Annotated in this window: 111 protein-coding genes and 1 pseudogene (1 of these 112 cut by a window edge); 53 read left to right on the forward strand and 59 right to left on the reverse strand. The window is 66.4% G+C overall.

The window, feature by feature from the left end; translation table 11 throughout:
- Positions 1-184: 184 nt before the first annotated feature.
- The 3 genes from CEX87_RS15480 to CEX87_RS15490 form a co-directional block, all read right to left on the reverse strand.
- A complete protein-coding gene (locus tag CEX87_RS15480) occupies positions 185-1,207 on the reverse strand; it encodes an NADP-dependent oxidoreductase (RefSeq protein WP_064419413.1) in 1,023 nt (340 codons plus the stop codon).
- A gap of 22 nt (positions 1,208-1,229) precedes the next feature.
- Complete coding sequence (locus CEX87_RS15485; protein ID WP_094288016.1) at positions 1,230-2,534, reverse strand: spinster family MFS transporter; 1,305 nt, start codon at positions 2,532-2,534, stop codon at positions 1,230-1,232.
- 207 nt (positions 2,535-2,741) lie between these two features.
- Positions 2,742-3,404: a M15 family metallopeptidase gene (locus CEX87_RS15490; protein ID WP_064419378.1), complete on the reverse strand. Its 663-nt coding sequence runs from the start codon at positions 3,402-3,404 to the stop codon at positions 2,742-2,744.
- A 94-nt stretch (positions 3,405-3,498) separates the two neighbouring features.
- Here CEX87_RS15490 and CEX87_RS15495 point away from each other — a divergent pair, with 94 nt between their 5' ends.
- Complete coding sequence (locus tag CEX87_RS15495; protein WP_094288018.1) at positions 3,499-4,743, forward strand: cytochrome P450; 1,245 nt, start codon at positions 3,499-3,501, stop codon at positions 4,741-4,743.
- Here CEX87_RS15495 and CEX87_RS15500 read toward each other — a convergent pair.
- Both CEX87_RS15500 and CEX87_RS15505 read right to left on the reverse strand, forming a co-directional pair.
- The gene (locus CEX87_RS15500; protein WP_094288020.1) at positions 4,700-6,163 is read right to left on the reverse strand and encodes a WS/DGAT/MGAT family O-acyltransferase; all 1,464 of its coding nucleotides are present in this window, start codon (positions 6,161-6,163) and stop codon (positions 4,700-4,702) included. The two genes, CEX87_RS15495 and CEX87_RS15500, sit on opposite strands and share 44 nt — an antisense overlap.
- Positions 6,164-6,167: 4 nt before the next feature.
- Positions 6,168-7,040 (reverse strand): alpha/beta fold hydrolase, encoded by an 873-nt coding sequence (locus CEX87_RS15505; RefSeq protein WP_231984636.1) that lies wholly within the window; start codon positions 7,038-7,040, stop codon positions 6,168-6,170.
- Between the two features lie 132 nt (positions 7,041-7,172).
- Here CEX87_RS15505 and CEX87_RS15510 point away from each other — a divergent pair, with 132 nt between their 5' ends.
- From CEX87_RS15510 to CEX87_RS15535, 6 genes are all read left to right on the forward strand, one after another.
- A complete protein-coding gene (locus CEX87_RS15510) occupies positions 7,173-8,294 on the forward strand; it encodes an XdhC family protein (protein ID WP_064419375.1) in 1,122 nt (373 codons plus the stop codon).
- Between the two features lie 74 nt (positions 8,295-8,368).
- A complete protein-coding gene (locus CEX87_RS15515; RefSeq protein ID WP_064419374.1) occupies positions 8,369-10,732 on the forward strand; it encodes a xanthine dehydrogenase family protein molybdopterin-binding subunit in 2,364 nt (787 codons plus the stop codon).
- Positions 10,733-10,746: 14 nt separating this feature from the next.
- Entirely contained in the window at positions 10,747-11,454 is a 708-nt protein-coding gene (locus tag CEX87_RS15520) for an SRPBCC family protein (RefSeq protein ID WP_064419373.1), read from the forward strand.
- A complete protein-coding gene (locus tag CEX87_RS15525) occupies positions 11,451-12,326 on the forward strand; it encodes an FAD binding domain-containing protein (RefSeq protein ID WP_064419372.1) in 876 nt (291 codons plus the stop codon). The genes CEX87_RS15520 and CEX87_RS15525 overlap by 4 nt, the downstream gene beginning before the upstream one ends.
- The gene (locus CEX87_RS15530) at positions 12,319-12,789 is read left to right on the forward strand and encodes a (2Fe-2S)-binding protein (protein WP_064399152.1); all 471 of its coding nucleotides are present in this window, start codon (positions 12,319-12,321) and stop codon (positions 12,787-12,789) included. Before CEX87_RS15525 ends, CEX87_RS15530 begins: the two co-directional genes overlap by 8 nt.
- Before the next feature lie 76 nt (positions 12,790-12,865).
- The gene (locus tag CEX87_RS15535; protein ID WP_064419371.1) at positions 12,866-13,852 is read left to right on the forward strand and encodes an NAD-dependent epimerase/dehydratase family protein; all 987 of its coding nucleotides are present in this window, start codon (positions 12,866-12,868) and stop codon (positions 13,850-13,852) included.
- Positions 13,853-13,882: 30 nt separating this feature from the next.
- On the opposite strand, the gene ctaD is transcribed toward CEX87_RS15535, so the two are convergent.
- From ctaD to CEX87_RS15570, 7 genes are all read right to left on the reverse strand, one after another.
- A complete protein-coding gene (ctaD, locus tag CEX87_RS15540; protein ID WP_082693672.1) occupies positions 13,883-15,571 on the reverse strand; it encodes an aa3-type cytochrome oxidase subunit I in 1,689 nt (562 codons plus the stop codon).
- A 176-nt stretch (positions 15,572-15,747) separates the two neighbouring features.
- The gene (locus CEX87_RS15545) at positions 15,748-16,233 is read right to left on the reverse strand and encodes a GreA/GreB family elongation factor (protein ID WP_064419369.1); all 486 of its coding nucleotides are present in this window, start codon (positions 16,231-16,233) and stop codon (positions 15,748-15,750) included.
- Between the two features lie 20 nt (positions 16,234-16,253).
- Positions 16,254-16,742, reverse strand: coding sequence for a GreA/GreB family elongation factor (locus tag CEX87_RS15550; RefSeq protein ID WP_066841243.1), 489 nt, complete (start codon positions 16,740-16,742; stop codon positions 16,254-16,256).
- 126 nt (positions 16,743-16,868) lie between these two features.
- The gene (locus tag CEX87_RS15555) at positions 16,869-18,134 is read right to left on the reverse strand and encodes an NAD(P)/FAD-dependent oxidoreductase (RefSeq protein WP_064419368.1); all 1,266 of its coding nucleotides are present in this window, start codon (positions 18,132-18,134) and stop codon (positions 16,869-16,871) included.
- 150 nt (positions 18,135-18,284) lie between these two features.
- Positions 18,285-19,811 carry a PucR family transcriptional regulator gene (locus CEX87_RS15560; RefSeq protein WP_064419367.1) on the reverse strand — a complete coding sequence of 509 codons (1,527 nt, stop codon included), beginning with the start codon at positions 19,809-19,811 and terminating at the stop codon, positions 18,285-18,287.
- Positions 19,812-19,855: 44 nt separating this feature from the next.
- The gene (locus CEX87_RS15565) at positions 19,856-20,692 is read right to left on the reverse strand and encodes an SDR family oxidoreductase (protein ID WP_064419366.1); all 837 of its coding nucleotides are present in this window, start codon (positions 20,690-20,692) and stop codon (positions 19,856-19,858) included.
- 43 nt (positions 20,693-20,735) lie between these two features.
- Positions 20,736-21,668: an enoyl-CoA hydratase gene (locus tag CEX87_RS15570; RefSeq protein ID WP_064419365.1), complete on the reverse strand. Its 933-nt coding sequence runs from the start codon at positions 21,666-21,668 to the stop codon at positions 20,736-20,738.
- A gap of 331 nt (positions 21,669-21,999) precedes the next feature.
- On the opposite strand from CEX87_RS15570, the gene CEX87_RS15575 reads away from it, so the two are divergent.
- The 4 genes from CEX87_RS15575 to CEX87_RS15590 all read left to right on the forward strand — a co-directional run bounded on the left by CEX87_RS15575 (position 22,000) and on the right by CEX87_RS15590 (position 24,413).
- The gene (locus CEX87_RS15575) at positions 22,000-22,278 is read left to right on the forward strand and encodes a hypothetical protein (RefSeq protein WP_231984641.1); all 279 of its coding nucleotides are present in this window, start codon (positions 22,000-22,002) and stop codon (positions 22,276-22,278) included.
- A 98-nt stretch (positions 22,279-22,376) separates the two neighbouring features.
- Complete coding sequence (locus CEX87_RS15580) at positions 22,377-22,733, forward strand: hypothetical protein (RefSeq protein ID WP_064419363.1); 357 nt, start codon at positions 22,377-22,379, stop codon at positions 22,731-22,733.
- 51 nt (positions 22,734-22,784) lie between these two features.
- Positions 22,785-22,949 (forward strand): hypothetical protein, encoded by a 165-nt coding sequence (locus CEX87_RS15585; protein WP_090279904.1) that lies wholly within the window; start codon positions 22,785-22,787, stop codon positions 22,947-22,949.
- Positions 22,950-24,413: an alpha,alpha-trehalose-phosphate synthase (UDP-forming) gene (locus CEX87_RS15590; protein ID WP_064419362.1), complete on the forward strand. Its 1,464-nt coding sequence runs from the start codon at positions 22,950-22,952 to the stop codon at positions 24,411-24,413.
- 20 nt (positions 24,414-24,433) lie between these two features.
- Here CEX87_RS15590 and CEX87_RS15595 read toward each other — a convergent pair whose 3' ends face one another.
- The 12 genes and pseudogenes from CEX87_RS15595 to CEX87_RS15650 form a co-directional block, all read right to left on the reverse strand.
- Positions 24,434-24,952, reverse strand: a complete 519-nt coding sequence (locus CEX87_RS15595) for a hypothetical protein (protein ID WP_064419361.1) — start codon at positions 24,950-24,952, stop codon at positions 24,434-24,436.
- Positions 24,952-25,644, reverse strand: a complete 693-nt coding sequence (locus CEX87_RS15600; protein WP_064419360.1) for a hypothetical protein — start codon at positions 25,642-25,644, stop codon at positions 24,952-24,954. Before CEX87_RS15600 ends, CEX87_RS15595 begins: the two co-directional genes overlap by 1 nt.
- Before the next feature lie 34 nt (positions 25,645-25,678).
- Entirely contained in the window at positions 25,679-27,424 is a 1,746-nt protein-coding gene (locus CEX87_RS15605) for a virulence factor Mce family protein (RefSeq protein ID WP_064419359.1), read from the reverse strand.
- Positions 27,425-28,585: an MCE family protein gene (locus tag CEX87_RS15610; RefSeq protein ID WP_064419358.1), complete on the reverse strand. Its 1,161-nt coding sequence runs from the start codon at positions 28,583-28,585 to the stop codon at positions 27,425-27,427. It abuts the gene before it with no gap.
- A complete protein-coding gene (locus CEX87_RS15615) occupies positions 28,582-30,024 on the reverse strand; it encodes an MCE family protein (protein WP_064419357.1) in 1,443 nt (480 codons plus the stop codon). Before CEX87_RS15615 ends, CEX87_RS15610 begins: the two co-directional genes overlap by 4 nt.
- On the reverse strand, positions 30,021-31,082 hold the full coding sequence (locus CEX87_RS15620; protein WP_066841043.1) for an MCE family protein: 1,062 nt from the start codon (positions 31,080-31,082) through the stop codon (positions 30,021-30,023). The genes CEX87_RS15615 and CEX87_RS15620 overlap by 4 nt, the downstream gene beginning before the upstream one ends.
- Positions 31,072-32,109 (reverse strand): MCE family protein, encoded by a 1,038-nt coding sequence (locus CEX87_RS15625; RefSeq protein ID WP_064419410.1) that lies wholly within the window; start codon positions 32,107-32,109, stop codon positions 31,072-31,074. Before CEX87_RS15625 ends, CEX87_RS15620 begins: the two co-directional genes overlap by 11 nt.
- Before the next feature lie 55 nt (positions 32,110-32,164).
- A complete protein-coding gene (locus tag CEX87_RS15630) occupies positions 32,165-33,367 on the reverse strand; it encodes an MCE family protein (protein WP_064419355.1) in 1,203 nt (400 codons plus the stop codon).
- Between the two features lie 9 nt (positions 33,368-33,376).
- On the reverse strand, positions 33,377-34,219 hold the full coding sequence (locus CEX87_RS15635; RefSeq protein ID WP_064419354.1) for an MlaE family ABC transporter permease: 843 nt from the start codon (positions 34,217-34,219) through the stop codon (positions 33,377-33,379).
- Between the two features lie 28 nt (positions 34,220-34,247).
- Positions 34,248-35,011: pseudogene (locus CEX87_RS15640) on the reverse strand (ABC transporter permease).
- Between the two features lie 269 nt (positions 35,012-35,280).
- Positions 35,281-36,189 carry a 3-oxoacyl-ACP reductase gene (locus CEX87_RS15645; protein ID WP_064419353.1) on the reverse strand — a complete coding sequence of 303 codons (909 nt, stop codon included), beginning with the start codon at positions 36,187-36,189 and terminating at the stop codon, positions 35,281-35,283.
- A 45-nt stretch (positions 36,190-36,234) separates the two neighbouring features.
- Positions 36,235-36,426, reverse strand: coding sequence for a ferredoxin (locus CEX87_RS15650; protein WP_064419352.1), 192 nt, complete (start codon positions 36,424-36,426; stop codon positions 36,235-36,237).
- Between the two features lie 145 nt (positions 36,427-36,571).
- Between CEX87_RS15650 and CEX87_RS15655 the strand changes: the two genes are divergently transcribed.
- From CEX87_RS15655 to fadD17, 3 genes are read left to right on the forward strand one after another with little or no spacing between them, the layout of a single operon-like run.
- Positions 36,572-37,753: an acyl-CoA dehydrogenase family protein gene (locus CEX87_RS15655; protein ID WP_064419351.1), complete on the forward strand. Its 1,182-nt coding sequence runs from the start codon at positions 36,572-36,574 to the stop codon at positions 37,751-37,753.
- An 8-nt stretch (positions 37,754-37,761) separates the two neighbouring features.
- Complete coding sequence (locus CEX87_RS15660) at positions 37,762-38,859, forward strand: acyl-CoA dehydrogenase family protein (RefSeq protein ID WP_064419350.1); 1,098 nt, start codon at positions 37,762-37,764, stop codon at positions 38,857-38,859.
- Position 38,860: 1 nt separating this feature from the next.
- Positions 38,861-40,366 (forward strand): long-chain-fatty-acid--CoA ligase FadD17, encoded by a 1,506-nt coding sequence (fadD17, locus tag CEX87_RS15665; RefSeq protein ID WP_068198972.1) that lies wholly within the window; start codon positions 38,861-38,863, stop codon positions 40,364-40,366.
- Between the two features lie 91 nt (positions 40,367-40,457).
- On the opposite strand, the gene CEX87_RS15670 is transcribed toward fadD17, so the two are convergent.
- Both CEX87_RS15670 and CEX87_RS15675 read right to left on the reverse strand, forming a co-directional pair.
- Positions 40,458-41,579, reverse strand: coding sequence for an NAD(P)H-dependent flavin oxidoreductase (locus CEX87_RS15670; protein ID WP_064425078.1), 1,122 nt, complete (start codon positions 41,577-41,579; stop codon positions 40,458-40,460).
- A gap of 5 nt (positions 41,580-41,584) precedes the next feature.
- The gene (locus CEX87_RS15675; protein ID WP_064425077.1) at positions 41,585-43,237 is read right to left on the reverse strand and encodes an acyl-CoA synthetase; all 1,653 of its coding nucleotides are present in this window, start codon (positions 43,235-43,237) and stop codon (positions 41,585-41,587) included.
- Positions 43,238-43,306: 69 nt separating this feature from the next.
- On the opposite strand from CEX87_RS15675, the gene CEX87_RS15680 reads away from it, so the two are divergent.
- The gene (locus tag CEX87_RS15680; RefSeq protein WP_064399186.1) at positions 43,307-44,107 is read left to right on the forward strand and encodes a crotonase/enoyl-CoA hydratase family protein; all 801 of its coding nucleotides are present in this window, start codon (positions 43,307-43,309) and stop codon (positions 44,105-44,107) included.
- Positions 44,108-44,201: 94 nt separating this feature from the next.
- Here the strand turns inward: CEX87_RS15680 and CEX87_RS15685 are convergent, their stop codons facing one another.
- From CEX87_RS15685 to CEX87_RS15695, 3 genes are read right to left on the reverse strand one after another with little or no spacing between them, the layout of a single operon-like run.
- Entirely contained in the window at positions 44,202-45,407 is a 1,206-nt protein-coding gene (locus CEX87_RS15685; RefSeq protein WP_064399187.1) for a cytochrome P450, read from the reverse strand.
- Positions 45,404-46,123 (reverse strand): acetoacetate decarboxylase family protein, encoded by a 720-nt coding sequence (locus CEX87_RS15690; protein WP_064419346.1) that lies wholly within the window; start codon positions 46,121-46,123, stop codon positions 45,404-45,406. The genes CEX87_RS15685 and CEX87_RS15690 overlap by 4 nt, the downstream gene beginning before the upstream one ends.
- Before the next feature lie 55 nt (positions 46,124-46,178).
- Positions 46,179-47,219: an LLM class F420-dependent oxidoreductase gene (locus CEX87_RS15695; protein WP_064425076.1), complete on the reverse strand. Its 1,041-nt coding sequence runs from the start codon at positions 47,217-47,219 to the stop codon at positions 46,179-46,181.
- A 58-nt stretch (positions 47,220-47,277) separates the two neighbouring features.
- Here CEX87_RS15695 and CEX87_RS15700 point away from each other — a divergent pair, with 58 nt between their 5' ends.
- From CEX87_RS15700 to CEX87_RS15720, 5 genes are read left to right on the forward strand one after another with little or no spacing between them, the layout of a single operon-like run.
- Entirely contained in the window at positions 47,278-48,282 is a 1,005-nt protein-coding gene (locus tag CEX87_RS15700) for a Zn-ribbon domain-containing OB-fold protein (protein WP_064419344.1), read from the forward strand.
- A gap of 15 nt (positions 48,283-48,297) precedes the next feature.
- Positions 48,298-49,365: a thiolase domain-containing protein gene (locus tag CEX87_RS15705; protein WP_064399191.1), complete on the forward strand. Its 1,068-nt coding sequence runs from the start codon at positions 48,298-48,300 to the stop codon at positions 49,363-49,365.
- Positions 49,362-50,537 (forward strand): thiolase domain-containing protein, encoded by a 1,176-nt coding sequence (locus CEX87_RS15710; RefSeq protein WP_064399192.1) that lies wholly within the window; start codon positions 49,362-49,364, stop codon positions 50,535-50,537. Before CEX87_RS15705 ends, CEX87_RS15710 begins: the two co-directional genes overlap by 4 nt.
- A gap of 11 nt (positions 50,538-50,548) precedes the next feature.
- Positions 50,549-51,427 (forward strand): TIGR03619 family F420-dependent LLM class oxidoreductase, encoded by an 879-nt coding sequence (locus tag CEX87_RS15715; RefSeq protein ID WP_064399363.1) that lies wholly within the window; start codon positions 50,549-50,551, stop codon positions 51,425-51,427.
- Positions 51,424-51,840 carry a nuclear transport factor 2 family protein gene (locus tag CEX87_RS15720; RefSeq protein WP_064425075.1) on the forward strand — a complete coding sequence of 139 codons (417 nt, stop codon included), beginning with the start codon at positions 51,424-51,426 and terminating at the stop codon, positions 51,838-51,840. The genes CEX87_RS15715 and CEX87_RS15720 overlap by 4 nt, the downstream gene beginning before the upstream one ends.
- Here CEX87_RS15720 and CEX87_RS15725 read toward each other — a convergent pair.
- Positions 51,837-52,829, reverse strand: a complete 993-nt coding sequence (locus CEX87_RS15725; RefSeq protein ID WP_197506047.1) for an MOSC domain-containing protein — start codon at positions 52,827-52,829, stop codon at positions 51,837-51,839. The genes CEX87_RS15720 and CEX87_RS15725 overlap by 4 nt on opposite strands.
- Before the next feature lie 142 nt (positions 52,830-52,971).
- On the opposite strand from CEX87_RS15725, the gene CEX87_RS15730 reads away from it, so the two are divergent.
- Positions 52,972-53,595, forward strand: a complete 624-nt coding sequence (locus CEX87_RS15730) for a hypothetical protein (protein ID WP_066841072.1) — start codon at positions 52,972-52,974, stop codon at positions 53,593-53,595.
- On the opposite strand, the gene CEX87_RS15735 is transcribed toward CEX87_RS15730, so the two are convergent.
- Positions 53,596-54,126, reverse strand: coding sequence for a gamma carbonic anhydrase family protein (locus CEX87_RS15735; RefSeq protein ID WP_066841074.1), 531 nt, complete (start codon positions 54,124-54,126; stop codon positions 53,596-53,598).
- 131 nt (positions 54,127-54,257) lie between these two features.
- Here CEX87_RS15735 and CEX87_RS15740 point away from each other — a divergent pair, with 131 nt between their 5' ends.
- From CEX87_RS15740 to CEX87_RS15750, 3 genes are read left to right on the forward strand one after another with little or no spacing between them, the layout of a single operon-like run.
- Entirely contained in the window at positions 54,258-55,424 is a 1,167-nt protein-coding gene (locus CEX87_RS15740; protein ID WP_064399196.1) for a Rieske 2Fe-2S domain-containing protein, read from the forward strand.
- Positions 55,421-55,876, forward strand: coding sequence for a hypothetical protein (locus CEX87_RS15745; RefSeq protein WP_068198974.1), 456 nt, complete (start codon positions 55,421-55,423; stop codon positions 55,874-55,876). The genes CEX87_RS15740 and CEX87_RS15745 overlap by 4 nt, the downstream gene beginning before the upstream one ends.
- Before the next feature lie 36 nt (positions 55,877-55,912).
- Positions 55,913-56,557, forward strand: coding sequence for a sensor domain-containing protein (locus tag CEX87_RS15750; RefSeq protein WP_068198977.1), 645 nt, complete (start codon positions 55,913-55,915; stop codon positions 56,555-56,557).
- A gap of 13 nt (positions 56,558-56,570) precedes the next feature.
- Here CEX87_RS15750 and CEX87_RS15755 read toward each other — a convergent pair whose 3' ends face one another.
- The 3 genes from CEX87_RS15755 to CEX87_RS15765 are packed head-to-tail and all read right to left on the reverse strand — an operon-like array spanning position 56,571 to position 59,622.
- Positions 56,571-57,713: a sulfotransferase family protein gene (locus CEX87_RS15755; RefSeq protein ID WP_068198978.1), complete on the reverse strand. Its 1,143-nt coding sequence runs from the start codon at positions 57,711-57,713 to the stop codon at positions 56,571-56,573.
- Positions 57,710-58,492 carry an SDR family oxidoreductase gene (locus CEX87_RS15760; protein ID WP_064399200.1) on the reverse strand — a complete coding sequence of 261 codons (783 nt, stop codon included), beginning with the start codon at positions 58,490-58,492 and terminating at the stop codon, positions 57,710-57,712. Before CEX87_RS15760 ends, CEX87_RS15755 begins: the two co-directional genes overlap by 4 nt.
- Before the next feature lie 2 nt (positions 58,493-58,494).
- Positions 58,495-59,622, reverse strand: a complete 1,128-nt coding sequence (locus tag CEX87_RS15765; RefSeq protein ID WP_064399201.1) for a hypothetical protein — start codon at positions 59,620-59,622, stop codon at positions 58,495-58,497.
- An 85-nt stretch (positions 59,623-59,707) separates the two neighbouring features.
- Between CEX87_RS15765 and CEX87_RS15770 the strand changes: the two genes are divergently transcribed.
- From CEX87_RS15770 to CEX87_RS15785, 4 genes are all read left to right on the forward strand, one after another.
- A complete protein-coding gene (locus CEX87_RS15770) occupies positions 59,708-60,619 on the forward strand; it encodes an IclR family transcriptional regulator (RefSeq protein ID WP_068198980.1) in 912 nt (303 codons plus the stop codon).
- A 171-nt stretch (positions 60,620-60,790) separates the two neighbouring features.
- Positions 60,791-61,213: a hypothetical protein gene (locus CEX87_RS15775; protein ID WP_064399203.1), complete on the forward strand. Its 423-nt coding sequence runs from the start codon at positions 60,791-60,793 to the stop codon at positions 61,211-61,213.
- Between the two features lie 250 nt (positions 61,214-61,463).
- Positions 61,464-64,436, forward strand: a complete 2,973-nt coding sequence (locus CEX87_RS15780) for a BTAD domain-containing putative transcriptional regulator (RefSeq protein ID WP_416171915.1) — start codon at positions 61,464-61,466, stop codon at positions 64,434-64,436.
- Positions 64,437-64,560: 124 nt separating this feature from the next.
- Positions 64,561-64,965 (forward strand): hypothetical protein, encoded by a 405-nt coding sequence (locus tag CEX87_RS15785; RefSeq protein ID WP_064399206.1) that lies wholly within the window; start codon positions 64,561-64,563, stop codon positions 64,963-64,965.
- Positions 64,966-65,023: 58 nt separating this feature from the next.
- Here the strand turns inward: CEX87_RS15785 and CEX87_RS15790 are convergent, their stop codons facing one another.
- Both CEX87_RS15790 and CEX87_RS15795 read right to left on the reverse strand, forming a co-directional pair.
- Entirely contained in the window at positions 65,024-65,434 is a 411-nt protein-coding gene (locus CEX87_RS15790; RefSeq protein WP_064399207.1) for a hemophore-related protein, read from the reverse strand.
- Between the two features lie 181 nt (positions 65,435-65,615).
- A complete protein-coding gene (locus CEX87_RS15795; RefSeq protein WP_094288024.1) occupies positions 65,616-67,694 on the reverse strand; it encodes a RecQ family ATP-dependent DNA helicase in 2,079 nt (692 codons plus the stop codon).
- Between the two features lie 106 nt (positions 67,695-67,800).
- Between CEX87_RS15795 and CEX87_RS15800 the strand changes: the two genes are divergently transcribed.
- The 3 genes from CEX87_RS15800 to CEX87_RS15810 all read left to right on the forward strand — a co-directional run bounded on the left by CEX87_RS15800 (position 67,801) and on the right by CEX87_RS15810 (position 70,077).
- Positions 67,801-68,082, forward strand: a complete 282-nt coding sequence (locus CEX87_RS15800; protein ID WP_094288026.1) for a hypothetical protein — start codon at positions 67,801-67,803, stop codon at positions 68,080-68,082.
- 9 nt (positions 68,083-68,091) lie between these two features.
- Complete coding sequence (gene fmdA / locus CEX87_RS15805; RefSeq protein WP_064419336.1) at positions 68,092-69,345, forward strand: formamidase; 1,254 nt, start codon at positions 68,092-68,094, stop codon at positions 69,343-69,345.
- Positions 69,346-69,429: 84 nt separating this feature from the next.
- Entirely contained in the window at positions 69,430-70,077 is a 648-nt protein-coding gene (locus CEX87_RS15810; protein WP_233151397.1) for a DedA family protein, read from the forward strand.
- Between the two features lie 12 nt (positions 70,078-70,089).
- Here the strand turns inward: CEX87_RS15810 and dmpG are convergent, their stop codons facing one another.
- The 3 genes from dmpG to CEX87_RS15825 are packed head-to-tail and all read right to left on the reverse strand — an operon-like array spanning position 70,090 to position 72,867.
- A complete protein-coding gene (gene dmpG, locus CEX87_RS15815) occupies positions 70,090-71,148 on the reverse strand; it encodes a 4-hydroxy-2-oxovalerate aldolase (protein WP_064399211.1) in 1,059 nt (352 codons plus the stop codon).
- Positions 71,145-72,074: an acetaldehyde dehydrogenase (acetylating) gene (locus CEX87_RS15820; protein WP_064399212.1), complete on the reverse strand. Its 930-nt coding sequence runs from the start codon at positions 72,072-72,074 to the stop codon at positions 71,145-71,147. The genes dmpG and CEX87_RS15820 overlap by 4 nt, the downstream gene beginning before the upstream one ends.
- Before the next feature lie 7 nt (positions 72,075-72,081).
- Positions 72,082-72,867 (reverse strand): 2-keto-4-pentenoate hydratase, encoded by a 786-nt coding sequence (locus CEX87_RS15825; protein ID WP_094288028.1) that lies wholly within the window; start codon positions 72,865-72,867, stop codon positions 72,082-72,084.
- 73 nt (positions 72,868-72,940) lie between these two features.
- Here CEX87_RS15825 and kstD point away from each other — a divergent pair, with 73 nt between their 5' ends.
- From kstD to CEX87_RS15840, 3 genes are all read left to right on the forward strand, one after another.
- Entirely contained in the window at positions 72,941-74,623 is a 1,683-nt protein-coding gene (gene kstD / locus CEX87_RS15830; RefSeq protein ID WP_094288086.1) for a 3-oxosteroid 1-dehydrogenase, read from the forward strand.
- Between the two features lie 3 nt (positions 74,624-74,626).
- On the forward strand, positions 74,627-75,487 hold the full coding sequence (locus CEX87_RS15835; RefSeq protein WP_064419334.1) for a MaoC family dehydratase: 861 nt from the start codon (positions 74,627-74,629) through the stop codon (positions 75,485-75,487).
- Between the two features lie 294 nt (positions 75,488-75,781).
- Positions 75,782-76,711: an MPT63 family protein gene (locus CEX87_RS15840; protein WP_094288030.1), complete on the forward strand. Its 930-nt coding sequence runs from the start codon at positions 75,782-75,784 to the stop codon at positions 76,709-76,711.
- Positions 76,712-76,745: 34 nt separating this feature from the next.
- On the opposite strand, the gene CEX87_RS15845 is transcribed toward CEX87_RS15840, so the two are convergent.
- The 7 genes from CEX87_RS15845 to CEX87_RS15875 are packed head-to-tail and all read right to left on the reverse strand — an operon-like array spanning position 76,746 to position 83,519.
- The gene (locus CEX87_RS15845) at positions 76,746-77,450 is read right to left on the reverse strand and encodes a hypothetical protein (RefSeq protein WP_094288032.1); all 705 of its coding nucleotides are present in this window, start codon (positions 77,448-77,450) and stop codon (positions 76,746-76,748) included.
- 43 nt (positions 77,451-77,493) lie between these two features.
- Positions 77,494-78,660, reverse strand: a complete 1,167-nt coding sequence (locus tag CEX87_RS15850; protein WP_064419332.1) for a lipid-transfer protein — start codon at positions 78,658-78,660, stop codon at positions 77,494-77,496.
- The gene (locus tag CEX87_RS15855; RefSeq protein ID WP_094288034.1) at positions 78,660-79,064 is read right to left on the reverse strand and encodes a MaoC family dehydratase; all 405 of its coding nucleotides are present in this window, start codon (positions 79,062-79,064) and stop codon (positions 78,660-78,662) included. The genes CEX87_RS15850 and CEX87_RS15855 overlap by 1 nt, the downstream gene beginning before the upstream one ends.
- Positions 79,061-80,026, reverse strand: coding sequence for a bifunctional MaoC family dehydratase N-terminal/OB-fold nucleic acid binding domain-containing protein (locus CEX87_RS15860; RefSeq protein ID WP_094288036.1), 966 nt, complete (start codon positions 80,024-80,026; stop codon positions 79,061-79,063). Before CEX87_RS15860 ends, CEX87_RS15855 begins: the two co-directional genes overlap by 4 nt.
- On the reverse strand, positions 80,023-81,186 hold the full coding sequence (gene fadE29 / locus CEX87_RS15865; RefSeq protein ID WP_064399220.1) for an acyl-CoA dehydrogenase FadE29: 1,164 nt from the start codon (positions 81,184-81,186) through the stop codon (positions 80,023-80,025). Before fadE29 ends, CEX87_RS15860 begins: the two co-directional genes overlap by 4 nt.
- A gap of 2 nt (positions 81,187-81,188) precedes the next feature.
- Positions 81,189-82,214, reverse strand: coding sequence for an acyl-CoA dehydrogenase family protein (locus tag CEX87_RS15870; RefSeq protein ID WP_064399221.1), 1,026 nt, complete (start codon positions 82,212-82,214; stop codon positions 81,189-81,191).
- A gap of 51 nt (positions 82,215-82,265) precedes the next feature.
- A complete protein-coding gene (locus CEX87_RS15875) occupies positions 82,266-83,519 on the reverse strand; it encodes a cytochrome P450 (RefSeq protein ID WP_064399222.1) in 1,254 nt (417 codons plus the stop codon).
- Between the two features lie 129 nt (positions 83,520-83,648).
- Between CEX87_RS15875 and CEX87_RS15880 the strand changes: the two genes are divergently transcribed.
- Positions 83,649-84,812 (forward strand): steroid 3-ketoacyl-CoA thiolase, encoded by a 1,164-nt coding sequence (locus CEX87_RS15880; RefSeq protein ID WP_064399223.1) that lies wholly within the window; start codon positions 83,649-83,651, stop codon positions 84,810-84,812.
- A 48-nt stretch (positions 84,813-84,860) separates the two neighbouring features.
- On the opposite strand, the gene CEX87_RS15885 is transcribed toward CEX87_RS15880, so the two are convergent.
- Positions 84,861-85,241, reverse strand: a complete 381-nt coding sequence (locus CEX87_RS15885) for a hypothetical protein (protein ID WP_064419327.1) — start codon at positions 85,239-85,241, stop codon at positions 84,861-84,863.
- Between the two features lie 23 nt (positions 85,242-85,264).
- On the opposite strand from CEX87_RS15885, the gene CEX87_RS15890 reads away from it, so the two are divergent.
- A complete protein-coding gene (locus CEX87_RS15890) occupies positions 85,265-85,720 on the forward strand; it encodes a nitroreductase family deazaflavin-dependent oxidoreductase (protein WP_094288088.1) in 456 nt (151 codons plus the stop codon).
- Between the two features lie 16 nt (positions 85,721-85,736).
- On the opposite strand, the gene CEX87_RS15895 is transcribed toward CEX87_RS15890, so the two are convergent.
- Both CEX87_RS15895 and CEX87_RS15900 read right to left on the reverse strand, forming a co-directional pair.
- Complete coding sequence (locus tag CEX87_RS15895; RefSeq protein ID WP_064399225.1) at positions 85,737-86,642, reverse strand: SDR family oxidoreductase; 906 nt, start codon at positions 86,640-86,642, stop codon at positions 85,737-85,739.
- Between the two features lie 18 nt (positions 86,643-86,660).
- On the reverse strand, positions 86,661-87,416 hold the full coding sequence (locus CEX87_RS15900) for an SDR family oxidoreductase (RefSeq protein WP_174522714.1): 756 nt from the start codon (positions 87,414-87,416) through the stop codon (positions 86,661-86,663).
- Positions 87,417-87,498: 82 nt separating this feature from the next.
- Here CEX87_RS15900 and echA20 point away from each other — a divergent pair, with 82 nt between their 5' ends.
- From echA20 to CEX87_RS15940, 8 genes are read left to right on the forward strand one after another with little or no spacing between them, the layout of a single operon-like run.
- Positions 87,499-88,254 (forward strand): (7aS)-7a-methyl-1,5-dioxo-2,3,5,6,7,7a-hexahydro-1H-indene-carboxyl-CoA hydrolase, encoded by a 756-nt coding sequence (echA20, locus tag CEX87_RS15905; protein ID WP_064399227.1) that lies wholly within the window; start codon positions 87,499-87,501, stop codon positions 88,252-88,254.
- Positions 88,251-89,126, forward strand: coding sequence for a cholesterol ring-cleaving hydrolase subunit IpdA (gene ipdA / locus CEX87_RS15910; protein WP_094288038.1), 876 nt, complete (start codon positions 88,251-88,253; stop codon positions 89,124-89,126). Before echA20 ends, ipdA begins: the two co-directional genes overlap by 4 nt.
- Positions 89,123-89,869, forward strand: coding sequence for a cholesterol ring-cleaving hydrolase subunit IpdB (gene ipdB, locus CEX87_RS15915; RefSeq protein WP_064399229.1), 747 nt, complete (start codon positions 89,123-89,125; stop codon positions 89,867-89,869). The genes ipdA and ipdB overlap by 4 nt, the downstream gene beginning before the upstream one ends.
- Before the next feature lie 2 nt (positions 89,870-89,871).
- Positions 89,872-90,942, forward strand: a complete 1,071-nt coding sequence (gene ipdC / locus CEX87_RS15920) for a (3aS,4S,5R,7aS)-5-hydroxy-7a-methyl-1-oxo-octahydro-1H-indene-4-carboxyl-CoA dehydrogenase (RefSeq protein WP_064399367.1) — start codon at positions 89,872-89,874, stop codon at positions 90,940-90,942.
- 43 nt (positions 90,943-90,985) lie between these two features.
- On the forward strand, positions 90,986-91,639 hold the full coding sequence (locus tag CEX87_RS15925) for a SatD family protein (protein ID WP_094288040.1): 654 nt from the start codon (positions 90,986-90,988) through the stop codon (positions 91,637-91,639).
- Entirely contained in the window at positions 91,636-92,361 is a 726-nt protein-coding gene (locus CEX87_RS15930; protein WP_094288042.1) for a hypothetical protein, read from the forward strand. Before CEX87_RS15925 ends, CEX87_RS15930 begins: the two co-directional genes overlap by 4 nt.
- A gap of 57 nt (positions 92,362-92,418) precedes the next feature.
- Positions 92,419-93,534, forward strand: coding sequence for an NDMA-dependent alcohol dehydrogenase (locus CEX87_RS15935; RefSeq protein ID WP_064399231.1), 1,116 nt, complete (start codon positions 92,419-92,421; stop codon positions 93,532-93,534).
- A gap of 18 nt (positions 93,535-93,552) precedes the next feature.
- Positions 93,553-94,440, forward strand: a complete 888-nt coding sequence (locus CEX87_RS15940; RefSeq protein WP_064399232.1) for a hypothetical protein — start codon at positions 93,553-93,555, stop codon at positions 94,438-94,440.
- Here the strand turns inward: CEX87_RS15940 and fadA6 are convergent.
- Both fadA6 and kstR2 read right to left on the reverse strand, forming a co-directional pair.
- Positions 94,437-95,594 (reverse strand): steroid 3-ketoacyl-CoA thiolase FadA6, encoded by a 1,158-nt coding sequence (gene fadA6, locus CEX87_RS15945; RefSeq protein WP_094288044.1) that lies wholly within the window; start codon positions 95,592-95,594, stop codon positions 94,437-94,439. The genes CEX87_RS15940 and fadA6 overlap by 4 nt on opposite strands.
- Positions 95,595-95,601: 7 nt before the next feature.
- Positions 95,602-96,186: a TetR family transcriptional regulator KstR2 gene (gene kstR2, locus CEX87_RS15950; protein ID WP_064399369.1), complete on the reverse strand. Its 585-nt coding sequence runs from the start codon at positions 96,184-96,186 to the stop codon at positions 95,602-95,604.
- A gap of 172 nt (positions 96,187-96,358) precedes the next feature.
- Here kstR2 and CEX87_RS15955 point away from each other — a divergent pair, with 172 nt between their 5' ends.
- The 3 genes from CEX87_RS15955 to CEX87_RS15965 are packed head-to-tail and all read left to right on the forward strand — an operon-like array spanning position 96,359 to position 98,805.
- Positions 96,359-96,670, forward strand: a complete 312-nt coding sequence (locus tag CEX87_RS15955; RefSeq protein ID WP_064399234.1) for a DUF2563 family protein — start codon at positions 96,359-96,361, stop codon at positions 96,668-96,670.
- Positions 96,671-96,676: 6 nt separating this feature from the next.
- The gene (locus CEX87_RS15960) at positions 96,677-98,209 is read left to right on the forward strand and encodes a putative alpha/beta hydrolase (protein ID WP_094288047.1); all 1,533 of its coding nucleotides are present in this window, start codon (positions 96,677-96,679) and stop codon (positions 98,207-98,209) included.
- Positions 98,209-98,805: a hypothetical protein gene (locus CEX87_RS15965; protein WP_094288049.1), complete on the forward strand. Its 597-nt coding sequence runs from the start codon at positions 98,209-98,211 to the stop codon at positions 98,803-98,805. Before CEX87_RS15960 ends, CEX87_RS15965 begins: the two co-directional genes overlap by 1 nt.
- Here CEX87_RS15965 and ipdF read toward each other — a convergent pair.
- Together ipdF and ipdE1 are read right to left on the reverse strand one after the other, a co-directional pair.
- On the reverse strand, positions 98,802-99,590 hold the full coding sequence (gene ipdF / locus CEX87_RS15970; RefSeq protein ID WP_094288051.1) for a (5R,7aS)-5-hydroxy-7a-methyl-1-oxo-2,3,5,6,7,7a-hexahydro-1H-indene-carboxyl-CoA reductase: 789 nt from the start codon (positions 99,588-99,590) through the stop codon (positions 98,802-98,804). The two genes, CEX87_RS15965 and ipdF, sit on opposite strands and share 4 nt — an antisense overlap.
- The gene (gene ipdE1, locus CEX87_RS15975) at positions 99,587-100,738 is read right to left on the reverse strand and encodes an acyl-CoA dehydrogenase IpdE1 (protein ID WP_094288053.1); all 1,152 of its coding nucleotides are present in this window, start codon (positions 100,736-100,738) and stop codon (positions 99,587-99,589) included. Before ipdE1 ends, ipdF begins: the two co-directional genes overlap by 4 nt.
- Positions 100,739-100,785: 47 nt before the next feature.
- Between ipdE1 and fadD3 the strand changes: the two genes are divergently transcribed.
- Genes fadD3 through ipdE2 form a run of 4 tightly spaced genes read left to right on the forward strand, consistent with a single transcriptional unit; the run spans position 100,786 to position 105,365 of the window.
- Complete coding sequence (gene fadD3 / locus CEX87_RS15980) at positions 100,786-102,330, forward strand: 3-((3aS,4S,7aS)-7a-methyl-1,5-dioxo-octahydro-1H-inden-4-yl)propanoate--CoA ligase FadD3 (RefSeq protein ID WP_094288055.1); 1,545 nt, start codon at positions 100,786-100,788, stop codon at positions 102,328-102,330.
- The gene (locus CEX87_RS15985) at positions 102,330-103,466 is read left to right on the forward strand and encodes an acyl-CoA dehydrogenase family protein (protein ID WP_094288057.1); all 1,137 of its coding nucleotides are present in this window, start codon (positions 102,330-102,332) and stop codon (positions 103,464-103,466) included. Before fadD3 ends, CEX87_RS15985 begins: the two co-directional genes overlap by 1 nt.
- Before the next feature lie 4 nt (positions 103,467-103,470).
- Positions 103,471-104,424 carry an acyl-CoA dehydrogenase family protein gene (locus CEX87_RS15990; protein WP_094288059.1) on the forward strand — a complete coding sequence of 318 codons (954 nt, stop codon included), beginning with the start codon at positions 103,471-103,473 and terminating at the stop codon, positions 104,422-104,424.
- Positions 104,424-105,365: an acyl-CoA dehydrogenase IpdE2 gene (ipdE2, locus tag CEX87_RS15995; RefSeq protein ID WP_094288061.1), complete on the forward strand. Its 942-nt coding sequence runs from the start codon at positions 104,424-104,426 to the stop codon at positions 105,363-105,365. Before CEX87_RS15990 ends, ipdE2 begins: the two co-directional genes overlap by 1 nt.
- Before the next feature lie 3 nt (positions 105,366-105,368).
- On the opposite strand, the gene CEX87_RS16000 is transcribed toward ipdE2, so the two are convergent.
- Complete coding sequence (locus CEX87_RS16000; RefSeq protein WP_064428178.1) at positions 105,369-105,734, reverse strand: SpoIIAA family protein; 366 nt, start codon at positions 105,732-105,734, stop codon at positions 105,369-105,371.
- The gene (locus tag CEX87_RS16005) at positions 105,731-106,033 is read right to left on the reverse strand and encodes a hypothetical protein (RefSeq protein WP_094288063.1); all 303 of its coding nucleotides are present in this window, start codon (positions 106,031-106,033) and stop codon (positions 105,731-105,733) included. Before CEX87_RS16005 ends, CEX87_RS16000 begins: the two co-directional genes overlap by 4 nt.
- Positions 106,034-106,088: 55 nt before the next feature.
- Between CEX87_RS16005 and CEX87_RS16010 the strand changes: the two genes are divergently transcribed.
- Positions 106,089-106,520: a MerR family transcriptional regulator gene (locus CEX87_RS16010; RefSeq protein ID WP_064399244.1), complete on the forward strand. Its 432-nt coding sequence runs from the start codon at positions 106,089-106,091 to the stop codon at positions 106,518-106,520.
- Positions 106,520-107,695, forward strand: a complete 1,176-nt coding sequence (locus tag CEX87_RS16015; RefSeq protein ID WP_094288065.1) for a pyridoxal phosphate-dependent aminotransferase — start codon at positions 106,520-106,522, stop codon at positions 107,693-107,695. The genes CEX87_RS16010 and CEX87_RS16015 overlap by 1 nt, the downstream gene beginning before the upstream one ends.
- 26 nt (positions 107,696-107,721) lie before the next feature.
- Here CEX87_RS16015 and CEX87_RS16020 read toward each other — a convergent pair whose 3' ends face one another.
- The 4 genes in view from CEX87_RS16020 to CEX87_RS16035 are tightly spaced (at most 59 nt apart) and all read right to left on the reverse strand, a layout consistent with a single transcriptional unit that may run on beyond the window.
- Positions 107,722-109,182, reverse strand: a complete 1,461-nt coding sequence (locus tag CEX87_RS16020; protein WP_094288067.1) for an HNH endonuclease signature motif containing protein — start codon at positions 109,180-109,182, stop codon at positions 107,722-107,724.
- 59 nt (positions 109,183-109,241) lie between these two features.
- Positions 109,242-111,137 carry an acetoacetate--CoA ligase gene (locus CEX87_RS16025; protein WP_094288090.1) on the reverse strand — a complete coding sequence of 632 codons (1,896 nt, stop codon included), beginning with the start codon at positions 111,135-111,137 and terminating at the stop codon, positions 109,242-109,244.
- Positions 111,134-111,880 (reverse strand): 3-hydroxybutyrate dehydrogenase, encoded by a 747-nt coding sequence (locus CEX87_RS16030; RefSeq protein WP_064428174.1) that lies wholly within the window; start codon positions 111,878-111,880, stop codon positions 111,134-111,136. Before CEX87_RS16030 ends, CEX87_RS16025 begins: the two co-directional genes overlap by 4 nt.
- Positions 111,877-112,807 carry the 3' portion of an MFS transporter gene (locus tag CEX87_RS16035; RefSeq protein WP_064399247.1) on the reverse strand. The gene runs 434 nt beyond the window's last position, so only the last 931 of its 1,365 coding nucleotides appear in the window; its start codon lies beyond the right edge, outside the window; it ends in the stop codon at positions 111,877-111,879. Before CEX87_RS16035 ends, CEX87_RS16030 begins: the two co-directional genes overlap by 4 nt.

Raw genomic sequence — 112,807 nt, forward strand, 5'->3', positions numbered from 1 at the left:
TCTTCCTCGGCAGCGTCAGATGTGTATAACAGCCAGAATCGATCCGCCGAGCAACGCCGCGAACGGCACCACCAAACTCAGCATCCGAGCGATTCGTCGAGCGCCCATGCCACCACTCCTAGATGTGTGTCGACCGATTGCGACGTTCGTCATACCCGCTTTGATTCGCGACCAACCAACCGTTTCACGAGGGAATTTTCTTGCCACCGGGCTCACTGATCTTGACCAACATCTTGCCGATGTTGGCACCGGTGAACAAGCCGTTCATGGCGTCGACGCAGGATTCGATGCCCTCGAAGATCGTCTGGCGGTGCACCAGCCGCCCCTCGTCCGCCCACCGGCGCAGGGGCCCGAACGCCTCCTCGAACCGCCCCCATTCGTCGAGCGCGTTGAACCCCTGCATCAGCGCGGTCTTCGACAACAAGTTGACGTAGTTGGCCGGGCCGGGATGTTCACCGGTCAGGTAGCTCGAGATGACGCCGCACAACACCACCCGCGCCTTGTGCGCCAGGCGGCCGAGCACCGCGTCGAGGATCGGCCCGCCGACATTGTCGAAGTACACGTCGACGCCCTTGGGGCAGTGCTCCTTCAACGCCGCGGGCAGGTTGGCCTCGCGATAGTCGATGCATGCGTCGAACCCGAAATCCTCCACGACCGCACGGCACTTGTCCGGTCCGCCCGCGATGCCGACCACCCGGGCCCCAGCGATCTTGGCGATCTGACCCGCGACCGAACCGGTGGCACCCGCCGCAGCCGACACCACCACGGTCTCCCCCGGCTGCGGCCTGCCGATCCCGACCATTCCGAAATAGGCCGTCGCGCCGGTCGGCCCGTACACCGACATCACCGCGAGTTGGTCGACGTCGGGACCGGGCACCGGCGTGGTGAAGATGTCGTCGCGGCTGATCACGTATTCCTGAAAACCCGTCAGCGTCGTCACCACGTCACCGACGGCGTACGCATCGCATCGGGACGCCACGACCTCACCGATGCCTGCCGCGCGGATGACCTCTCCGAGCTGCACAGGGGGGAGATAACCGGGCTGGTCGTTCAGCCAGGTGCGGGCCGCGGCGTCGATGCCGACGTAGGTCGTGCGCACCAACGCCTCACCTTCGGCGGGCTCGGGCGCAGGCGCGGTGATCAGCTCGGTATCGGCGGGCTGGACCAGCCCCGTGGGCCTGCGGCGCAACACGATCTGGCGGTTCATCAGCTCGGCCACGAAGGCGAACCTACCCAATTCGCGCGCCGCGCTGGGCGTGTGTCGACTCGACGATCTCGCGGACGAACCTCCGACTCGCCAGGAGGTAACAGACGATCGCGGCCACTTGGAACGCCGGCACGATCAGCAGCGCCCGCCCCAGCGACATCGCGCCGAGGTCGTCTTTGAGCGCATCGCTGATGACGCCGGTGAGGAACGGGCCCGCCGACCCGACGATGGCGCCGAAGAACAGGAAGATCGCCGAAGCCGTCGCGCGCTGGTCGGCTCGGGCCAGTCGTTGGATGGCCGCGATGGACGGCGCCATGTACGCCGTGCCGACGACGTAGCTCAGCGAGATGAACCATATGCACAGCGTCCGGTCGCCCACCGTGAACGCCAACGCCGAGAACGGGAGCATCGCAGCGGTCATCGCGGCCACCAGCCACAGCAGCCACCGCGGATCGGAAGCCGACAACCGGTCCGCGACCCGGCCGACGACCAGAAGGCCGAGGATGCCCGTCAGCCCGCTGGCGATGCCGTAGTGCACCCCCACCTCGCCCAACTCCATACCGCGGGTGCGGACCAGATACGCGGGGGCGAAGGCCGTCAAGGAGTAACCAGCCACCGAGATGCACGACGCTCCGACGACGACGCCCACGAAGCTGCGTTTGCGTAGCAGATCTCCGGCCTTGGCGGGGACATCGATGTCGTCGACTCCCGTCGTGGCGGGCATCGACTGCCTGCGCCCGAGCGCGATGAGGACCAGCGGCGCGACCGCCACGCTGATCGCGCCCATGACCACGAACGCCATCCGCCAGCCCAAGGTTTGCGCCAGCAGGCCGCCGCCGATCAGGCTGGCCGCGCTGGCGAGCGGGATCGCGAGCGTGATCACCGCCAGCGGCGCGGCACGACGCTGCGGCGCGAAGTTGCGCGCCACGTACGCGTGTGCGGCCGGTGTGCTGCCGGCCTCACCGATCGCCACGCCCACGCGGGTGAGCGCCAGTTGGAAGCCTGACTGCACCGCACCGCCCAGCATCGTCATCGCGCCCCACAACGTCAGGCACGTCGACACCACCAGCCCGAACGCACCGCGGTCGGCGATCCGAGCGATCAGCAGGCCGAGCACGGCGTAGACGGCCAGGAAGCCGAACCCGTTGATCACGCCGAGCGCGGTATCGGACAGATCCAGTTCCGCCCGGATCGGTTCGGCGAGGACCGCGGGCAGGAACCGGTCCGCGTAGTTCAGCGTCCCGACGAGCGCGAGCAGCGCGACCGCAACCCAGGCTCGCCGTGTGCTGTGGGTGCCGCTGGCCGGGGCGAGCTCTGCAGTAGCCATGTCGTGGGCAGCTTCCCAGACTTCGTCCCGACTACGGGATTAATTGGATTGCAAGAGGGTAAATAACCGGCATGCCCGAAGCCGATGAACTCACCGCGGTCGCGATCTGCGGTGGATGTGGTTACCCGACACTCGGGCCGAACCTGTGCTCGTATTGCCAAGCCATGACCGCCGATCCGGCCGCCGCCTGACGGACCCGCCCAGCAGCTAGTTCACGGGGACGTCGAGTATCGGGCGCTGCCGGTCTGCACCCGGCGCGTCGAAATGCCACCATTCGCCGGTGTACACCGTGAGCCCGCCCGCGGCCATCGCATCGCGCAACCGCTTGCGGTTGGCCTGTGCCGCCGCGCTGACCCCGTCGGTGGCATACGCGTTGGCGCGCGCGGTGAACTCGTCGAAACCGGTGCCCATGTCGACGGGAGTGCCGTCACGGGCCAAGGTCACATCGACCGACAACGCCGCTTCATGGCTGCTCGCATAGGGCCCCGGCCGGGCCACCCATCCGGGATCGGAGACCGCCTCGAACATCCGCACCTGAACGTCGTGCGGCCGGTAGCAATCCCAGAACACCAGCACTTCGCCGCCGGGGCGCAACGCGTCGGCGGCCGCGGCCAAGCCGGGTGCCATCGACTCGTCGACGAGGCAGCGGGCATCGGCGGGATACAGCTGCTCGCCGACGAAGTTGTCCGTCGTCGCGTACCGCAGGTCGATCACCGCGTCGGGCACGACGGTGCGGACATCGACGAGCCCGGCCGCACGCGCCGCATCGGACACCGGGGGCACGGGGGCATCCGGTGTCGCGGACGCCACGCCTGCCGCCGGCCACGCGAGGACGACGGCCAACGCCGGACCCGCCCAGGCACTACGCATATCGCCTCACTTCCGGACTGGAGTAGTCGCCTACGCTAGTCGGCTTCCCCGGCGCGACCGAGCATCGAAGTGTCGTCACGCCGAGGAGGTCACCATGAGCGTCACCGTCAATGTGGACACGGACCGGCCAAGCCCGACGGTGTTCGAGGCCGACCTGCCGACCATCTCGTATGAGGATGCGACCGACGCATACGAAGCCCACCGGCGGATCGCCGAAGCGCGCAGCGCGGGACCGGTCGCAATGGGCGCTCACGGGCCCGAGCTGTTGAGCTACGAGACGGTCCGGGCGGCCCTGCGCGACCACCGCATGTGCGCACCGCCGGGACTCGGTCTGGAGGCCCAGGGCATCATCTCCGGCCCGCTCTGGGATCGCGCCGTCACGACGCTCCTCAGCGTCAACGGTGAAACCCACTCGCGGCTTCGGCGCCTGGTGTGCAAGGCGTTCACACCGCGCTCGGTAGGACGGCTGGAGACGACGATCACCTCAGTCGTCACGGATCTGGTGGATCCGTTGGTGGCGTCGGGACGGTGCGAGGTCGTGGAGGACATCGCACGTCCGTATCCGGTTCCGGTCATCGCCGAGCTGCTCGGCGCCCCGCGCGAGGATTGGAAGTTGTTCTCCGAGTGGGCCGACGACTTCTTCAAGCTGTTTCAGTGGAACGCGGCCGAACACGCGCCGGCGATACTGCAGGCGTGGGCCGAACTCGACGACTACGTCGACGGGATGGTCGCCGAGCGCCGCGCGACGCTCACCGACGACCTGATCTCGGAGTTGATCCGCGCCGAGGACGACGGGGACCGGTTGAGCATCGAGGAGCTGCGCATGCTCGCGGCGGGAATCTTGATGGCGGGCACCGACACCACCCGCAACCAGCTCGCGGCCGCGGTGGACGTGCTGTGCGACCACCCCGACCAGTGGGAGCTGCTGGCCGAGCATCCCGAGCTCGCGATGAACGCCGTCGAGGAACTGATGCGGTTCTACCCGGTGGTGTTCGCGGCGATGCGGATGACGATGGAGGACGTCGAGTGCGGCGGCGTGACCTTTCCCGCGCGCACGTTCGTGGTGGTGAACACGGCAAGCGCGAACCGCGATGCGGCCGTGTACGACGACCCCGACCACCTCGACATCACCCGGCAGGGTGCCGCGCCGATGCAGACCTTCGGCGCGGGCGCCCACTACTGCCTCGGCGCGAACCTGGCCCGTCGTGAACTGGCCGAGGCGCTGGTCGTGATGAGCAGCCGCATGCGCAATCTGCGGCGTGCAGCCCCCGCGACCTGGAAGCCGTTGGTCGGCATCACCGGCCCTGCGACGCTTCCGATCGAGTTCGACGCACGCTGACCTGTGGCAGAGCGTCGGCCATCTCGGTGGTGGTCTGGCCCAGGCCGGCGGCCGCGCGGAGCTCGGCGAAGGCGGCGATGAACGCGTCCGTCGCGGTGTGGACGTCGTCGAACGCCAGGTCGTCGCAGAGCACCGAGATGTTGAGCTGGTCGACGTAGCTCCACACCGTCATGTTCATCGCCGAACCGGCGGCCAGTGGGCCGACCGAGTAGATCTCGGTGACGACGGCACCGGCGATCCGGCCGCGCTCGCGGGGCCCGGGCACGTTCGACACGATCAGGTTGAACAACTGGTTGGGCGCCTCACGCCGCGACATCCATCGGAACGTGGCGCGCGCGGCCGCGGGCGGTACGTACCGCAGCCCCTTGCCCACGGTGGCCGGGCCCAGCGACTCGTTGTCCTCTTTGGCCATCTGCGTGGCCGTGCGGATCAGGCGCAGCCTTTCGGTCGGGTCGGCGATCTGCACCGGCAAAGACACCAGCATGGTGCTCAACTCGTTGCCGGTGATGCGGTCCGGTGAGGTGTCGGTCGCGGCGGGAACCGAGGCGATCAGCGCGTCGTCGGCGCTCCCGTCACGCTCGATGAGCAACGTGCGCAGTCCGCCGGCGGCGATCGCGAGGACCACGTCGTTGACGGTCGCCTCGAGATGTTTGCTCGTCGCTCTGACCTCATCGAGTGAGAGCGTGGCGGTCGCGAACGCGCGCCCGGCCGAGAGCTTGCGGTTGAGGAAGGTGGGGGGCGGTTTGAACCGTTCGGCGAGTTCGGGATGGTGACGGCGCGCACGCGCTCGCCGCTGCAGGCGGTAGGCGCCGACGACAACCTCTTTGAGAACGCCGGGCAGGCCCGCGAGTTGGCGGAGGTGATCCCGTACCGCGAACGCGAGCAGAGCGGCTGCCGACAGTGATTCGGCGTCGCCTCCCGAACGGGAACCACCCGCGCCGGTGCCCGGCCATTCCATCGCACGGGCCATCAGGTTCGCCGACGCGACGCCGTCGGCCAACGCGTGGTGCACCTTGCCGATCACCGCAACGCGGTTCTCGGCGAGACCTTCGGCGTAGTACAGCTCCCACAGCGGCCGGCTGCGATCCAGGGGCGTGCTCGCGATCTGACCGATCAGCGCGTCGAGTCCCGCGCGCCCGTACGGGTCAGGAACGGCTACTTTGCGGACGTGGTAGCCGAAGTCGATGTCGGCGCCTTGCCGCCACACCGGCCGATGCAGGTGCAGTGGAACGTCGACGAGTTCGTACCGGAAGGGATCGAGGTCAGGCAGGCGCTCGCGGAACGTCTCGAGAAATGCGTCGAAGGTCGGCTCGCCCTCGAACTGCGAAGTGTCGACCACCGCGATCTTGAGCGTGTGCTGGTGCACGTTCGGCGTCTCGCTGGACAGCAGCAGCGAGTCCCAGCCGCTGAGGCGCTTCACGTCGCTAGCCTTCGGCGGTCCTGTACCGCCCGATCGGCGGGAGGCGTCTGCTGACCGACTCGGTCGCCGTCACGAGCGCCTCGACGAATTTGTCGGAGGCGAACGTGCATCCGGCGTGACCGGCGGCGACGTCGACGGTTTCGGCGTCGGGTATCCGGCTCGCCAGCCATCGCTGCCGTTGCACCCCGAAGGCCCGGTCGCGCGTCGTCACGACCACCGCCGTGGGGACGTCGACCTCGTGGATCCATGTCGTCGAATCGAAGCGGATGACTTCGGCCAGGGCCCGGGTGATCGCGCCGGGCGAGGTACTACGCACCTGGTTGAGCAGCCACTGGTGGTTCTGCAACGCGCCGGGGCCCACCATCGCAGCGGGTGAGAGTCGCCTCGCGGGCGGGCTCAGCGATTCGAGCAGCGCGGCGAACACGCCCGTTGCGATCCGCTCGTAGCTGGCCCGGTTGACCGCCGCTGCCGCGGCGCACAACACCAACCCGTCGACGCGTGCCGGGTGGCGCTTCCAGACCAGTTGGGCCACAAGCGAACCCATCGAATACCCGACCGGCACGAACGTCGGGATGCCCAGGGCATCGGCCAGAGCGGCGACATCGTCGGCGCAGTCCTCGAGCAGAAACCGGTGCGCCGTGATGCCTTGACCATGACCGCGCTGGTCGAACACGACCACGCGACCGAATTCCTGCAGTGCATCCAGCGCGGGATACCACGTCATGACACCCGTGCATGCGACCGAGTGCAGCAACATGAAAACGGGGCCGTCGCGCGGCCCCGAGTCGACGACGTACGTCGTACCGCGGCCGGGGAGCTCCACCATCCGGCCTTCAGGGACGTCGGCAGCCGAGGCCAACGCGGGTAACGACGGCAACCGCGGAATGGACAGTGGTATGGGCAGATTCCAGGCGATGCTCCAACGATAGAGCGAACATTTCGTGCCGTCTGGCGTTCGCGCCCCTTCCCGCTGAGCACTTGCACAGCGTCTCGGGCTTAGACTGCGAGCGTGCGCGAGGTGCTCGAGGAGTTGCTGACCGTGTGGCGGTCCGGCGGCGCCGCCGGTGTGGCCACCGTCGTGCGCACGATCCGCTCGGCGCCGCGACAACCCGGGGCGACCATGGTGGTCAGCCCCGACGGTTCGGTCGCCGGTTCGGTGTCCGGTGGCTGCGTCGAGGCCGCCGTCTACGAACTGGTCAACGAGGTCGTCGCCTCGGGGCGCCCCGAGCTGCAGCGCTACGGAATCAGCGACGACGACGCATTCGCGGTGGGGCTGACGTGCGGCGGCATCATCGACATCTTCGCCGAGGCGGTGTCACGCGACAGCTTCCCGCAGTTGCAGGCGGTCGCCGACGACATCGCCGCACACCGCCCCACCGCGGTGGCCACCGTCATCGCGCACCCCGACGCCGACCGGATCGGGCGCCGCCTGGTGATCGGCACGGATTCGGTCGACGGATCGCTGGGTTCGGCGCGCGTCGACGCCGCCGTCACGGACGACGCGCGCGGGTTGCTCGCCGTCGGTCGCACGGGCGTGTTGTCGTACGGCCCCGACGGCCAGCGCCAGGAGACGGGCATGGAGGTGTTCGTCGCCAGCCACGCGCCGCCGCCGCGGATGCTGATCTTCGGGGCGATCGACTTCGCAGCCGCGCTCGCCCAGCAGGGCGCCCTGCTCGGATATCGCGTCACCGTGTGCGACGCCCGTCCCGTGTTCGCCACACCGGCCCGCTTTCCCGGCGCCGATGAGGTCGTGGTGATGTGGCCCGACCGCTACCTCGCAGAGCAGGCGGAGCAGGGTGCCATCGACGCCCGCACCGCGATCTGCGTACTCACCCACGATCCGAAGTTCGACGTCCCCGTGCTCCAGGTCGCACTCGGCCTCCCCGAGGTCGGTTACATCGGCGTGATGGGATCGCGCCGCACGCACGACGACCGGTTGCGCCGGTTGCGCGAGTGCGGCATCACCGACGCCGACCTGACCCGGTTGGCCAGCCCGATCGGCCTGGACCTCGGCGCGCGCACACCCGAGGAGACCGCGGTGTCGATCGCGGCCGAAATCATCGCCCGCAGGTGGGGCGGCGGCGGCCGTCCGCTGAGCGATACGGCAGGACGCATCCACCATGAGGGATGAGACAACGCCTATGGAAATGTCGTTCTCGAATGCGATAACGTCACTCTTTACACGGCGAGGAGAAGGGTGAACCGGTGACTTCTGCTTCAGCGGAGAAGGTCGCGACCCGTTACGCAGGAACCCGAGTCGCGCGCGTCGAGGACAACCGGCTTCTCACCGGCCGAGGCACTTTCGTCGACGACGTCGTGCGGCCCGGGATGCTGCACGCGTGCTTCGTGCGCAGCCCGTTCGCCAGGGCGAAGATCAACGGCATCGATGCGTCGGCCGCGCTGGCCATGCCGGGGGTACACGCGGTGTTCACCGCCGACGACCTCAATCCCGACGTCAAGGAGTCCTGGCACGCGGTCGCGGGCAAGGACATCCCGGACACCCCGCGCCCGCCGCTGGCCGAAGGCGAGGTGAAGTTCGTCGGCGATCCGGTCGCGCTCGTCGTGGCCGACAGCCGCTACCTCGCCGAGGACGCCGTCGATCTCGTCGACGTCGACTACGAGCCATTGCCCGCGGTCGCCGACTTCACGAAAGCCGTCGGGTCGTCGGTGGTCGTGCATGAGGCCTACCCCGACAACGTCGCGGGCGGCATGGGCGGAGCGCCGCCCGACGAGGAGACGTTCGCCACCGCCGCCTGCGTCGCGTCGGCGAACGTCTATCAGCAGATCCACGCGCCAGTGCCTATCGAGTGCCGCGGCATGGTCGTCGAGTGGACGCCTGCGACCGAGGAACTGACCCTGTGGGCGTCGACGCAGACGCCCCACGAGTTGCGGGCGTTCTGCGCCCGGCTGCTGGGCATTCCGGCGCACAACGTGCGGGTCATCATGCGCGACACCGGGGGTGGCTTCGGCCAGAAGGTCGTGCCGATGCGCGAGGACATGTGCATCATGCTGGCCGCGCGCAAGGTCTCCGCGGCGTCGAACGCGCAATTGAGCTCCGCGGCCTTGAAGTGGATCGAGGACCGCCGCGAGAACCTGATGTCGGCGGGTCAGGCCCGCCACGTCGACGGCACCGCGCGGATGGCCCTCGACGAAGAGGGCACCATCCTCGCCGTCGACATCGACTTCGCCTACGACATCGGCGCCTACCCCACCCCGTACCCGGTGCTGACCACCGCCGCGGTCGGCATGTTCTTCCCGGGCCCGTACCGGGTGCCGAAGGCCAGCTTCAACTACAAGACCGTGTTCTCCAACACCGCCGGCCTGCACGCGTACCGCGGCCCCTGGCAGTACGAAACCCTGGCCCGCGAAGTGCTTTTCGACATCGCCGCGCGCAAGCTGGACATGGATCCCGTCGAACTGCGCAGGCGCAACATCCTGCGCGGCGATGAGATGCCCTACTTCAACCCCAACGGCATGCCCTACGACCACGTCGCGCCCGCCGACACCTTCGAGCAGGCGGTGAAGATCCTCGACCACGAGGGTTTCCGCAAGGAACAGGCCGATGCGCTGGCCGAGGGCCGCTACATCGGCCTGGGGTTCTCGGCCTACATCGAACCGACCGGCGCCGCGACCGGACACCTGGGCACCGAGGGCTGCACCATCCGGATGGAGCCCACCGGCAAGATCAACGTCTACGTCAACGGCGGGTCGACCGGCAACAGCCTCGAAACCACCGTCGTGCAGTTGACCGCCGACGCGCTGGGCGCCGAGATCGCCGACGTGTCGACGATCCAGGGCGACACCGCGGTCACCCCGTACGGCGCGGGCACCCAGGGCAGTCGCAGCGGTCCGATGACCGCGGGTGCGGTCGCCGAGGCGGGAGCGCTGCTGCGCAAGCAGATCATCGCGATGGCCGCACCGCGCCTGGAGGTCGACGAGGCCGAGGTGGAGCTGACCGGCTCGCGGGCCGTGGTGGCCGGAAACCCGGACAAGAGCGTGACTTTCGCTGATCTCGCCTACCGGGCGTACTACGAGCCGCAGCAGTTGCCGCCTGGTGTCTCGTCGTCGTTGGAGGCGACCGCGCGGTTCGCCTCACCACCGGAGGCGATGATCCACTGGGCGAACGCCACCCATGCCTGCACGTGCGAGGTCGACATCGAGACCGGGCGGGTCACCCTCACCCGCTACATCGTCAGCGAAGACGTCGGCCCGATGATCAACCCCAACGTGGTCGAGGGTCAGATCGCCGGCGGCACCGTGCAGGGCATCGGCGGTGCGCTGCTCGAGGACATGGCCTACGACGACGACGGCAACCCGCTGTCGAGCACGTTCGTCGACTACCTGCTGCCGACGGCCACCGAGGTGCCCCCGATCGAGTACGGGCACGTGGAGATCCCCGGACCCGGCGTCGGCGGATACAAGGGCGTCGGCGAGGGCGGCGCGATCGGTTCGACACCCGCCGTCATCAACGCGATCAACGATGCCCTGGCACCGCTCGGTGTCACGCTGACCCGCCTACCCGCCAGCCCCGCCGCGATCGTCGAGGCCATCGAGAACGCCCAGAAGTAAGGAACGCAGCCACAGTGGAACTCAACAACGAATTCCGGGTCGCCGTGCCGGTGGACACGGCATGGGAGGCACTCAACGACGTCGAACGCGTCGCGCCGTGCATTCCGGGTGCTCAGCTGTTGTCGGTCGACGGCGACGCCTTCACCGGCGCGGTGAAGGTCAAGGTCGGTCCGATCACGGTGTCTTACAAGGGCGATGCGTTGTTCGAGGAGCGCGACAAGGCCGCTCGCCGTGTTGTCATCAAGGCGCAGGGTAAGGAGACCCGCGGCAGTGGTAACGCGGCCGCGCTCGTGACCGCGCAACTCAAGGACGAGGGTGACGCGACCAGCGTCACGATCACCACGGACTTGACCATCTCGGGGAAGGCCGCTCAGTTCGGCCGCGGCGTACTGACCGACGTGTCGACGAACCTGATCGGACAATTCGCCAAGAACCTCGAATCGGATCTTCTCGGCGGCGCCGCGACGAGCGCACCGACCACGGAGACGGCGGCGGTTGCGGCTCAGCCCGACACCGGTGATTCCATCGACATGCTCAAAGTCGTTGCGCTGCCGATGGCCAAGCGGGCCGCACCCGTCGTGGCCGCACTCGCCGGCGGCGTGGCGATGGGCTTCCTGATCGGGCGGCGCCGCAGGAAGAGCCCCACCACCGTGCTGGCCGACGACCTGCAGTCCGCCCTAGTGCGACTGCTGAGCGCGCCGACCGAGCGGCTGCGGCCGTGAAAGCCGCTCCGTTCACCTACCACCGCCCCGAATCGGTGAAGGAGGCGGTGGACATGCTCGCCGAATACGGCGAGGACGCGAAAATCCTTGCGGGCGGTCAGAGTCTGGTGCCGATGCTGGCGATGCGCTTGACGCACTTCGACAACCTCATTGACATCTCCCGCATCGAAGAGCTTCGCAGCATCGACCTGGTCGACGGCGCGGTACGCGTCGCGGCGGGCACCCCGCACTCGTTCGTCGGAATGGATGACGAAGCGGCGGAATCGGTTCCGCTGCTGACGCTGGCCACCCCGCACATCGGGCACTTCCAGATCCGCACCAGGGGCACGCTCGGCGGCGCCATCGCGCACGCCGACCCTGCGGCGGAGTACGCGGCGGTCGCGCTCGCGCTCGACGCACAGATGGATGTCGTCTCGTCGACGGGATTCCGGCAGATCGCTGCGACGGACTTCTTCACCGGCCTTTGGGAGACCTCACTGGCGCCCGGGGAGATGTTGACCGCGGTGCACTTCCCCGTCTGGGGCGGGCGGTCGGGTTTCGCGCTGGAGGAATTCGCCCGCCGCCACGGCGATTTCGCGATCGCCGGCGCCGCGGTGGCGGTCGAACTCGACGACGATGACCGGGTAAGCCGTTGCGGCATCGGCTTGTTGGGTCTGGGCTCGACACCGCTGCGAGGCAGCGCCGCCGAAACGGCCGTCACGGGTCGACCGGTCGACGAGATCAGCGCCGAAGAGGTCGGGCGGCTCGCGCTGTCCGGGCTCGAGGACATCCCATCCGACCTGCAGGGGTCGGCCACCTACCGGGCCAAGGTCGGGGCGACGATGGTCGCCCGCGCCTGGTCCGGCGCCATCACGGAGGCACGCGATGCATGAGATGCCGGTCGAAATGACGGTCAACGGGCGCACGTTCGCCGCGACCGTGGAACCGCGCCTCACACTCGCGGACTTCCTGCGGGAGAAGTGTGGCTTGACCGGAACACACCTCGGATGTGAGCACGGCGCCTGTGGTGCCTGCACGGTGCTGCTCGACGGCGACGCGGTGCGCGCCTGCCTGATCTTCGCCGTGCAGGCCGAGGGTATGGAGGTCACCACCGTCGAGGGCATCGGCGGCGCCGACGGTGAACTGTCGCCGGTGCAAGCCGCCCTGCGCGAATGCCACGGGCTGCAGTGCGGTTTCTGCACCCCGGGCTTCGTCACCTCCATCACCGCGTTGCTGCGTGACAATCCCAAGCCGAGCGACGAAGAGATCCGCGAGGGTTTGTCGGGCAACTTCTGCCGGTGCACGGGTTATCAGGGGATCGTCAACGCGGTACACCGTGCCGCCGAGATGACCTGAGGCCGCCCATGTCGTCGGCGGGCCGCCGCGCCGACTCCTATACGATCGGCACCTTCTTCGAGACCCGAGGAGAACCATGCTGATCGCCGTCACCGGGGGCACCGGGTACGTCGGCGCCCACTGCGTGCGTGCCCTGCTTTCTGCCGGCCACCGCGTGCGCCTGCTCATCGCGCCCGACGCGGAAGGCGCGCCGGTCCTGGCCAAACTCGCCGAGATCGGTGACGTCGAGACGGTCAGCGGCGACATCCGGCAGACCGCCACCGTCGAGGGGCTCCTCGACGGCTGCGACGCGGTGCTGCACGGCGCCGGCGTCGTCGGCACCGACAAGCGCCGCAGCACGCTGATGTGGGAGGTCAACGCCCATGCCACCGAAGCGGTGCTGACGCGCGCGGTGGCCGGCGGGTTGGACCCCGTCGTGTTGGTCAGCAGCTACAGCGCGCTGTTCCCGCCACCCAACGGCGTCATCGGTCCCGATACGCCCACCGCGCCCGGTCGCAGTCCCTACGCGCAGACCAAGGCCTACGCCGACCGCGTGGCACGGCGGCTGCAGGAGCAGGGCGCGCCGGTCGTCATCACCTACCCGTCGAGTGTGGTGGGCCCGGCGTTCCACACCGCCGCGGGCGTCACCGAGCGCGGGTGGGCGCCCCTGGTGCGATGGGGCGTGGCGCCGCGACTGCGCGGAGGGATGCAGATGATCGACGTTCGCGATGTCGCCGACGTGCACGCCGCGTTGTTCGTTCCCGGCCGCGGACCGCGCCGCTACGTGTGCGGTGGCGAGTTGATCGCGTTCGACGACATGATCTCGGCCCTGGAGAATGGCACGAAACGGCGATTCCGGCGAATCCCGGTCAGCCAGAGCATATTTCGAGGCCTCAGCATCGTCGGAGAGGCGCTGTCCGGCGTCGTCGACCTTGGCGACGGCCTCACCTATGAGGCGGCACTGTTGCTCACCGCCGCGACGCCGACCGACGACTCCGCCACCACCGGCGACCTCGGCGTGACGTGGCGATCGCCGATCGAGGCCATCATCGCGACTTTCGAACGGCAGCAATCGGTTCCGTAACTGGTTCGGACCGGCTGAGCAGCCGCCCGGTCAGCTGCGGTCGGGCTCTGTGCGGGGGCCGAAACCGGACGGCGATTCACCCGCCGTTGCGTGCTTACCGATATGCGACTCGGCTCGCATCCGGTCCACCATGTGGGGATAGTGCAGCTCGAAAGCCGGCCGCTCCGAACGGATCCGGGGCAGCTCGGTGAAGTTGTGGCGCGGCGGCGGACACGACGTCGCCCACTCCAGCGAGTTTCCATACCCCCACGGATCGTCGACCGTGACCGGCTCGCCGTAGCGCCAGCTCTTGAACACGTTCCAGACGAACGGGAGCATCGAGATACCCAGGATGAACGCCCCGATCGTCGACACCACATTGAGCGGTACGAACCCATCGGACGGTAGGTAGTCGGCGTAGCGACGAGGCATGCCTTCGTTACCGAGCCAGTGCTGCACCAAAAACGTGGTGTGGAAACCGATGAACGTGAGCCAGAAGTGCAGCTTGCCCAACCGTTCGTCGAGCAACCGGCCCGTCATCTTCGGGAACCAGAAGTAGATCCCCGCATAGGTCGCGAACACGATGGTCCCGAACAACACGTAGTGGAAATGCGCGATCAAGAAGTAGGTGTCGGAGACGTGGAAGTCCAGCGGCGGGCTGGCCAGCATCACGCCGGTGAGTCCACCGAGGAGGAAGGTGAGCATGAACCCGATCGAGAACAGCATCGGTGTCTCGAATGTCAGCTGGCCCTTCCACATCGTGCCTATCCAGTTGAAGAACTTGATCCCGGTGGGCACGGCTATCAGATAGGTGGTGAACGAGAAAAACGGCAACAGCACGGCGCCCGTCGCGTACATGTGGTGCGCCCACACCACGACGGACAACGCGGCGATGCCCAGGGTGGCGTAGATCAGGGTGGTGTAGCCGAAGATCGGCTTGCGGCTGAAGACGGGGAATATTTCGGTGACGATGCCGAAGAACGGCAGCGCCACGATGTACACCTCGGGGTGGCCGAAGAACCAGAACAGGTGCTGGTAGAGGATCGGTCCGCCGTTGGCCGGGTCGTAGATGTGCGCGCCGAGGTGACGGTCGGCGGCCAGCGCGAGAAGTGCGGCGGTCAGGATCGGGAAGGCCATTAGTACCAGAACCGACGTCACCAGGATGTTCCAGGTGAAGATCGGCATCCGGAACATCGTCATACCGGGTGCGCGCATGCACACCACGGTGGTGATCATGTTGACCCCGCCGAGGATGGTGCCCAGACCGGCCACGGCCAGGCCCATGATCCACAGGTCACCGCCGGCGCCCGGTGAATGCATGGCGTTGCTCAGCGGCGCATAGGCCGTCCAGCCGAAGTCGGCCGCGCCACCGGGGGTGATGAAGCCCGCGATCGCGATGAGCCCGCCGAACAGGAACAGCCAGTACGAGAATGCGTTGAGCCGCGGAAACGCCACGTCGGGGGCGCCGATCTGCAGCGGCAGCACCAGGTTGGCGAACCCGAACACGATCGGCGTCGCATAGAACAGCAGCATGATTGTGCCGTGCATGGTGAACAGCTGGTTGTACTGCTCATTGGACAGGAACTGCAGCCCCGGCATCGCCAGCTCGCCCCTGATGAACAGGGCCATCAACCCGCCGATGAAGAAGAACACGAAGCAGGTGACCACGTACATGATGCCGATCAGCTTGTGATCGGTCGTGGTGATGAGCTTGTAGATCAGCGTGCCCTTCGGGCCCATTCGGGCCGGGAACGGGCGACGTACCTCCAGCTGAGGAACCGAGGTCACTTCGGCGGTCACGTAACGCTCCCTTCGGCGCGGGGCCAGGGGTCATGTACCCAAATCTCGTGACCTCGATCTTAGGTAGCGCCGAAGCGGACCGAAAGCCATTCGGCGAAGCGGCGCGGCCGCGCCGGTCAGCCGGCCGCGTTCACAGGTGTCCCGTCGTCGCTGTGCATGCCGTACGGCACCGCCGTCAGCATCGTGACCGACAGCTCGGTTCCATTCGGTGTCCGGAAGCTGCGCTGCTCACCGGGGCGGGCACCGAGGATGGCCGCGCCCAGCGGCGACTGAGTGGAGTACACCTCGATGTCGCCGTGTTCGGCGCTGCGCACGCCGAGCAGGAACGTCTCGATCTCGGCGGTGTCGTCGAACCGCACCGTGACGACCATGCCCGGTTCGGCGATACCGTCGTCCGGCGGATCCTCACCGACGACAGCGTTGATGAGCATCTCGTGGATCTGCTGGATACGAGCTTGACGTGCCCGCTTGATCGCGCTGGCGTTTTCGTCGGCGTCTTCGTCGCCGACCGCGTTCGCGCACAGCTCGCGCAGTGTGGCGAGCTCCTCTTGCAACCGCTCGTAGGCCGCCCGCGAGATCCAGATCCGCTGCGCACTTGTCATTTTTCGGTCCTTCCGTGCAATCAAGCTGGGAGTCGGCCGGCTGCCGAGTCGATGGCGCCCTCGTAGGGCGTGGCTTCCAGGAGCGTCACTCGTAACTCCTTACCGGTGGGGGCCTCATACGTTCGCCGATCCCCCGGCCGTGCGCCGAGGATCGCGACGCCCAGCGGCGACCGCGGCGAGTAGACCTCGATCTCGGCGGGTTCGATACCGCGGATCCCGAGCAGGAACGTCTCGGTGTCACCGGTGTCGTCGTAGCGGATGGTCAAGACCATGCCCGGCTCAGCCACGCCATCGTCGGGCGGGTTCTCGCCAACGACGGCGTTCGCGAGCAGGTCTTCGATCCGGTGGATCCGGTTGGACCGCATTCGGTCCTCCGCCGTACGGGCGGCGTCATCGTCGGTGGCGTCGTCGGACACCTCGGGTCGATGTTTGGCCCTCAGCTCGGCCAGTTCGGCCTGCAGTTTGATGTAGGCACGGCGCGTCATCCAGACGCGGTCGGTGCTCGTCATGCTCGTCATGTTCGGTCCTTTCTCGAAGGGTGTTGCCGTCAGGGGCGGGCCACGGGCTGTGGCAGCGCCGCCCCTGACGACTCGCCGTGCCCCGCGAGGGGCAGAAAAGTCGTGTGCTTGCTCGGCCTATGCGACCGCGCGGCGGAGCGGATCGAAGGGCCGCAGCGCTTCGGGTTGCTTGCCGGTCGTGATCTGTTCGGCCAGGAGCCGGCCGGTGACCGGACCGTGAGCCAGTCCCCACATGCCGTGCCCGCCCGCCACGTAGACGTTGCGCGACATCTCACCGATCAGCGGTCTGCCGTCCGGGGTGATCGGCCGCGGACCCACCCAGATGTCGCTGCGTTCGGCCCACCTGACTCCCTCCAGGAGTGGGCTCGCCGAGTCGACGATCGCGCCGACGCGCTCGGGGATCGCCGGTTCGTGCGGATCGCGCAACTCCATCGTGCCTGCCACTCGCAGCGCACCCTTGTACGGCGTACACGCGATGCGTGCATCCGGCAGATAGATCGGTCCGGGGATGGGTCGATCCACCGGCACGGTGAACGAGTAACCGCGACCGGACTCTACGGGCACGCGCAGCCGGTGCCCCGCCAGCCGCGACATCCACGCGCCGGTGGCGATCACCGCGCTGTCGGCGGTCAGATGTTTGCCGCTGTAGGGCTGCACCACCACGCCGTTGCCGGAACTGAACACGCCCCGCACGTCATGGGTCAGGATGCTTCCGCCACGCTCCTCGACCGCACGGCCCAGGGCTTGCACGAAACGGCCAGGGTCGACGAAGCGCTGGCCGTTGATGTTGATGCCGGCGGTGATCGCGGGCGAAGCCAGGGGCACCTGCTCGCGCAACGCCTCACCGGACAAGCCGGTGACGAACAGCTCCTGCCCGGCGCGTTCGAGGGCACGCAGTTCGCGCATCGTCTTCTCGGCGTCGTCGGTGGTGCGGAAGATCGCGGTGATCGGGGCGTCGGTCACCGGGGCGTCCACCCCGTTCGAGATCAAGACGTCGAAAGCCTCGATGCATTCCTGGTTCAGCGGCACGTTGGCCGCCACCGCCTGGTTCCACACCGACGAACGAGAGTTCGCGGCGAACTGGATCAGAAACAGCCACAACGCACCGTCGATGGTCAAAGGGATGTGCAGGGGGGCGTTGCGGTCACGCAACGAGCGCAGGCCGTACCGCAGCGTCTTCGGCGAGTTCAACGGCAGCGTCAGCGCGGGCGCGACCCATCCGGCGTTGCCCCACGAGGCGCCTGCGGCGACCCCGCTGCGGTCCACGACGGTGACGTCGACACCGCGCTCCTGCAGGAACCACGCCGTGGACAAGCCGACGATGCCGGCGCCGACCACGATCGCAGACCGCGGTCCACCGTCAATCCGCTCGCCGCCGACCATTGCCATCCCTCCATCACTGAAAAAGTCTGTTCGTTGACTCCATGGTCGGCCGGACGAGTGCGTTCCGACTTGCCCGTGCAGGACAATCGGCCGGGTCGCCGTTGTGGCGATCCGACAATGACCTGGTCGGGCCGGTCCGATCGTGGCGGCTCAGTCGGTGTCGATCGCGGCGAGTTCGATCATCATGGCGAGGCGCTTGCGGGCGTCCTCCAGCGGCAGATCGGTGATCTCCCCCATTTTGCGCAGGCGGTACCGCACGGTGTTCTCGTGGACGCCCAGGCGCAGCCCTGCCTGGGCGGGATCACCCAGCGCCTCCAGATACGCCCGCAACGTCGGGATGTACTCGGAGGCGTGGTCCTGGTCGTGGCGGCGCAGTTCGGCGACCGGTCCCCTGTCTGGCGTACGTCCCGCGCGTGCGGCGGTCCGAAGACGCTGCAGCAGGATCTCGTCCCATGACTCGTCGTAGGCGGGCGGCACGGCGTCATTCGGCCCGACCTCGTGCAGCGCCAGGCATTCGTCGGCCTCCTGCCGTGCCGCTGGCAGGTCGACGGCCACGGCCGCCTTGCTGATGCCGGCCACCACCATCACCCGGTCCGGCAGCGCTGCCTTCAACGCGTCGACCCACTTGCGGGCGCCTGCGACCCGTTCGCCCGGCATCAACGTGTAGAGCGTGTTGCCCGCCAGCGCACTGCGACCCGGACGCGACCAACCGAAGCCGGCGGTCGCGCGTTCGAAGGCCAGCAGCAGCGCCGCATCCCGTTCACCGTCGATCGACGCCTGCACGGCGATGACCCGCGCCGGCCCCTGCGACAGCCCCAACCTGCTGGCCGACGCTGCGGCGTCGGCACTTCCGTCGAGTAGCCGCAGCACCAGATCGGATTCGACCTGCCGTTCGAGATCGGCACTGGCGCGCGAGCGCAACAGGTGAAGGGCGACGGTCCTGGCATTGTCGGTCAGCGCCGTTAGTTCGGGATCCACCAACGGCTTCGGGGACGAGACCCACACCGCACCCATCAGCTCTCGACCCGACCGCACCGCGACCACCGTGCGGCCCGACAGGCCCTGATCGGCGTTGGGCGCGACGAACATCGGATCGTCCGAGGACGTGAGATGGGTGAACACGCCTTGCGACGCGAAGTATTCACGCAACCACTCCGGCGCTTGCCGGTTCATGATCGTCGCGACGCGGGCGCGGTCGGCGTTCTCCTGCATCGTCGAGTACGCGAGCACGCGTGACAGCGGGTCCTCGATGGTCACCGCGCCGCCAGCCGACTCGGCCAAGCTGTCGGCAAGCGCGAACAAATCCGTTGGGCCGCGGCCGGATTCCGTTTCCCGGCCTTCCAGCACCAGCCCGTAGACGATGGCAGAGAGTTCGCTCCACGGCACCGCCGGATCGACGACCATCACCGCGACGCCCTCGACCATGCCGGCGAATGTCGTGTCGTTGTCGCCGTCTCGAAGCAACACCACCATCGCGCGCGCCGAAACCGCCCATCGCAGCGCCTCGTTGACCGTTCGCGCGCCGATCGCCAGCAGCACGTCACCGGTGATCGTGCGGCCCTCGGTGACCTCGTGCATCACCACGCTGCCCAATTCCGTCGAGCGCGGGATCGGGCAGAAGCGCAGGCGCACGCCGTAGCTCCCCAGCACGTTGACCAGTCGGTCCAAGGTGACCACGGGCCGACGTTACCGCGCTGTCAGGAGAGCGGGGGTTTCACTCGTCAGGTCGAGACGACTCCCCGCAGACCCTCCGCCCCAAAGAGCGGCTCGAGCATCGACGAGTAGTCGGGTCCACGCCGCACCAACTGACCGCCGTCGACGTTGATGACCTGACCGGTGATGAAGCTGGCGGCATCGCTGAGCAGGAAGAGCGAGGCATTGGCGATGTCCTCCACCTCACCGGGCCGCGGCAACGGCGTGCAGGCGGCGTAGTCGCCGCTGAGCTCCGGGGATTCGAGTACCGGTGCGACGAGCTCGGTGCGGATCAAGCCGGGGCGGATGCAGTTCACGCGCACCCAGGAGGCGCCGAGTTCGTCGGCGGCGAGCTGCATCATGTGGTCGATGCCCGCCTTGGAAACGCCGTATGCGCCGAACCAGCGGTGCGTGTTGCTCGCTGCGATCGACGAGATGCCGATGAACGATCCGCCGCCACCGCGCACCAGTTCGCGCGCCGAGTGCTTGAGCACGTACATGGTGCCGTTGATGTTCAAATCGACGGTGCGTCGCCACAGTTCGGAATCGATCTGGGTGATCGGCCCGATCGTCTCGCTGCCACCTGCACAGTGCACGACACCGTAGAGGCGGCCGGTCCACGCCGTGGTGGCCTCGACGACCCGTTCCACCTCGTCCTCGTTCGTCACGTCGGCCGGCTCGTAGAGCACGGAACCGGGGCCGCCCTGGGCCTTGATCTCGTCGGCCGCGCTGGACAGCCTGTCGGCGTTGCGGCCGACGAGCATCGCGTTACCGCCGGCGGCCACCACAGCGGCAGCCACACCCTTACCGATGCCGCTGCCGCCGCCCGTCACCAACACCGTCCGACCCGTCAGGGACAACTCCACCGCAAACCCCTTCGCTACCGCTAGAACAGGTTCTAGTTATACGTCACGGCACGTCACGGCGGGCGGGCTTCGGCGGGCCGAGTGTGCGCCAGTCCGGCACATTCGGCGGCAGCCCGACCGGGTAGCGGTTCTCGTTGTGCGCCGCCCAGTGCGCGTGTCCGAGTTCGTGAATGTGGAACGCGTGGCGCAGCGCCTCGGTGAAGCCCATCGCATCCGCGGCGGCGTTGACCGAATCCTTGATGAGCAACGCCGCCATCGTCGGGCGCTCGGCGATCCGGCGGGCGAATTCGAGTGTCTTGTCCTCAAGTTCATCGCGCGCGAAGATCTTCGACACCATGCCGAGGCGGTACGCCTCATCGGCGTCGATCGAATCACCGGTCAGCAGAAGCTCTTTGGCCTTCCGAGCGCCGAATTCCCATGGATGCGCGTAGTACTCGACGCCGGGCATTCCCATCCGCACGCCCACCACGTCGCTGAACTTGGCATCGTCGGCAGCGACGATCAGATCGCACGCCCAGATGAGCATGAGCCCGGCCGATATCGCATTTCCCTGCACCTGGGCGATCGTGATCTTCCGCAGATCCCGCCACCGGCGCGTGTTCTCGAAGAAGAAGTGCCACTCCTGCAGATACGTGCGCTCGGCGATCGCCGGCACGGTGGCGCCGTGCGATTGAAACGTCGGATGCTGAGCCGGGCCCGGCGTTCGCTCCAGCATCGCCTCTTCCGACCCGAGATCGTGGCCCGCCGAGAAGTTCTTGCCGCGCGCGGCCAGGATCACCACCCGCACAGTGTCGTCGGCCTCCGCGCGGCCGAACGCCTCGTCCAACTGCACCAACAATGTGCGGGACTGGGCGTTCTGCGCGTCCGGACGATTCAGCCAGATGCGGGCGATCTGGCCGTCGTCGAGGGTTTCGTACGTCACCTGTTGCGCTGCACCGCCTCCGGCATCGGCGCTCGTCAGATCAGGGCTCGCCATCGCGGATCACCTCGCTTGTAGTTCGACCACCTGCACATTACGGTGCGCCCCGCATCGCTTTATCGCCGGTGCCGCAGCAACCTGGCAGTCGATTCACAGATGCCATTCGCGCGTCCTTCGGTGCGGCGTATTCCGTTGCTGGGTAAGGCTGTCACGGCCCAACCGGCACTCGTGGCGCTAACCACCTTCGGCGGTTCGGGGCCTGCCAACGGTGCAAAGATGCACGAATCAACCGATCGGCTCCTAGAATCGCGGAATGGCGAATTATTCGGTCCCGCTCCGGAGACTCGTTCTCACCGGCGCTTTCATAGTCGCGGCCGCGGCAGGTCCCATGGCCGCACTGCATGTCGCGTCGGAACCGAGCGCTGCACTGGCTCAGGGCTGCCAGGGGGGTGAGGAGCAAGACCAATTCACCATGACGTGTGTGCCGTTCATGGTCCCGAACTCGCCGCCTCTTTTCCAAACCACCGCGGCGAACCCGGATGTCCCGGAGATTCAAGGTATCCCCTGCATCGGGCACAACGCCGGGGCCTGTCTGGGGTTGGCCGAGGACGAAGCCGCGGCCGGCCCACCCGCGCAGCCTCGCTCCACCATCAGCGCCAGCCCGTAGTCGGGCAGGTCGGCCATTTTGCGAAGCTGTGCAGAAAGCTTTCGGCTTCCATAGAATCCCTGCCAAGAGCACGGTTGATCACTACAGAAAGCGTGACAATGGCGAGCTTGAAGTCCCCTGTACAACGGCTGATCCTTGCCGGCGGCTTCGCGGTTGCGATCGCCGCGGCACCGGTGGTCTCCGTCTTCGCAACACCCACGGCCCCGGTTGCGCCGCAGGCTCAAGGCTGCTCGGGCGGGGAGGAACCGGACCAGTTCACCGGCAACTGCGTACCCCACACGGTGCCCAACGCCGGCTCGGTGTTCACCACACAACCCGGTAACCCCGACGTCCCCGAGGTCATGGGCATCCCGTGCATCGGCCACAACCAGGGCGGCTGCATCGGCCTGGCAGAGGAGGCCCAGGCGCAGACGGTGACACCGCCCCCGGCTCCCGTCTTCAGCCACAGCCCCTAGTCAAAGGGGTTAACCGACCGGCGCGGTCTCCCTTTCGCATACAGTTGTCGTATGCCTGCGAAATCAGATCCCGCTGAGCTCGGCGACGTCGAACCCCTCGCCGACAGCACCGCCCGCCAGGCGCGACGCGTCGTCGCCGCGTACGCGAAGGACGCCGACGAATGCCGGGTGTTCCTCTCGATGCTCGGCATTGGGCCCTCGAAACTCGAGGCGTAAGTGACTTCAGGGGACGGTCCACGGGCCGACTCCGGCAGCGCCGATTTCGTGGTGGTGGCCAACCGCCTGCCGATCGACATGGAGCGGCTACCTGACGGCAGCACCACCTGGAAGAGAAGTCCGGGCGGATTGGTCACGGCCCTGGAACCGTTGCTCCGCCGTCGGCGCGGGGCGTGGATCGGTTGGCCCGGTGTACCCGACGCCGACGACGAGCCGATCCAACAGGACGACATGACCCTGTGCCCGGTCAAGCTGTCCGCCGACGACGTCGCGAAGTATTACGAAGGCTTCTCGAACGCGACCCTGTGGCCGCTCTACCACGATGTGATCGTCAAGCCGATCTACCACCGGGAGTGGTGGGACACCTACGTGGTGGTGAACCGGCGCTTCGCGGAAGCCACCGCAAAACACGCCGCGCACGGCGCGACCGTGTGGATCCAGGACTACCAACTGCAGTTGGTGCCCAAGATGCTGCGCATGCTGCGTCCGGACCTCACCATCGGGTTCTTTCTGCACATCCCGTTCCCGCCGGTCGAGTTGTTCATGCAGATGCCGTGGCGCACCGAGATCATCGAAGGCCTGCTCGGTGCGGATCTGGTCGGGTTTCATCTGCCCGGCGGTGCGCAGAACTTCCTCATCCTGGCCCGAAGGCTGGTCGGCGCCAACACTTCTCGAGCCACGATCGGGGTCCGGTCACGGTTCGGTGAGGTGAGTTTCGGCTTCCGCACGGTGAAGGTCGGCGCCTTCCCCATCTCGATCGACTCGACCTCGCTCGACCAGCAGGCACGGTCCCGGTCGATCCGCCAGCGCGCCAAGGAGATCCGCGCCGAGTTGGGCAACCCCCGCAAGATCCTTCTGGGTGTGGACCGTCTCGACTACACGAAGGGCATCGACGTCCGGCTCAGGGCGTTGTCGGAACTGCTCGCCGAGGGCCGGGCCAGCCGCGAGGACACCGTGCTCGTCCAGCTTGCGACACCCAGTCGGGAGCGGGTCGAGAGCTATATCGAGATGCGCCAGGACATCGAACGTCAGGTCGGCCACATCAACGGCGAATACGGTGAGGTCGGCCATCCGATCGTGCACTATCTACACCGCCCGGTGCCGCGCGAGGAGTTGATCGCGTTCTTCGTCGCGGCCGACGTCATGCTGGTGACCCCGCTGCGCGACGGCATGAACCTCGTCGCCAAGGAGTACGTGGCGTGTCGCAGCGATCTGGGCGGCGCGTTGGTTCTCAGCGAGTTCACCGGTGCGGCAGCGGAATTGCGTCAGGCCTACCTGGCCAATCCGCATCATCTCGAGGGTGTCAAGGACGCCATCGAGGCCGCGTTGAACCAAGCGCCGGAAGAGGGCAGGCGCCGCATGCGGGCGCTGCGCAGACAGGTGCTCGCACACGACGTCGACCGGTGGGCGCGGGCGTTCCTCGATGCGCTGGCTTCCACGGAGTCCGCCGACGGGCGGTCCTGAAGCCAGTTACCTGCTCCCGATTAAATCGGGGTGATGTACTGGATCAGCCACTTGCCGTCGACCTTTTGATAGTCGACCCGCAGGCGGCTGCCGTCGTAGATGGGTTCCTTGGACTTGTCGGTGACGGTGCGGTTCAAATACACCATCACCGAAGCCGATTCACGATGCGCGTCGAGCACGCCGACCCCGACGACGTGCGCTTGGCTGACCAACTGGCGTTCGCGCGCCTGCGGGATGATGTCCTTGTCCGCGCGATCGCGGAACTCCTGGCGGTAATCCGGGGTGAGCATCGGGTAGACCTCGTTGAGCGTGCGCTCCACGGTCTGGTAGTCGTAGCCGAACACCTTCGGGATCTGGCGCTCGGCCAACGGAGCCAACTCGCTGCGCGCGGCCAGCTCGCCGCGCTGCTCCACGCGGTTCCAGTAGAGCCAGCCACCGACACCGGCCGACGCCACGAACGCGACTGCCAACAGAACCGACAGCGCGCCGACGATCCGCGCGGTCCACGGCGACTTGGTGCTAGTTGACGGTGCGGGCATCAGTTCCCACCGTCGGGGTATTTCAGGTCGTAGGCCGTCATGTGCCCGTTGTCGTCCTCGTGCACGATGACCCGCAACCGATACGGTTGCGACGGCTGGTTGTTGCCGTCCAGGTCGGTCACGGTGACCCGCGCGGACACCAACACCGCGGCGTTGTTCGCGACCTCGTCGATCTTCTCCAAGGCCGCGCCGTTGATCACGGCTTCGGCGCTGGCGTTGGTGTCGCGGAACAGCATTTTGAGGTTCTCGGTGTTGTTGCCTTCGGTCATCATCGCGCGAAGCGGTCCGCTGGTGCTGTTGACGAACCGGTCGACGCTCTGGTCGATGGTGTCCTGCTCGTAGCTGAACATGTTCACCACCAGCTGCGAGGCCGTGTCGACGAAGCGCTGCTCGCGCGCCAGCGTCGCGTCGGTGTCGCGCTGCGCAGCGACCATCAACGCGCCCAGCCCCACCAGCACGGCCGTGGCGGCGGCGGCAGCAGCCAGGAAGACCGTCGCGACGAGCTTGCGGTTGGGTTGCCTGCGGGGCGGCGGGGCCGCCGGCTTCGTCAGCCGGACCGTGACCGGTTTGGGCGCCTCGACCCGAACGGCCGTCGCCGTGGACTCACCGCTCGCCGGGCCTGCCGCCCGCGATGCCCGCCGACGCCGCCCCGACCTCGACCTGGTCTGCGCCGGTGCCGTCTCGCTCGTCACTTCGCTCGAGCTCACCGAAGCCGAACCTCCGTCATTACGCCTGCCTTGGGGCCAACATCAGATCGACCCAGTTTTCTGCAGGCGCCAGTTTGTCAGTCGCGGCCGCGATGACGCCAGTTCCGCCCTCGGGGTCGACGAACTGCCCGTTCTGGTCGTATGTCGTGAAACGGGGACCGGTCGATCCCGTCGCCATCGGTGGCGCCTCCGCGGGCAGCGGCGGACCCGCCGGTGGCGGAGACCCAGGCGGCGCCGGAGGCGGCGGAACGATGCCTGCCGGCGGGGGCGGTGGTGTGCGGCCGTACGGCGGCACCACGTGGTCCGGCGGGCTGAAGAACGGCCACGCGGGCGGCAGGCTCGGCGGGACCTCGTTCGGCGGCACCGGGAGTGGGAACGGCGCATGCGGCGCGGGACCGGGACCCGGCGGAACGCCGGGCGGCAGCTGCACCGCCGGTGGGCCGGGGTCCGGGTCCACCTGCGGCGGGATGTAGGGGAACTTGTTGGGCGGCAGGATGTTGCGGCCGTCCTCGGGGGTGTCGTCCTCCATCACGTCCATCGGTGTTCCGAGCGGCACCGGCGGACCACGCCACGGGTTGTTGCCGATGGGGACGTAACCGCGCGGGTCGCGGCACAGCTGCACGGTCGGCGCACGCTTGCCAGGGAACTCCTGGCAGGGGTAGTTGCGCGCGCCGCGAACGACGGACGGATCGTTGTGCGGCGTCTTGCAGTACAGGTCCTTGGGCAGTTCGCGCAGCGTCTCGTCCGCCGGGCTGCGCATCTCGCTCGGTGGCACGAACCCAGTCAGGCACGGTGGCGGGTCTTGAAGGTGGATCTTGAAGTCGAGCTTGCCGCCTTCGTCTGCAGGCACGCCGCCGGCCACGGTCAGCAATGCTGCCACCAGCGCCGGGAAGACCACCAGTGAGTGCTCGAGCGACTTGCGGTATATGACGCCGATGCGGCCGAAGTTCGCCAGGTTGGCGGCCAGCACCGGGAACGACGGCCGGATACCGCTGAACAGCTCGTTGGCCTCGGCCGTCGCCCCGGGCACGGTCTGCAGCGTCGCGCGCAACTGCGGGTCGGCGTTGGCCACCTCGGTGGTGAAGCGCGCCAGCCCGTCGGCCAGCGAGCGAATGTCGTCGCCGCTGCGGATCTGCGCGTCGAGGAATGGACCGACCTGGTCGATGAGCTGATTCACCTGGCCGTAGTTGGCGTTGGCCTCGTCGACGAGCATCCGCGCCGACTGGATCATCCGCGCCAGTTCGGGTCCGGACCCGTTGAACGCCTTGAAGGTCTCGCGCAGCAGTTGCTGGATGCGGCTGTCCCCGACACTCGTGACGAGCGCCTGCGCCTCCTCCAGCAGACCCGCAATGTCTTGTCCGATCGCCGTGCGATCGACCCCGATGTTGGAGCCGTCGCGCAGCGTGGCGCTCGACGCGTCCGCGGGAGGCACCAGGTCGACGTACTGTTCGCCGACCGCGGACACGCTCTTGACCGTGGCGGTCACGTTCTCCGGTACGGGTGTGCCGCTGTTGAGGCGCATCTTGGCGACGACGCCGTCATCGGAGAGACCGACCGACTCGACCCGGCCGATCGTCACCCCGCGGTATGTGACGTTCGCGTTTTCGTACAGCCCGCCTGCGGCGACGAAATTCGCGGTCGCTCGGTAGGTGCCGATGCCGACCGCGGCCGGTAGCTGCAGATAGAAGATCGAGATCGCGCCCACCGTCAGCACGGTGACGATCGCGAAAATCGAAAGCTGGATATGAGTAAGGCGCGACAGCATCTAGGGCCCCTCCCCGTGCTGCGTCGCCGTGCCCGGCGGAATCTCGAACGGGTCAGCGGCCTGTCCGGAAAGGTTGGCCAACGAGCCGGTCATGAAATCGGGCGGGGTGATTACCTCGTGCATTCGCTTCATGTTCGGATCCAATCCCCACGACGTCGTGAAGACGGACTCACCGGTACGCCGCAGCGTCAGATCGAATGTGGTGTACACGTTGAGGTAGTCGCCACGCACTGCGTTCCTCAAGTACTTGTAGTGGAAGGGGAATGTCGGCAGGAATTCGAGGTCCTTGATCAGATAGTCCGCGTTGTCGTTGAAGGACTTCACCACCGGGTAGAGATCCTTGAAATCCGCCGCGAAGTCATCCTTGGTCTGCTCCAGGACACGGGACGCGATGGTGGCGAAGCTCCGCAGCGCCGTGAAGGCCTCGACGATGTTGGCGCGGTTGTCGTTGAGCACCTGCAACGCCGTGGGTAGGCGGTCGAGTGTCAGCCCGAGGTTGTCCTTGCTACGCGCGAGGATCCCGGCGAACCGGTCCAACCCCTCCATGGCGGCGATGATGTCGTTCGTTTGGCGGTCCAGCGAGCTGGTCAGTTCGGCGAGCCGCGGGATCAGGTCGACGAACGAGCCCTGCCGTCCGGCGATCGCGTTGTACGTCTCGTCCGTGATGTCTTGCAGCGCACCGAGATTGCCCTTGTTGACCACGACGCCGAGAGTGGACAGAACTTCCTCGGTGGTCGGATAGCGGCCGGTCCGGTCCAGCGGGATGTGCGAGCCGTTCTTGAGCTTCCCGACGCCGGGGCCGTCGGCGGGTGCGGCCAGTTCGATGTGTTGCGAACCGAGCAGCGAGGTCTGCGCCACCTTCGCGGTCGCGTTCTCGGGCAGGTTGACGTTCTCGTCCAGCGACAACTGGACCGCGGCGTAGTACGTACCGTCGGAACGCTGCACGGCTTCGATACCCGACACGCTTCCGACGGTGACGTCGTCGACCATCACCGGCGAGTTCTGCGGCAGCGTCGACACATCGGGCAGTTCCACGGTGATCTCGTAGGAACCGGGGCCGTGCCCGGCGGTGCCCGGCATGTTCAGGGAGTTGAGCCCGCCGAACGAGCAGCCGGCCAGAAGCACGGCCAGCGACGCTATCGCCACGATCTTGCGGATCACGGTGCACCTCCACCTGGCAGCGGGGCGGGCATCGGCCCGGGGGCGACGGGTTCGCCGGCCTCGGACGGGCTCTCCGCCGAACCTTGGGAGTCCGCGAGCGGAGCTTCAACGATCGGTCCACCGACATGCGCGGCGCCGGGAGCCACGTCGGGCGCAGGGGGCACCATGAGCGAACTGAGGTCCATATCCGCCGATATCTGCGGCGGTGTCACACCTGGGGCGCTATTCCACTGCAGATACGGAACCGGAGTTTCCGCTTTTGCCTCGGTGGCGGGAGAGTCATAGATGATCTGGCCCTTGTACGCGGTGATGCTGTTGATCGGGTGGAACAGCAGCGGTGGGAAGTTCATCGCGATACGCTTGAAAACCGGACCCATACGCTGCCGGCAGATCTCCGTGCGCTTGAAGTTGTCCGGTTTAGGGGCCGCCTCGAATGAGCCGCCGCAGATGAACTGCACCGGGTTGGCGAAATTCGGCAGCGTCAGCAGGCCGCCCACGGTGCCCTGGGCCGGGTTATAGATGTTGTAGAAGTTCGATAGCCCGTTTGGTGAAACGTGCAGGACTTGCTCGATGTCCTCGCTGCGCTCGGTCAGGATGCTCGTGAAGTCGGCCAGCTTGGTGACCTGGTCGATCAGCGCGCTGTTGCTCTCGTTGAGGAAGCCCCTCACGTCGCCCAGCGCCTGGTTCAACGTGGCGAGCGTGTTGTCCAGGCCCGCCGAACTGTCCGCGAGCACCTGCGATACCGACGCAACGTGGTTGGAGAACTGCACGATCTGCTCGTTGCTGTTCGACAGCGCATTGACCAGTACCTGCAGGTTGCGGATTGTGCCGAACAGGTCGGTGCGCGAGTCGCCGAGCCGGCCCGCGGTCTGCGAGAGCTCCCGCAGCGCCTTGCGGAACGTGTCCCCGTTTCCGTCGAAGGTGTCTGCGGCCTGGTTGACGACGACCGACAGCGGGCCCTGCATCGAACCGGGTTTGGGTCCGAGTTGCGCGCTCAGTGCGGTGAGCTGTTCTTTGACCTCGTCCCACTCGACCGGTACCGCGGTGCGGTCGAGTCCGATCTCCGCGCCGTCGGCCATCGCCGTGCCACCGGTGTAGGCCGGTGTGAGCTGAACGAACCTGGCCGACACCAGATTCGGTGCGATCACGAGCGCCTTGGCATCCGCCGGGACCTGGATCCCGTGATCCAGCGTCATCGTGACCTTCACGTCGCCGACCCGCGGCTCGATCGAGTCGACCCTGCCGACGGGGACCCCCACGATGCGGACCTCGTCGCCCGGATAGAGCCCGACCGCCGAGGTGAAGTACGCCGTCACCTTGTTACCGGACCGGGTCGGCCACACCAGGAACACCCCGACGGCGAGCGTGATCACCAGCAGGGCGGCCAGCGTCGGCCGCAACCAGCCGCTGCGGATCAAGGTCGAAGTCGCTTGCGTCACGGTGACTTCGGCCTGATGATCAGGCGCTCGGAGATGTACCCGCGCAGATAGTCGGCAAGGCTGTCCGGAAGCTTTCCCGGCTGGAAGTAGGAATCGAGCAGCACTTCAGCCAGGGGTGCGGGCGGCAGCCCATACAGGTTGACCTGGAAGCCCGGGCCGGCCCCGACCACCTCGCCGAGCGTCGTGGCGTACGGCGGCAGCCGCTTGAGCGCTTCGCTGATGTGTTCGCGCCGCTCGAGGAGGTTGTCGAGCACCAGGTTGAGCTTCTCCAGCGCGGGCCTGAACTCACGGCGGTTGTCGGCGACGAAACCGGAAAGCTGTTCTGACACATCGTCGATGCCGGCGATCAGATTGCTCAGCGCCTGGCGCCGTTCGTCGAGCGCGGCGAACAGCCGGTTGCCGTCGACGATCAGCTGGTTCACCTGTCCGGCGCGCCGCGCCAGCGTGTCGGAGACCCGCTTGGCGTGGCCGAGCAGCTGCGCGAGCGCCTCGTCACGTTTGTTCAGGCTGCGCGACAGGTTCGCCACCCCGTCCAGCGCACCCCGCAGATGCGGGGTGGCGTTGCGGAGCGAGTCGGTGATCGCCTGCAGCGCCTGCTCGAACCGCGGCTTGTCCAGCTCGCCCGCGGTCTGCCCGAGGTCCTGCAACGCCGTGGCCAACGTGTACGGAGTCGTGGTGCGCGCCAACGGAATGACCGTCGCCTCACCCGTTCCCTGCGGAGTCACCGCCAACGACTTCTCACCGAGCACCGTGTCGGTCTTGATCGCGACCATCGACTGGTCGCCCACCCTGATGTCACGGTCGACCGTGAACAGCACCTTGGCCGCGTCTCCTGCCAGCTCGACAACGGTGACCTTGCCGACCTTGATGCCCGACACGTTGACGTCGTTGCCAGGGATGATGCCGCCCGCGTCGCTGAAGTACGCCTCGTAGGGTTTGCCCTGCGGGAAGAACGGCAGGCTGCTGTAGCCGAACGACACCAGCACCAGGCATGCCACCAGGAAGATCCCGAAGATGCCCTTGCGCAACGGATTCGAATCACCGGCTCTACTCGACATTCGGCGCGCACCTCCCCTTCGACGGATCGGGCGGACCACCCAGCGGAATCAGGATGTCACTGCCCGCAGGACCGTTGACCTTCAATCGTGTCGAACAGTAGAAGATGTTGAAGAACGAACCGTAGGCGCCAAGAGCGTTGAGCCGCATATAGTTCTCGGCCAAGGGCTCGATCGTCTTGTTGACATCGGCCTTGCGCTCGTCGAGCCGCTGCGCCAGAGGTCGCACGTTCTCAATGACCCCCTGGACGGGCCTGCGTGACTTCCGCAGCATGTCGGTCAGATCATTCTCCGCCGACGCGAGCGGCTCGATGGCACCGGCGATCGGATCGCGGCCTTCGGCCAGACCCGTGATGAGCTGCTGCAGTTGGTCGACGCTGGCGTCGAACTGCGAACCCTTCTCGTCGACGGTCGCCAGCACGGTGTTCAGGTGGCCGATGACGTCACCGATGAGCTGGTCTCTAGCCGCCAGGTTCTGGGCGAACGCACTGGTGGTCGACAACAGGTTCGACAGCGCACCGCCCCCGCCCTGCAACAGCTCGATCACCGCGTTGCTGACCTCGTTGACCTTCTGACCGTCGAGACCCCTGAGCACCGGCCGAAGGCCGCCCAGCAGCGCGTCTAGATCGAGCGCGGGTTGGGTGTTCTCCTTGGGAATCGTGCTGCCGGCCGGCAACTTTCGCAGTTCGCCGGGCCCGGAGGCTATCTCGAGATACCGGTCCCCCACCAGGTTCTCGTAGCGGACCACCGCGCGCGTCGAGGTGTAGAGCTGGTAGCGCTTGTCGACATCGAAGGAGACATCGACCGTGTTGTCGGGGTTGAGCTTGACGTCACCGACGGTACCGACCGGGACACCGGCGATCCGAACGTCCTGGCCAGCCTTCAACCTGGAGGCGTCGGTGAAGGTCGCGTGATAGCCCTTCTCCGCGGTGAACCGGAATTCGCCGAAGACAACCACCAGCATCGCGGCCACCAGGAGCATGACCACGGTGAAGATGCTCACGCTGAGCAACGTCTTGTCGCCGCGCATCAGGGCCTCCGCTTCTTCGCGCAAGCGTCCCCCGCGCGCGGGCGGTACCCCCACATCAGAAGTCATCCCGTTCCGCGAACGCCCCGTTGAACAGCCACTGCAGCGTCGACGGCGCGTCGAACTGCAACTCGGTGTTCGGTTGGTACGGGACATAAGCATTGTCGGTCACCAGGAACGGCGTGCGATACCAGGACCCGCCGAATTGCTTGTTCGGGACTTCAGGGAGACCACGGCAGTTCGGGCCACCGGTGCCGTTCACGATCGGGAGGCTCTCGGGATACGTGTACGCCGGTGAACCGGGGAGAAAATTCGAGGCGACGAACAGACCCGGTCGGATTCCGCCGATAATGGGGGCGAACCGGTCCACCGCCTGGGCAGTGCCCTTCAGCAGGCAACCGAACATCGGTGAGTACTCACCGACCACCTTTAGTGGCACACGGAGTCGTTGGATCGCCGCGATGTAGTCGTCTTCGGCGGGTTGGAGGGTGGCGGTGCCGTTGTTGGCGAGGCCGGTCGCGGCCAACAGCGTCGCGTTGAGATTGTCCTTCTCGTCGACGATCGTGTCGCTGATCGCGGGTGCGTTGTCGATGATCCGAGCCAGATCCGGACCGGCATCGCCGTAGATGTTGGCCACCACCGCGGTCTTGCGCAGGTCCTCCTGCAGCGTGGGCAGCTTCGGATTGAGTTGCTGCAGGTAGTAATTCAGCCCGGCGAGCAACGCGCCGACATCGTCACCGTTGCCGCGCATGCCTTCTGCCACCGCGCTCAGCGTGGCGTTCAGGTTGATCGGGTCGATCTTGTTGAGCACGTCGCTCAACGTCTGAAACAGCGTGTTGACCTCGAGCTGCACATCCTTGGCGGCCACGGTCGCGCCGGCCTTCAGCTGCTGACCCGACGGCTGCGCCGGCGGCAGGAACTCGACGGACTTAGCGCCGAAAACCGTCGTGCTGCCGATGCGCACATTGGCGTTGGAGGGGATGTAGCGCATCTCGGTGCGGTTGATGGCCAACGTCAGCTTGGCTTCGTCGCCGGCGTACTCGATCGACTCGACCTTGCCGATCTGCACGCCCCGGTACTTGACCTTGGCGTCGCGCTCCATCACCAGACCCGCGCGGGGAGCAGTGACGCTCACGGTGTCCACCGGCGTGAAGGCCGCCGTGTAGGCCAGGTAGGTGAACACCGTCGCCGCGATCAGGATCGCGGCGAGGATCGCCGCGGCGATCCTCACGTGGCTGCGCTTGGCCTCGGTATCAGACATCGTCCCCGCCTACCCGGAGAGGTTGAAGTTGCCGGACGCGCCGTAGACGGCGAGTGAGATGAACAGGGTGATGGTGACGACGACGATCAGTGAGGTCCGCACGGCCTGGCCGACCGCGATGCCGACACCGACCGGACCGCCCGATGCGTTGTAGCCGTAGTAGGTGTGCACCAGCATGACCGCGATGGCCATGACTATTGCCTGAAGGAAGGACCACAGCAGGTCCGTCGGCACCAGGAAGGTGTTGAAGTAGTGGTCGTAGAGGCCCGAGGACTGCTTGTTGATGAACACGGTGGTGAATCGGGCGGCGAAGAACGCGGCGAGCACCGACAGTGAGTAGAGCGGGATGATCGCGACCATGCCCGCCATCAGCCGGGTGGACACCAGGTAGGACACCGAGTGCACGGCCATCGACTCGACCGCGTCGATCTCCTCGGAGACCCGCATGGCGCCCAGTTGAGCGGTGGTGCCCGCGCCGATCGTCGCCGCCAGCGCGATGCCCGCGATCACCGGGGCGACGATGCGCACGTTGAGGAAGGCCGACAGGAAGCCGGTCAACGCCTCGATGCCGATATTGCCCAGTGAGCTGTAGCCCTGAACGGCGATGACGCCGCCGGAGGCCAGGGTCAGGAAGGCGGCGACGCCGACCGTGCCGCCGATCATCACCAGCGCGCCGGTGCCCATCGTCATCTCGGCGATGTTGCGGACCGTCTCCTTGCGGTACCGCCGCACCGCGTTGGGCAGGTAGCGCATCGTCTCGCCGTAGAACAGCGCCTGCTCGCCGATGTTGTCGACGATCTTCGGCACACCGCTGAAGAAGCGCCGGAAGCTAAGCGTGACGTCGTAGCTCATCGCAGCCCTTTGCTCTTCACGCAAGCGTTCATCGCTCGAGCACCCTCACGCCGATCGCGGTCATCACGACGTTGATCACGAACAGGCAGATGAACGCGTAGACGACGGTCTCGTTGACCGCAGTGCCCACGCCCTTGGGGCCTCCCTTGACGGTCAGCCCGCGATAGCAGCCCACCAGTCCGGCCACCACCCCGAACAACAGAGCCTTGATCTCGGCCATGACGAGCTCACCGAGGCCCGTCAACACCGTCAGCCCGTTGATGAACGCGCCGGGGTTGACGCCCTGCAGGAAGACCGAGAACACGTAACCACCGGACAGGCCGATCAGGCAGACCAGGCCGTTGAGCAGCAGCGCCACGAACGTCGAGGCGAGCACGCGCGGCACCACCAGCCGCTGGATGGGGTCGATGCCCAGCACCCGCATGGCGTCGATCTCCTCGCGGATGGTGCGCGCACCCAGGTCCGCGCAGATGGCGGTCGCACCGGCGCCCGCCACCACCAGCACGGTCACCACGGGCCCGAGCTGGGTGATGGTGCCGAAGGCGGTACCCGCGCCGGACAGGTCGGCGGCGCCGATCTCGCGCAGAAGGATGTTGAGGGTGAACGCGACCAGCACCGTGAAAGGAATGGCCACCAGCAGGGTCGGAACGAGCGAAACCCGCGCGATCATCCAGGTCTGGTCGAGGAACTCACGGAACTAAACGGCCGCCGGAACGTCTTGGCGAACGTGTCAAACGACATCTCGACGAACCCGCCCACGGCCCGTGCCGGTGCCGCGAGCTGTTCGATCAACCTTTGCTCCGTTCTCGGGGGAAGGGATGTTCGGCGCGTCGTCTTCGTGGCGAAGAGGTGAAATACGTTGTCACGGCGGACTTCCCACCCCTTGGCTAAGCGTTGCTCTCGGTGAGCCGGATCATACTAACTAGAACACGTTCGGAGTGTCAAAGCTCCGAAAATGGAGTCACAAATGTGATTTTTGTGCTGGCCAAGGCAAGTGTGACCCAGCTCATTCTAGAACGTGTTCTAGTCAAGCTCGGACGTAACGAACGAGACCGTCAGTCTTACTGATTCATCAGCGCGGTGGCCGAGAAACCCTTCTGCAAATCGCGTCCAGCAAAGTACTCCTGGAGGGTTGCCGACAGCTTCGAGGGGTCCCAGGCATCGGCCTCGGCGCTGAATTGTGCCTCGACCGTCGGCGCTGCCACCAGTGTCACCGTAGGACCGTAGACGATGAAGAGCTGACCGTTGACCCCTTCGGCCGCCGACGAGGCCAGGAAGCGCACCAGGTTCACGACGTGGTCGGGCGACAGCGGGTCGATCTGGCCCTCGGTCAACTCCGGCGCTTCGCCGAACACGTCCGCGGTCATCGCGGTGCGGGCGCGGGGCGCGATGGCGTTGGCCCGCACACCGTAGCGTTCCAGCGCACGGGCCATCGACAGCGTCAACGCGGTGATCCCGGCCTTGGCGGCGCCGTAGTTGGCCTGCCCGACCGGCCCCACCAGCCCGGCTTCCGACGAGGTGTTGATGACCCGGCCGTAGACCTGGCCGTCGTTTTCTTTCGCTTTCGCGCGCCAGTAGGTGGCCGCGTTGCGGGTCAACAGGAAGTGCCCGCGCAGGTGCACGGCGATCACCGCATCCCAGTCCTCGTCGGACATGTTGAACAGCATGCGGTCGCGGGTGATGCCCGCGTTGTTGACGACGATGCCGAGGCCGCCGAGTCCGTCGGCCGTTTCGACCAGTTCGTCGGCGGTCGAGCGCTCGCTGATGTCGCCCGCCACCGCGACGCCCTTGGCACCCGCCGCGGAGATCTCGTCGAGCACGTCGGACTTGTCGAGCGCGGGGGCGATGTCGTTGACGACGATCGTCGCGCCCGCCCGGGCAAGGCCGATGGCCTCCGCGCGTCCCAGCCCTGCCGCCGCGCCGGTTACCACCGCCACGCGGCCGGACAGGTCGTTGGGGTCTGTACTCATGCCACTCCTCGGATGCCCGCGTGCGTCGTCAATTTATGAATACCTCTAGTCGCGGCGAAGCAGCGCCGCTCTCGGGCACTCCGCGATGGACTGCTCGGCCAGGTCCTCCTGGTCGGCGGGTACCGGATCGAGCTTGACCACCGCGTAATCGTCCTCGTCGAGATCGAACAGGGCGGGCGCGATTCCCACGCAAACGGCGTTGCCTTCGCACCGGTCCCGGTCCACTTCCACCCTCATCACAACCTCCTCGCGGTCAAAGCTGCTCCGAGCCCAGTGTGGCACCGGCCTGGACCCCAAGACTAGAACGTGTTACAACCGGGAGGGAATCGGGGCTGGCTCCCGGTATGCCATTTCGTGCCTCTAGAGAAGTTAGGACAAGGCGATGCGGATCGGCTACACCCCAGAGCAGGAAGAGCTGCGCCGCGAGCTGCGCTCCTACTTCACCAAGCTGATGACGCCCGAGCGCGCAGAGGCGCTGGCATCTAACGAGGGCGAGATGGGACGCGGCAACGTCTACCGCGAGACCGTCGCGCAGATGGGCAAGGACGGCTGGCTGACCTTGTCCTGGCCCAAGGAGTTCGGCGGCCAGGAGCGCCCTCCCATCGACGGGTTGATCTTCAACGACGAGGCCGCGATCGCGAATGTCCCGGTGCCGTTCCTGACGATCAACAGCGTCGCGCCGACGATCATGCACTTCGGCACCGAGGAGCAGAAGAAGTTCTTTCTCCCCAAGATCGCGGCGGGGGATCTGCACTTCTCGATCGGCTACTCCGAACCCGGCGCAGGCACCGACTTGGCGTCGCTGCGCACCACTGCGGTCCGCGACGGCGACGACTACGTCATCAACGGCCAGAAGATGTGGACGAGCCTGATCGCCTACGCGGACTACGTGTGGCTGGCCGCGCGCACCAATCCCGAGGCCAAAAAGCACCGCGGAATCTCGATGCTGATCGTCCCCACCACCGCCGAGGGGTTCTCCTGGACGCCGGTGCACACCATGGCCGGTGTCGACACCAGCGCCACCTATTACCAGGACGTCCGGGTGCCGGCGACCAACCTGGTCGGTGAGGAGAACGCCGGCTGGAAGCTGGTGACCAACCAGCTCAACCACGAGCGGGTCGCACTGGTGTCCGCTCAACCGATCTTCCTGGCGCTCAACGGGGTTCGCGAGTGGGCGCAGAACACCAAGGATGTGCACGGCAAGCGGTTGATCGACTCCGAGTGGGTGCAGCTGAACCTGGCCCGGGTGCACGCCAAGGCCGAGGTGCTCAAGCTGATCAACTGGGAACTGGCGTCCGCCGACGACGCCGCGCCCTCACCCGCGGACGCGTCGGCGGCCAAGGTGTACGGCACCGAACTGGCCACCGAGGCCTACCGCCTGCTGATGGAGGTGCTGGGCACCGCGGCCACGCTGCGTCCTGGCACGCCGGGGGCCCTGCTGCGCGGGCGGATCGAACGGATGCACCGCAGCTGCCTGATCCTGACGTTCGGCGGCGGCACGAACGAGATTCAGCGCGACATCATCGGCATGGTCGCGCTCGGCCTGCCCCGAGTGAACCGATAGGACTCGACATGGACTTCAGGACAACCGAAGCGTCAGAGGATCTCGGCGGACTGGTCCGCACGATCGTCGACTCCGTCGTGACCCCCGAGCGCCAGCGCGAACTGGACCGCCTCGAGCAACGGTTCGACAAAACGCTGTGGGGCAAGCTGATCGAGGCCGACGTGCTCTCTGCTGCCGCTCCGGAGTCGGTGGGCGGCGGCGGATTCGGGGTGCTCGAACAGGTGGCGATCCTGGTCGCGCTCGGCAGGCAGTTGTCCGCGGTGCCATACCTCGAGTCGGTCGTACTGGGCGCCGGCGCGCTGGCCAGGTTCGCCCCGGAGGCACTGCAGCAGGAGTGGGCGGTGCCCGCGATCAAGGGCGACAAGGTCCTCACCGTCGCGCTCGACGGCGAGATGGGTCAGGGCCCGGTGCAGGCGCAGTCCTCCGGTGCGGGCTACCGGCTCACCGGATCCCGCACCCAGGTCCCCTACGGTCCGGTCGCCGATGCGTTCCTGATCCCCGCCGAAACGGACTCGGGCCTCAAGGTTTTCCTGGTGGCGGCCACCGACCCCGGCGTGACGGTCGAGTCGTTGAGCACCACCGGTCACGGCAGCGTCGCTCACGTAGAACTGCAGGGCACCGAAGTCGATGCCGGCCGGGTCGTCGGCGACGGTGACGTCGCGGCGTGGCTGACCGTGCGGGCCGCGCTGGGCCGCAGCGCCTTTCAGCTCGGAGTGCTCGAACGCGCGCTGGAGCTCACCGCGGAGTACGCCCGCGAACGCGAACAGTTCGACCGGCCGATCGGCAGCTTCCAGGCGGTGTCGTCACGACTGGCTGACGGCTACATCGACGTCAAGGCCCTGCGGTTGACCCTGACCCAGGCCGCATGGCGGCTCTCCGAAGATCTGCCCGCCGACGTCGACGTCAGCACCGCCGCGTTCTGGGCCGCGGATGCCGGCCACCGCGTCGCCCACACCACCGTGCACGTGCACGGCGGAGTCGGGATCGACATCGACCACCCTGTGCACCGATATTTCCTGGCGGCCAAGCAGACCGAGTTCGCGGTGGGCGGCGCGACGGGTCAACTGCTGCGCATCGGTCGGGAGCTGGCCGATACGCCCGCGTGATGTGAACAGGCTGCCCACGGTCGCCGAACTGCTGGCGCCGCTGGTCGACATCGACGATCGCGGAGTGCTTTTCGAGGAGACCTTCACGCCCTGGCGAGAGCACCTGCGGTACGCCGCGGCCGTCGCCGCCGCGTTGCGGGTCCGTCTCGATCCGGACCGGCCCCCTCACGTCGGGGTGCTGCTGCAGAACACGCCGTTCTTCTCGGCGGTCCTGGCCGCCGCGGGGTTGACCGGGATCGTGCCGGTCGGCCTCAACCCCGTCCGCCGGGGAGCGGCGCTGCAGCGCGACATCGCGCATGCCGATTGCCAATTGGTGCTTGCCGATTCGGGTGCGCGAGACATCATCGACGGCATCGACCACATCGATGTCGACTCTGCCGAATGGGCGGCCGAGGTGGCGGCGTTCGCCGATGAGCCGGTCGTCGTGCGCGAGGCCGATCCCGCGGACCTGTTCATGCTGATCTACACATCGGGTACGAGCGGTGATCCGAAGGCCGTCAAATGTAGCCACGGCAAGGTCGCGGTGGCGGGAGTGACGATGACACAGCGCTTCGACCTCGGACCCCGCGATGTCTGCTACGTGTCGATGCCCCTGTTTCACTCGAACGCGGTACTGGTCGGGTGGGCGGTGGCGCTGGCGTCACAGGGCTCTCTGGCGTTGCGCCGCAAGTTCTCCGCCTCACAGTTCCTGCCCGATGTCCGTCGCTTCGGTGCGACCTATGCGAACTACGTCGGAAAGCCGCTGTCGTATGTCCTCACGACACCCGAGCGCCCCGACGACGCGGACAATCCGTTGCGAGCCGTGTACGGCAACGAGGGTGCGCCCGCCGATGTCGAGCGGTTCGCGACGCGGTTCGGCACGGTGGTGATGGACGGCTTCGGCTCCACCGAGGGTGGTATCGCGATCGCCCGCACGCCCGACACTCCGCCCGGCTCGCTGGGCCCACTCCCGCCGGGGACCGAGATCGTCGATGTCGATACCGGCGAACCGTGCCCGCCCGGTGTCACCGGTGAGCTCGTCAACGTCTCGGACGCAGGGCGTTTCGAGGGCTATTACAACGACCCGGAGGCCGACGCGGAGCGGATGCGCGGCGGCGTGTACCACAGCGGCGACTTGGCCTACCGCGACGAGAACGGCTTCGCCTACTTCGCGGGCCGCCTCGGCGACTGGATGCGCGTGGACGGCGAAAACCTCGGCGCGGCACCGATCGAGCGGGTGCTGCTGCGGCACCCCCACGTCGTGGAGGTCGCGGTCTACGGGATACCCGCGCCGGATGTCGGTGACCAGGTGATGGCCGCGCTGACCCTCACTGAAGGTGTGGCCTTCGACGTCGATGCCTTCCGCGAATTCCTCTGCGACCAAACCGATCTCGGTCCCAAGCAGTGGCCCGCCTTCGTACGGGTCAGCACGGCGCTACCCCGCACGGAGACGTTCAAGGTGATCAAACGGCAGCTGGCGGCCGAGGGCACCGACTGCTCCGATCCCGTGTACCCGATTTCGCGCTAGCGCTGGTGGGTGACCCCTCCTGCGCCGAACGTGGCGTCGTGTCACGCAGTCCGCGAATTAGCGTGACTCGAGCCCACGCTCGGCCGGGAAGCTAGTTTCCGCGGATGCCGTCGAGCCGGCGCGTGGCCTCCTCGAAGCCCTCCACCAACTCGGCGATGATGTCGGCGACCGGGCGAATCTCGTTCATCCGCCCCACGATCTGGCCGACCGGCATTGCCACGGTGTCGGGGTTGTCCGACTCGTTCATGCGCTGATGCGCCTCGCTGACGAGGATGTTCTGCAGCGGCATCGGCAACGGCTCGGGAGCGTCGGGCGCATCCCAGGCGTCGGTCCATTTCGTCTTGAGCAGACGGGCGGGCTTGCCGGTGTAGATCCGCCGGCGCACGGTGTCGGCCGACGTCGCCCGCAGTAGCCCCTCCTGGATCGTCGAGATGCCGCCGGGCTTGCGGTGGCCGAGGTCGTACTCGGCCGCCGTCAGGAACGCCGAACCCATCCACACCCCGGAAGCGCCGAGCGCCAGCGCCGCGGCCACCTGCCTGCCGGTGCCGATACCGCCGGCGGCCAACACCGGGGCCTTACCGCCAAGCGCGTCAACGATTTCCGGCCACAGCACCATCGAGCCGATCTCACCGGTGTGGCCGCCGGCCTCATGCCCCTGCGCCACCACGATGTCGACGCCGTTGTCCACATGGCGCTGCGCGTGCTTGGCGCTGCCGGCCAGGGCCGCGACCGGGACTCCCGCGGTGTGCACCTGGTCGATGACGTCCTTCGGCGGCGAGCCGAGCGCGTTGGCGATCAGCTTGATCGGATGCTTGAGCGCCACCTCGACGTGCGAGCGCGCCACGGAGTGCAGCCAGCCGAGGACGCCCTCGTTACGGTCCCCGTCCTCCGGCAGCGGCGGAACCCCGAGATCGGCGAGCGTCTTGTCGACGAAGTCGCGATGGCTCTGCGGGATCAGCTTGTTGATGTCGACCGCCGTGCCCTCCTGGGGCACCTTGGCGGGCATCACCACGTCGACGCCGTAGGGCTTGCCGTCGGTGTTCTCGTCCATCCAGCAGAGCACGTCTTCGAGATCGTCTGCCGAGTTGAACCGCACGCAGCCCAGCACGCCCAAACCGCCCGCCTTGCTGACAGCTGCGGCGACCTTCTCCGATGGCGTGAAGACGAAGATCGGGTAGTCGATGCCGAACCGACCGCACAGCTCGGTGCGCATTCCCGTCACGACGCCGACCCCACATGGTTGGCGTGCACCTCGTCGGCGGGGCGCTCTTCGGTGACGTCCTTGGCCCAGCGGTAGTCCGGCTTACCGGCCGGCGTGCGGTGAATGTCGTCGACCCACCAGATCTTGCGCGGCACCTTGTATCCCGCGATCTCCCGGCGGATGAACGTGTCGAGCTCGGCCAGCGTCGGGTTGGTGCCAGGGCGGCGGTGCACGACGGCTGCGACGCACTGGCCGTAGCGCTCGTCGGGCACGCCGACCACGAGCGCGTCGAACACGTCGGGATGACCCTTGAGCGCGGCCTCGACCTCTTCGGGGTAGATCTTCTCGCCGCCGCTGTTGATCGACTGCGAGCCTCGCCCGAGCATCGTGACGGTGCCGTCGGCCTCGACCTCGGCGTAGTCACCCGGGATGGCGTAGCGAATCCCGTTGAACGTCTTGAACGTTTCCGCCGTCTTCTTCTCGTCCTTGTAGTACCCGACCGGGATGTTGCCCTTCTTCGCGATCAACCCGCGCACACCCGATCCCGGCTTGACCTCGTTGCCGTCCTCATCGAGGACGACGGTGCGGTGGTCGATCGTGACCCGCGGCCCGCCGGTGTGCGACTGCCCCTTGGCCACGATGCTGGTGCCGCCGAAGCCGGTCTCCGAGGATCCGATCGAATCGGTGATCACCCGGTTGGGCAGCAGTTCGAGGAACTTCTCCTTGATGCTGGTGGAGAACAGTGCGGCTGTGCTCGCGAGCAGGAACAACGCCGACAGGTCGGGCTCCCGACCGGCGTCGTGCAGTTTGGTCAGCGCGTCGAGCAGCGGGCGGGCCATCGCATCGCCGGTGAAGAACAGCAGGTTCACCTTGTGCTTCTCGATGGTCTGCCAGACCTCGTCGGCGTCGAATTCCGGTGCCAGCACCGTGGTTTGACCGGAGAACAACGACATCCAGGTCGCCGATTGGGTGGCGCCGTGGATCATCGGCGGAATCGGGTAGCGGATCATCGGCGGGTTCTCTGCGGCCGCCTTCGCCAGGTCGTACTCGTCCTTGACGAACTCGCCGGTGGCGAAGTCGGTGCCGCCGAACAACACCCGGTAGATGTCCTCATGACGCCACATCACGCCCTTGGGGAAACCGGTGGTGCCGCCGGTGTAGAGCAGATAGATGTCGTCCTCGCTGCGCGGACCGAAATCACGCTCGGGCGAACTCTGTCCGAGAGCGGAGTAGAACTCGACGCCGCCGTAACGCTCGAAGTCGTCATCGCTGCCGTCCTCCACCACCAGGACGGTCTTCACGGCAGGCGTCTCGGGAAGCACGTTCGCGACGCGGTCGGCGTAGCGGCGCTCGTGTACCAGCGCGACCATGTCGGAGTTCTCGAACAGGTACTTCAGCTCGCCCTCGACGTAGCGGAAGTTGACGTTGACCAGGATGGCGCCGGCCTTGACGATGCCCAGCATCGCAACGACGATCTCGTTGCGGTTGCGGCAGTACAGGCCGACCTTGTCGTCCTTCTTGACGCCCTGGTCGATGAGGTAGTGGGCCAACCGGTTGGCCTGCTCCTCCAACTGGGCGTACGTCAACTGGTCGTCGCCGCAGATGAGGGCGACACGGTCTGGCACGGCGTCGATGGCGTGCTCGGCGAGATCGGCAATGTTCAGGGCCACGAGACCTAAACTAGAACGTGTTACATTTCCAGACAAGTCTGTGGCATCGACGCTGGAAGGCGAACCCTCGTGAGTGATCCCCAGAAGGGCCCCGACGCCCTCATTGAGCAGCGCGGACACACCCTGATCCTGACGCTGAACCGGCCCGAGGCACGCAATGCGCTCTCGACCGAGATGCTCTCGATCATGGTGGACGCCTGGGACCGCGTCGACAACGATCCCGAGATCCGCACCTGCATCCTGACCGGCGCCGGCGGCTACTTCTGCGCGGGTATGGACCTCAAGGCGGCCACGGCCAAGCCGCCCGGCGACTCGTTCTCCGACGGCAGCTACGACCCGTCGCGCATCGACGCGCTGCTGAAGGGCCGCCGACTGACCAAACCGCTGATCGCCGCCGTCGAGGGCCCGGCCATCGCGGGCGGCACCGAGATCCTGCAGGGCACCGACATCCGCATCGCGGGCGAGAGCGCCAAGTTCGGCATCTCCGAGGCGAAGTGGAGCCTGTATCCGATGGGCGGATCGGCGGTGCGCCTGGTGCGCCAGATTCCGTACACCATCGCGTGTGATCTGCTGTTGACGGGCAGGCACATCACCGCCGCCGAGGCCAAGGAGTACGGGCTGATCGGCTATGTGGTGCCCGACGGCTCCGCGCTGGACAAGGCGCTGGAGATCGCCGAGGTGATCAACAACAACGGGCCGCTGGCCGTGCAGGCGATCCTGAAAACCATCCGCGAGACCGAGGGCATGCACGAGAACGAGGCGTTCAAGCCCGACACCGCCAACGGCATCCCGGTGTTCTTGAGCGAGGACGCCAAGGAGGGCCCGCGGGCGTTCAAGGAGAAGCGCGCCCCGAACTTCCAGATGAAGTAGGACCGCAGCGCCCCCCGCGCCCTCGCTCGTTCGTGAAACCTGCGACGGTTTCGGTCGGATTTCCGTCGCTCGTTTCACAATCGGCGCAATGGGATTAGAGCACCTTCGCCGTCGGCGTGAACGCCACCGGCATCTTCTCCAGACCACTCACGAAATTGGCGGGCCGCAAGGGCAACTCGTCGCCGGAGGCCAGTCTCAGATCGGGCAGTCGCTGCAGCAGTTTGGTCTGCATGACCGACAGCTCGAGTCGCGCGAGCTGGTTGCCCAGGCAGAAGTGCGTGCCGAAGCCGAACGCCAAGTGGTTGTTCGGATAGCGCTCGATATCGAAAGACTCGGGACGCTCGAAAACCGCCTCGTCGAAGTTGGCCGACTCGAACAGCAGGATCATTTTCTCGCCCTCTTTGAGGGCCGTTCCGTGGAACTCGGTGTCAGCGGTGACGGTCCGCGCCATGTTCTTCACCGGCGCCGTCCAGCGCAGCATCTCCTCGATCGCGTTGGGCAGCAACGACAGATCGCCCGCGAGGCGCCGATGCTGCTCGGGGTGCAACAGCAACTGCCGCGTGCCACCGGACAGGGTGTGCCGCGTGGTCTCGTCACCGCCGATCAACAGCAGCAGCACCTCGGTGACGATCTGATGGTCCTCGAGCTTGCTGCCCTCGACCTCGGCGTGCACCAACACGCTGACCAGATCGTCGGTCGGGGTCTCCTTGCGGGCCGCGATCATGCCCATCATGTATTCGCTGTAGGCCGCGAAGGCGTCCATGGTGACCTGGAATTCCTCCGGGTCCGCGGTGCTGCTGAGGGCACCCACCAGGTCGTCGGACCACTTGAGGAACATCTCGCGCTCCTCGGGACGGACCCCGAGCATGTCGCCGATGACGGCCATCGGCAGCGGCGCGGCGATGTCCCAGACGAAGTCGCATTCGCCGCGCTCGCACACGTTGTCGATCAGCGTGTCGCACAGGTTCTCGATCGAGCCCTCCAGGTCTTTCACTCGCTTACGCGTGAACCCGGAGTTGACGAGCTTGCGGCGCAGCAGATGCTGCGGGTCGTCCATCTCGATCATCATCTCGACGCCCGGTTGGTCGGGTCGGATGCCACCGGCGTTGGAGAACAGTTCCGGGTTGCGCTCGGCCTCGATCACGGCGGCATACGTTGCGGCCGCTGCCAATCCGTTGCGGTCACGGAACACCGGTTCGTTCTCGCGCATCCACTTGTAGACCGACCGCGAGTCGCCGGCGTAGAAGGCGCCGTCGGTCAGGTCGACATCGGGTTTGGTCTGCGGCGCCGTAACGGTCACGATCGAAGCTCCTCTGCATCCGCGAACGACATCTCCACGTTCCCAGCCGAACCGGAGAACAAAGCGCGTTTGGGGAAGCCTAGCGAGGCCAGTTCCTTCGCATAGGGATGTTCGCCGAGCCGGACCCTGGCTCCGCCCGGCCGGTAGCGCACGTCGCTCAGCTTCATCTCGCCGACGGTCCGGCGCACCACACCGTCGCGACAGGAGTACGTGGGGTGGGCCTGCGGCTTGGCGGTGAACTTGCCCGGAACCGGTAGGCCGGGACGGAAATCCATGCCGACCGCGAACTGGCCGTCGATGGTGACGTCGAACGAGTACGTGTGCCCGTCACGAATCGTGAACTCCGACATCACCTTCGGATAACCCCAAATCTTTGTTCCCGCCTCCAGCGTGAACGCCTGATCGACCGGCAGGTGGTGAATGAACGCACCCGCGGACTGCAGAGCCCGCGGACCCGTCGCATCCGAACCCGGCGGGTTCACCATCACGTTGGTGCCGTACTCGTAGTACTGGCCGAGGTCGCCATCCTCGTAGCGCATCAGCATCAGCACCGCGATCGCTCGGCCCGGCAGGAACCGGCAGACCTTCAGACCGCTGTAGTCGATCAATTGTTGAGCGGCGTCGGCGTCCACCGAAAACATCGCCATGTGCTGATGCGCCTTGCGGATTTTCACCGGCATGGTGAGCACCGTGCCTGCGATGGTGTGCTGGGTCATCGCGTCAATCTAGAACGCCGGGTAGACAACTAGCAAGGAAGTGTCTACTCGAGGTCTACACAAGCGCGGCGAGATCCCGAATCTGCTCGGGCGAACGCGCGCCGACGACCATCATCGTCACGCCCGCCGCCTCCCACGCCTTGATCTGTTCCTGCACATAACCGAGGTCGCCGACGATCGCCGAGTCGTCGACCAACTCGTCGGGGATGATCTTGGCCGCTCGCTCTTTGCCGTCATTTTGTCCGCTGCGGAACAGCTTGGTCACGTCCTCGACGACCTCCGCATAACCCATCCGGCGGTAGACGTCGGCGTGGAAGTTGGTGTCCTCGGCGCCCATCCCGCCCATGTAAAGCGCCAGATGCGGCTTCATCAGTTCCATGATCTCGGCGCGGTCATCGGTGACGACCACCTGCGCCGTCGCGCAGATCTCGAAGTCCTCGCGGCTGCGGCGCGCGCCGGGGCGGGCGAAGCCCTCGTCGAGCCACTCGTTGTACATGTCGGCGATGCGCGGTGAGTAAAAGATCGGCAGCCAGCCATCGCAGATCTCCGCGGCCAGTGCGACGTTCTTCGGCCCTTCGGCGCCCAGCATCACCGGAATGTCGGCACGCAGCGGATGGGTGATCGGTTTGAGGTTCTTGCCAAGACCCGTCGTGCCCTCACCGCTCAACGGCAGCGGATAGTGCGGGCCGTCGCTGCGCACTGGCGCTTCGCGAGCCCACACCTGACGCAGGATGTCGACGTACTCACGGGTGCGCGCCAACGGCTTCGGGAAGCGCTGGCCGTACCAACCCTCGACGACCTGCGGTCCAGACACCCCGAGCCCCAGGATGTGCCGTCCGCCCGAGAGGTGGTCGAGCGTCAGCGCCGCCATCGCGCACGCGGTCGGAGTGCGCGCCGACAACTGGATGACCGACGTGCCCAACCGCATGCGCTTGGTCTCGCGGCCCCACCACGCCAGCGGTGTGTAGGCGTCCGAGCCCCAGGCTTCGGCGGTGAACACCGTGTCGAAGCCGGCCTCCTCGGCGGCGGCGACCAGTTCGGCGTGGTTCTCAGGCGGTTGCGCGCCCCAATACCCCAATTGCAGTCCGAGCTTCATTTGCAGACCTCATAACGGTGTCTTGAAACCATTGTTAGAACCTGTTCTACTCGATGCCGTGACCACCAGCCAAAGCAGCCCGGTGCAGATCGATCCGCATGAGCGGCCGCTTTCCGCGCCGCTGAAGCTCTCATTCGACTACACCCGTTCAGTCGGACCACTCCTGTCCCAGTTCTTCACCGCCCTGCGCGAGCGACGCATCGTCGGAGTGCGCGGTTCGGATGGGCGGGTGCACGTGCCGCCTGCCGAGTTCGATCCCGTGACCTACGAGCGATTGACGGAAATCGTACCGGTGGCCGGTGTCGGGACCGTGGTTTCGTGGACCTGGCAGCCGGCCCCGCTCCAGGGTCAGCCTCTCGACCGGCCGTTCGCGTGGGCCCTGATCAAACTGGACGGCGCCGACACCCCGTTGCTGCACGCGGTCGATGCCGAGTCGTCCGACGCGATCAGCACCGGCGCGCGGGTGCACGCGCACTGGGTCGACCAACCCGTCGGCGCCATCACCGACATCGCGTACTTCGCCCTCGGCGACGAGGCGGAACCGGAGGGTCAGCCCGACGACCGCGACCCGGTGACGGTGCAGGTGTCGCCGTCGTCGATCGAGATCCAGCACACCGCATCGTTGCCCGAAAGCACATTCCTGCGGGCGCTCGAGGAGGGCAAGCTGCTCGGGGCGCGCTCGAAGCACGGCCGTGACGGCAAGCCAGGCAAGGTGTACTTCCCACCCAGAGAGGCCGACCCCGCCACCGGTCTCGCGCTCGACGAGTTCCTCGAACTCTCGGACAAGGGCACCGTCACCACGTTCGCCGTGATCAACATCCCGTTCGCCGGGCAGCGCATCAAACCGCCCTACGTCGCCGCCTACGTGCTGCTCGACGGCGCCGACATTCCCTTCCTGCACTTGGTGACCGAGATCGAGGCGTCGGAGGTCCGGATGGGCATGCGCGTGGAAGCGGTCTGGAAACCGCGCGAGGAGTGGGGCCTGGGCATCGACAACATCGACCACTTCCGGCCGACGGGTGAGCCCGACGCCGACTACGACTCCTACAAGCACCACCTGTAAAGGGGCTTTCATTTCATGACTTCGGACAACGGGGTAGCGGTCGTCGGCTTCGCGCACGCACCACATGTACGGCGCACCGACGGGACCACCAACGGCGTCGAAATGCTGATGCCGTGCTTCCATCAGCTCTACGACGAGCTCGGCCTGAAGCAGACCGATATCGGGTTCTGGTGCTCGGGTTCGTCGGATTATCTTGCGGGCCGGGCTTTCTCATTCATCTCCGCGATCGACTCGATCGGTGCGGTGCCGCCGATCAACGAGTCGCACGTCGAGATGGACGCGGCGTGGGCGCTCTATGAGGCCTACATCAAGATCCTCACCGGTGAGGTGGACACCGCGCTGGTGTACGGCTTCGGCAAGTCCAGCGCGGGTGTGCTGCGCCGGGTGCTGGCGCTGCAGACCGACCCGTACAGCGTGGCCCCGCTGTGGCCGGACGCGGTGTCGATGGCCGGCCTGCAGGCGCGGTTCGGACTGGACGCCGGCAAGTGGACCGCCGAGCAGATGGCGCAGGTGGCGCTGGACGCGATGACGGCCGCCGGCCGCACCGACAGCGAGAAGCCGGCCAAATCGATCGATGAACTCCTGGAACGTCCGTACTTCGCGGATCCGTTGCGCCGCCACGACATCGCGCCGATCACCGACGGCGCGTCGGCGATCGTGCTCGCCGCCGGTGACCGGGCACGTGAGCTCCGTGAGAACCCCGCGTGGATCACCGGGATCGAACATCGCATCGAGACGCCAATACTGGGCGCCCGTGATCTGACCACCTCGCCGTCGACGGCAGCGTCCGCACAGGCAGCCACCGGCGGTGACGCGGGATCCATCGAAGTGGCCGAGATCTACGCGCCGTTCAGCCACCAGCACCTGATCCTCACCGAGGCGATCGGCTTGGGCGGCAAGACGAAGGTCAACCCGTCGGGTGGAGCGTTGTCCGCCAACCCGATGTTCTCCGCGGGCCTCGAGCGCATCGGGTTCGCCGCACAACACATCTTCACCGGCTCCGCGCAGCGGGTGTTGGCGCATGCCACGAGCGGGCCTGCGCTGCAACAGAATCTGGTCGCGGTCCTGGAAGGACGGTCATGAGCAAGCAACTGGCTGCGGTACTGGGCACCGGACAGACGAAATACGTCGCCAAGCGCCAGGACGTGTCGATGAACGGCCTGGTGCGCGAAGCCATCGACAAGGCGCTGGCCGACGCGGGCGCGACGATGGACGACATCGACGCGGTGGTGGTCGGCAAGGCGCCGGACTTCTTCGAGGGCGTGATGATGCCCGAACTGTTCATGGCCGATGCCGTCGGTGCGACGAACAAGCCGTTGATCCGCGTGCACACCGCCGGTTCGGTGGGCGGTTCGACCGCGGTGGTGGCCGCCAGCCTCGTGCAGTCCGGCAAATACCGGCGCGTGCTGGCGATGGCGTGGGAGAAGCAGTCCGAGTCGAACGCCATGTGGGCGTTGAGCATTCCGGTGCCGTTCACCAAACCCGTCGGCGCGGGCGCAGGCGGTTACTTCGCCCCACACGTGCGCGCCTACATCCGCCGCTCCGGCGCACCTAACCACATCGGTGCGATGGTCGCGGTCAAGGACCGGCTCAACGGCGCCAAGAACCCGTTGGCCCATCTGCATCAGCCCGACATCACGCTGGAGAAGGTGATGTCATCGCAGATGCTGTGGGACCCCATCCGATTCGACGAGACGTGCCCGTCCTCCGACGGCGCCTGCGCACTGGTGATCGGCAATGAGGAGATTGCCGACCAGCGTCTGGCCGACGGCAACCCGGTCGCCTGGATCCACGCGACCGCGCTTCGCACCGAACCACTGGCGTACTCGGGTCGCGATCAGGTCAATCCGCAAGCGGGCCGCGACGCGGCCAAGGCGTTGTGGGAATCCGCGGGCATCACGAGCCCGATCGACGAGATCGACGTCGCCGAGATCTATGTGCCTTTCTCCTGGTTCGAGCCGATGTGGCTCGAGAACCTCGGCTTCGCAGCGGAGGGAGAGGGCTGGAAGCTGACCGAGGCCGGGGAGACCGCGATCGGCGGACGCATCCCGCTCAACGCCTCTGGCGGTGTGCTGTCCTCCAATCCCATTGGCGCGTCGGGCATGATCCGGTTCGCCGAGGCGGCGATCCAGGTGATGGGCAAGGCCGGTGAGCACCAGGTCGAGGGCGCCCGCAAGGCGCTCGGTCACGCCTACGGCGGCGGATCGCAGTACTACTCGATGTGGGTGGTTTCCAGCGACAAGCCGGCAGCGTGACCGTGACCCGGATGCAGTACACGTGCGCGGTGCCGATGTGCCCGATCGATCAGCTCGTCGACATCGCCAGGACCGCCGAGGAGGTTGGCTTCACCTCGATCGCGTTGCCGGACTCCATCTTCTACATGGAGAAGCAATCAGCCGACTATCCGTACACCCCGGACGGCTCGCGGATGTGGGACGAGAACACCCCGTGGGTGGACCCGCTGATCGCCGCCGGTGCGATGGGTGCGGTGACGTCGACGCTGCGCTTCTACACCAACGTGATGAAGTTGGGCTCACGCAACCCGCTGCTACTCGCCCGCCAGGTCGGGTCGGTGGCCAACCTGACGAACAACCGGTTCGGGTTCGGTGTTGGGATCGGTTGGGCACCTGAGGAGTTCGAGTGGTGCGGCCAGCCGTACGCCAAGCGCGGCAAGCGGGTCGACGAGATGATCGAGGTCATCAAACTCGTGCTGGCCGGCGGCATGGTCGAGTTCCACGGCGAGTTCTACGACTTCGACAAGCTGCAGATGAGCCCGGCGCCCACCGCAGCGGTCCCGTTCTACGTCGGCGGCCACACCGACGTCGCGCTCAAGCGCGCGGCGCGTGTCGGCGACGGGTGGACCAGCGCGATGATGACCGGTGAGCAGCTGGCCGAGACGATCGCCAAGCTCAAGGCGCTGCTTGCCGAATACGGCCGCGCCGACGCACCGTTCGAGTTTCAAGCGGTGTGCATCGACAAGTTCGGCGTCGACGGCCACCGTGAACTCGCCGAATCCGGCGTCACCGACAACATCGTGATGCCCTGGGTGTTCGAAGGATTGGGCTTCGACGCACCGCTCAAGGACAAACAGGATTCGATGAAGCGCTTCGCCGACACCTACATCCACTCGGGCTGGCAGCAGTGACCGTCACCAACCCCGACGCACCGGTCCACCTGGCGGGCAAGCGATCCCGCGAGGCGGCGATCGCCCACGACAAGCAGGCATGGCTGGACAACTTCGCCGAGGACGCCGTTGTCGAGGACCCGATCGGACCGTCGCATTTCGACCCGGAGGGCCAAGGCCACCGCGGCAAGGAAGCCATCGCCGCGTTCTACGATAAGGCGATCGCGCCCAGCGAGTTGCGTTTCGACTTTGTCGAGACGTTCCAGTGCGGCAACGAGGAAGCCAACGTCGGGCGCATCGTGATCCAGTCCGCGGGCTACGAGGTGACGGCCGAGGGCGTGTTCACCTACCGCGTCGACGACGAGGGCAAACTGGTCGCGCTGCGCGCCTATTGGGAGCTGGACCGCGCCACCGCCAGCGCGCGCAAGCTCTAACGGAAGATCCGGTCGGCGGCTGCGGTGGCCAGACCGAGCGTGAAGCGCTTGGCCCTCATCGTGGTTTCGTCGAGCAGCTTCCTCGGACGTGACGGGGAGACCGTCCGGACGTCGACGGCGTCGCCCACCCGAACCATGCCGGGCCGCGGGACCGTGCAGTAGACACCGAGGCACCGCTGGGCGCGGCCGGCCACGGCGCGGGTGATCCTGCGGTCCACCTCGAGTCCCGGCTGCGCTCGGCTGGGCACGACGCAGCGAACGGTCTGCGAGATGACGTCGAGGCCCACATCACCGATCCTGGCTTCGGCGCCCACCCAGCTCGATTCGGGGAGGTCCCCTTCCGGGTCGTCGAGCGTTATCAGCACATTGGGCCGGAACCGCCGCACGTCGACGTCGTCACCGATCTCGTCAGCGATGGCAGCCACGCTGGTGGCGGTCAGGATGTGCACCGGAGCGAGATCGACGAACATGCCGGGCGGCGTCGAATAGCGGCCGAGCTTCAACAGCTCGCCCATTGGGAACTTCGCCAGGTCGGGAAGCTTCTCGCCCTCGTTGACCCCGAAGTCGGCGCGTAACTGGGCCGAGGCCACGGCGTCCTTCCGGTTGTGCAGCCGCATGCGGTGCAGGCTCGTGTCCTCGGCGGGCGGCAGCGCGGTGAGCCGGACGTCGCGGTCCACCAGTTCGGAGAGCTTGGTGTGCACCGCGGGGTCGCGGCTCGACAGAACAGTGCCGTCGGGGAAGGTGATCTCCACCTCGGGCACGTTTCCGGGGCCCGCGTCCGGTGGCAGCGGGTCGGCGTAGCGAGCCGTTGCGGTCAGCAGCAGCGGAATGCGTCGCGCCGAAGCCGTGATGTCGCGTTCGAGGTCACGAACCGCCCACAGCCGGTCGCCGAGCACTCCGCGCGGACCGATATGGGTCTCGTCCACCTTGACCCCGCCCAGCGACTTGACCGGGTGGCGCCACAGTTGGGCAACTTGGCCGATGGTCATGGCGCCACCGTACCGCCCGCAGTACGCGTAACCAGCGTCGATGGTCAGGTCGGTACGTTGAGTTATTGATCTCTGTCCCGACTCTCGAGCACGAAGTCCGATCGCATTGCCTGAGAACCGCCGTCTTACCCGTCTGAAGTCGATGTCTGCGGCCGCCACGGCGGCGCTGATCTGCGCTGCCGCCGTCGGCTGCGACCCGGCTGCCACAGGTCCGGACACGGGCACCCCGACCTCGACCACGTCGCCAGCCGACTCTCCGGCGCCTGACGCCCCCACGACCAGCGGCACCGACAAGCCGGACACGACCGTCGACTACAGCCGCCTTTTGCTACAGGCGTCCGATCTCAGCGACGACGAGGACACCTTCACCGTCCAGTCGACGAACCCGGCCCCCGGCGGTCTGCCCGGCGCGAGCGCCCTTTTCGTCAACCAGGACGACACGCGTGCGATCGCCAACACGGTCGTGATCTACCCGGATGCCGAAACCGCGACCCGAACACTGCGCGAGGCCATACCCCAGCTCAACCAGGTGGTCGCCGACGCGACACCGCGACCGGCTCCGGTGGGCGCAGACGGCATCATCGCCGTCGGCGAGTCGGTCGACCGCAGCAAGGCAGTAACGATGCTGCTGTTCACGCGGGGTCCGGCGCTGGTGCGACTGGAATTTCAGAGCGCACTCGGCGACGCCACCACCGACGAATTCGTGATCAACGTCGGCAGGATGCAGGACATCGCACTGCGCACCGGCCTGCCGGAGCCGCGGTAGTCACTCCTCGACGGCGTGCAGACCCGTCGAGTACCGGCGAGCCAACTCCTGGTACGCACCGGGATTGGTGTTCACCCACATCTCCGCGCCGGTTCCTGCGATCGGGCCGCGCACCTTCGCGGGCGCCCCTGTCACCAGCACCTCGTCGGGGATCTTCGTGCCGCCGACGACGAGCGAGTGGGCCGCGATCATGGTGCGCGCGCCGACGACCGCGCCGTCGAGCACCGTGCAGTGATTGGCGAGCACCGCCTCCGCGCCGATGTGCGCACCGTGCACGACGCACGCGTGTGCGACCGTGGCGCCGGGTCCGATGTCCACAGGGATGCCGGGCGGGGCGTGCAGGATGCAGCAGTCCTGCACGTTGGCGCCCTCGCGGACCACGATCGGAGCGAAGTCGGCCCGCAGGACCGCGTTGAACCAGACCGAGGCGCCCGCCTCGACGTGCACGTCACCGACCAGCGTGGCCGTCGGCGCGATGAACGCGTCCGGATCGATCGTCGGTGCGCGCCCCTCGAAGGAGTACAACGGCATCGTTTGGTTATACCCCTAGTTGAGTGGCAATGAGCGCTTCATGAGGGGGCGGATTACCTGCATAGATTGCGTGTGGAGCGGGAAAAACTGTAACGTGTTCTAGTTAGAGACACAGAACCGGGAGGCCCACCGTGACTACCAACAGCGCGGGAATTCGTGAGATCGACACCGGCGCCCTGCCCGACCGGTACGCCCGGGGTTGGCACTGCCTCGGCCCGGTGAAGAACTACCTGGACGGCAAGCCGCACGGCATCGAGATCTTCGGCACCATGCTGGTGGTCTTCGCCGATTCGCACGGCGATGTGAAGGTGCTCGACGGCTACTGCCGCCACATGGGCGGAAACCTCTCCCAGGGCACAATCAAGGGCGACGAGGTGGCCTGCCCGTTCCACGACTGGCGCTGGGGCGGGGACGGCAAATGCAAGCTGGTGCCCTACGCCAAGCGCACACCGCGGCTGGCCCGCACTCGGGCTTGGGAGACCGACGTTCGCGGCGGGCTCCTGTTCGTCTGGCACGACCACGAGGGCAATCCGCCCCAGCCTGAGGTCCGGATCCCCGACATCCCGGAGGTCGAAAGCGACGAGTGGACCGACTGGAAGTGGAACTCGATCCTGATCGAGAACGCCAACTGCCGGGAGATCATCGACAACGTCACCGACATGGCGCACTTCTTCTACATCCACTACGGCTTGCCGACGTACTTCAAGAACGTCTTCGAGGGCCATATCGCGTCGCAGTACCTGCACAACGTGGGCCGGCCTGACATCAACGACATGGGCACCACCTACGGTGAGGCGCACCTCGACTCGGAAGCGTCGTATTTCGGCCCGTCGTTCATGATCAACTGGCTGCACAACAACTACGGCGGATACAAGGCCGAGTCGATCCTGATCAACTGCCACTACCCCGTCACGCAGAACTCCTTCATGTTGCAGTGGGGCGTCATCGTCGAGAAGCCCAAGGGCCTGGACGAGAAGATGACCGAGAAGCTGGCCAATACGTTCACCGAGGGTGTCAGCAAGGGCTTCCTTCAGGACGTGGAGATCTGGAAGCACAAGACGCGCATCGACAATCCGCTCCTCGTCGAGGAGGACGGTGCGGTGTACCAGATGCGTCGGTGGTATCAGCAGTTCTACGTCGACGTCGCCGACGTCACCCCGGACATGACCGACCGCTTCGAGATCGAGGTCGACACCACGGCGGCCAACGAGAAGTGGCATGTCGAGGTCGAGGAGAACCTCAAGCGTCAGGCCGAAGAGAAGGACGAGAAGGAAAGAGCCGAGCAGACCTCGTCATGAGTCCGCGCGACGAAGTTCCTGATGTCGACCGGCTGGCCCGGGCGATGCTGATGCTGCATGGCGCGCACGACGACGACCACGGCCACGGTCACGGCGGTTCGGCACCCGGAATCACCTCGAAGGCGCCCTCTTTCGGCGCCGAACGGGCGGCGGCGCTGCGAGAAGCCACCCAACGGGACCGCGAACGCTATCTGCGGTCGGGCCTGGTGTCGGTCGACTGCCGCTTCTGCCACGTCTCGGTGGACGTCAAAAAGCTGGGGCCGGCTCACACGTCGGTGCAGTGGAACACCGAGGCATCGCGACGGTGTGCGTACTTCACCGAGATCCGCGAATCGGGCGCCGACCCCGCCCGCGCCAAGGCCTGTCCCCGGTTGGCCGACAGCATCAAACACGCTGTGGCCGAAGGGTGCCTGGAGGAGATCTCGTCGGCCCCCTCCCCTGGCGACGGCTAGCTTTCCTCAACACGCGCAGTCGTAAAGTGCTCTGATATGCGCTGCGTTGCGGTCACATTCTGCCTGTTCGCGCTGACCGCTGCGGGCTGCACGCGGGTGGTTGACAGCCCCCAGCCGACGGTCGAACCGCCGGTCGCCCCGATCACCGCCGGACAGGTCGGCGACCTGCTGAGCCCCGACGTCACCAAGGGCGACGGAAACCTGTTCGTATCCGTCGACCCCGATGGCTGCGCGGGCGTGGCGCGTGAGGTGGATCCACCGTTCATCGTCGCTCATGATCCCGCGGCGTACGACGGCGGGCACTGGATGACGGTCAACGGCGGTCTGGACGTGTACGTCGAGGAGATGGTCGGCGTCTACCGCGCCGATTTCGACGCCAAAGGTGCACTCGCACAGGCGAAGCACACAATCGACTCGTGCCAGGGCATGACCTTTCGGGTCACCAGCATGGCCGAACGCGAATATCTCTTCGAACTTCTGCCGCCAGTCGATTCCGGCTTACCCGAGATTCTCCTGTGGTCGTTCAAGGGTGACGACTGGGCTTGTGACAGCGCGCTGGTCGCCGCGTACAACGCCGCGATCGAGATCTCGACATGCGGTCCCGCCAATGGCTACGACGTGCGGTCCCTGGCCGAGGACGCGCTCGAGCGGATCGAGAAGTTGGCCAACACCGCCGCTTGAACCGGGCACGAAGTCACAGCCCCTTGAAGCGCTCCTTGACCTCGTCGTCGGTCAGGCCGTAATCGGCCAGGGAGTAGGTGTGCTTGGGTGCCCGTGGGCCCTTCTTGCTCTCTTCGTGAGTCGCGGTCGCCGCGTCACGCGCGGCGTCGGTGAACTCGATTCCGAACGCACGGTAGATGTCGGCCACGGCGCCGACGGGATCCTTGATCAGCTCGAAGTAGTCGAGATCGTAGAACTGGGCCGGATCGTGTTTGGCCCGTTCGGCGTTGAACAGTTCCAGTCCCCGCGACCAGGTCTCCAGCGAATCGCGTCCGATCGTCTCCCCGACGAACGTGTTCGACCAGCCCTCGGTGGTGTGCTGGGCCAGCGAGCACATCGACGCCATGATCGTCTCCGGCGGCCGGTGACACTGGATGACCAGCGCGTCCGGATACGTCTTGAACAGCGCGTCGAGCGCGAACAGGTGGCTCGGGTTCTTCAGGACCCACCGCTTCTCGGGTTCGTTGAGACCGATCAACTGAAGGTTCTTGCGGTGCCGCCGATAGGGCTTCGTCCAGTCCTGTTTGGCCAGCCACTGCGAATACGTCGGGATGTGGGCGAGCGTCTCGTAGGACACCGAATGCAGCGACTGGCGGAGCAACTGCCAGCATTCCTCGACCTCGTCGGCGGTCATGTAATGCAGGCCGGTGTAGTCCGGGTTCTCGGCGTGGGCCTTGCTGAACTGGGCGTCGAGTTGGGCGAAAACCGGGTTGTCGGACCAGGTTTCGCGAGGTGGCCGAGGTTGGGGAAATTCTGCGAGCCACAACTCCAGCCCTTGGTGGCGGGGGTCGGCGGCCAGCAGCCGATGAATCGCGGTGGTGCCGGTGCGGGGCAGGCCCGTCACGAAGATCGGCTTCTCGATCGAGACGTCGACGTGCTGCGGGTGCTGCTTCCACGCCGCTTCTGACACCAAGCGGGCGACCAGCGCGTTGCGTACGAAGAACCGTTGCATCTTGCTGCCGAATTCGGTGAGATCCGCGTCCCGGCGGTAGGACTCGAGCAGCACCCCGAGGGCCTCGCGGTAGTTGTCGTCGTCGCTGCCGAAGTCGTCGAGGCCGCAGGCCTTGGTCGCCGAAGCGTGCAGATCCTCGACCGTACCGACGTCCGTGCGCGTCACGCCTTGTACTCCCCGCAGTTGACATCCAGCGCCTGGCCGGTGATTCCACTCGACAGGTCGCTGGCCATGAACAGGATCGCCGAGGCCACCTCGTCCTCGGTGGGCAGCCGTTTGAGATCGGATGCGGCCGCGGTCGCCTTGTAGATCTCGTCGACGGTGGTGCCGTACTTGCCGGCCTGATGGTTGAAGTAGCTTTCCAACGTCCCGCCCCAGATATAGCCCGGCAGAATGGAATTCACCCGGATACCCTGCTCGCCGAGTTCGGTGGCCAACGACTGTGACATCGCCAGCAGCGCCGACTTGGCCATCTTGTAGGCGCCGTACTTGGCCTGCGAGTGACGCACCACCATGGAGTTCACGTTGACGACGGATCCGGTGGATGCCGCCAGCGCAGGGGTGAACCCCTGAATCAGCCGCAGCGCACCGAAGACGGTCAACTCGATCGCGTCACGCATGTGCTCGAAAGTGGTGTTGGCCAACGGCTTCATCGACGGCACCCGAAACGCGTTGTTGATGAGCACGTCGACCTTGCCGTACGCCTTCATCGTCTCGTCGACGAGGTTGTTCACCTGCGCGTCGTCGGTGATGTCGGTGCCCACCGACAGCGCCCGCCTACCCAGATCGGTGACCTGCTTGGCGACGTCCTCCAGGCGTTCGACCGTGCGGGCGGCCAGCACGAGGTCCGCGCCTTCCTGGGCGCATCGGCGCGCGAGCGTCGTGCCCAGTGCGGGTCCGACGCCGCTGATGACGACGACTTTTCCATCGAGCATCCCGACCATGGTCAGCCCACCATCCTGTTCTGAATCTGCTGTTGTCGCAACGCGATCCTGGTACGCCAGTCGTCGTCGGAGATCTTGTTGCTGTCGTAGTACGGCAGCGCGTCGGCGACCCTGTCGACGTCGAGGACCTCGACCGTCGGACCGTCCGCCTCGGTCAGCGCACGTGACAGGCGCTGCCAGCGGAACTGCAGATACCCCCGGCGGTGGCCGAGCGTCTCGCACCAGTTGGTGACGCCGGGGTTGGCGTCGGATACGACGATGCGAATCTTGTCGTCCGGATCGGCTTGTGCCTGAGTGCCGTTCAGCGATGTCTGGTGGTTGATGTAGTCGAGCGAGATGTACCACAGGCTGCCGAGCTGGAACCCGAGATACGGTGCGTCGCTGACCGGCAGTGTGATGACCATGGCCTGATCCGGCGCCAGGTCGAAGTGACCGACCGACGAGTACTGCGTGGCCAGGCCGCCCGGTGTGAGCCGGGGCGCCACCATCGTGTTGACCGGCAGGTTGTTGTAGAACCAGTGCGGAAACTGCAGCCAGGTCTTGACCCGCTGGACCAGTTGCTTGCCTGCAACGGCGTAGCGCTTCTCGATGGTCGCCTTGGTCAGCGGTGGCGGGGCGGTTCCGGCGGTGTCGGTGCGCGCGATGCTGACGTAGCCGCGCTGTGCTGACCAGTCGTTGTAGACCTCGCGGATGACCAACTGCGACGGACTGGTGGGGGTGACGCGCCATTCGAACGTCCCGTCCTCGGCGATGTCGAGTTCGCGGTCGTCGAAGGCGGCTTGGCTGGGCGGAACGTTGTCGTCGGTGTACTCGCCGCCGAGCAGCTGGAAGGCAAGGTCGGTCGTGGTGCCCCGCTTACCCGTGACGACGTATTCGTGACCGGCCTGCACCCGGGTGCCGAAGTACAGCGCGTCGGGATTGTCGAGGCCCATCTTGGTGAACGGCCCCGTCCCGGACTGCATGAACGGATGGTCGCGGTCGTAGTCGAACGCCAGGTGAGTGCAGGCGGCTACACACCCGGCCAGGTACTGCAGACCTTCGAGTAAGTCGGCTTCGGATTCGATGAACGGCGCGGTGGACACGAGGTGCTCGGCTTCGGCGATCGCATCGATCAGCGGCTGTGAGTACACACTGCGAAACTAGAACGCGTTCTAAGGCTAGTCAATATACCGACCGCTATGGTCCAAATATGGAACGGAAAGTAGCCTAGGCCGCGTGAGCACAGCCGAAATCCCCGGTCGCGCGTCGCCGCCCACCGAGCGCGTGGTGCGCGTCCTCGACTTCATGGCCGGTCATCCCGACCAGCGGTTCGGCGTCTCAGAGTTGGCTCGGCGCACCGGCTTGAGCAAGCCGACCTGCCTCGGGCTGGTCAGTACGCTCGCCGACGCCGGATATCTGGTGCGCGACCCGAGGGACAAGACCTACAGGTTGGGCCCGTCCCTGATCACGCTCGGGCATCGGGCCCAAGAGGCGTTGCGCGTCAGCCCCGCCGCTCGCGAGGAACTGCGTCGGCTGTCGTCGCGCTTCGGCGTCACGGCAGCCCTGTCGGCGGTGGTCGACGACCGCATCACGGTGCTCGACCTCGTATCCCCGTCGGGCGTCAGTGCCGGCGTCGAGGTCGGCCAGAGCTATCCGTTCGCACCCCCTGTCGGCTTGATGTTCGTGCTCTGGGACGAGGAGGCGCAGCGCGACTGGTTGGCGAAAGAGCCCACAGTGTCGTTGCGAACCGACACCGAACGGTTGAACCGGGTGATCGCCGAATGCCGCACGGACGGTTACCTGGTCGAACGGCTGACGCCCGGCGGACGCCGACTGTATTCGTTGATGGCGGGGATGTCGGCACAGTTGCCTGACGAGTTGCGCGCGCTGCTCGGTGAACTGGTCTCCGATATCGGCGAACGGGTTTACCTGCGCAACGAGAACGACACTGGCCGCAAACGCCATGACATCAGCGTGATCTCGGCACCGGTGTACGACCACTACCAGCGACAGATCATGGTGGTCTCGGTCCACATCGGAAAGGCATTGACCGACAACGAGATCACCGAACGAGCGCGAGCATCGGTGGCTACGGCCGACGCGGTGACCGGCCAGCTGGGCGGGGTCAAGCGTCGCGACATCACTTAGCTCAGCAAACTTAAAATCTTTTGCGATGCGTTTTTCCCGAGCGGTTCAGGGGTAGTCCGAATCGCGTCAGGGGGTCTTCGAGCCGCACCGCCGACGATCGGACGGGGCGGCGTGAACAACAAGTCGATGTGACGCCGCACCGACGGCGCCACCACGAACAAGGAGTTCAACGTGGAGATCAAGAAGTTTGCCGCCACCACCGCAATGGCGGGTGCGCTGGGCTTATCGGCATTCGCACTGGGTAGCGGGCTCGCGCAGGCAGACCCGGGGCCGAAAATCCCCGGTCCGCCGAATCCGCCCGGGCCGGTCATCTCGAATTGGGCGCCGGGCGACCCGCCCGGGCACAACCCGTTCGGCCCGCCCGGACAGGTGAAGAAGGACCCGACGATAGGCGTGCTTCCGAACCCGTTCTATGGCGTTCCGCCGGGACACTGGGATGACCCGGCACGCCTCAACATCCCCGACGTCTGGCTGCCGCCGGTCGAACTGAGGCCGGACTTTCCGGATCTTGAGCCGCTGAAGGTCGAGTGGAACGCCGAGGCGAACGCATTCGGCGTCTTCCTCGAGAACGGCGTTTTCATCGCTTACCGGTAACGCCACAGGCTCCACACAGCAGCCGCCCTGTCCTACGGCAGGGCGGCTGTTCCACCTTCGGAGTCGTTGAGGCACACCGCGTAACTGGGACCCGTGATGCGCCGACCGGCTACGCTGACCTGGTGAAACTCGGTGGAGCTTCGCCGTGACGGCGACGCCGGTGTTCGGGGTTCTAGGCCCGCTCACTGTCAGTCCGGTTGGCGGTCAACCGGTCGATCTGGGCGGCCCCAAGCAGCGGGAACTGCTTGCGATGTTGTTGCTCCATCCCGGCCGCTGCCTGCCTGCGGACCGTATAGCCGACGCCATCTGGTGTGGCGCACCGCCGGCGAGTGCGAACGGCACGCTGCGGGCTCACGTGTCGCGGCTTCGATCGCACCTGGCGGCGGCGGGAGTCCACGATGTGCTGGTCACCCAGAAGACCGGCTATGGACTCTTTGTGAGCCGCGACCAGGTCGACAGCGTCCGGTTCGAAGACATGCTGGCCCGAGGACACGAAGCTTTGCGAGCCGGTGACGCTGAACGCGCCGCAAAAATTCTGCGCGAAGCGCTGAGCCTGTGGCGCGGAGACGTGCTCGAGGACTTGGGACAGCCGGAGTTCGCCGCTGCGGAGACGGCGCGGCTGGCCGAGCTTCGACTTATGGCACTGGGTGACCGGATCGACGCGGATCTCGAGATGGGCCGACACCAGTCACTCATCGCCGAACTCGAGAATCTGGCTGCAAAGCACCCGTTTCGGGAGCAGCTGCACGCTCAGCTCATGTTGGCGTTGTACCGGTCGGGTCGGCAGGCCGATGCGCTCAGCGTCGGCGCAGGATTGCGTCGCCGGCTCCGCGCTGAGCTCGGTGTCGATCCAGGCCCTGACGTGCGCGGCCTGGAAGCAGCTATCCTCCAACAGGATCCATCGCTTCAGCTGGTCGACCGCGACCGGTATCCGGTCACCGTGGCGACCAAGTATCAACCGCCGACGTCATCGCGTCAGCTTGTCTCACGTGCCCGCCTGATCGAGAAGTTGCGCGGTGGTGACGCGCGTCGATTGGTCGTGATCCACGGCCCGGCGGGCTTCGGTAAGACGACGCTGGCCGCGCAGTGGCACGCTGTTCTCGCCGCCGAGGGCACGACCGTCGCATGGCTCACGATCGACGAGGACGACAACAACACCGTCTGGTTCGTCACCGACCTCATCGAGGCGGTGCGCACGGTGCGGCCCACGCTGGCCCGTCAACTGCGGCAGACGTTGGAAGAGCGCGGTCCGGCGGTGGTTCGTTCCGTACTGACCTCCTTGATCAACGAGATCGAGAGCACTTATGCACCCGTCGTCGTGGTGATCGACGACTGGCATCGCATCACCGACGCAGATACTGTCGCAGCACTTGCGTACCTACTCGACTACGGCGGTCGGCACCTGCGACTGATCATCACGAGCCGGGTTCGGTCGCATCTGCCCGTCAGCCGTATGCGAGCGCGCGATGAGCTCACTGAAATAGATTCGCAGGACATGCGATTCGACGTCTCGGAGTCGCGCGCCTTCCTGTTGGAAACGTGCGGCCTGGATTTGGACGACACGCACGTCGCAAGCTTGGAACAAACGACCGACGGTTGGGTCGTCGGCCTGCAACTCGCATCGCTGTCATTGCGAGATTGCGACGACCCCGGCAAGGTGATCAACCGAATGTCTGGGCGTCATCAGGCAATCGGTGAATACCTGACTGAGAACGTGCTCGACGCACTCGAACCCGAACTGCTCGATTTCCTGATGGTCACGTCGGTGACGGAGCGGATCAGTGGCGAGCTGGCCTCGACACTTACCGGCAGAGTGCACGGGCAGGCGCTCCTCGAGGAGGTCGAGAGCCGCGACTTGTTCCTGCGTCGTTTAGACCCCGATGGCGAATGGTTTCGTTACCACCAACTGTTCGCCGAGCATCTGCATCGCCGACTCGAGCGCGATCATCCCGAGCGCGTTGCGCCCCTACACGCCAAGGCGTCTCGCTGGTTTGCAGAGCGCGGACTGCTGAGGGAGGCCGTTGATCACGCGATCGCGGCCGATGAGGCCGAGCGGGCAGTCGAACTGATCGAACTCTTCGGGGTGGACCTGATTCGTCAGGCCAAGGTGTCGACCTTCCGCGGACTGGTGTCCAAGTTGCCGCCGCACGTCGTCGCGCATCGCCCTCGGTTGCATCTTGCGGTCGGCTGGGCCAGCGCGATGCTGCAGCAACCTGTAGCGGCTCGCGCCGCGCTAGATGCCTTTGAGTCCACCGTATTGGGGGACGCTCTGCCGGATACTGATATTCGCGGCTGGCGACTGGAAGCGAACGTGCTGCGCGCGATGCTCGATAGTTGGGCCGATCGCACCGCCGGGGTAGAAGAACTGGTGGCCGAGTGCCTTTCAAGTCCTGAAACGACACCGCCGTTTCTCGTCAGCGTTGCGGCGAACGTCGCCGCGTTCGCCGCGCTCTGGCGGTTCGATTTCGACGCTGCTCGCGGGTGGCAGCAGTGGGCCGCGCCATACCAGGACGACGACAATCCGTTCAGCAGGATCTACGGGCTTTGCCTGGCGGGTATGGCCGCGCGCGAACAGCTCGACGACGCCGCCGCCGAGCGGTGTCTTCGCGAGGCGCTGCAGCTGGCCGAAAGCTACGGGGGGATCAGACATTCGGATGCGGCGCAACTCGCCGGCGCACTTCTCGGCGAATTGTTGTTCGAGCGCGGCGATATCGACGAGGCCGGACGACTGCTGGATGAATGCTACGAGTTCGGGTCATCAGGCGGCACAGTCGAGTTCCTGATCCTGCGGCATGTCGTGAGCGCGCGCGTCAGGGCCGCGCGCGGCGACCTCGACACCGCAGCGGCGCGCTTGAATGAGGGAGTAAGCGTCGCGACGACGCTGAAGCTGCCGCGGTTGCGCGCGCACGCCGAAAACGAAATCACGCGGCTGGGGCTGCCGATCGTCGACCGACCAGGGCGAGACGACCACGGCGACGCTCTGCCCGACGGGGGGCTGGGTGAGGCCACCGCCCAGATTCGCGACGAAACCCTCATCCGCGCGTTGTTCGTCGACCAACCAGACCTCGCCTGTCAACGCGCCCAGCAGTGGGTGGAACGGCTGGCGCCGCAAGGTCGTCCGCGCGCTCTGCGTCAGGCTAGAACCCTATTGGCAGAGGCAATGGCCGCGGCGAACAGAACCGAAGAACCCGGGCAGATTCTCGCAGCTCACGACCCAGCTTGAACCGCCCACAACCGCGCTGCAACGCAACTGCAACACCGGTTCGCGACGGTGGCTCTGTCATCTCATCACTGCATTCGCGGGGGAATCAGCCGATGAGCAAGTGATCGACTGAAGGAGAACCAAGATGAAGAAGTATTCGTTGTGGGTGTTCGGCCCCGCTGTGATCGCCGTGGCGATCGGGGCGCTCGTCCCGCCCGCGGTGTCCCAGGCCAAGGATGAGTGGGACATCGGTGCGTTCGACACGTGCATGGATGCAGCTGCGGACAGGTACATGGCGGACAAGACCACATCCGCGGAACATTTCGAAGAGCAGAGGTTCTGTTGTGAGATGAGCGGCGGAGTATGGAGCGGCGGTCTATGTGGAGCGCCGCCTGCGACCGCACAGAGTGCTCCGCAAGCCCCATGGGAGGCGGGCCGGGCTCCCCGACCGGGAACGGCAGATCCCGGCCAGAACGCCGAACGCACGGGCGACGGCACATACGAGGTGGTGCCGATCGGTCCCGGCGGGCCCGTGCTCTTCAATCCGTAGCGACCCCGAAGACACTTGTGGCGCCGGCGCAGGGCCGGCGCCACAAGGTCGTTACGGTTTACGCATCAGTCAACGCGGCCGAGATCGGCGTCGGTGTCACCTCGACACCACACTGGCTCGAGATCTGGGCGACCGGCTGGTTGATGGCCTTCAGCTCGGACTCGACCTGCGGGTTCTGCGCGAAGTAGGCGCGGAAGTCCTGCGTGGCCTGATCCTGAGGCTTCGTGGCGATCTCCGTCAACGCCTCGTTGGCCTCGGGGTTCGAGGCGAGGTAGGTGCTCGTCGATGCCGACACCGTGCTCGAGGTGTTGGCAATCGCGCTCACGCTGCAGGTGTTGTCCTGCGTCGGCGCCGGAGCCGGCTGCGCATTGGCAACCGGTGCCACGATCGCGGCGGAACCGAAAGCAAGCAGGCCGCCGGCGAACATTCCGTACAGGCCGCGTCGAACGGTCGTTGCGGACAGGTTCATCGAATCACTCCTTTGGTCTGCGACACGGTGGCCGCTTCGTAATGCGTAACCGGCCCGGGGGGCGGACTAAACAGCGCCAGTACAGACGGCGTTTTCGGGTGTCAGGAAGTCCCAGCGCTCTATCGGGTTGATCGCACGCAGCTGGTGCGTGGGATCAACCGGTTAAGCGCTCGTGGTGGCCCTAGCCGATGCTGGCCAGCGCAAACGGCAGGACGGCCGGCGCACCAGCAGCTCGGAGTAGCCGCGAGGCCATAGTGAGCGTCCACCCCGTGTCGGTGATGTCATCAACGAGCAGCACTGGACCGTCGAGCCGAGGCAGCTCCGGTGTTTCCCACGCACCGTTCAGCGCGGCGACCCGATACGCCGAGTTCGCCGCGGTCACCGGTCTGCGCCCGGGCGCGTATCGCATCACACCCAGATCCGTGAGCCGGCCCAGCCGGGACAATTCACAGGCCAGCGAGGTGATCAGTAGCGGATGCGTGTTCGAGTCCAGCGCCATCAGCGCGGCCGGGCGGTTCGCCCAGTCCCATGCGGCCAGCACCTGCACGGCGGCCTGCACCACGTCGTCGGACACCTCCGCATCCGGTTCGTCGAGCAGCCGCCGCAGGCGGGCGCCCCAACCGAGATCGGTCAGCCGTCCGATCGCGCGGCCGGGTTCCGGACCGTCGGTGATCTTGCCCTTGAGGTCCAACCCGAGAACGCCCAGACCCGATGGCCACTGCTTGCGTGGCGTCAGCTCGACCCCGGGCCGCATGAGCCTCGCTCGCGTGTCCTCCACGGTCACGGCGTCGACAGCAGCGTCGTAGCGCGAACCCGCGCAGTTGTCGCAGCGACCGCACCGCTCACCTTCTACGAGTTCGGGGTCGTCGAGCTGAGCGCGCAGAAAGGCCATCCGGCAGCGGTCGGTCGCTTGATAGTCGAGCATCGCCTGCTGCTCGCGTCTGCGCGCCTCGTCGAGCTTGCGGTAACGAGCCTCGTCGTACACCCAATCCTGACCCGTGCCGATCCAGCCGCCCTTCACCCGCCGCACCGCACCGTCGACGTCGAGCACCTTCAGCACCATCTCCAACCGCGTCCGGTTGAGGTCGACCATCGGCTCCAACGCAGCCGTTGACTGCGGACGGTCTGGGTCCAGAACACGAATCACATTGCGCACCATGGCTTCCGACGGAAACGCCACCGACGAGAAATACCGCCAGACGTCCTGGTCCTCCCGGCCCGGCAACAGGATCACCTCGGCACTGGCCGTCGACCGGCCGGCGCGGCCGACCTGCTGGTAGTACGCGATCGGCGAGGACGGTGCACCGAGGTGCACGACGAATCCGAGGTCGGGTTTGTCGAAGCCCATGCCCAGCGCCGACGTCGCGATCAGCGCCTTGACCCGGTTGGCCAGCAGGTCGGCCTCGAGCTGTTCACGTTCGGCGGCTTCGGTCGAACCGGTATACGCCGCCACCGGATGCCCCTGTTCGCGCAGCAGCGTCGCGATGTCGTGCGCCTGGGCGACGGTCAACGTGTACACGATGCCCGACCCGGGCAGCGAATCAATATGTGCGGCAAGCCAAGCCGCGCGTTGTGCGGGATTGCCGGCCCTGACCACTGAAAGCCGCAATGATTCGCGGTCCAGTCCGCCCCTCAACACCAACGTGTCGCCGCCGCCGACACCCAACTGCGCCGCGACATCGTCGACCACCCGGTTATTGGCGGTGGCGGTGGTCGCCAGCACCGGGATATCGGCGCCGAGTTCGGCGATCAGGGTGCGGATCCGGCGGTAGTCGGGCCGGAAGTCGTGGCCCCAATCAGACACACAGTGCGCCTCGTCGACGACCACCAAACCGGCGTCGTGCGCCAGTGCGGGCAGCACGGAGTCGCGAAAGTCCGGATTGTTCAACCGCTCTGGGCTGACGAGCAGCACGTCGAGTTCTCCCGCCCGCACCCGCTCATGGATCTCAGCCCACTCGGCGACATTGCTCGAGTTGATGGTGGCCGCATGGACGCCAGCCCGCTCGGCGGCGGCGACCTGGTTGCGCATCAGCGCCAGCAGCGGCGACACGATCACCGTCGGCCCGTGTCCTTCGGCGCGCAGCAGCTTGGCCGCGATGAAGTAGACCGCCGACTTTCCCCACCCCGTGCGCTGCACGACCAACGCACGGCGGCGGTGTACGACCAGCGCCTCGATGGCGGACCACTGGTCGTCGCGCAATCTCGCTGTCGGCCCGGCCAGCTGTTCGAGAATCTCCTGAGCCTGTTCGCGGGTCGCCATGGCCCCATCGTGCCGGTCGACTCCGACGGCCGAGCAGGGTTACCTCGGAAGCGGCGGGGTATGCGGCTGACGTACCCCCGCAATCTCGAGCTGTACGGAGCTGATCATGGTGCTCTACCGGTTTCGATGCGAATCCGGCTGCGGAATAGCCGAGCAGGCGTTCTCCATGCACGGCTGCCCGGACGTCGTCGACTGCCTGCGGTGCGCGGGGCGCGCGCTGAAGATGATGTCGATGCCACACGTGGGCCGCTCCGACATCGCGATGAAACTCCAGGATGCGACCCGCGCCAGCGCTGATCGTCCCGGGGTCGTCACCGCACCACCGCCCACGGCTCGTCGCCGACCAACGACCACCAACCCGCTGCACCGCAAACTCCCAAGACCGTGAAGGAATCCCATGCCCGAACTCATCTTTCCGCTCGACTCCACAAAGGCGTTCCCCGACCAGCAGATAGTCGGACACAACCGCTGGCATCCCGACATCCCCGCGGCGGTCACGGTCAAGCCGGGCGACTCGTTCCGGGTGCACTGCCGGGAGTGGTTCGACGGCGACATCCACAACGACGACTCCGCCGACGACATCCTCAACGCTCCGATGTCCAAGGTGCACGCGCTGTCGGGACCGATCGCCGTCGAAGGCGTCCGCCCCGGCGATCTGCTCATCGTGGACATCCTCGACGTCGGCCCCCTGCCCCAGGAGGATTCCGGTCCGCTGGCCGGCCAGGGCTGGGGGTACACCGGAATCTTCGCCAAGAGCAACGGCGGTAGCTTCCTGGTCGACCAGTTCCCGGACGCCTACAAGGCGGTCTGGGACTTCTCCGGAGAAAAGGCGACCTCGCGGCATGTGCCCGGGGTCGAGTTCACCGGTATCACCCACCCCGGCCTGATGGGTACCGCGCCGTCGACCGAGCTGCTCAACAATTGGAATTCTCGTGAGGCCGCGCTGATCGCGACCGACCCGGATCGCGAACCGCCGTTGGCGCTGCCGCCCGAGCCCGCCGACGCCATCCTCGGCACTCTCACCGGCGATGCGTTCGACAAGGTCGCGTCCGAGGGGGCTCGCACCGCGCCGCCCCGCGAGAACGGCGGCAACATGGACATCAAGAATCTGACCAGGGGCAGCCGGGTCTTCTATCCGGTGTTCGTCGACGGGGCCAACCTGTCGGTCGGTGATCTGCACTTCTCCCAAGGCGACGGCGAGATCACCTTCTGCGGTGGCATCGAGATGGGCGGTTTCATCGACCTGCACGTCGACGTGATCTCCGGCGGGATGGAGACCTACGGAGTCAGCGAGCATCCGATCTTCATCCCGGGCAACACCCAACCGCAGTATTCGGAATGGCTGACGTTCTCGGGCACCTCGGTCACCCTCGACGGCGAGCAGCGGTATCTGGATTCGCAGCTCGCCTACCAACGGGCCTGCCTGCACGCGATCAACTACCTGACGAAGTTCGGCTACAGCCCCGAGCAGGCGTACCTGTTGCTCGGTGCAGCTCCCATCGAAGGCCGGTTCTCGGGCGTCGTGGATATCCCGAATTCCTGTGCGACGGTGTATCTCCCGACGGCGATCTTCGACATTCCGATCGCCCCGACCGCGGGCAAGCCGGCGAAGATCGATCCCGGAATCGGCGCCCCGCGCGCTGCGGCGTAGGAGTCGCCGAACGTGGGTTACCCGCACGCCAAATCGCGGTCAGACGTGCGGGTAACCCACGTTCGCGCCAATGGAGACGGCTCCGTGACCGTCGATGCCACCGTGGTCGCGAGCACATCGCCAGACATCGGAGGTGTGGCGGGATGGGCGGTCTCGTTGATGGACCGGCTCGGCGGCGTGGGTGCAGGCGCGGCGATCGCCGCGGAGAACATCTTCCCTCCCCTGCCGAGCGAGATCATCTTGCCGCTCGCGGGCTTAACGGCCGCCCGCGGCGAGATGTCGCTGTGGGAAGCCATCGTCTGGACGACGGTGGGCTCCGTGGTGGGTGCGATGGTGCTGTATGTGGTGGGCGCCCGCCTCGGACGTGACCGGGTGCACCGATTGGTCGAGCGGCTTCCGTTCTTCTCCGCCGACGATCTCGCGAAAAGCGAGGCATGGTTTCGTCGCTACGGATCCGTGGCGGTGTTGGTCGGACGGATGATCCCCGTCGTCCGCAGCCTCGTCTCGGTACCCGCCGGGATGTACTGCATGCCCTTCGTCCGATTCGTCGCGCTGACGGCCGCGGGCAGCGCCGTATGGAACAGCCTGCTGGTGGTGGCCGGCTTCAAGTTGGGTGACAACTGGGAAACCGTGTCCACCTGGACATCGCGTTACCAGTACGGGGTCCTGGCCGTAGCCGCCGTCCTGATCGCGGCGTGGCTGGTAAGAAAGCGGCGTAGCCGAGCCGGTTAAGTCAAGCCGTCGCTAACCGGTCTTGGCGCTGTCCTGTTCGCGTTTGATCTCCAGCGCGATGTCGATCAGCTGGTCCTCCTGGCCGCCGATCAGCTTGCGCTGGCCCGCACGGTGCAGCAGCTGGTGGGCGGGAACCCCGTAGCGCTCGGACTGGCGGATCGCGTGCTTGAGGAAGCTCGAGTACACACCGGAATAGCCCATGATCAGCGCGTTGCGGTCCAACAGGCACTCGGCTGGCATCGCGGGTGCGACGACCTCCTCGGCCGCGTCGGCGATGTCGAAGAAATCGATGCCGGTCTTGACGCCGATCTTGTCGAACACCCCGATCAACGCCTCGACCGGAGCGTTGCCCGCACCCGCGCCGAACCGGCGGCACGAACCGTCGATCTGCTTGGCGCCCGCACGCACGGCCTCGATCGAGTTCGCGACACCGAGGCCTAAGTTCTCGTGGCCATGAAAACCGACTTGCGCATCGTCGCCCAACTCCGCCACGAGCGCCGCGACCCGGTCCCGGACGCCTTCGAGCACCAACGCGCCCGCCGAGTCGACGACGTACACGCACTGACAGCCGGCGTCGGCCATGATGCGCGCTTGTTTGGCGAGCTTCTCCGGCGGAATCGTGTGGCTCATCATTAGGAAGCCCACGGTCTCCAGGCCGAGTTCACGGGCCAGCCCGAAGTGCTGGATCGACACGTCGGCCTCGGTGCAGTGGGTGGCGATCCGACAGATCGAGCCGCCGTTGTCCTGCGCCTCCCTGATGTCCTCCTTGGTGCCGACACCCGGCAGCATCAGGAACGCGATCTTCGACTCTTTGGCCGTTTCGGCGGCCAGCTTGATCAGTTCCTGCTCAGGCGTCTTGGAGAAGCCGTAGTTGAAGCTCGACCCGCCGAGACCGTCGCCGTGGGTGACCTCGATGACCGGCACGCCGGCGGCATCCAGGGCGGCGACGATCGCACCCACCTCGTCTTTGGTGAACTGATGCCGTTTGTGGTGGCTGCCGTCGCGCAGCGACGTGTCCGTCATCCGGACGTCCCAGATGGGATTGAAGTAGATGCTGTCGGTGCCGCTCATGCTTGGCCTCCTGCACTGCTCGTGGCCATGGACTCCTTGGCGATCTCCTCGCCCACCTTCGTGGCCGCGGCGGTCATGATGTCCAGGTTTCCAGCGTAAGGCGGTAGGTAGTCTCCCGCACCCTCCACTTCGATGAACGTGGTGACGACGTGGTTACCACCGTTGACCACCGACGGTTCGTCGTACTGCGGGTCGTTGAGCAACCGGTATCCCGGTACGTAAGTCTGTACCTCGGCGACGACATCGCGGATCGACTGGGTGATGGCGTCGTGGTCCGCGTACTCGGGGATCGCACAGAAGATGGTGTCGCGCATGATCATCGGCGGCTCGGCGGGGTTGAGGATGATGATCGCCTTGCCTCGCTTGGCACCACCAATCACCTCGACACCCTTGCTGGTGGTCTTGGTGAACTCGTCGATGTTGGCGCGGGTGCCCGGACCGGCCGATGCCGACGACACCGACGCCACGATCTCGGCGTAGGGCGCACCGCCCTCATCGGCCAGCGCGCGAGAAACCGCGTACACGATCGGGATGGTGGCCTGCCCGCCGCAGGTGACCATGTTGACGTTGGGCGCATCGAGGTGCTCGTGAAGGTTGGCCGGCGGAATCACGCCCGGTCCGATCGCCGCGGGTGTCAGGTCGATCGCGCGGATCCCCGCTTCGGCGTACTTCGGGGCGGCGTCGCGGTGCACGTAGGCGCTGGTGGCCTCGAAGACCATGTCTGGCTTTTCGCTCTGCGCCAGCAGCCAGTCCACACCCTCGTGCGAGGTCTCCAGCCCGAGTTTGCGGGCGCGTGCCAGGCCCTCGCTCTCCGGGTCGATGCCGATCATCCAGCGCGGTTCCAGCCACTCCGAACGCAGCAGTTTGTACAGCAGATCGGTGCTGATGTTGCCCGACCCGACGATCGCGACGCTTGCTTTAGGCATGACGCTCCTATTCGAAACTCAGATGGACCGAGCCGAGCCCGGCGAAGTCTGCGACGTACTCGGCGCCGGGGGTGGCGTCGAACGCCTTGGTGCACGAGCCGGGTAACACGATGTCACCGGCCTTGAGGCGGACACCGAAGCTGTCGACCTTGCGCGCCAGCCACGCCACCGCGGTCACCGGGTTGCCCAGCACCGCGTCGCTGCGGCCCTTCGCCACCACCTCGCCGTTGCGGGTCAGCACGGCGTCGATCGCGGTGATGTCGATGTCCTTCGGCGAGACCCGGTTCTCTCCGAGCACCCAGCCCGCCGAGGACGCGTTGTCGGCGATGGTGTCGCAGAGTTTGATCTTCCAGTCCGTGATGCGGGTGTCGATCAACTCGATGGCGGGCGCGAACGCGGCCGTCGCCGCCAGGACGTCGTCCTCGGTGCAACCCTCACCGGGCAGATCGTCGGCAAGGATGAATCCAACCTCCACCTCGACGCGGGGATAGAGGTAGTCGGCTGACTTGACGGGGGTGTCCTCATGGACGGCCATGTCGTCGAGCAGATGCCCGTAGTCGGGTTCGTCGACGTTCATCATCTGCTGCATGGCCTTCGACGACAGCCCGACCTTGTGGCCGATGACCTTGGCGCCCTCGGCGACGCGTTGCCGGATGTTGATCAGCTGGATCTCGTAGGCATCAACGACGTCGATGTCCGGATGGGCGTCGGTCAACGGTGAAATGGGAACCTTGCTGCGCTCGGCCTGGGCGAGATCGGCGGCGAGCTTCTGCCGCACCTGATCACTGAGCATCCTTATGAAGTCCCCTTGTTCTGTTGACCGGCGCGGTTGTGGGTCGGCCGCGCAATTCTATAACGTGTTCTACATGACTGGTCAGGAGTACGACGTCGTCGTGGTGGGCAGCGGCGCCGCCGGTATGGTCGCCGCGCTCACCGCAGCCCACCAGGGACTTTCCACAGTAGTCGTCGAGAAGGCTCCGCACTACGGTGGTTCCACTGCGCGGTCAGGTGGTGGCGTCTGGATCCCGAACAACGAGGTGCTCAAGCGCGACGGCGTCAAGGACACCCCGGACGCGGCCCGCACATACCTGCACCACATCATCGGCGACGTCGTGCCCGCCGAGAAGATCGACACCTATCTCGAGCGCGGCCCGGAGATGCTGTCCTTCGTGCTCAAGCACTCACCGCTCAAGCTGTGCTGGGTGCCGGGCTACTCCGACTACTACCCCGAAACCCCGGGCGGCAAGCCAACAGGCCGCTCCGTCGAACCGAAGCCCTTCGATGCCAAGAAGCTGGGCCCGGACCTTGCGGGGCTGGAACCGCCCTACGGCAAGGTCCCGTTGAACGTGGTTGTCATGCAGCAGGATTACGTCCGGCTCAACCAGCTCAAGCGGCACCCGCGCGGTGTCCTGCGCAGTCTCAAGGTCGGCGCGCGCACGATGTGGGCCAAAGCCACCGGCAAGAACCTGGTCGGGATGGGCCGCGCGTTGATCGCGCCACTGCGCATCGGCCTACGCGAAGCCGGTGTGCCGGTTCGGCTGAACACCGCGCTGACCGACCTCTATGTCGAGGACGGTGTCGTGCGCGGCATCTACGTACGCGATGCCAGCGCACCGGAAGCCGCTGAGCCCGAACTGATCCGGGCCCGCCGCGGCGTCATCCTCGGCTCGGGCGGCTTCGAACACAACGAGCAGATGCGGGTCAAGTATCAGCGTGCCCCGATCACCACCGAGTGGACGGTCGGCGCCAAGGCCAACACCGGCGACGGCATCATCGCCGCCGAGAAGTTGGGCGCTGCACTCGATGTCATGGAGGACGCCTGGTGGGGGCCGACGGTGCCGCTGGTCGGGGCCCCGTGGTTCGCGCTGTCGGAACGCAACTCGCCGGGTTCGATCATCGTCAACATGGCGGGCAAACGGTTCATGAACGAGTCGATGCCCTATGTCGAGGCGTGCCACCACATGTACGGCGGACAGTACGGCCAGGGTCCGGGGCCCGGCGAGAACATCCCGGCTTGGCTGGTGTTCGACCAGCAGTACCGCGACCGTTATATCTTCGCCGGTTTGCAACCGGGACAGCGGATTCCGAAGAAGTGGCTGGAGTCGGGCGTGATCGTCACGGCGGACACGCTCGAGGAACTGGCCGAGAAGACCGGCCTGCCGGTGGACGCGTTCAAGGCCACCGTCGAGCGCTTCAACGGCTTCGCGCGCTCGGGCGTTGACGGGGACTTCAGGCGCGGTGAAAGCGCTTACGACCGGTATTACGGCGATCCGACCAACAAGCCCAATCCGAACCTCGGCGAGATCACGCATCCGCCGTACTACGCGGCCAAGATGGTGCCCGGCGACCTTGGTACCAAGGGCGGCGTGGTGACCGACGTGCAGGGCCGTGCTTTGCGCGACGACGGCTCGGTGATCGAGGGGCTCTATGCTGCGGGCAATGTCAGCGCTCCGGTGATGGGCCACACCTACCCGGGCCCGGGTGGGACCATCGGCCCGGCGATGACGTTCGGATACCTTGCAGCACTACATATCGCCGGAAAGGCTTGACGCATGCCCATCAATCTCGACGAGGCGCTCGGCGCCGAGCTTCCCGCCGCCGAGTTTTCCTGGACCAGCAGCGACATTCAGCTCTACCACCTCGGGCTCGGCGCAGGCGCCGATCCGATGGACAAGCGCGAGCTGCGCTACCTGACCGACGAAACGCCGCAGGTGCTACCGACGTTCGGCAATGTGGCGCAGAGCTTCCACATGACCGAGCCGCCGACGGTGCAGTTTCCCGGTATCGACATCGAGCTTTCCAAGGTGCTGCATGCCAGCGAGGCGGTGTCGGTTCCCGGTCCGATTCCGCCGTCCGGCACCGGGATCGCTGTCACGCGCTTCACCGACATCTGGGACAAGGGCAAGGCCGCGGTCATCTGGTCGGAGACCACGGTGACGGCACCCGACGGCACGCTGCTGTGGACCCAGAAGCGCTCGATTTTCGCGCGCGGCGAAGGCGGCTTCGGCGGCGAGCGGGGCCCGTCGGGGTCTTCGGAGCCTCCGCAGCGCGCACCGGACTTCGAGATCGCGATCCCCACCTCGCCCCAGCAGGCGCTGCTGTACCGGATGTGCGGGGATCGCAACCCGTTGCACTCCGACCCCGACTTCGCGGCCGCGGCGGGATTTCCGCGCCCGATCCTGCACGGGTTGTGCACGTACGGCATGACGTGCAAGGCGATGGTCGACACCCTGCTCGACGGCGACACCGGGCGGGTGGGCAGCTATGGTGCGCGGTTCGCCGGTGTGGTGTTCCCCGGCGAGACGCTCAAGGCCAGCGTGTGGAAGGAAGGCGACGGTTTCGTCGCCACGGTGACCGCACCTGAGCGCGACGATGCGGTGGCTCTCGCCGGTGTGGAGCTGACTCCGGCCTAGCGCGACGCTTTCAATCGCCGCGTGGTGCAGTGCACTTTGCACCATGGTGGACTTAATTTCTCACGGTCGAATCCGCCACGCGTCGGCGATGAAATAGCGTGTTTGCCGCTTGGATTGGATGTTGCTCAAACACAACGCCAAACGCCTTACGTACACGAAAGTTCGATTGCTGTCGGCGATTAGTTCGGGTCGTATTACGAACTGCTTCAACCGATCCGGATTACCCAAACAATTCGCGGCCTGATAGTTTTCTGCGTTGACCATCCCAATTGTCGGACGAGTCAGGAGCACATCATGAAGATCAGCAAGATCAGCAGCATGTTGGCAGCAACCGCGACGGCGGGATTCATCGCGGCACCTTTTGCAGCCGCCGAGCCCGAGGCCACGCCGCCGGCCGGGCCGACCGTTCAGACCCAGACACTCGGAACCCAGGGCAAGTTGGTCGACGGGGCCGTCATCCAGGGCTGGACGATCACCAACCTCCAGCCCAGCAGCGACGTCATCCCCTTCCCGGTGACCGGCACGCTGTGGGAGGCAACGGCGACAGACCAGGCGATCCAGGGATCGGTGACGCCGATCGTGGCGAATCTGGTTGCCCGGGCCGCTGACGGCCAGACGTACCGCTCGCTGTTCGAAGTGGCCACACCGCAGGGCGTGAACCCCTCGACGTTGGCTCAGGGACAGGAGACCTCCGGCAAGGTCTACTTCGACGTCACCGGCGCGACGCCCGACAGCGTGGTCTACAACGCCGGCGGACAGGATCTGTTGGTGTGGACCAAGCCGGCCACAAGCTCGAGCACGAGCACGTCCTCGCCGTCGACCTCGTACGGCACCGGTAGCACCGCACCCGCGGAGGCACCGGCGACCGAGGCTCCGGAGGGCACCACCGCCGCACCGGAGGGCACCACCGCCGCACCGGCCGCGACGGGCGCCGAGGCCCCCCAGGGCAGCCAGGGCACCCCGATCGCCGAGGGCAGCCAGGGCACTCCGATCGCGCCGGCTGAGGGCGCTCCCGCACAACCCGCGGAGGGCACCCCGGCACAACCCGCGCAGGGCGTCCCCGCCCAACCCGCGGAGGGCACCCCGGCACAACCCGCGCAGGGCACCCCGGCTCCGGCCGGCACCGAGGGCGTTCCGCAGCCCGCAGGAAGCCAGGGCACCCCGCTGCCCGCGGGTGACCAGGTGCAGACCCCGACCACCTACACCCCGGTCCCGACTCCGTAAGCGGATCGCCTAACCGGTCATACGGTCAGCGTCGTCACGAGTGCGATGACCACCACGCGTACAGCCGTGGAAAGGTCGGGCCATCCGGCCCCGCTCGGACGGCGCTGACCGTCTTTCTCTCCTCGTCGGTCCAGACCACGGTGGGTTCACCGTCCACGAGGCCGCAGTAGAGCTGTCCGCTGACGCTGTCCGGCGTGGCGTTGCGCCGCCACGGTCCCGGCGACTGGATATTGCCCGGGCAATCAACCCTGTTGGCGGCCGAGATCGTCTCGGTGAAGACCCTTTCGAGTGACAGACTGTCGCCGACGAGGCTGAATGTCGCCGACACAGGGCCGTCGGGATCGTCGTTCTGGGCGCATTTCACCTGCGAAAGAACACCTTCGGGCGCCTGCGTCGGTTCACACGCGCCGGCGCGGTAGCCCTTCGGCAGCAGCCGCAGCAGCCGCGCATCGTCCTCGGACGTGGCCGTCGGCTGTGGTCCGCTGGTCGCGGTGGGCTCCTCGGGTCCGGCGGGTTGGGCGTTGTCCTCAGAGGGCCGTGTCAACCAGAAGAGCAGCCCGGCGAGCGCGGCGGCACCCGCCACGGCGGCACCGAGAGCCACGGTCTTTGCGCTGGACCGTCGCTGCACCTGGCGCGGAGACACCGTCAGCGGCTCGTCGAACCGGCGGCCCCAATTGCCCTGACCGGCAGAGAAATCCGGATCAGGGTCGTCCGACTGAGGCGGCCTCGGCGAGTTCACACCTCAGAGGGTAATAGGCGAAGCGACCCCAGCCGCACGCCGATCAGCCCAGGATCAGCCCTGACGTCGGGACACCGGTACCCGCGGTGACGAGGACATGCTCGACATTCGGAACCGGATTGACCGACGTCCCTCGCAGCTGGCGAACGCCCTCGGCGATCCCGTTCATACCGTGGATGTACGCCTCGCCCAGCTGACCGCCGTGGGTGTTGATCGGAAGCCGCCCGCCGACCTCGATCGCCCCGTCCTTGATGAAGTCTTTGGCGTCGCCCTTGTCGCAGAATCCGAGCTCTTCCAACTGAATCAGGGTGAACGGGGTGAAGTGGTCGTAGAGGATCGCGGTCTGGATGTCCTGCGGTTTGAGCCCCGACTGCGACCACAACTGCCTGCCGACGAGACCCATTTCGGGCAGTCCCAGCTCCGGTCGGTAGTAGCTCGTCATCGAGTACTGGTCCGGGCTGGAACCCTGCGAGGCCGCCTCGATGAGCGCCGGGCGGTGTTTGAGGTCCTTGGCCCGCTCGGCGGACGTCACGACCAACGCGACGCCGCCGTCGGTTTCCTGGCAGCAGTCGAGAAGCCGCAGGGGTTCGGCGATCCACCGCGAATTCTGGTGATCTTCGATGGTGATCGGCTTCTCGTAGAAGTACGCCTTGGGGTTCTTTGCGGCGTGTTTGCGGTCCGCGACCGAGATCATGCCGAAGTCTCTGCTGGTCGCACCGGATTGGTGCATATAGCGCCTGGCGATCATCGCGACCTGCGCGGCGGGGGTCGACAAGCCGTGCGGATAGGAAAAGGAGTTGTCGACGCCGGTCGAGTCGGCGTTCTCGACCAAGCGCATCTGCACCTGGCCGAACCGGACGCCGGATCTCTCGTTGAACGCCCGGTATGCCACAACGCAATCCGCGACACCGGTTGCCACCGCGATCGCCGCCTGCTGGATGGTCGCGCACGCAGCGCCACCTCCGTGATGGATCTTGGAGAAGAACTTCAACTCGCCGATGCCCGTCGCCCGCGCGATCGCGACCTCGGTGTTGGAGTCCATCGTGAAGGTGACCATGCCGTCGACGTCGGCAGGTGTCAGGCCCGCATCGTCGAGCGCATCCAGCACCGCTTCGGACGCGAGCCGAAGTTCGCTGCGTCCGGAGTCTTTCGAGAAGTCGGTGGCACCGATGCCGACGATCGCCGCCTTCCCCGACAGTCCACTCGACATCAGGCGTTCCCTCCGATAACGAGTGTGGCGGTCGCGATCACGTGGTCGCCCAGGCTGTTGGCGCCGACAATCTTCAGCGTGATCAGCCCGTCGTCGATCGCGGTCACCTCACCGGAGAACGTCACCGTGTCGTAGGCGTACCACGGCACACCCAACCGCAGCGAGATCGATTTGATGATCGCGGTCGGACCGGCCCAGTCGGTGATGTACCGCTGCACCAGGCCGGTGTCGGTGAGGATGTTGACGAAGATGTCCTTGCTGCCCTTGGCCTGCGCCTTGTCCCTGTCGTGATGGACATCCTGATAATCACGGGTGGCGATGGCCGTCGACACGATGAAGGTCGGGTCGCCGTACAGGGCGAGTTCGGGAAGCTTCGTCCCTACTTCGACTGCGGGTGCGCTCACGCTGTCGCCTCCTTGTCGAGCTCCCACGCGTACAGCGTCCACGCCGGACCGGAGTCTCCTTCGGGGAAGTCGATATACGTTGCGCGAACCGGCATTCCGATCTCCACGGTGGCCGGGTCGACGTTTCGGAGCTGCCCGAGCATCCGCACACCTTCCTCGAGCTCGACGAGGGCGATGACGAACGGCAACGTGCGACCGGGCACCTTCGGCGCGTGGTGCACGACGAAACTGAACACCGTGCCCTTACCGCTGGCGACGATGTAGTCGGTCGGCAGGTCTTTGTCCTGCCAGATCGCGGGTATCGGAGGATGCACAAGCGTGCCGTCGTCGCGCTTCTGGATGCGCAACTCGTGGGCATTGACGCCGTCCCAGAAGAACTTGGTGTCGCGGGACGAGGCCGGCCGCATCATCATGTCCGCGTCCAGATCGTCGGGCACCGGCGCGCCCGCGTCTTTCTCGGCGGGCTTGAACTTCATGATGCGCCACACCATTTCGGCGACGCCCTCGTCGCCCACCTGCCAGGTGATGAGTTGGTTGATGAAAAATCCCTCGCCCAGCGCTGTCCGCTTCGGACCCACGACGTCTGTGATCTCAGCGTGGATGCTGACCTCTTCGCCCGGGCGCAGATACCGGTGGTATGTCTGTTCGCAATTGGTGGCGACCACGCCAACGTAGCCGGCATCGTCGAAGAGTTGCATCATCTTGGTCAGCGGATCATCGTCCGAGCGGCCCTGACCGAGCCCGCCCATCGTCCACACCTGGATCATCGCCGGCGGCGCCACGATGCCGGGGTGGCCCGCGGCCTTGGCCGCTGCCTCGTCGGTGTAGATGGGGTTCCGGTCACCGATGGCGTCGACCCAATGGTGGATCATTGGCTGATTGACCGGATCTCGGCCGGTGCGCGGCTCGCTCTTGCCGTCCGCCTTGATCTTCTCGATGTCCGCCCTCAGGTCGACGCTCACCGCGGAACCCTCGGCACCTTCAAGCCTGCGGCCGCGATCATCTCCCGCATCACCTCGTTGACACCTCCACCGAACGTGATCACCAGGTTCCGTTTTGTCTGCGAGTCAAGCCATTCCAGCAGTTCGGCGGTCTCCGGCTCGGCGGGGTTACCGTACTTGCCGACGATCTCCTCGGCCAGGCGCCCGGCGTACTGGATCCGCTCGGTGCCGAACACCTTGGTGGCTGCGGCGTCGGCGACATCGATGGTCTCCCCCGCCGCGGCGACCTGCCAGTTGAGCAGTTCGTTGATACGCCACATCGCCTTGAGCTCGCCGAGTGAGCGCTTGACATCGTCGTGATTGATCGGAATGTCGCCGTTGCCACCGGGTTTCGACGCCCACGCGTGCACATGGTCATACAGGCTGGCGAATCGGCCGGCGGGTCCCAGCATCACGCGCTCGTTGTTCAGCTGGGTGGTGATCAGCTTCCACCCGGCGTTCTCCTCCCCGACGAGCATGTCGGCCGGCACCCGAACGTCGTTGTAGTACGTCGCGTTGGTGTGGTGGGCGCCGTCGGACAGGATCATCGGCGTCCACGAGTATCCGGGGTCCTTGGTGTCGACGATGAGGATCGATATCCCCTTGTGCTTCACCGCTTCCGGGTCGGTGCGACACGCCAGCCAGATGTAGTCGGCGTCGTGCCCGCCGGTGGTGAACACCTTCTGCCCGTTGACGATGTACTCGTCGTCCTGGCGCACGGCCGTGGTGCGCAGCGAGGCCAGGTCGGTGCCCGCTTCGGGCTCGGTGTAGCCGATCGCGAAGTGAACCTCGCCCGCGAGGATCGCTGGCAGGAACTTCTTCTTCTGCTCTTCGGTGCCGTACTGCTGCAGCGTGGGCCCGACGGTCTGCAGGGTGACGGCCGGCAGCGGTACGTCGGCCCGCTGCGCCTCGTTGACGAAGATCGACTGTTCGATGGGCCCAAAACCCAAGCCGCCGAATTCCTTCGGCCAGCCGACGCCGAGCTTGCCGTCTGAGCCCATCCGTTTGATGACCGTGCGGTACGCCTTGCCGTGGCGATCTTTCTCCATCTCCTTGGCCTCTTCCGGAGAGATGAGACTGGAGAAGTACTCGCGTAGTTCGGCCTGCAGCTGCTTCTGTTCGGGCGTCAGTTCGATGAACATTCCTATTTCCCGTCCCCTCGCTCGCCCAGTGCGGCTCCCACCAAGTCGAGCCGGTGTGACGGACCACCCACGAGGCGGGCGAGGTCCTTGATCGAGGAGTAGTAGCGGTCCATCGGGTAGGCGATGTCCATACCCATGCCGCCGTGCAGGTGATGGCAGAGCTGCATCACCGGAGGCGCCTGCGAGGCCAGCCAATATCCGAGGATGTCGATATCGTCGTCAGCGTCGCGGCCCTCGGACAGTCGCCAGGTCACCGAGTTGGACGCCAATGTCAGAGTGCGCGAGGCGATGTAGACCTCGGCGAGCTGCGCAGCGACGGTCTGGAAGGTCGACAGCGGCTTGCCGAACTGCTCGCGGTTGGCCACGTAGTCGGCGGTGAGCCGCAGCGCTCCGGCGACCAGCCCCGAAGCCAACGCGCCGATCGCGGCGAGGGCCAGCTGATTGATCCGTCGCGGCTGCGCGCCCTCGAGCGTGCCGTCGACGGCGGCGTCGGTGAACGTCACCGAATACTCGTCACCGTGGTTGGAGGTCGGCGTCTTGGTCACCACCACGCCGTCGGCCTTCGGCGACACCACCACCACGGCGGTGTCGGCGGTGACGACGAGCCAATCCGCCTGTTCCGCATAGGGAACGGCGACCTTCGTACCGTTGAGCCGGCCATCGGCGAACGTGACTGCGGGCCGATCCGGCAGCGGCGCCCCCGGCTCGTTGAGCGCGGCCGTGAGGACTGCGCCTTTGGCGACACCGGACAGATAGCGGTCCTGCTGCTCGTCGGTCGCCGACTCGAGAAGTGGCAACAACCCCAGACCCAGCGTGGCCAACGCGGGGCTGATCGTGGCGTGCCTGCCGATCTCGGTGAGTGCGGTGGCCACCTCGGGCAGGCCGACGCCGTCGCCGCCGAGACGCTCGGGAACCGCCAGGGCTGTCACGCCGCCGGACACCAGTGCGTCCCAGCTGTTGTCCCGGGTCAGCACCGAGGTCACCACGTCGGCGACAGCCTGCTGCCCTTCGTCTGGACTGAAGTCCACCCGAATCCTCCTTGATACCGGGAAATTTCGCGGTCGCTACAACTTACGTCGTCAGCTGTTGGTGACCGGGCACTTTCCGGTGTAATCCACCTGCCAGTGCTTGATACCGTTGAGCCAGCCCGATTTGAGCCGCTCGGGCTCGCCGATCGGCTTGAGATCGGGCATGTGGTCGGCGACCGCGTTGAAGATCAGGTTGATGGTCATCTTCGCCAGGTTCGCGCCGATGCAGTAGTGCGCGCCGGTGCCACCGAAGCCGACGTGCGGATTGGGATCGCGCAGGATGTCGAACTTGTGCGGGTTCTCGAAGACCTCTTCGTCGAAGTTGGCCGAGCGGTAGGACATCACGACCCGCTGCCCCTTCTTGATCTGCACGCCACCCAGCTCGACATCCTCCAACGCGGTGCGCTGGAAGGCCGAAACCGGGGTGGCCCAACGGACGATCTCGTCGGCGGCGGTCTCGGGGCGTTCGCGCTTGTAGAGCTCCCACTGGTCGGGATTCTGCGAGAACGCGATCATCCCGTGGGTGATGGAGTTGCGGGTGGTCTCGTTACCGGCGACCGCGAGCATCACGACGAAGAAGCCGAACTCGTCATCGGAGAGCTTCTCGCCTTCGATGTCGGCCTCGATCAGCTTGGTGACGATGTCTTCGGTCGGGTTCTTGGCCCGCTCCTCGGCCATCTTCATCGCGTACTGGATCAACTCGAACGACGACACCGCAGGATCGACGTCGGCGTACTCGGGGTCTTCGCCGGCGGTCATCTCGTTGGACCAACGGAAGATCTTGTCGCGGTCGTCCTGCGGGACGCCGAGCAGTTCGGCGATGGCCTGCAGCGGAAGTTCGCACGAGACCTGTTCGACGAAGTCGCCGGAGCCCTCGGCCGCGGCGGTCTCGGCGATCTTCTGCGCCCGAGAACGCAGTTCGTCTTCGAGCCGTCCCACGGCGCGGGGCGTGAAGCCGCGCGAGATGATCTTGCGAAGACGGGTGTGCTGCGGCGCGTCCATGTTCAGCAGGACGGCCTTCTGCAGGTCGATGGCATCGCGCGTCATGTCCTGCGGCCAGACCGGGATGGCGCCGTCCGGTGAGCTGCCGAAGACGTCGTTGCGCTTGGAGACCTCTTTGACGTCGGCGTGCTTGGTCACCAGCCAGTAACCCTTGTCGCCGAAGCCGCCGGTGCCACCCGGCACGTCGACCCAGTGGATCGGCTCGGACTTGCGCAACTCGGCCAGCTCTTCGACGGGCAGGCGCTCCAGGTTCAGGCTCGCGTCGAGGAAGTCGAAGTCGGCTGGGATATTCGGGCAAGGCATGGGGGAAGCTCCTCCGCAACAGTTATTGCAACATGTTCTAGTGCCAGTAAAACATGCCTTCTGCGCAGATAAAAGGCAGGTCATCAACGCCGCTTGTCAGAGTAATGAAACGTGTTCTAGCCTGACGGAATGGGTAACCCTGTAATCGTCGAAGCCACCCGTAGCCCCATCGGTAAGCGCAACGGCTGGCTGTCCGGTCTACACGCCACCGAGTTGCTCGGCGCCACCCAGAAGGCCCTTGTGGAAAAGGCTGGGATCGACGCCGCTGATGTCGAGCAGGTCGTCGGGGGCTGTGTCACCCAGTACGGCGAACAGTCCAACAACATCACCCGGGTGAGCTGGCTGGTGGCCGGCCTGCCCGAGCACGTCGGCGCGATGACCGTGGACTGCCAGTGCGGCAGCGGCCAGCAGGCCAACGGGCTCATTGCCGGATTGATCGCAGCGGGCGCCATCGACATCGGCATCGCCTGCGGTATCGAGGCGATGAGCCGCGTCGGCCTCGGCGCCAACGCCGGCCCCGACCGCAGCATCCTGCGGCCGGCGTCGTGGGACATCGACCTGCCCGACCAGTTCACCGCCGCCGAGCGGATCGCCAAACGGCGCGGGATCACCCGTGAGGACATCGACCAGTTCGGCTTCGAGTCCCAGCTCAAGGCCAAGCAGGCATGGGCCGAGGGCCGGTTCGACCGCGAAATCAGCGGCATCGAGGCTCCCGTGCTCGACGAGCAGAAACAGCCCACCAGTGAGCGCCACGTCGTGACGCGCGACCAAGGCCTGCGCGACACCACACTCGAAGGTTTGGCATCGCTGAAGCCGGTACTCGAGGACGGCATCCACACCGCCGGTACCTCGTCGCAGATCTCCGACGGTGCGGCCGCCGTGCTGTGGATGGACGAGGATAAGGCCCGCGCGCTCGGGTTGCGTCCGCGGGCGCGCATCGTGAGCCAGGCGCTGGTCGGCGCCGAACCGTACTACCACCTCGACGGGCCGGTTCAGTCGACGGCGAAGGTGCTCGAAAAGGCCGGTATGAAGATGGGCGACATCGACATCGTCGAGATCAACGAGGCTTTCGCTTCGGTCGTCCTGTCGTGGGCCCGAGTGCACGAACCCGACATGGACCGCGTCAACGTCAACGGCGGCGCGATCGCGCTCGGCCACCCCGTCGGCAGCACCGGCAGCCGGCTGATCACCACCGCCCTGCACGAGTTGGAGCGCACCGACAAGAGCACCGCGTTGATCACGATGTGTGCTGGAGGTGCGCTGTCCACAGGCACGATCATCGAACGGATCTAGTCGCACCTCTGCCCGAAGCCGTCGGACAAAGTGGCAGTTTGCGCGCGCTCAGTCGCGCAGCAGTACCGGTCGCACGCGCGCGTGGATGTGGTGGATCTTTCCGTCGTCAGCCGGAATGAGGAACGTCTCCTCGGTGCGGGCACCTACGCGCCGACCCGCGATTCGCGGCTTCGTGACGACGGTGAACGTCGCGTGCACTTCGTCGCCGTCGACGCGGAAGTCGCGATCGACGATCGCCGAGATGATCCGGAACTGTGGCCCGCCATTCAGGCTGCGCCGCAGATGCGCACCCGAGAAGCCGGTCTTGAGACCGTTCTCGATCCTGATGCAGTCCGGCGCGAAGGGAACGTCGTCACCGCGATGGCTGACCAGCGCATCGATATAGGACTCCGCGGCGGCGATGCGATCGATGTCAGAGACTGTGCCCATCGACCGAGCATAGGATGGCGGCCATGCCAAAGTCGCGGCCACGCTTCATGGATACGAAGGCTTCGGACTTCTTCGTCAAACAGATGTCCAGGCTCAACACCTTCATGTATCGCCGCAACAACGGTGAAGGGCTCGGCGGCGAGTTCCAGGGCATCCCGGTGGCCCTGCTGACGACGACCGGGCGCAAGAGTGGCCAACCGCGGGTCAGCCCGCTGTACTTTCACCGCGACGGCGACAAGGTCATCGTCGCCGCGTCGAAGGGCGGCAGCGACAAGCACCCGATGTGGTACCTGAACCTCAAGGCCGATCCTCGCGTCCAGGTGCAAATCAAGAGCGAGTTACTCGATCTGACCGCGCGCGACGCGACCGAAGAGGAACGTGCGACATACTGGCCACGACTGGTCGAAATGTACCCAACGTACGAGGATTACCAGTCCTGGACCGACCGGGTGATCCCGTTGGTGGTGTGCGAACCCTGACCGACGAACCGGCCGCTCACGCGCCGTAGACCGGCACGGGGGGACGCGCTTTCGTCAGCAGATCGGCGACCACCGGACCGAGTTCGGCCGGATCCCACCGCGCGCCCTTGTCGACCTGGGGCCCGTGCGCCCAGCCCTCGGCGACCCGGACGATCCCGCCTTCGACCTCGAACATGCGGCCGGTGACATCTTTGGATTCGACGCTTCCCAGCCAGACCACCAGCGGCGAGACGTTCTCGGGCGCCATCGCGTCGAAGTCCTGACCTTGGGTGGCCATCATGTCGGCGAACACGGTCTCGGTCATCCGGGTGCGTGCCGACGGCGCGATCGCGTTGACCGTGACGCCGTAGCGACCCATCTCCGCAGCGGCCACCAGGGTCAGGGCCGCGATTCCCGCCTTCGCGGCGCTGTAATTCGCCTGTCCCACACTGCCTTGCAAGCCGGCGCCCGAGCTCGTGTTGATGATCCGGGCATCGACGGGATTGCCGGCCTTGGACTGCGCGCGCCAGTACGCCCCGGCGTGCCGCATAGTGGCGAAGTGTCCCTTGAGGTGCACGGCGATGACGGCGTCGAACTCCTCTTCGCTGGTGTTCGCAAACATCCGGTCGCGCACGATGCCGGCGTTGTTCACCAGAACGTCGAGCCCACCGAACGTGTCCACCGCGGTCTGGATCAGGCCTTCGGCCTGGGTCCAGTCGGCGACGTTGGCACCGTTGGCGACGGCTTCCCCTCCGGCTGCGGTGATTTCGTCGACGACGCTTTGCGCGGCGCTACCACCGCCGGCGGGTGACCCGTCGAGTCCCACACCGATGTCGTTGACCACCACGCGGGCGCCCTCGGCGGCGAACGCGAGAGCGTGTGCGCGACCGATGCCGCCGCCGGACCCCGTCACGATGACCACGCGGCCGTCGAGCAATCCCATATTCGTTGTCTCCCTTGACTATTTGATATCGGCAGTGGTGGTTGCGAGGTAGTGCGGCGGCTCGCCGCCGCCGTGCACTTCAAGCGATGCGCCGCTGATGTATGACGCCGCGTCGGAGGCCAGGAATGCCGCCGCCCAACCCACGTCCGCCGGTTTGGCGAGCCGGCCCAGCGGGACGTTGCGCGAGATCGCCGCGATGGAATCCGCATCGCCGTAGAAGAGTTCGGACTGTTCGGTCTCGACCATCCCGACCACGACCGAGTTGACGCGAACCTTCGGCGCCCACTCGACCGCCAACGTGGAGGTGAGGCTTTCCATGCCGGCTTTGGCCGCCCCGTAGGGTGCGGTGCCCGGCGTGGGCCTGCGCCCGCTCACGCTGGCGATGTTGATGATCGACCCGCCACGTTCCTGCTTCTGCATCCGCGCATTCGCGTGGGTGGACACCGAAAGCGGCCCCAGAAGATTGAGTTCGACGATCTTGCGGCTGAACTTGGCCGACGACTCCGCGGCGAGCACGTACGGCGATCCGCCGGCATTGTTGATAACCACGTCGATACGACCGTGACGCTCGGCGACGGTCTCGACCAGCGAGGCGACCGCGTCGTCGTCACGCACATCGCAGGCGTGGAACTCGTACGGCAGGCCCTCGACTGGCCGGCGGGCGCACGTGACGACGGTGGCGCCCTGATCGGCGAACACGGCGCTGATGCCGGCGCCGACCCCGCGCACACCGCCGGTCACCAGCACCACCCTGCCTTCGAGGCCGAGGTTCATGTCTTGCAGGTCGGTCACTGTGCTAGCGTACCAAGCAAGTGCTTGCTTTCCTACCGGACCCAGGAAGTGCTCGGGAGCTCAGATGACTATCAACTCGACCATCACCGAACCGGGAATCGTCTCGGTCACCGTCGACTACCCGCCCGTCAACGCGATTCCGTCGCGCGGCTGGTTCGAACTCGCCGACGAGATCACCAAGGCGGGAGCCGATCCGGAAACGCATGTCGTGATCCTGCGCGCCACCGGCCGAGGCTTCAACGCCGGTGTCGACATCAAGGAGATGCAGCGCACGGAAGGCTTCACCGCGCTGATCGACGCCAACCGCGGCTGCTATGCGGCGTTCAAGGCGGTCTACGAGTGTGCGGTCCCGGTGGTCGCCGCCGTCAACGGATTCTGCGTCGGGGGCGGCATCGGTTTGGTCGGCAACGCCGACGTCATCGTCGCCTCGGACGACGCGACCTTCGGCCTGCCCGAGGTCGAGCGTGGCGCGCTCGGCGCGGCGACGCACCTGTCGCGTTTGGTGCCCCAGCACATGATGCGCCGGTTGTTCTTCACCGCCGCCACGGTCGATGCGGCGACGCTGCACCACTTCGGCTCGGTGCATGAGGTGGTTCCCCGCGATCAACTCGACGAGGCCGCGCTGCGCGTTGCGCGCGACATCGCCGCCAAGGACACCCGGGTGATCCGGGCGGCCAAGGAGGCGCTGAACCTCATCGACGTGCAGAAGGTGAACTCCAGCTACCGCATGGAGCAGGGCTTCACGTTCGAGCTGAACCTGGCAGGCGTGTCAGATGAGCACCGCGACGCGTTCGCTGGCACCGACAAGGGAGCCAAATGAGCGACAAGAGAACAACTCTCGACGACGCCGTCTCGCAGATTCGCAGTGGAATGACCATCGGAATCGGCGGCTGGGGTTCTCGGCGCAAGCCTATGGCGTTCGTGCGGGCGCTGCTGCGCACCGACATAACCGACCTCACGGTCGTCACCTACGGCGGGCCCGACCTCGGGCTGCTGTGCTCTGCGGGCAAGGTGAAACGTGCCTACTACGGCTTCGTGTCGCTCGACTCGCCGCCGTTCTACGACCCGTGGTTCGCCAAGGCGCGCACCACCGGTGCGATCGAGGCCCGCGAGATGGACGAGGGCATGCTTCGGTGCGGACTGCAGGCCGCGGCCCAGCGACTGCCGTTTCTCCCGATCCGGGCCGGGCTGGGCAGCGATGTCCGCGCGTTCTGGGGCGACGAGCTGAAGACCGTGCGGTCCCCATACCCCACCGGCGAGGCCTACGAAGAACTCGTCGCGATGCCCGCGCTCACGCTGGACGCCGGGTTCGTGCACATGAATCTCGGTGACGCTGCGGGCAATGCGGCTTACACCGGCATCGACCCCTACTTCGACGATCTGTACCTGATGGCGGCCGAACGTCGGTTCCTGTCGGTCGAGCAAGTGGTGCCGACCGACGAACTGGTCAAGGCCGTTCCGCCGCAGGCGCTTCTGATCAATCGGATGATGGTCGACACCGTCGTCGAGGCGCCCAACGGTGCGCACTTCACGACGGCCGAGCCTGACTACCGTCGCGACGAGAAGTTCCAGCGCCACTACGCCGAAGCGGCGAAATCCGACGAGTCGTGGCGAGAGTTCGTGCAGACCTATCTGTCGGGCACCGAAACCGACTATCAGGCCGCGGTGCGCAAGCTCCAGGAGGATCAATGATGTCGGTGTCCCGTGCCGAAGTGTGCGCCGTCGCGTGCGCCGAGTTGTTCCGCGACGCCGGTGAGATCATGGTCAGCCCGATGACGACCATGGTCTCGATCGGCGCCCGACTGGCCCGGCTGACCTTCTCCCCCGACATCCTGCTGACCGACGGCGAGGCGCGCCTGCTCGCCGACACGCCCGCACTCGGCGCCGCAGGGGCGATCGAAGGTTGGATGCCGTTCGGTCGGGTCTTCGAGACGCTGGCCTGGGGGCGGCGCCATGTGGTCATGGGCGCCAACCAGATCGACCGCTACGGCAACCAGAACCTGTCGGCATTCGGGCCGCTGCAGCATCCGACCCGCCAGATGTTCGGTGTGCGCGGGGCACCGGGCAACACCATCAACCACGCGACGAGTTACTGGGTGGGCAACCATTCGACGCGGGTGTTCGGTGAATCCGTCGACATCGTCTCCGGTATCGGTTGGGACAAAATCGATCCCGACAATCCGGCGTACCGGTTCGTCAACGTGTACCGGGTGATCACGAACCTCGGCGTGTTCGACTTCAACGGCCCCGATCATCAGATGCGGGCCGTGTCACTGCATCCCGGTATCGAGCCCGAACAGGTCGCCGAGAACACCTCGTTCGAGGTGCACGGCCTGGACTCCGCCGAGCAGACCCGGCTCCCGACCGACGACGAGCAGAGGCTGATCCGTGAGGTGATCGACCCCAGGGGACTGCGGGACAAGGAAATTCGGTGAGCATGCCGGGTAAGCCGACACTGCGCACACCGCTGACCGAGCTCATCGGTATCGAGCATCCGGTGGTCCAGACCGGCATGGGCTGGGTCGCGGGTGCGCGGCTGGTCTCGGCGACGTCGAACGCCGGCGGCCTGGGAATCCTGGCGTCGGCGACCATGACGCTCGAGGAACTGCAGGCGGCGGTCACCAAGGTCAAGAGCACCACGGACAAGCCCTTCGGCATCAACATCCGCGCCGACGCGGGAGACGCCGGAGAACGCATCGACCTGTTGATCCGCGAGGGGGTCAAGGTCGCCTCATTCGCCCTGGCGCCCAAACCGGATCTGATCGCCAAGCTCAAAGACGCCGGCGTCGTGGTGATTCCGTCGGTCGGCCTGGCCAAGCACGCCAAGAAGGTGGCGGGCTGGGGCGCCGACGCGGTGATCGTGCAGGGCGGTGAGGGCGGCGGCCACACGGGGCCGATCGCAACGACATTGTTGTTGCCGTCGGTGCTCGACGCTGTCGAGATCCCGGTCATTGCGGCCGGTGGCTTCTTCGACGGCCGCGGGCTGGCGGCGGCGCTGTCCTACGGCGCGGCCGGAGTCGCGATGGGCACCCGATTCCTGCTGACGTCGGACTCCACGGTGCCGGATGCGGTCAAGCGCCGCTACCTCGAATCGGGCTTGGACGGCACCGTCGTATCGACCCGTGTCGACGGGATGCCGCACCGCGTGCTGCGCACCGGCTTGGTCGAGAAGCTGGAGAGCGGATCGCGACTTCGGGGTTTCTCCGCGGCCGTCCGAAACGCGCAGAAGTTCAAGAAGATGTCGGGCATGACGTGGCGGTCGATGATCCGCGACGGCCTGGAGATGCGGCACGGCAAGGAGTTGACCTGGTCGCAGGTGGTGATGGCCGCTAACACCCCGATGTTGCTCAAAGCCGGTCTGGTCGAGGGCAATACGGACGCAGGGGTGCTGGCATCCGGTCAGGTCGCGGGCATTCTGGATGACCTGCCGTCGTGCGCCGAGCTGATCGAGACCATCGTGGCCGACGCGGTCAAGCACCTGCAGCAGGCCAGCGGCTATATCGAGTGAAGGATATCACTTAATTCTGTAGTAGTGAAGCTATAATCTTCATGTGGCAACACTGAAGCGATCCCCTTCATCGAGTCCGCGCGCCACGCTGATCGGCGATGTGATCGGCTCACGCCACGTGGCCGATCGCGCCGCCACGCATCGCGCACTCAACAAAGCGCTCGCCGACGCCGGCGGCGACGCCATCGACGCACCCGCATTCACGGTCGGTGACGAGTTCCAGGGCAGCTATCGGACGGTCGGCGCGGCGATCGAAGCGGCGTTCGTCATTGGTCTGGCCGTCGCGCCCGACATCGATGTCCGCTTCGGTATCGGCTGGGGTTCCGTGACGATCTTGGATTCCGAGTCCGGCATCCAGGACGGGCCGGGGTGGTGGGCCGCCCGCGAAGCGATCGAGTGGACCGCCTCCGCACAACGCCAACCGGGACTGGCCTCGGTGCGCACGTCGTTTCGGGCCGAAGGCGAGAGCCGCCGCGACCTCGACGCGATCAACGCCGCGCTGCTGTGTCGGGACCATCTGATTGGATCGCTCGATGACCGCTCATTGAGGATTGTGAAGGGACTGTTGACCGGCAAGACCAAAAAGGACATCGCGGCGGACGAGGGCATCAGCGCGTCGGCGGTGTCCCAACGCGCGGGCCGCGACGGGTTGGACCTCATCCTGCTCGTGGCGCAGTATCTGCGGAACGTGCCATGAGCGCGGCCGCGGTGCTGCTGATCGCGGTCGGTATCGCCGATGTCCTTCGGCGGCTCGTCGATCGTGTCTGGCTGTCCGCCGCGGCGGCACCCCTTGTCGTGACCGGTTGCGCAGCGGTGGCCGGGTTGTGGCGGTGGGGCGACATCGTGCTGCTCGTCGTGGCGGCGGTAGCCGCGGTCGGCTGGGTGGTGCTGAGTGCGCGAGCCGAACGCACCGGCCGCCGACAGATCGCGCCGCTGGTCGTCTTCGGCGGTGCGCTCGGGGTGCTGATCCTGCTCTCGGGCCTCAGCTCGGAGGTCGCAGGTGTGGCGGCACGGTGGCCGGCATGGGTCGGCATCGCGGTGTCCCCCGACCGGCTCTTGATGATCGTCGGCGTGATGCTCATGCAACTGGTGACCGGGAATCAGTTGGTGCGCTTGGTGCTTGGCTCCGTCGGTGCGGTCAAACCGGTGGGCGAGCCGCAGGCCTCGGACCGGTTGAAGGGCGGGCGGCTCCTCGGTCCGATGGAGCGGATGCTTATCCTCGGGCTGGGCCTGGCAGGCCAGCTCGCCGCGGCCACGGCCGTCGTCGCCGCCAAGAGCATCATCCGGTTCCCGGAGATCAACGCCCAGAAGGCGCGGGAAAACGGAGGAATCGGAATCGACGAAGTGACCGAGTACTTTCTTGTCGGAAGCTTCGCCAGCTGGATCGTCGCACTCGGCGGACTGGCTCTCGCGCACTGAACGGTAAGCCTTTCCATTCGCCCGTAATCCGGCCCCAGGTTTCCTACACTCGCGCCCATGAAGACCAACGCCGCCGTTCTGTGGGGACTCAACGAGCCGTGGAGCATCGAGGAGATCGACCTCGATGGCCCAAAGGAGGGCGAGGTCCTCATCTCGTTCGAGGCCACCGGCCTGTGCCACTCGGACCACCACGCCGTCACGGGTGACTTCGCCGGAGTGCCGCTGCCGATCATCGGCGGACACGAGGGGGCGGGCATCGTCGTCGAACTCGGACCGGGCGTGCGCGGCCTCGAAGTCGGCGACCACGTCGTCACGTCCTTCCTGCCCGCGTGCGGACGCTGCCGCTGGTGCGCAAGCGGGCATCAGAACCTGTGCGACCTCGGCGCTCTGATCCTGGTCGGTTTGCAGGCCGACGGCACATACCGGCGGAAGGTCCGCGGTCAGGACGTCGGGGTCTTGTCGGGCATCGGCAGCTTCTCGCAGTTCGGCACGCTGTCGGAGGCATCGGTCGTCAAGATCGACGACGATCTGCCACTGGCCCGTGCCTGCCTGCTGGGCTGCGGGGTGATGACGGGATGGGGTTCAGCCGTCAACACCGCCGACGTCACACCCGGAGATACAGTCGTGATCATCGGGTGCGGCGGCATCGGCAGCGGCGCGATTCAAGGTGCGCGGCTGGCCGGCGCGGAGCACATCGTGGTCGTCGACCTCGTAGAGAGCAAGCGGGAGAAGGCTTTCGAGTTCGGGGCCACCCACTTCGTGACCTCCATGCCCGAGGCCATGGAACTGGTCGGCGAACTCACCCGCGGCGTGATGGCTGACTCCGCGCTGTTGACCATGGGCGTGCTCGAAGGGCGGATGATCGACGAGGCGCTCAACATCATCCGCAAGGGCGGTGCGGTCGTGATGACGGCGATCGCGTCGATGGCCGACGTCACGCCGACGCTGTCGATGGCGATGATGACGCTGTTCCAGAAGCGCCTGCTGGGCAGCCTCTACGGCGAGGCCAACCCGCGCGCCGACATCCCGCGGCTCCTCAACCTCTACCGCGACGGCAAGCTTCTGCTCGACGAAACCGTCACTGCCGAATACAAACTCAACGACATCAACGAGGGTTACGACGACATGCTGGCGGGGCGCAACATCCGCGGCGTGATCATCCACGACCACTGACGTGATGCCGGAGGCATAGTGCGCTGGCTGTCGCATGTGCGGTCGGTGCTGAGCACCGAGATTCACGCCGTCCGCAATCGCAAGCTGGACCTCAATCCCGCCGATCTCACGCGATTCACGGTTCCGTTGGTCTTCGGTTTGGCGGGTGCGGTGGCGTTCGGCGCCGTGCCGCTGATTGTCATTCGCAGCAGCGTCAGCACTGATGACGTGCTGGTCCCGCTGTTGGGATCGCTGGCCCTGACGGCTGTGGGCACCGCTGTGATGACGTGGTTGATCGCCATCGTGGTGTCCGGTCTCGTTCTGGTGATCGTGTATCGAACCGCGCCGGCTACGGCGTCGCGGTTGGTGATTCGTACCGTCGTCGACTCGTTCGACCGCGTCAGCGATACGGCCGCGCGCCTGGCAACACTCGCCCTGGTGGCCGGCCTCGTCGCCCTGGCGATCGGGCTGCCGACGCGGCCCGACGACGAGCTGGCGCATCCCGTGGTCAACGACCTGCTCACCGCGCAGATCGGAGTGCTCCTGGCTGCGCTCGGCATTGCCTACCTTGCCGAGACCGTGCGCTGCGCCGCCGAACTGGTCGACAGGCAGTCGCTGTTGCTGGCATGGCCGTGGTCGCTTGGGATCTCTTGTGTCAGCTGGATTATCGCGACCAGCGTCGGGCCGTTCCAGACCTCGCGCATGCTGGCGGTCCTGCTCAACGAGTGGCTTCCGGCCACCGTGAACGGGACTCCGCGAACGGAAGTGATCGCCGACCTCCTTCCGGCCGGTGCGAACTGGTGGGCGGCCTTCGCACTGTTGCCTGTGATCGCCGTGGTGTGGGCGCTCGGAGCGCACCGCCATGACGGGTTCGCGACGATGCGAGAGCTCGTAGAGGGCGACAGTGCGGGGCCGCGGGAGGCCTAGAGGCGCTCGATGATCGTGACGTTGGCGGTGCCGCCGCCTTCGCACATCGTCTGTAGGCCGTAGCGACCGCCGGTGCGCTCCAACGTGTTCAGCATCGTCGCAAACAACTTCGCACCCGTCGCACCCAGCGGATGACCGAGCGCGATCGCGCCGCCGCTGGGGTTGACCTTCGCCGGGTCTGCGCCGGTCTCCTTGAGCCACGCCATCACAACCGGCGCGAAGGCTTCGTTGATCTCGACGGTGTCGATGTCCTCGATCGACAGGCCCGTCTTCTTCAACGCGTACTCCGTTGCCGGAATCGGCCCGGTCAACATGAACACCGGGTCGGCGCCGCGGGCGCTGATGTGGTGGATGCGGGCGCGGGGCTTGAGTCCGTGGTCCTTGACGGCCTGCTCGGAGGCCAGCAGCACCGCACTGGCGCCGTCGGAGATCTGGCTGGCCATCGCGGCGGTCAGCCGGCCGCCGTCGACCAAGGTCTTGAGGCCGGCCATCTTCTCCAGCGAGGTGTCACGGGGGCCCTCGTCGGTGACGAACCCGTCGACCGGAATGATCTCGTTCTCGAAGTGACCGGAGCGGATCGCCTCTTGTGCCCGTTCGTGGCTCGTCAGCGAGTACTGCTCCATCGCCTCGCGCGAAATGTCCCACTTCTCCGCGATCAGCTCGGCGCCGCGGAACTGTGAGATCTCCTGATCGCCGTAGCGGTGCAGCCAGCTCTTGGATTCGTTCGTGGGCGAGGTGAAGCCGAACTGCTCGGCGACGGTCATCGCCGACGAGATCGGGATCTGGCTCATGTTCTGCATGCCGCCGGCGACGATGAGGTCGGCTGTTCCGGACATGATCGCTTGTGCGCCAAAGGAAACAGCCTGCTGGCTGGACCCGCACTGGCGGTCGACGGTGACGCCCGGCACCTCTTCCGGGTAGCCGGCCGCCAGCCACGAGAGGCGAGCGATGTTGCCGGCCTGCGGACCGATCGCATCGACGCAACCGGCGATGACATCGTCGACCGCGCCGGGATCCACGTCGACGCGGTCGAACAGGCCACGCCATGCGGCAGCGCCCAGATCCACGGGATGCACACCGGCCAGCGATCCGTTGCGCTTGCCGACTGCGGTGCGAACCGCGTCGATGACGTAAGCCTGCGATGTTGGAGTCATGGTTTCCTCATTTTTTCGTGATGCCACCAAGAACGATAGCGAGATACTGACGGCCGACCTCTTCGGCCGTGAGCGGTCCGCCCGGCTGATACCAGCGGACTGAAACCCAGGTGGTGTCGCGGATGAACCGGTACACCAGATCAACGTCGATGTCGGGCCGGAAGTAGCCCTCTTCGACACCCTGGTTGAGCAGGTCCAGCCACATCTTGCGTTGCTCTTTGTTGCGCTGCTCCACGTAGGAGAACCGCTCCTGCCCGGACAGCCGCTTGGCTTCGTCCTGATAGATGACGACCTGCGCGTGCCGGTGCTCGATCGCCTCGAACGAGGTCATGAACAGACCCTTGAGGCGCTCCAGCGGGTTGGGTTCGGTGTCGACGATCTCCTGGTAACGCGTGAACAACCAGTCGAGGAAGCCCCGCAGGACTTCGTCGACCATTTCTTCCTTCGATGAGAAGTGGTGATACAGGCTGCCTGAGAGGATGCCCGCGGAGTCGGCGATATCGCGCACCGTCGTCGCGCGCAGGCCTCGCTCGGCGAACATCGTCGCGGCGAGCTCGAGTAGCTCGGCGCGGCGCGTCGGCGGCTGGCTCACCGGCTGCTTCTGTGGCACCTGATCCACCGACACAGGATATCAACCAAGCGCTTGCTTGCCTACTTGCGTCCCGGTTGGCGAGCCGGTTTTGTACTTACGAGCGGTGACCGACGTGCGTTCTGGAGCGAAATCCGCGCACAGAGCAACCTCGGAATCCCCTTAGAGTTGAGCCATGTTCGTCGATACCGACCTGCTTCGGATGGGAGCCGGCTTCGCGAAGAGCGCCGGTGAGATCGTGAAACGTGGCGCGGACGAGTTCACCGCCACAGCACTGCCTTCCGGAATCTTCGGCGACTTCGACAGCGCGAATGATTTCCACAGCGCATTGGGCCGCGCGCACGAGGCACATGCGACGACGATGCGCCTGCACCATTCCGACCTCGAGGGCTTCGCCGCAAAGGCGACCGACGGCGCCACGCTGTTCGACGAACGCGATCGGGTCGGGGCGGCCGCGGTGCGCGCGGCGGGCGAGCCGATTGCCTGAGCCGGCGTGACGGTTGACCTCAAGCACCTCGATGTCGGGCTGCTCACCGGCTCCGCCGGGGGAGATCCGTGGCAGGTCAACCGCACTATGCAGAGCGGGTCTCCGGGCCAGATCAGCGAGCTCGCGACGGCGTTTTACAACGCCGCAGCGTGCACCACCGAAACGAGCAATGAATTCGCCGTAGCCCAGCAGCGTTTCGCTGCGGCATGGGATCGGCAGGACGGTGGCGGCCACCCGATCAACGACTCGGCGGAGGTGAAGCGCGCCACCGAGTCGCTGAAACTCAACGACGAGCAGATCCGCCGGATCGCCGTAGACCTGCAGAACGTGTCGGCGTCACTGGCCGAAGCGCAGCGCAGCGGTGACGTTGTGGTCTCGAACCTCGACGCATCACTGAAGTGGATCGACAATCTGATCGAGCATGAACTCGCCGTCGCGGCGGCTAACGGTGAAAAGGCCGATGTCGAGGGTCTTGGGCAGGCGGCTGTCGACCGGACCCGCGAAGCACTGGAATCGGTTCAGGCGGTGCGCGATGGTTACTCCGAGCAGCTGACCAAGTCCCGTCACGAGATGGCTGCCGAGGGCTACTCCCCGGAAGCAATGCAACACGTTGAAGGTGAACAAAACTCGCTGGCAGATCAGGAGGCCAAAGCCGAAGCAGGTCAGTACGGCAGCGGTCAACGCGAGCGCGACGAGGCGTTGGTGAACTCTCTTGGCGAATCGACGCCGGAGGAGCAGGCCGCCGCGGCACGGTTACGAGATTTCGGCATCATCAACGACCCGACAGCCAGCTTGGAACAAGTGCGCTACGCGGGCCAGCGGCTCGACGATTACCACACCTCGATCACTCAGGGCCCGCTGCCGACCGATCCGGTTCTCGGCGGTGACGCCCGGTCCCGGGCGCGCACACGACTGGAGATGCAGGCGATGCTCGAGCGGGGACTGGTGGGGGAGCCGCCGATGTCACCGGATCGGGCCACGGCGATGATCAACCGAACTGAGGTGCTGACAAGGGAATTGGTCGTCGCACGCGTACAGGAACAGCTGACTCGGGCCGGTATGTCACCCGAAGGCGCCGCGGCCGCTACTGACAGCATGGCGCAGGGCGTCGTGCCGAAGGAGTTGGTGGAGGCGGCGTCCGCTGCGAACAAGCCGATCGCGGCTGGAGCGAAAGCGTTCGACTACTTCGCCGATTCTCTACCTCTGAAAGACCATCCGGTGCAAGGTATGCCGGGGTTCTCGGCGAGCGACGTAGATGTGCTCAAGAAGGTTGGAGGCAACCTTGGGGTAGCCGGGAACCTCGTCGACTTCGGTGTCGGAATGTACGAATGGCGACACGGCGCTCCGCTCGGCGAGGTTGCCGCCAAGACCGGCGGCGGCATGGTCGGCGCCTCGGGAATGGCCGCCATCGGCGCGTGGCTCGGGGCCCCGGCCGGCCCGGTCGGAGTCTTCGCGGGCGCGTTCATCCTCGGCTCCATCGGCTCTCTCGCCGGAGAGCAAATCGGCAAGGGTATCTATCAGAAGGTGGCTGGGAACTGATGAAGGACTTCTTCATGCTTACCGCGTTCGGCGGCCTTGCCGCTGCGATCCTCGCGGGATGGCTGCCGCTAGATATCGGACGCATCGTCTACTGGACTGGCGCCGTCGTCACGACCGTCTCCGTGTTCCTCATAGCCTATCCGCCGGACTGGCAGGAAGGCCTCCTGATGGCGCTCTTTGCTCTGGGCGTTATCACCTTCGTGGCTTACTTTTGGACCCGGTTCATTTCGATCCGCGGCAAGACCTATTCGCTGTTCGCGGATCCAGACACCATTGATGACTACGGCCTTGGCTTGACCCCCGCAAAGACTTGGTGGTTAACGGTTTTCGCAGTGGTAATACTTGTCGGAGGCGGTGCTTCCTTCGTCGCCGACGGCGCTGCGTTCTGGGTCCCGGTTGGTATGGGCGCCATCATCTTATTCAGCGCCTTCTCCCTCGGATATCGCGATGCGTTGGCCCACCGACCCATCGCGGCCGGACAGAAAGCGCAGCTCACCCTGGTGACCGTGCTGACCCTGGGCGTCTTCGCGATCGTGTATCTGGGAGCCTACAAAGCCGGCGCGCGTCGGGCTGTCGAGAGGCGCACTACCGGTTAGGCCCGTTGACTCGACACGGAGATGACTTCTCCCGTCAGGTAACTGGAGTACTCACTGGCCAAGAACGCGATGGTGGCGGCGACCTCCCACGGCTCGGCCGCGCGGCCGAACGCCTCGCCCTCCGACAACCGATCCAACAGATCCGCGCTGCTGGTCTTCTCCAAGAACTTGTGCCTCGCGATGCTCGGCGACACCGCGTTGATTCGCACCCCGTACTCGACGGCCTCGATCGCACTGCACCGAGTCAGCGCCATCACCCCGGCCTTGGCTGCGGCGTAGTGCGACTGTGAATGCTGTGCGCGCCAACCCAACACGCTGGCGTTGTTGACGATCACGCCGCCATGGTCGGCGTCGCGGAAGTACCGCAACGCCGCCCGCGTCGCACGCATCACCGACGTCAGCGTGACGTTGAGGACGCGGTCCCACTCTTCGTCCGTCATTTCGACGACGGGGGTCTGCCCGCCGAGGCCGGCATTGTTGACCATGACGTCCAGTCGGCCCATCCGCGCCGTCGTAGATGCGATCAACGCATCCACCTGCGCGGTGGAGGTCACGTCGCATACGACACTTTCGACCCGCCCCAACCCGAGTTCGAGCAACTGGTCGCGTGCCTCTCCGAGGCGCCGCTCGTGGTGGTCGGAGACAACCACGTCGGCACCCTCGAGCAGCGCCCGGCGTGCCACCGCGGATCCGATACCGGTGCCCGCGGCCGCCGTCACGGCGACCACCTTGCCGGTCAGCAGGCCGTGTCCCTCAATCTCTTTCGGGGCTTCTGACAGGTTCACGAAGGCCTGACCTCTCGGGGTAGGCCGAGCACCCGCTCGGCGATGATGTTGCGCTGCACCTCGTTGGACCCGCCGTAGATCGTGTCCGCCCGCGAGAACAGGTACAGCCGCTGCCACTCACTGAAGTCGCCGTCGGTCAGCGTCAGACCCTCGCGGCCGAGCACGTCCATCGCGATCTCGCCGAGCTCGCGATGCCAGTTGGCCCACAACAGCTTCGAAACGTTATCTTGACCCGGCTGCTCGACGTCCATGGTCGCCAGCGCATACGACCGCATCGCCCGCAGCCCAGCCCACGAACGCGCCAAACGCTCCCTGACCAACGGATCATCCGCTGCGCCGGTGCGTTTCGCCAACTCCGCCACACCCGAGAGCTCGCGGGCGTACTCGATCTGCTGGCCCAGCGTCGACACCCCGCGCTCGAACGTCAGCGTGCCCATCGCGACCCGCCAGCCGTCACCCGGTTCGCCGACGACCAGCGACGCATCCGTGCGGGCGTCGTCGAAGAAAACCTCGTTGAACTCCGAGTCGCCGGTCAGCTGCACGATGGGGCGAATCTCCACGCCCGGTTGATCCAGCGGCACCAGCAGATACGACAGACCGGTGTGCCGCTTGGAGCCCTTCTCTGTGCGGGCGACGACGAAGCACCACTGCGCCCAGTGCGCGAGCGAGGTCCACACCTTCTGCCCGTTGACCACCCACTGGTCGCCGTCGAGTTCGGCGGTCGTGGACACGTTGGCGAGGTCGCTGCCGGCACCCGGTTCGGAGTAGCCCTGGCACCACAACTCGGTCACGTCGAGGATCTTCGGCAGGAAGCGCTTCTGCTGCTCGGGGGTGCCGTACGCGATCAACGTCGGTCCCAGCAACTCCTCGCCGAAGTGGTTGACCTTCGCAGGAGCGTTCGCGATCGCGTACTCCTCGTAGAACGCCACCCGGTGCGCCACCGACAGACCGCGACCGCCGTGCTCTTCGGGCCAGCCCAGGCACGTCAGTCCGGCCGCCGCCAGATGCTGGTTCCACGCTCGGCGTTCCTCGAATGCTTCGTGTTCTCGGCCCGGCCCGCCAAGGCCCTTGAGTGCGGCGTACTCCCCGACGAGGTTGTCGGCGAGCCAGTCGCGGACCTCGGCCCGGAACTCCTCGACCTCAATCACCCTTGTAGGCTAACCTACCAAGCACTTGCTTTGTTAGAGGAGCAGCGATGAGTTCGGATCCAAGGACCATTCCCCAGGTCTTGGACCACATTGCCGACCGATTCGCCGACCACCCGGCCCTGATGACTGAGGACCGGACGTTCACGTTCGCCCAGCTGCGCGACGAGGTCCGCCGGGCGGCCGCAGCCATGATCGACCTTGGGATAAACGCCGGTGACCGCGTCGCGATCTGGTCCCCCAACACCTGGCACTGGGTGGTCGCCTGCCTGGCCACCCACTACGCGGGCGGCGTCGTCGTACCTCTCAACACCCGATACACCGCCAGCGAGGCCACCGACATCCTCTCGCGCACCGGCGCCCCGCTGCTGTTCGCATCGGGCGAGTTCCTCGGCGCCGACAAAGCCGCCTCCATCGACCGCGACGCCCTGCCGCAGCTACACCACGTGGTCCGGGTGCCGATCGAGAAGAACGATGGCACCTGGGCCGAGTTCATCGCCCGCGGCACCGACCTCGGCGCGGTGGATGCGCGTGCCGACGCGGTGGAACCCGACGACGTCTCCGACATCCTGTTCACCTCCGGCACCACCGGCCGCAGCAAGGGCGTGCTGTGCGCGCACCGCCAGTCGCTCGACGCCCCGGCGGCGTGGGCCGAGTGTGGCCGACTGACGAGCGACGACCGTTACCTGTGCATCAACCCGTTTTTCCACAACTTCGGCTACAAAGCGGGCATCCTGGCCTGCCTGCAGACCGGCGCCACGCTGATCCCGCAGCTGACCTTCGATCCCGAGAAGACGATGTCCGCCGTGCAGGAGCACCGCATCACCGTGTTGCCGGGGCCGCCGACGATCTACCAGACGGTGCTCGACCATCCCAAGCGCGCCGACTTCGACCTGACCTCACTGCGGTTCGCCGTCACCGGCGCGGCGACCATCCCGGTGGTGTTGATCGAGCGGATGCAAAGCGAACTGGACATCGACATCGTGCTGACCGCCTACGGCCTGACCGAGGCGAGCGGGTTCGGGACGATGTGCCGTCCCGACGACGACGCCGTCACCGTGGCCACCACATCGGGCCGCCCGATCGCGGATTTCGAACTGCGCATCGACAACCCGGGCGAGGACGACGCGGGCGAGGTGCTGCTGCGTGGGCCGAATGTGATGCTGGGCTACCTCGACGACCCCGAAGCCACCGCAGCGGCCATCGATTCCGACGGCTGGCTGCATACCGGCGACGTGGGCACCGTCGACGACAACGGCAACCTGCGCATCACCGACCGCCTCAAGGACATGTACATCTGCGGCGGTTTCAACGTCTATCCCGCCGAGATCGAGCAGGTGCTCGCGCGACTGGATGGCATCGCGGAATCCGCGGTGATCGGTGTGCCCGACGAACGGCTCGGTGAGGTGGGCAAGGCCTACATCGTGGTCAAGCCCGGCGCCGAACTCGACGAGGACACCGTAATCGCTTACACCCGGGAGCATCTGGCGAACTTCAAGACCCCCCGCTCGGTCGAGTTTCTCGATGCGCTGCCGCGAAACCCCGGGGGCAAGGTAGTCAAACCGCAGCTGCGTGAGAGGGCTGGATCTTCCTGATGGACCTGAATATCGACGACGCGACGCGAGAGTTGCAGGCCGAGGTGCGCGAGTTCCTGGCCGAGAACAAGGACCGCTTCCCGACGAAGTCGTACGACACCGCCGAAGGTTTCGAACAGCACCGACGCTGGGACAAGGTGCTCTACGACGCCGGGCTGTCCGTGATCACCTGGCCGGAGAAATACGGGGGCCGCGACGCCAGCCTGTTGCAGTGGGTGGTGTACGAAGAAGAGTACTTCCGTGCCGGGGCTCCCGGCCGCGCCAGCGCCAACGGCACGTCGATGCTGGCGCCGACTCTGTTCGCCCACGGCACCACCGAACAGCTCGACCGCATCCTGCCGAAAATGGCGAGCGGTGAGGAGATCTGGGCGCAGGCCTGGTCGGAACCCGAGTCGGGCAGCGACCTGGCGTCGCTGCGGTCGACGGCCACCAGGACCGACGGTGGCTGGCTGCTCAACGGGCAGAAGATCTGGAGTTCGCGCGCGCCGTTCGGGGAACGCGCCTTCGGGCTGTTCCGCTCCGACCCCGAAGCCGAACGTCACCGCGGCCTCACGTACTTCATGTTCGACCTGAAGGCCGACGGCGTCACGGTCCGCCCCATCGCGCAACTCGGCGGTGACACCGGTTTCGGCGAGATCTTCCTCGACGACGTGTTCGTGCCCGACAACGACGTCATCGGCGATGTCCACCAGGGCTGGCGCGCAGCGATGAGCACGTCGAGCAATGAGCGCGGCATGTCGCTGCGCAGCCCCGGGCGCTTCATTGCCCCCGCCGAACGGCTTGTCGCGCAATGGAAAGAGAACCCCGACATCGAACTGAAGGAAGCTTACGCCGACTGCGTGGCCGACGCCTGGATCAAGGCCCAGGCCTACCGCCTGCACACGTTCGGCACCGTGACGCGCGTCGCCGCAGGCGGCGAATTGGGCGCCGAGTCGAGTGTGACCAAAGTGTTCTGGTCCGACCTCGACGTAGCCATCCACCAGACCGCCCTGGACATGCGCGGTCCCGACGCCGAGCTCGCCGACAACTGGACCGAAGGGTTGCTGTTCTCGCTCGGCGGACCGATCTATGCGGGAACCAATGAGATTCAGCGCAACATCATCGCCGAGCGCCTGCTGGGCCTGCCGCGAAAGTAACCACATGAACTTCGAATTGGACGAACAGCAGCGCGATTTCGCCGCCAGCATCGACGCCGCACTCGGCGCAGCCGATCTGCCCGGCGCGGTTCGCGCGTGGGCCGCCGGGGACACGTCACCGGGGCGCAAGGTGTGGGCTCAGCTGACCGACCTCGGCGTCACGGCGCTCCTCGTGCCGGAGAAGTACGACGGCATCGAGGCTCATCCGGTCGACCTGGTGGTCGCCGCCGAGCGACTCGGCCGGTGGTGCGTTCCCGGCCCGGTGGTCGAATCCATCGCGGTCGCGCCGATCCTGCTCGCCGATGACGAGCGTTGCGCCGGCTTGGCTTCCGGCGAGCTGATCGCGACCGTCGCCCTGCCGCCACAGGTGCCAAGGGCTGTCAACGCCGACACCGCGGGGATCATCCTCGTGGCCGTCGACGGTGAAGTACGTGACGGCGCCGCAGGAGCCGAGCACGAATCGGTCGACCCGAGCCGAAAGCTGTTCGACGTCAACGCGTCAGGCGACGGCAGACCAGCCGACGTGGCCCGCGCCTATGAGTTCGGCGTGCTCGCCACCGCGGCCCAGCTGGTGGGTGCGAGCCAGGCGATGCTGGACATGTCGGTCGAATACGCCAAGCAGCGCAGCCAGTTCGGCAAGGTCATCGGCACCTACCAGGCGATCAAGCACAAACTCGCCGACGTGCACATCGCCGTCGAGTTGGCCCGACCGCTGGTGTACGGCGCGGCCCTGTCGCTTGCCGACGGATCCGCCGACACGGCGCGCGATGTCAGCGCCGCCAAGGCCGCGACCAGCGACGCCGCACTGCTGGCGGCCCGCTCGGCGCTGCAGACACACGGCGCGATCGGATTCACCCAGGAGCACGACCTGTCGTTGTGGCTGCTGCGTGCGCAGGCGCTGCGCTCAGCGTGGGGGGATCCCGCGGTCCACCGTCGGCGCGTACTGGAGGCCCTCTGATGAGTGAAGAACGCCAACTGCTGCGGGAGACCGTCGCCGCGCTGGTGGACAAGCACGCCTCACCTGCCGCGGTGCGCGAGGCGATGGAATCCGAACGCGGATACGACGAATCGCTGTGGACGCTGCTGTGCGAGCAGGTCGGTGCGGCGGCGCTTGTGGTGCCCGAGGAGCTGGGTGGCGCCGGAGGTGAGCTCGCCGATGCGGCGGTCGTGCTCGAGGAACTCGGCAAGGCACTGGTGCCGACTCCGCTGTTGGGAACCATTCTCGCGGAGTTGGCACTACTGGCCGGCGACGAGCCGGACACCGAAGCGCTCGAGGGGATGGCCGAGGGCACCAGCGTCGGCACGGTGGTCTTCGACCCCGACTATGTGATCAACGGCGACATCGCCGACGTGGTGATCGGGGCAGACGGCGACCGCATGGCCCGGTGGACCGAGTTAACCGCGAACCGCCTGGACGCGATGGACCTGACCCGCCGGCTTGCGCGCGTCGAAGTCCAACAGAGCACCGACATCGGCTCGGATCCGGGACTGGCCGACACCGCCGCGTTGCTGCTGGCCGCCGAGCAGATCGGCGCGGCGTCGCGGTGCCTCGACCTGACGGTGCAATACACGAAGGACCGGGTGCAGTTCGGCAGGCCCATCGGCAGTTTCCAGGCGCTCAAGCACCGCATGGCCGACATGTACGTCGCGGTTCAGGCCGCGCGTGCGGTCGTCGACGAGGCGATCGCCGCGCCGTCACCGACCTCGGCTGCGCTGGCGCGGTTCTCGGCGAGCGAGGCGTTCACCAACGTCGCCGCCGAAGCCGTCCAGATGCACGGCGGCATCGCGATCACCTGGGAGCACGACATCCAGCTCTACTTCAAGCGCGCGCACGGCAGTGCCCAGCTGCTCGGACCTCCGCGCGATCACTTGCGCCGCCTCGAATCCGAAGTGTTCTAAAGCTCAGGCGCACAGCCACTTCCACGCCTCTGGGCGTTGATCGAGCGAGAACGTCGCCAGCTGGCCCTTCATCAGCAGTGCGGCCGCCACGTTGACGCACCACTCCTCCCATCTCGGTGCCCCCACCATCGCCACCTTCTCGAGGTCTCGGCGGTGCTTCAAATCGAAAAGCGTGTTCTCCCACGCGGCGCCGAGAGTCCAACCCTCGAAGCTGTCGTCCATCACGAACATCACCCTCAGCGTGCCGAATCGATCGAGCAGCGACCGAACCTGCGGCGCGAGGATGTCGCGGTAATCCTCCCGCGTCAACTTTCCCCGCGCATGGATGACGAGAACATTGGCGGCGCGGTCGGCCTCGAGTTCGATCATGACGCGGTGTAGGGCGCGAACAGCTCGTCAGCGGTATGGCGCAAGTCGTCGGGGAGCTCGATCCGCACCACGACCGCATCACCGTTCTCCTCCACGGTGAAGCCGAGAAATGGGCAGCAATTCCGCTCGCCGCGCACGAATGCCCGCACCAGGTCAACGGCGCTCGCGTCATATCTGAGCTCGATCGCTCGGCGTTCTCGGCGGAAGTCACGGAGGGCAGTGGAGTTCAGCTCATGGATCCACGCGAGGCGCTTCCGATGGTCGGCCGCAGGCAGGTTACATGCTGGGGGTGGTTCCATATCCTCGAGGATGACCCTTCACGTAGCTTGAGGTTCAAGAGAGCGGGATGTTTCGATGGCTCGGACGGAACTGAAGATCGGGCAACTGGCACGGGCAGCTGGGACAACGCCGTCCACCATCCGCTACTACGAGGAAATCGGCCTGTTGCCACCGCCGGGCCGTGTGGGCGGTCAACGACGCTACCGCCGCGACGACATCGGGCGATTGACGTTCATCAGGCACTGCCGGGAGTTCGGTTTTGCGGTCGCCCAGGTGCGAACCCTGGCGTGCCTGCTGCAGGACACCGACCGGTCCTGCATTGAGGCGCGCGAGGTGGCCGAGACGCATCTTGCTTCCATCCGCGATAAGCTCGCGGAGCTACATGCGCTCGAGCGCGACATCGCGAGGCTTCTCGATGTGGCCAGTGTCGACTGCGACGGCGGCCCGGGCGCGGACTGTGCCGTGCTGCGCGGCCTCGCCGAGCCGGCGTGCGAGGATCACGGATGATGACCGGGAAGATCTCGCTGCGCGCAGGGATCCCCCCGTTCTACGTCATGGACGTATGGCTGGCCGCCGCCGAGCGGCAGCGCAGCCACGGTGACCTGGTCAACCTGTCCGCGGGCCAACCCAGCGCGGGCGCTCCCGCAGCCGTGCGGGCAGCCGCCAAGGAGGCGCTGGAGACGACCGTCCTCGGATATACCGTCGCGCTCGGGATCCCGGAACTGCGCGCAGCAATCGCGCATTCGTACCTGGAACAGCATGGCCTGCAGGTGGATCCGGATGACGTGGTCATCACCACGGGCTCGTCGGGTGGCTTCCTACTGGCGTTCCTGGCCTGCTTCGACGTCGGCGACCGGGTCGCGATCGCCAGCCCGGGTTACCCCTGTTATCGAAACATCCTCTCCGCACTGGGTTGTGACGTCGTGGAGATCCCCTGCGGCGCCGAAACCCGTTTTCAGCCGACGGTGCAGATGCTCGAGGAACTCGACCCGCCCGTGCAGGGTGTCATCGTGGCGAGCCCCGCCAACCCGACAGGCACGGTGATCCCGCCGGACGAGCTCGCTGCGATCGCTTCGTGGTGCGCGTCGCGCGGTGTCCGGTTGATCAGCGACGAGGTGTATCACGGGCTGGTCTACGAAGGTGCTCCCGCCGTCAGCTGCGCCTGGGCGACATCACGGGATTCGATTGTGGTGAACAGCTTCTCGAAATACTTTGCGATGACAGGTTGGCGGCTCGGCTGGCTTCTGGTTCCGAAGGAACTGCAGCGGGCGGTCGACCGTCTCACCGGAAACTTCACCATCTGCCCGCCGACTCTGCCGCAGTACGCCGCGATCGCGGCGTTCACCCCGGAGTCGATCGCGGAGGCCGACGCGCTGCTGCACCACTACGCCGCCAACCGGCAGATGCTGCTCGAAGGTCTGCGCGGCCTCGGCATCGATCGCTTGGCCCCGACTGACGGAGCGTTCTACGTGTACGCCGACGTGTCACATCTGACATCGGATTCGCTGTCGTTCTGTTCGAAGCTGCTCGCCGACACCGGAGTTGCGATCGCACCGGGCATCGACTTCGACCCGGCCCGCGGCCATACGTTCGTCCGGCTGTCATTCGCCGGGCCCGCGAGCGACATCACCGAGGCGCTCCGGCGAATCGGCAGCTGGCTGGGTCAGCTGCAGCACCATTAGCAATCCGGTGCGCACGTCGACCGCAGTCAAAACGACGGCGACTCCGAGGCGTTCTGTGCCCGTTCGGCTTTGATGCGCTGGGCACGTTCGACCGATCGGGCGTTCTTGCGCATCGGCATCTTCAAACCGCGGTTGCCGGGCGGCGGGCCGGCACCATGCGGTGGGCCGCTAGCCCGCGGCGGCAGCTCGGCTGCCTTGGTGTCCCATCCGGGGAACAGACTTCGAGACCCCGGATACGTCGTATATGTACGGCCTGTCGGTGACGTCCAGACCGCGGCGCCGTCTGCGCGCAGCAGATACGACCAGTCACCGTCCCAGAAGGTTTTCAGTAGGTGGTGAAGACGGCAGAGGCAAGCCAGATTCGACTGATGCGTTGCCCCGTTCGGGTGGGCCGTGACGTGGTCGATATCGCAGAACTCCGCGCGCCGATGGCATCCCGGAAAGCGGCAGCGCAGATCACGGGCGCGGATGCGACGGGCCAGCTTGGCCGACGGCCGATATCCGTGCTCGGGCTGTTCGTCCGGTTCGCCCAGCGGCCGCAGTGTGGCACCGTTGCGCAGCAGCGCGGCCAGCATCGGGGTGGTCAGCACCTCGGGACCCCCGGCTCCGGATATCACTGCGGTGCCCGGGTCCCGTCGGCAGGCCGCGGTGCGGCGGACGGATTCCGGTGTCGCTTGGGTGGCATCGACGGCGGTCTGGTCGGCGTAAACATTCACCACCACCGACGATGAAGGGGCGGGCTGGGCCGCCCGCGCCGGGCAGGCCGGGGAGCCGCATTCGCACGGTAGGTGGTCGTTGCCGTTCGCAAGCGCCCCGACTGCGTCGCTGCGACGCTCGCCGGCCGAACGCGGATCGTCAGGGCACACGGTGGCCACCATCGCGGCGACCTTGCGGTCGAGAACCGCGGCATCGGCGGGTTGCAATTTGCCCCACACCGATGTGGCCCCGTGCTCGTCTTCGTAGGACCCGACTTTGAAATCGCGGCCACGGGCGCGGGCCTGGCTGGCGATCACCGCGTCGGGATCGTACTGCAGCACCAATGCGTCCACGCCGATGCGCAGATCGTCTTCCGACAGCGGTCCCCACTCGTCCGCCCGTTCGGCCAGCGCCGCATCGACCTGCGCCCAAACCGCGTCGTCGGCGATCAACCGGGTACGCCACGTGAGTATCCCGATCACGCGCGCCGAGAGCCGGCCCGCGCCGAACAGCGCACCGACCTTGGGCAGGCGATCGCGCAGGGTTTCGGCGATGCGCATCTGCCCGCAGGCCCTGCCGTGGCTGATGTTCATGGCAGCGGTGACCTCGGCAGCGGTCGAAGCCCACGGATCACACGCCCACAACGCACGCGGATGCTCGTCGTCGCCGACACCGCGGCGCGACATCAGCTCCCCGATCGCCGCCGTGCGCAATGAGCTCGCGGACGCTTCGGCGCGGGTGGCCTCCTCGATGGTGGCCACCAACCCCACTTCATCCACGCCTTCGAACACGTGTTCGATTATGCCACGCCCGGGCGACAAGAATGAACACCCGAATGAGTCGGGATAACTCAGCGCTTCTGTGTGACGTACCAGTCCAACAGGTCCGGGTCGTCGACGGCGCTGCGCTCGACCACCTTCGCGGCGTCGGCGCCCTGGAACAGCTTCTTGATCGGCACCTCGAGCTTCTTGCCCGTGCGGGTGTGCGGAACACCCGGCGCGGCGATGATCTCGTCGGGCACATGCCGCGGCGAGACCTCTTCGCGGACGGCGTTCTTGATGCGGTCGCGCACCTCGTCGGTCAGTTCGGCCCCCTCGGCGAGGACCACGAACAGCGGCATCCAGTATCCGCCGTCGGGCTGGTCGACGCCGATGATCAGGGCTTCGGCCACCTCGGGCAGCCGTTCGACCGCCTGGTAGATGTCGGCGCTGCCCATCCGGATACCGTGCCGGTTCAACGTCGAGTCCGAACGGCCGTGCACGATGACACTGCCGTGATCGGTGATCGTGATCCAGTCCCCGTGCCGCCACACCCCGGGATACATCTCGAAATACGCTGCGCGGTAACGTGACCCGTCGGGATCGTTCCAGAAGCCGACCGGCATCGACGGCATTGGCTTGATCACCACCAGCTCGCCGACCTCGTTGCGCACCGGCTTTCCGGACTCGTCCCACGAGTCCAGGGCGCATCCGAGGTACGGCGCCGACAGCTCACCCGGCCACACCGGGACCGTGCGGACCCCGCCGATGAAAGCGGACACCACGTCGGTGCCGCCACTGATCGAGGACACCTGCACGTGCTCACCGACGTTGTCGCGCAACCACAGTGACGACGACGGGGGCAACGACGAGCCGGTGATGCCGACCGTGCGCAGCGCCGACAGGTCATGCTCCTTGCGCGGCACCGCACCGGCCTTCGCGCAGCCCAGCACATAGCCCGGACTCGTCCCCAGCACCGTCGCCTTGACCCGCGCCGCGATCTCCCAGAGCACATCCGGACGCGGCACATTGGGGCTGCCGTCGTAGCAGACGATCGTCGATCCGACCAGCAGGCCCGCCACCTGGAAGTTCCACATCATCCAGCTGGGACTGGTGTACCAGAAGAAGATGTCGTCCGGTCCGATATCGGACTGCAGGCTCACGGCTTTGAGGTGTTCGACCAGCACACCGCCGTGGCCGTGAATGATGCCCTTGGGCAACCCGGTGGTGCCCGAGGAAAACAGGATCCACAGCGGGTGGGCGAAGTCGACCGGCGTCGTGGTCAACTCCTTGCTACTGCTGCCCGCCATGTCGGGTGCCATCACCGTCGCACGCAGCGTTGGTAATCCCTTCTGCAGCGCGGTGATTTCGGCGGCCTTGTCATGGAACTTGCCGCCGTAGGTATAGCCGTCGGTGGTCACCAGCACGGTGGGTTCGAGCTGACCGAGACGGTCGAGTGCGGCCTTGGCCGAATAGTCCTGGCCGCATGCGCTCCAAATCGCGCCGATGCTGGCCGTCGCCAGGAACGCGATCACGGCCTCGGGGATGTTGGGCAGATATCCGACGACCCGGTCGCCGGCGCTCACACCGAGGTCGCGCAGCGTCTGCGCGAACGCCGCCGTGCGTCCCAACAACTCGGCCCACGACACCTCGACGGGATCCCCACCCTCGCGCAGGTACAGGATGGCGGGCCGGTCCGACCGGGCGTTGCGAATCACCTGATCCACATAGTTGAGCTGCACGCCCGGAAACCACTGCGCTCCAGGCATTTCAGCAGAGGTGAGCACCTGCTCCGGGCGATCGCCGAGGTCGAAGTAGTCCCACAACGCGGCCCAGAACTCATCCGGCTCGTCGGTCGACCACTGCCACAGCGTCTCGTAGTCGGGATGATTTCGGCCGGTGCGGCGCTGCACGAACTGTGCGAAGTCGGTGACGCGCGCTCCGGCCACATCGTCCTCGGTGGGTGTCCATTGCGGAGTTGCGGTCATCGGGCGCTCCACCCACCGTCCATCGTGTACGACGCTCCGGTCACCATCACTGCGGCCGGCGAGGCGAGCCAGGTGACCAGGGAGGCAACTTCTTCGGGTTCGACAAGTCGCTTGATCGCGCTCTCCTTCAACAGAATGTCGGCGACCACCTTATCCTCGTCGATCCCGTGGGTGCGGGCCTGATCGGCGATCTGCTTGGTCACCAGCGGGGTACGCACATAGCCGGGGTCGACACAGTTGCTTGTGACGCCGTGCGGCGCGCCCTCCAGAGCGGTCACCTTCGACAGCCCCTCCAAACCGTGCTTGGCGGTGACGTAGCCGCTCTTGTACTCCGAGGCGCGTAGACCGTGCACCGAGGAGATGTTGATGACGCGTCCGAACTCCTGCTCGTACATGTGCGGCAACGCCGCGCGGATCAACAGGAACGGCGCTTCCAGCATCAACGCGAGGATGAAGCGGAATCGCTCGGGCGGAAACTCGTGGATCGGGCTGACGTGCTGCACCCCGGCGTTGTTGACGAGGACGTCGGTCTGCAGCCGAAGGTCCTCGAGCGCCGACACGTCGGAAAGGTCGACAGCCCATGGCCTTCCACCGATCTCGTCGGCAACCTTCTTGGCGCCTTCCTCATCCAGGTCCGCGACGGTTACCGTCACCCCGCGCTCGGCGAGGGCATGCGCACAAGCCGCGCCGATCCCGCTTGCGCCACCGGTGACCAACGCGGTGCGCCCGTCGAGATCGCTCATACGACACCCGCCTTGGCGAGTTGATCGCGATCGGCGGCGTCGAGCGTCCCGAGGTCGAGGCCTTTGGTCTCACGGTTGAACAACGCGGCCACCAGGGTGATCGCCGACGCGCCCGCGAGGTAGAGAGCGATGGGAACTGCTGAGTCGAACCTGTCCAGCAGCCAGGTGGCGATGGCAGGAGCGAGCGATCCGGCGACGATGGATGTCACCTGATAGCCAAGGGAGACACCGGAATACCGCATACGAGTCGGGAACATCTCGGCCATGATCGCCGGCTGCGGTGAGTACATCAGCGCGTGGATGACGAGCCCGAGGATGATGGCTGCCATGATCAACGCATAGGAACCGCTGTTCATCATCGGGAACGCGAAGAAGCCCCACGTGCCTCCGAGGATCGCCCCGACGATGTACACCGGCCGCCTACCGAACCGATCAGACAAGCGCCCCACTTGGGGGATCACCACGAAGTGCACGGCGTGCGCGACCAGCAACCACCAGAGGATGTCGCTGGTGTCGGCGCCGACGTGCGTCTTGAGGTACACGATCGAGAAGGTGACCACCAGGTAGTACATGATGTTCTCGGCGAACCGCAGGCCCATTGCGGTGAAAACGCCACGCGGATAACGCTTCAGCACCTCGACCACGCCGTACGAGACTGCCTTGGCGCGCTCGACCTCCTCTTGTGCGGCCACGAAGATCGGGGCATCGGTGACCTTGGTCCGGATGTAGTACCCGATCAGCACCACCACGGCCGACAGCCAGAACGCGACCCGCCATCCCCAGGACAGGAACGCCGTCTCCGGCAGCGCGGCGGTCAGCACCAGCAAGACGACGGTGGCGAGCATGTTGCCCACCGGCACCGCCGCCTGCGGCCAGCTGGCCCAGAAGCCGCGTTTGTCGTTGGGGCTGTGCTCGGCGACGAGTAGG

The sequence above is a fragment of the Mycobacterium lehmannii genome, assembly GCF_002245535.1.
Classification (GTDB): Bacteria; Actinomycetota; Actinomycetes; order Mycobacteriales; family Mycobacteriaceae; genus Mycobacterium; species Mycobacterium lehmannii.

What these genes read in the sequence shown, in the direction of transcription:
- ipdB (WP_064399229.1), top strand. Translation starts at nt 89,123, where the DNA reads ATGATGTCGGTGTCCCGTGCCGAAGTGTGCGCCGTCGCGTGCGCCGAG.
- CEX87_RS15570 (WP_064419365.1), bottom strand. Translation starts at nt 21,668, where the DNA reads ATGGCGAGCCCTGATCTGACGAGCGCCGATGCCGGAGGCGGTGCAGCG.
- CEX87_RS15800 (WP_094288026.1), top strand. Translation starts at nt 67,801, where the DNA reads ATGGTGCTCTACCGGTTTCGATGCGAATCCGGCTGCGGAATAGCCGAG.
- CEX87_RS15670 (WP_064425078.1), bottom strand. Translation starts at nt 41,579, where the DNA reads ATGCGCACCGAGCTGTGCGGTCGGTTCGGCATCGACTACCCGATCTTC.
- CEX87_RS15595 (WP_064419361.1), bottom strand. Translation starts at nt 24,952, where the DNA reads ATGCCCGCACCGTCAACTAGCACCAAGTCGCCGTGGACCGCGCGGATC.
- CEX87_RS15935 (WP_064399231.1), top strand. Translation starts at nt 92,419, where the DNA reads ATGAAGACCAACGCCGCCGTTCTGTGGGGACTCAACGAGCCGTGGAGC.
- CEX87_RS15965 (WP_094288049.1), top strand. Translation starts at nt 98,209, where the DNA reads ATGAAGGACTTCTTCATGCTTACCGCGTTCGGCGGCCTTGCCGCTGCG.
- CEX87_RS16030 (WP_064428174.1), bottom strand. Translation starts at nt 111,880, where the DNA reads ATGAGCGATCTCGACGGGCGCACCGCGTTGGTCACCGGTGGCGCAAGC.
- CEX87_RS15885 (WP_064419327.1), bottom strand. Translation starts at nt 85,241, where the DNA reads ATGGGCACAGTCTCTGACATCGATCGCATCGCCGCCGCGGAGTCCTAT.
- CEX87_RS15575 (WP_231984641.1), top strand. Translation starts at nt 22,000, where the DNA reads ATGGCCGCACTGCATGTCGCGTCGGAACCGAGCGCTGCACTGGCTCAG.
- fadA6 (WP_094288044.1), bottom strand. Translation starts at nt 95,594, where the DNA reads ATGACTCCAACATCGCAGGCTTACGTCATCGACGCGGTTCGCACCGCA.
- CEX87_RS15780 (WP_416171915.1), top strand. Translation starts at nt 61,464, where the DNA reads ATGTTGTTGCTCCATCCCGGCCGCTGCCTGCCTGCGGACCGTATAGCC.
- CEX87_RS15990 (WP_094288059.1), top strand. Translation starts at nt 103,471, where the DNA reads ATGAACTTCGAATTGGACGAACAGCAGCGCGATTTCGCCGCCAGCATC.
- CEX87_RS15760 (WP_064399200.1), bottom strand. Translation starts at nt 58,492, where the DNA reads ATGGTCGGGATGCTCGATGGAAAAGTCGTCGTCATCAGCGGCGTCGGA.
- CEX87_RS15715 (WP_064399363.1), top strand. Translation starts at nt 50,549, where the DNA reads ATGCAGTACACGTGCGCGGTGCCGATGTGCCCGATCGATCAGCTCGTC.
- CEX87_RS15850 (WP_064419332.1), bottom strand. Translation starts at nt 78,660, where the DNA reads ATGTCGAGTGGACTGTCGGGGAAGGCGGCGATCGTCGGCATCGGTGCC.
- CEX87_RS15725 (WP_197506047.1), bottom strand. Translation starts at nt 52,829, where the DNA reads ATGACCATCGGCCAAGTTGCCCAACTGTGGCGCCACCCGGTCAAGTCG.
- CEX87_RS15690 (WP_064419346.1), bottom strand. Translation starts at nt 46,123, where the DNA reads ATGACCCAGCACACCATCGCAGGCACGGTGCTCACCATGCCGGTGAAA.
- CEX87_RS15580 (WP_064419363.1), top strand. Translation starts at nt 22,377, where the DNA reads ATGGCGAGCTTGAAGTCCCCTGTACAACGGCTGATCCTTGCCGGCGGC.
- ctaD (WP_082693672.1), bottom strand. Translation starts at nt 15,571, where the DNA reads ATGGGCCCGAAGGGCACGCTGATCTACAAGCTCATCACCACGACCGAT.
- fadE29 (WP_064399220.1), bottom strand. Translation starts at nt 81,186, where the DNA reads ATGTTCATCGAACTGACGCCCGAACAGAAGCAGCTGCAGGCCGAACTA.
- CEX87_RS15620 (WP_066841043.1), bottom strand. Translation starts at nt 31,082, where the DNA reads ATGTCGAGTAGAGCCGGTGATTCGAATCCGTTGCGCAAGGGCATCTTC.
- CEX87_RS15900 (WP_174522714.1), bottom strand. Translation starts at nt 87,416, where the DNA reads ATGAACCTCGGCCTCGAAGGCAGGGTGGTGCTGGTGACCGGCGGTGTG.
- CEX87_RS15890 (WP_094288088.1), top strand. Translation starts at nt 85,265, where the DNA reads ATGCCAAAGTCGCGGCCACGCTTCATGGATACGAAGGCTTCGGACTTC.
- CEX87_RS15790 (WP_064399207.1), bottom strand. Translation starts at nt 65,434, where the DNA reads ATGAACCTGTCCGCAACGACCGTTCGACGCGGCCTGTACGGAATGTTC.
- CEX87_RS16015 (WP_094288065.1), top strand. Translation starts at nt 106,520, where the DNA reads ATGACCGGGAAGATCTCGCTGCGCGCAGGGATCCCCCCGTTCTACGTC.
- CEX87_RS15730 (WP_066841072.1), top strand. Translation starts at nt 52,972, where the DNA reads ATGTCTGCGGCCGCCACGGCGGCGCTGATCTGCGCTGCCGCCGTCGGC.
- dmpG (WP_064399211.1), bottom strand. Translation starts at nt 71,148, where the DNA reads ATGAGCGGCACCGACAGCATCTACTTCAATCCCATCTGGGACGTCCGG.
- CEX87_RS15985 (WP_094288057.1), top strand. Translation starts at nt 102,330, where the DNA reads ATGGACCTGAATATCGACGACGCGACGCGAGAGTTGCAGGCCGAGGTG.
- CEX87_RS16010 (WP_064399244.1), top strand. Translation starts at nt 106,089, where the DNA reads ATGGCTCGGACGGAACTGAAGATCGGGCAACTGGCACGGGCAGCTGGG.
- ipdA (WP_094288038.1), top strand. Translation starts at nt 88,251, where the DNA reads ATGAGCGACAAGAGAACAACTCTCGACGACGCCGTCTCGCAGATTCGC.
- CEX87_RS15495 (WP_094288018.1), top strand. Translation starts at nt 3,499, where the DNA reads ATGAGCGTCACCGTCAATGTGGACACGGACCGGCCAAGCCCGACGGTG.
- CEX87_RS16005 (WP_094288063.1), bottom strand. Translation starts at nt 106,033, where the DNA reads ATGGAACCACCCCCAGCATGTAACCTGCCTGCGGCCGACCATCGGAAG.
- CEX87_RS15930 (WP_094288042.1), top strand. Translation starts at nt 91,636, where the DNA reads ATGAGCGCGGCCGCGGTGCTGCTGATCGCGGTCGGTATCGCCGATGTC.
- CEX87_RS15635 (WP_064419354.1), bottom strand. Translation starts at nt 34,219, where the DNA reads ATGAGCTACGACGTCACGCTTAGCTTCCGGCGCTTCTTCAGCGGTGTG.
- CEX87_RS15480 (WP_064419413.1), bottom strand. Translation starts at nt 1,207, where the DNA reads ATGAACCGCCAGATCGTGTTGCGCCGCAGGCCCACGGGGCTGGTCCAG.
- CEX87_RS15625 (WP_064419410.1), bottom strand. Translation starts at nt 32,109, where the DNA reads ATGCGCGGCGACAAGACGTTGCTCAGCGTGAGCATCTTCACCGTGGTC.
- CEX87_RS15875 (WP_064399222.1), bottom strand. Translation starts at nt 83,519, where the DNA reads ATGCCTTGCCCGAATATCCCAGCCGACTTCGACTTCCTCGACGCGAGC.
- fadD3 (WP_094288055.1), top strand. Translation starts at nt 100,786, where the DNA reads ATGAGTTCGGATCCAAGGACCATTCCCCAGGTCTTGGACCACATTGCC.
- ipdC (WP_064399367.1), top strand. Translation starts at nt 89,872, where the DNA reads ATGCCGGGTAAGCCGACACTGCGCACACCGCTGACCGAGCTCATCGGT.
- CEX87_RS15535 (WP_064419371.1), top strand. Translation starts at nt 12,866, where the DNA reads ATGCTGATCGCCGTCACCGGGGGCACCGGGTACGTCGGCGCCCACTGC.
- CEX87_RS15545 (WP_064419369.1), bottom strand. Translation starts at nt 16,233, where the DNA reads ATGACAAGTGCGCAGCGGATCTGGATCTCGCGGGCGGCCTACGAGCGG.
- CEX87_RS15695 (WP_064425076.1), bottom strand. Translation starts at nt 47,219, where the DNA reads ATGAAGCTCGGACTGCAATTGGGGTATTGGGGCGCGCAACCGCCTGAG.
- CEX87_RS15825 (WP_094288028.1), bottom strand. Translation starts at nt 72,867, where the DNA reads ATGCTCAGTGATCAGGTGCGGCAGAAGCTCGCCGCCGATCTCGCCCAG.
- CEX87_RS15490 (WP_064419378.1), bottom strand. Translation starts at nt 3,404, where the DNA reads ATGCGTAGTGCCTGGGCGGGTCCGGCGTTGGCCGTCGTCCTCGCGTGG.
- CEX87_RS15745 (WP_068198974.1), top strand. Translation starts at nt 55,421, where the DNA reads ATGAGTCCGCGCGACGAAGTTCCTGATGTCGACCGGCTGGCCCGGGCG.
- CEX87_RS15485 (WP_094288016.1), bottom strand. Translation starts at nt 2,534, where the DNA reads ATGGCTACTGCAGAGCTCGCCCCGGCCAGCGGCACCCACAGCACACGG.
- fmdA (WP_064419336.1), top strand. Translation starts at nt 68,092, where the DNA reads ATGCCCGAACTCATCTTTCCGCTCGACTCCACAAAGGCGTTCCCCGAC.
- CEX87_RS15585 (WP_090279904.1), top strand. Translation starts at nt 22,785, where the DNA reads ATGCCTGCGAAATCAGATCCCGCTGAGCTCGGCGACGTCGAACCCCTC.
- CEX87_RS15550 (WP_066841243.1), bottom strand. Translation starts at nt 16,742, where the DNA reads ATGACGAGCACCGACCGCGTCTGGATGACGCGCCGTGCCTACATCAAA.
- CEX87_RS15630 (WP_064419355.1), bottom strand. Translation starts at nt 33,367, where the DNA reads ATGTCTGATACCGAGGCCAAGCGCAGCCACGTGAGGATCGCCGCGGCG.
- CEX87_RS15795 (WP_094288024.1), bottom strand. Translation starts at nt 67,694, where the DNA reads ATGGCGACCCGCGAACAGGCTCAGGAGATTCTCGAACAGCTGGCCGGG.
- CEX87_RS15820 (WP_064399212.1), bottom strand. Translation starts at nt 72,074, where the DNA reads ATGCCTAAAGCAAGCGTCGCGATCGTCGGGTCGGGCAACATCAGCACC.
- CEX87_RS15605 (WP_064419359.1), bottom strand. Translation starts at nt 27,424, where the DNA reads ATGCTGTCGCGCCTTACTCATATCCAGCTTTCGATTTTCGCGATCGTC.
- CEX87_RS15705 (WP_064399191.1), top strand. Translation starts at nt 48,298, where the DNA reads ATGACTTCGGACAACGGGGTAGCGGTCGTCGGCTTCGCGCACGCACCA.
- CEX87_RS15710 (WP_064399192.1), top strand. Translation starts at nt 49,362, where the DNA reads ATGAGCAAGCAACTGGCTGCGGTACTGGGCACCGGACAGACGAAATAC.
- CEX87_RS15655 (WP_064419351.1), top strand. Translation starts at nt 36,572, where the DNA reads ATGCGGATCGGCTACACCCCAGAGCAGGAAGAGCTGCGCCGCGAGCTG.
- CEX87_RS15880 (WP_064399223.1), top strand. Translation starts at nt 83,649, where the DNA reads ATGGGTAACCCTGTAATCGTCGAAGCCACCCGTAGCCCCATCGGTAAG.
- CEX87_RS15735 (WP_066841074.1), bottom strand. Translation starts at nt 54,126, where the DNA reads ATGCCGTTGTACTCCTTCGAGGGGCGCGCACCGACGATCGATCCGGAC.
- CEX87_RS15895 (WP_064399225.1), bottom strand. Translation starts at nt 86,642, where the DNA reads ATGGGATTGCTCGACGGCCGCGTGGTCATCGTGACGGGGTCCGGCGGC.
- kstD (WP_094288086.1), top strand. Translation starts at nt 72,941, where the DNA reads ATGACTGGTCAGGAGTACGACGTCGTCGTGGTGGGCAGCGGCGCCGCC.
- CEX87_RS15835 (WP_064419334.1), top strand. Translation starts at nt 74,627, where the DNA reads ATGCCCATCAATCTCGACGAGGCGCTCGGCGCCGAGCTTCCCGCCGCC.
- CEX87_RS15840 (WP_094288030.1), top strand. Translation starts at nt 75,782, where the DNA reads ATGAAGATCAGCAAGATCAGCAGCATGTTGGCAGCAACCGCGACGGCG.
- CEX87_RS15555 (WP_064419368.1), bottom strand. Translation starts at nt 18,134, where the DNA reads ATGGTCGGCGGCGAGCGGATTGACGGTGGACCGCGGTCTGCGATCGTG.
- CEX87_RS15650 (WP_064419352.1), bottom strand. Translation starts at nt 36,426, where the DNA reads ATGAGGGTGGAAGTGGACCGGGACCGGTGCGAAGGCAACGCCGTTTGC.
- CEX87_RS15955 (WP_064399234.1), top strand. Translation starts at nt 96,359, where the DNA reads ATGTTCGTCGATACCGACCTGCTTCGGATGGGAGCCGGCTTCGCGAAG.
- CEX87_RS16000 (WP_064428178.1), bottom strand. Translation starts at nt 105,734, where the DNA reads ATGATCGAACTCGAGGCCGACCGCGCCGCCAATGTTCTCGTCATCCAT.
- ipdE2 (WP_094288061.1), top strand. Translation starts at nt 104,424, where the DNA reads ATGAGTGAAGAACGCCAACTGCTGCGGGAGACCGTCGCCGCGCTGGTG.
- CEX87_RS15645 (WP_064419353.1), bottom strand. Translation starts at nt 36,189, where the DNA reads ATGAGTACAGACCCCAACGACCTGTCCGGCCGCGTGGCGGTGGTAACC.
- echA20 (WP_064399227.1), top strand. Translation starts at nt 87,499, where the DNA reads ATGACTATCAACTCGACCATCACCGAACCGGGAATCGTCTCGGTCACC.
- CEX87_RS16025 (WP_094288090.1), bottom strand. Translation starts at nt 111,137, where the DNA reads ATGACCGCAACTCCGCAATGGACACCCACCGAGGACGATGTGGCCGGA.
- CEX87_RS15530 (WP_064399152.1), top strand. Translation starts at nt 12,319, where the DNA reads ATGCATGAGATGCCGGTCGAAATGACGGTCAACGGGCGCACGTTCGCC.
- CEX87_RS15660 (WP_064419350.1), top strand. Translation starts at nt 37,762, where the DNA reads ATGGACTTCAGGACAACCGAAGCGTCAGAGGATCTCGGCGGACTGGTC.
- CEX87_RS15750 (WP_068198977.1), top strand. Translation starts at nt 55,913, where the DNA reads ATGCGCTGCGTTGCGGTCACATTCTGCCTGTTCGCGCTGACCGCTGCG.
- CEX87_RS15785 (WP_064399206.1), top strand. Translation starts at nt 64,561, where the DNA reads ATGAAGAAGTATTCGTTGTGGGTGTTCGGCCCCGCTGTGATCGCCGTG.